Source organism: Pseudomonas sp. FBCC-B35, from assembly GCF_059133755.1.
Window position 1 is genome coordinate 2,442,406 of record NZ_CP101439.1, and the last position, 115,343, is coordinate 2,557,748.

92 protein-coding genes, 3 pseudogenes and 1 riboswitch (1 of these 96 running past the window's edge) are annotated in these 115,343 nt (G+C 59.8%); of the genes and pseudogenes, 64 read left to right on the top strand and 31 right to left on the bottom strand.

The features are described from left to right. From tssM to NMB38_RS11355, 26 genes and pseudogenes are all read left to right on the top strand, one after another. On the top strand, positions 1-1,345 hold the 3' portion of the coding sequence (gene tssM / locus NMB38_RS11230) for a type VI secretion system membrane subunit TssM (protein WP_028687574.1). Its footprint begins 1,148 nt before the window's first position; 1,345 of the gene's 2,493 nt are visible here — the last part of the coding sequence; its start codon lies beyond the left edge, outside the window; its stop codon occupies positions 1,343-1,345. Between the two features lie 108 nt (positions 1,346-1,453). Continuing rightward, a complete protein-coding gene (locus tag NMB38_RS11235; RefSeq protein WP_028687575.1) occupies positions 1,454-1,972 on the top strand; it encodes an Hcp family type VI secretion system effector in 519 nt (172 codons plus the stop codon). A 101-nt stretch (positions 1,973-2,073) separates the two neighbouring features. Further along, on the top strand, positions 2,074-3,168 hold the full coding sequence (gene tssA / locus NMB38_RS11240; protein WP_028687576.1) for a type VI secretion system protein TssA: 1,095 nt from the start codon (positions 2,074-2,076) through the stop codon (positions 3,166-3,168). A 35-nt stretch (positions 3,169-3,203) separates the two neighbouring features. Continuing rightward, positions 3,204-3,458, top strand: a complete 255-nt coding sequence (locus NMB38_RS11245) for a PAAR domain-containing protein (RefSeq protein ID WP_028687577.1) — start codon at positions 3,204-3,206, stop codon at positions 3,456-3,458. An 11-nt stretch (positions 3,459-3,469) separates the two neighbouring features. After that, entirely contained in the window at positions 3,470-4,591 is a 1,122-nt protein-coding gene (locus tag NMB38_RS11250; protein WP_042139398.1) for a hypothetical protein, read from the top strand. After that, entirely contained in the window at positions 4,591-5,445 is an 855-nt protein-coding gene (locus NMB38_RS11255) for a hypothetical protein (protein WP_028687578.1), read from the top strand. Before NMB38_RS11250 ends, NMB38_RS11255 begins: the two co-directional genes overlap by 1 nt. 36 nt (positions 5,446-5,481) lie before the next feature. Then, entirely contained in the window at positions 5,482-8,235 is a 2,754-nt protein-coding gene (locus tag NMB38_RS11260; RefSeq protein WP_494354783.1) for a type VI secretion system Vgr family protein, read from the top strand. Further along, complete coding sequence (locus tag NMB38_RS11265; protein WP_081783985.1) at positions 8,232-9,221, top strand: DUF2515 family protein; 990 nt, start codon at positions 8,232-8,234, stop codon at positions 9,219-9,221. The genes NMB38_RS11260 and NMB38_RS11265 overlap by 4 nt, the downstream gene beginning before the upstream one ends. A 52-nt stretch (positions 9,222-9,273) precedes the next feature. Further along, entirely contained in the window at positions 9,274-10,074 is an 801-nt protein-coding gene (locus tag NMB38_RS11270) for a hypothetical protein (RefSeq protein ID WP_156041703.1), read from the top strand. Between the two features lie 36 nt (positions 10,075-10,110). Continuing rightward, positions 10,111-12,592 (top strand): annotated as a pseudogene (locus NMB38_RS11275) (type VI secretion system Vgr family protein); the annotation flags it as partial. Positions 12,593-12,841: 249 nt separating this feature from the next. After that, positions 12,842-14,551: an alpha/beta hydrolase gene (locus tag NMB38_RS11280; RefSeq protein ID WP_081783978.1), complete on the top strand. Its 1,710-nt coding sequence runs from the start codon at positions 12,842-12,844 to the stop codon at positions 14,549-14,551. Continuing rightward, positions 14,538-15,518: a T6SS immunity protein Tli4 family protein gene (locus NMB38_RS11285; RefSeq protein ID WP_154665216.1), complete on the top strand. Its 981-nt coding sequence runs from the start codon at positions 14,538-14,540 to the stop codon at positions 15,516-15,518. Before NMB38_RS11280 ends, NMB38_RS11285 begins: the two co-directional genes overlap by 14 nt. 11 nt (positions 15,519-15,529) lie before the next feature. Further along, positions 15,530-15,901 carry a hypothetical protein gene (locus NMB38_RS11290; RefSeq protein ID WP_154665217.1) on the top strand — a complete coding sequence of 124 codons (372 nt, stop codon included), beginning with the start codon at positions 15,530-15,532 and terminating at the stop codon, positions 15,899-15,901. Positions 15,902-16,115: 214 nt separating this feature from the next. Further along, on the top strand, positions 16,116-16,994 hold the full coding sequence (locus NMB38_RS11295) for a T6SS immunity protein Tli4 family protein (protein ID WP_028687930.1): 879 nt from the start codon (positions 16,116-16,118) through the stop codon (positions 16,992-16,994). Between the two features lie 212 nt (positions 16,995-17,206). Continuing rightward, positions 17,207-19,937, top strand: a pseudogene (locus NMB38_RS11300) (type VI secretion system Vgr family protein). Continuing rightward, positions 19,934-20,923, top strand: coding sequence for a DUF2515 family protein (locus tag NMB38_RS11305; protein ID WP_241015259.1), 990 nt, complete (start codon positions 19,934-19,936; stop codon positions 20,921-20,923). The pseudogene NMB38_RS11300 and the gene NMB38_RS11305 overlap by 4 nt, the downstream one beginning before the upstream one ends. Beyond that, a complete protein-coding gene (locus tag NMB38_RS11310) occupies positions 20,916-21,773 on the top strand; it encodes a hypothetical protein (protein ID WP_201870954.1) in 858 nt (285 codons plus the stop codon). Before NMB38_RS11305 ends, NMB38_RS11310 begins: the two co-directional genes overlap by 8 nt. 36 nt (positions 21,774-21,809) lie before the next feature. Then, positions 21,810-24,506 carry a type VI secretion system Vgr family protein gene (locus NMB38_RS11315; RefSeq protein WP_494354784.1) on the top strand — a complete coding sequence of 899 codons (2,697 nt, stop codon included), beginning with the start codon at positions 21,810-21,812 and terminating at the stop codon, positions 24,504-24,506. 54 nt (positions 24,507-24,560) lie between these two features. Continuing rightward, positions 24,561-26,258 (top strand): esterase/lipase family protein, encoded by a 1,698-nt coding sequence (locus NMB38_RS11320; RefSeq protein WP_028687939.1) that lies wholly within the window; start codon positions 24,561-24,563, stop codon positions 26,256-26,258. Positions 26,259-26,286: 28 nt separating this feature from the next. Continuing rightward, positions 26,287-27,261 (top strand): T6SS immunity protein Tli4 family protein, encoded by a 975-nt coding sequence (locus NMB38_RS11325; RefSeq protein ID WP_490806217.1) that lies wholly within the window; start codon positions 26,287-26,289, stop codon positions 27,259-27,261. 559 nt (positions 27,262-27,820) lie between these two features. Continuing rightward, positions 27,821-28,084, top strand: coding sequence for a hypothetical protein (locus NMB38_RS11330; protein WP_154665219.1), 264 nt, complete (start codon positions 27,821-27,823; stop codon positions 28,082-28,084). A gap of 41 nt (positions 28,085-28,125) precedes the next feature. After that, positions 28,126-28,320, top strand: coding sequence for a hypothetical protein (locus NMB38_RS11335; RefSeq protein ID WP_028687941.1), 195 nt, complete (start codon positions 28,126-28,128; stop codon positions 28,318-28,320). 36 nt (positions 28,321-28,356) lie between these two features. Next, positions 28,357-29,862: pseudogene (locus tag NMB38_RS11340) on the top strand (DUF2345 domain-containing protein); the annotation flags it as partial. A gap of 194 nt (positions 29,863-30,056) precedes the next feature. Beyond that, the gene (locus NMB38_RS11345; protein ID WP_494354785.1) at positions 30,057-30,401 is read left to right on the top strand and encodes a hypothetical protein; all 345 of its coding nucleotides are present in this window, start codon (positions 30,057-30,059) and stop codon (positions 30,399-30,401) included. Between the two features lie 116 nt (positions 30,402-30,517). Then, on the top strand, positions 30,518-31,759 hold the full coding sequence (locus tag NMB38_RS11350; protein ID WP_494354786.1) for an esterase/lipase family protein: 1,242 nt from the start codon (positions 30,518-30,520) through the stop codon (positions 31,757-31,759). 101 nt (positions 31,760-31,860) lie between these two features. After that, the gene (locus tag NMB38_RS11355; RefSeq protein ID WP_028687425.1) at positions 31,861-32,823 is read left to right on the top strand and encodes a T6SS immunity protein Tli4 family protein; all 963 of its coding nucleotides are present in this window, start codon (positions 31,861-31,863) and stop codon (positions 32,821-32,823) included. Between the two features lie 867 nt (positions 32,824-33,690). Here the strand turns inward: NMB38_RS11355 and arfB are convergent. The 4 genes from arfB to NMB38_RS11375 form a co-directional block, all read right to left on the bottom strand. Then, complete coding sequence (arfB, locus tag NMB38_RS11360; RefSeq protein ID WP_028687427.1) at positions 33,691-34,104, bottom strand: alternative ribosome rescue aminoacyl-tRNA hydrolase ArfB; 414 nt, start codon at positions 34,102-34,104, stop codon at positions 33,691-33,693. Positions 34,105-34,242: 138 nt separating this feature from the next. Then, on the bottom strand, positions 34,243-34,581 hold the full coding sequence (locus tag NMB38_RS11365) for a hypothetical protein (protein ID WP_028687428.1): 339 nt from the start codon (positions 34,579-34,581) through the stop codon (positions 34,243-34,245). 188 nt (positions 34,582-34,769) lie between these two features. Continuing rightward, complete coding sequence (locus NMB38_RS11370) at positions 34,770-35,147, bottom strand: nuclear transport factor 2 family protein (RefSeq protein ID WP_028687429.1); 378 nt, start codon at positions 35,145-35,147, stop codon at positions 34,770-34,772. Positions 35,148-35,196: 49 nt separating this feature from the next. Next, the gene (locus tag NMB38_RS11375; RefSeq protein WP_028687430.1) at positions 35,197-36,018 is read right to left on the bottom strand and encodes an NADPH-dependent oxidoreductase; all 822 of its coding nucleotides are present in this window, start codon (positions 36,016-36,018) and stop codon (positions 35,197-35,199) included. A 139-nt stretch (positions 36,019-36,157) separates the two neighbouring features. Between NMB38_RS11375 and NMB38_RS11380 the strand changes: the two genes are divergently transcribed. Next, positions 36,158-36,472 (top strand): DUF7693 family protein, encoded by a 315-nt coding sequence (locus tag NMB38_RS11380; protein WP_033736983.1) that lies wholly within the window; start codon positions 36,158-36,160, stop codon positions 36,470-36,472. Here the strand turns inward: NMB38_RS11380 and NMB38_RS11385 are convergent. Continuing rightward, positions 36,455-36,817: a DUF7079 family protein gene (locus NMB38_RS11385; RefSeq protein WP_028687432.1), complete on the bottom strand. Its 363-nt coding sequence runs from the start codon at positions 36,815-36,817 to the stop codon at positions 36,455-36,457. The two genes, NMB38_RS11380 and NMB38_RS11385, sit on opposite strands and share 18 nt — an antisense overlap. Positions 36,818-36,826: 9 nt before the next feature. Beyond that, the gene (locus NMB38_RS11390) at positions 36,827-37,132 is read right to left on the bottom strand and encodes a DUF6482 family protein (RefSeq protein ID WP_027914971.1); all 306 of its coding nucleotides are present in this window, start codon (positions 37,130-37,132) and stop codon (positions 36,827-36,829) included. Between the two features lie 239 nt (positions 37,133-37,371). Here NMB38_RS11390 and NMB38_RS11395 point away from each other — a divergent pair, with 239 nt between their 5' ends. The 4 genes from NMB38_RS11395 to NMB38_RS11410 all read left to right on the top strand — a co-directional run bounded on the left by NMB38_RS11395 (position 37,372) and on the right by NMB38_RS11410 (position 43,325). Continuing rightward, positions 37,372-38,658, top strand: coding sequence for a DUF2254 domain-containing protein (locus NMB38_RS11395; protein WP_028687433.1), 1,287 nt, complete (start codon positions 37,372-37,374; stop codon positions 38,656-38,658). Between the two features lie 283 nt (positions 38,659-38,941). Further along, positions 38,942-39,634, top strand: a complete 693-nt coding sequence (locus NMB38_RS11400) for a DUF421 domain-containing protein (protein WP_028687434.1) — start codon at positions 38,942-38,944, stop codon at positions 39,632-39,634. A gap of 157 nt (positions 39,635-39,791) precedes the next feature. Next, on the top strand, positions 39,792-42,053 hold the full coding sequence (locus NMB38_RS11405; RefSeq protein ID WP_028687435.1) for a TonB-dependent receptor: 2,262 nt from the start codon (positions 39,792-39,794) through the stop codon (positions 42,051-42,053). A 264-nt stretch (positions 42,054-42,317) separates the two neighbouring features. Continuing rightward, entirely contained in the window at positions 42,318-43,325 is a 1,008-nt protein-coding gene (locus tag NMB38_RS11410) for a zinc-binding alcohol dehydrogenase family protein (RefSeq protein WP_028687436.1), read from the top strand. A 23-nt stretch (positions 43,326-43,348) separates the two neighbouring features. Here NMB38_RS11410 and NMB38_RS11415 read toward each other — a convergent pair whose 3' ends face one another. Then, complete coding sequence (locus tag NMB38_RS11415) at positions 43,349-43,963, bottom strand: dTMP kinase (protein WP_028687437.1); 615 nt, start codon at positions 43,961-43,963, stop codon at positions 43,349-43,351. Between the two features lie 199 nt (positions 43,964-44,162). Between NMB38_RS11415 and NMB38_RS11420 the strand changes: the two genes are divergently transcribed. After that, complete coding sequence (locus NMB38_RS11420; RefSeq protein WP_028687438.1) at positions 44,163-46,709, top strand: HWE histidine kinase domain-containing protein; 2,547 nt, start codon at positions 44,163-44,165, stop codon at positions 46,707-46,709. Between the two features lie 128 nt (positions 46,710-46,837). On the opposite strand, the gene NMB38_RS11425 is transcribed toward NMB38_RS11420, so the two are convergent. Then, positions 46,838-48,481 (bottom strand): acetolactate synthase large subunit, encoded by a 1,644-nt coding sequence (locus NMB38_RS11425; protein WP_027914964.1) that lies wholly within the window; start codon positions 48,479-48,481, stop codon positions 46,838-46,840. 168 nt (positions 48,482-48,649) lie between these two features. Here NMB38_RS11425 and NMB38_RS11430 point away from each other — a divergent pair, with 168 nt between their 5' ends. The 5 genes from NMB38_RS11430 (at position 48,650) to NMB38_RS11450 (ending at position 54,046) form a co-directional block, all read left to right on the top strand. After that, positions 48,650-49,531, top strand: a complete 882-nt coding sequence (locus tag NMB38_RS11430) for a LysR family transcriptional regulator (protein ID WP_027914963.1) — start codon at positions 48,650-48,652, stop codon at positions 49,529-49,531. 155 nt (positions 49,532-49,686) lie between these two features. Continuing rightward, positions 49,687-50,871, top strand: coding sequence for an MFS transporter (locus NMB38_RS11435; protein WP_028687440.1), 1,185 nt, complete (start codon positions 49,687-49,689; stop codon positions 50,869-50,871). Positions 50,872-51,031: 160 nt separating this feature from the next. Next, positions 51,032-51,883 (top strand): LysR family transcriptional regulator, encoded by an 852-nt coding sequence (locus tag NMB38_RS11440; RefSeq protein ID WP_027914961.1) that lies wholly within the window; start codon positions 51,032-51,034, stop codon positions 51,881-51,883. Positions 51,884-51,977: 94 nt separating this feature from the next. Beyond that, on the top strand, positions 51,978-52,973 hold the full coding sequence (locus NMB38_RS11445) for an aldo/keto reductase (protein WP_028687442.1): 996 nt from the start codon (positions 51,978-51,980) through the stop codon (positions 52,971-52,973). Between the two features lie 122 nt (positions 52,974-53,095). Next, positions 53,096-54,046 (top strand): endonuclease, encoded by a 951-nt coding sequence (locus NMB38_RS11450; RefSeq protein WP_027914959.1) that lies wholly within the window; start codon positions 53,096-53,098, stop codon positions 54,044-54,046. A gap of 24 nt (positions 54,047-54,070) precedes the next feature. Here NMB38_RS11450 and NMB38_RS11455 read toward each other — a convergent pair whose 3' ends face one another. The 8 genes from NMB38_RS11455 to NMB38_RS11490 all read right to left on the bottom strand — a co-directional run bounded on the left by NMB38_RS11455 (position 54,071) and on the right by NMB38_RS11490 (position 63,396). Beyond that, positions 54,071-55,033, bottom strand: a complete 963-nt coding sequence (locus tag NMB38_RS11455; protein WP_049695928.1) for a 2-hydroxyacid dehydrogenase — start codon at positions 55,031-55,033, stop codon at positions 54,071-54,073. Continuing rightward, on the bottom strand, positions 55,030-56,334 hold the full coding sequence (locus NMB38_RS11460; protein ID WP_028687445.1) for an MFS transporter: 1,305 nt from the start codon (positions 56,332-56,334) through the stop codon (positions 55,030-55,032). The genes NMB38_RS11455 and NMB38_RS11460 overlap by 4 nt, the downstream gene beginning before the upstream one ends. A 43-nt stretch (positions 56,335-56,377) precedes the next feature. Beyond that, positions 56,378-57,343 carry a sugar kinase gene (locus tag NMB38_RS11465; protein WP_494354787.1) on the bottom strand — a complete coding sequence of 322 codons (966 nt, stop codon included), beginning with the start codon at positions 57,341-57,343 and terminating at the stop codon, positions 56,378-56,380. Next, positions 57,336-58,124, bottom strand: a complete 789-nt coding sequence (locus tag NMB38_RS11470; RefSeq protein WP_027914956.1) for a sugar phosphate isomerase/epimerase family protein — start codon at positions 58,122-58,124, stop codon at positions 57,336-57,338. Before NMB38_RS11470 ends, NMB38_RS11465 begins: the two co-directional genes overlap by 8 nt. Positions 58,125-58,198: 74 nt before the next feature. Further along, positions 58,199-59,218, bottom strand: coding sequence for a LacI family DNA-binding transcriptional regulator (locus NMB38_RS11475; protein ID WP_104926241.1), 1,020 nt, complete (start codon positions 59,216-59,218; stop codon positions 58,199-58,201). A 323-nt stretch (positions 59,219-59,541) separates the two neighbouring features. Next, a complete protein-coding gene (locus NMB38_RS11480; protein WP_371259673.1) occupies positions 59,542-60,816 on the bottom strand; it encodes a c-type cytochrome in 1,275 nt (424 codons plus the stop codon). A 48-nt stretch (positions 60,817-60,864) separates the two neighbouring features. Next, the gene (locus tag NMB38_RS11485) at positions 60,865-62,649 is read right to left on the bottom strand and encodes a GMC family oxidoreductase (RefSeq protein ID WP_049695926.1); all 1,785 of its coding nucleotides are present in this window, start codon (positions 62,647-62,649) and stop codon (positions 60,865-60,867) included. Between the two features lie 3 nt (positions 62,650-62,652). Beyond that, positions 62,653-63,396, bottom strand: coding sequence for a gluconate 2-dehydrogenase subunit 3 family protein (locus tag NMB38_RS11490; RefSeq protein WP_345956216.1), 744 nt, complete (start codon positions 63,394-63,396; stop codon positions 62,653-62,655). A gap of 171 nt (positions 63,397-63,567) precedes the next feature. On the opposite strand from NMB38_RS11490, the gene alkB reads away from it, so the two are divergent. Together alkB and NMB38_RS11500 are read left to right on the top strand one after the other, a co-directional pair. Then, positions 63,568-64,215 (top strand): DNA oxidative demethylase AlkB, encoded by a 648-nt coding sequence (gene alkB, locus NMB38_RS11495; protein ID WP_027914951.1) that lies wholly within the window; start codon positions 63,568-63,570, stop codon positions 64,213-64,215. Positions 64,216-64,357: 142 nt separating this feature from the next. Continuing rightward, a complete protein-coding gene (locus NMB38_RS11500; protein WP_049695925.1) occupies positions 64,358-64,645 on the top strand; it encodes a hypothetical protein in 288 nt (95 codons plus the stop codon). Positions 64,646-64,678: 33 nt separating this feature from the next. On the opposite strand, the gene NMB38_RS11505 is transcribed toward NMB38_RS11500, so the two are convergent. The 4 genes from NMB38_RS11505 to NMB38_RS11520 all read right to left on the bottom strand — a co-directional run bounded on the left by NMB38_RS11505 (position 64,679) and on the right by NMB38_RS11520 (position 67,633). Beyond that, positions 64,679-64,939 carry a DUF1652 domain-containing protein gene (locus tag NMB38_RS11505; protein ID WP_027914949.1) on the bottom strand — a complete coding sequence of 87 codons (261 nt, stop codon included), beginning with the start codon at positions 64,937-64,939 and terminating at the stop codon, positions 64,679-64,681. 220 nt (positions 64,940-65,159) lie between these two features. Next, positions 65,160-66,023, bottom strand: coding sequence for a pirin family protein (locus NMB38_RS11510; RefSeq protein WP_049695924.1), 864 nt, complete (start codon positions 66,021-66,023; stop codon positions 65,160-65,162). A 45-nt stretch (positions 66,024-66,068) separates the two neighbouring features. After that, entirely contained in the window at positions 66,069-66,989 is a 921-nt protein-coding gene (locus NMB38_RS11515) for an alpha/beta fold hydrolase (RefSeq protein WP_111475656.1), read from the bottom strand. 20 nt (positions 66,990-67,009) lie between these two features. Further along, positions 67,010-67,633, bottom strand: coding sequence for a LysE family translocator (locus NMB38_RS11520; protein ID WP_111475657.1), 624 nt, complete (start codon positions 67,631-67,633; stop codon positions 67,010-67,012). A gap of 134 nt (positions 67,634-67,767) precedes the next feature. On the opposite strand from NMB38_RS11520, the gene NMB38_RS11525 reads away from it, so the two are divergent. The 8 genes from NMB38_RS11525 to NMB38_RS11560 all read left to right on the top strand — a co-directional run bounded on the left by NMB38_RS11525 (position 67,768) and on the right by NMB38_RS11560 (position 75,095). Beyond that, complete coding sequence (locus NMB38_RS11525; protein WP_049695922.1) at positions 67,768-68,247, top strand: GNAT family N-acetyltransferase; 480 nt, start codon at positions 67,768-67,770, stop codon at positions 68,245-68,247. 44 nt (positions 68,248-68,291) lie between these two features. Then, a riboswitch (cobalamin riboswitch) is annotated at positions 68,292-68,514 on the top strand. Positions 68,515-68,602: 88 nt separating this feature from the next. Continuing rightward, a complete protein-coding gene (locus NMB38_RS11530; RefSeq protein WP_027914945.1) occupies positions 68,603-68,794 on the top strand; it encodes a CbtB domain-containing protein in 192 nt (63 codons plus the stop codon). A gap of 10 nt (positions 68,795-68,804) precedes the next feature. Continuing rightward, entirely contained in the window at positions 68,805-69,491 is a 687-nt protein-coding gene (locus tag NMB38_RS11535; protein WP_028687456.1) for a CbtA family protein, read from the top strand. A gap of 41 nt (positions 69,492-69,532) precedes the next feature. After that, positions 69,533-69,874, top strand: coding sequence for a cobalamin biosynthesis protein (locus NMB38_RS11540; protein WP_049695921.1), 342 nt, complete (start codon positions 69,533-69,535; stop codon positions 69,872-69,874). Positions 69,875-69,908: 34 nt separating this feature from the next. After that, entirely contained in the window at positions 69,909-70,655 is a 747-nt protein-coding gene (gene cobM, locus NMB38_RS11545; RefSeq protein ID WP_027914942.1) for a precorrin-4 C(11)-methyltransferase, read from the top strand. 64 nt (positions 70,656-70,719) lie between these two features. After that, positions 70,720-70,962 carry a DUF1272 domain-containing protein gene (locus NMB38_RS11550; RefSeq protein ID WP_111475659.1) on the top strand — a complete coding sequence of 81 codons (243 nt, stop codon included), beginning with the start codon at positions 70,720-70,722 and terminating at the stop codon, positions 70,960-70,962. 220 nt (positions 70,963-71,182) lie between these two features. Beyond that, positions 71,183-71,797 (top strand): response regulator transcription factor, encoded by a 615-nt coding sequence (locus NMB38_RS11555; protein ID WP_027914941.1) that lies wholly within the window; start codon positions 71,183-71,185, stop codon positions 71,795-71,797. Positions 71,798-71,813: 16 nt separating this feature from the next. Then, positions 71,814-75,095, top strand: a complete 3,282-nt coding sequence (locus tag NMB38_RS11560) for a transporter substrate-binding domain-containing protein (RefSeq protein ID WP_494355081.1) — start codon at positions 71,814-71,816, stop codon at positions 75,093-75,095. Positions 75,096-75,138: 43 nt separating this feature from the next. On the opposite strand, the gene gntR is transcribed toward NMB38_RS11560, so the two are convergent. Beyond that, a complete protein-coding gene (gene gntR / locus NMB38_RS11565) occupies positions 75,139-76,158 on the bottom strand; it encodes an HTH-type transcriptional regulator GntR (protein ID WP_027914939.1) in 1,020 nt (339 codons plus the stop codon). A 205-nt stretch (positions 76,159-76,363) separates the two neighbouring features. Here gntR and NMB38_RS11570 point away from each other — a divergent pair, with 205 nt between their 5' ends. The 7 genes from NMB38_RS11570 to NMB38_RS11600 all read left to right on the top strand — a co-directional run bounded on the left by NMB38_RS11570 (position 76,364) and on the right by NMB38_RS11600 (position 86,003). Then, a complete protein-coding gene (locus NMB38_RS11570; protein ID WP_027914938.1) occupies positions 76,364-76,903 on the top strand; it encodes a gluconokinase in 540 nt (179 codons plus the stop codon). A gap of 109 nt (positions 76,904-77,012) precedes the next feature. Further along, positions 77,013-78,365, top strand: a complete 1,353-nt coding sequence (locus NMB38_RS11575; protein WP_027914937.1) for a GntP family permease — start codon at positions 77,013-77,015, stop codon at positions 78,363-78,365. An 85-nt stretch (positions 78,366-78,450) separates the two neighbouring features. After that, entirely contained in the window at positions 78,451-78,738 is a 288-nt protein-coding gene (locus tag NMB38_RS11580) for a hypothetical protein (protein WP_027914936.1), read from the top strand. Positions 78,739-78,913: 175 nt separating this feature from the next. Further along, the gene (mexE, locus tag NMB38_RS11585; RefSeq protein ID WP_027914935.1) at positions 78,914-80,155 is read left to right on the top strand and encodes a multidrug efflux RND transporter periplasmic adaptor subunit MexE; all 1,242 of its coding nucleotides are present in this window, start codon (positions 78,914-78,916) and stop codon (positions 80,153-80,155) included. A gap of 12 nt (positions 80,156-80,167) precedes the next feature. Continuing rightward, positions 80,168-83,347, top strand: coding sequence for an efflux RND transporter permease subunit (locus tag NMB38_RS11590; protein WP_494354788.1), 3,180 nt, complete (start codon positions 80,168-80,170; stop codon positions 83,345-83,347). Next, complete coding sequence (locus NMB38_RS11595) at positions 83,344-84,759, top strand: efflux transporter outer membrane subunit (protein ID WP_254286702.1); 1,416 nt, start codon at positions 83,344-83,346, stop codon at positions 84,757-84,759. The genes NMB38_RS11590 and NMB38_RS11595 overlap by 4 nt, the downstream gene beginning before the upstream one ends. 188 nt (positions 84,760-84,947) lie before the next feature. Beyond that, a complete protein-coding gene (locus NMB38_RS11600) occupies positions 84,948-86,003 on the top strand; it encodes a tetratricopeptide repeat protein (RefSeq protein WP_027914932.1) in 1,056 nt (351 codons plus the stop codon). An 18-nt stretch (positions 86,004-86,021) separates the two neighbouring features. Here the strand turns inward: NMB38_RS11600 and NMB38_RS11605 are convergent, their stop codons facing one another. Beyond that, positions 86,022-87,914 carry a hybrid sensor histidine kinase/response regulator gene (locus tag NMB38_RS11605; protein ID WP_345956217.1) on the bottom strand — a complete coding sequence of 631 codons (1,893 nt, stop codon included), beginning with the start codon at positions 87,912-87,914 and terminating at the stop codon, positions 86,022-86,024. A gap of 473 nt (positions 87,915-88,387) precedes the next feature. Between NMB38_RS11605 and NMB38_RS11610 the strand changes: the two genes are divergently transcribed. Continuing rightward, complete coding sequence (locus NMB38_RS11610; RefSeq protein ID WP_028687464.1) at positions 88,388-89,200, top strand: CSS-motif domain-containing protein; 813 nt, start codon at positions 88,388-88,390, stop codon at positions 89,198-89,200. Positions 89,201-89,215: 15 nt separating this feature from the next. Here NMB38_RS11610 and hppD read toward each other — a convergent pair whose 3' ends face one another. Beyond that, on the bottom strand, positions 89,216-90,292 hold the full coding sequence (gene hppD, locus NMB38_RS11615) for a 4-hydroxyphenylpyruvate dioxygenase (protein WP_027914930.1): 1,077 nt from the start codon (positions 90,290-90,292) through the stop codon (positions 89,216-89,218). 295 nt (positions 90,293-90,587) lie between these two features. On the opposite strand from hppD, the gene NMB38_RS11620 reads away from it, so the two are divergent. Further along, positions 90,588-92,174 (top strand): EAL domain-containing protein, encoded by a 1,587-nt coding sequence (locus NMB38_RS11620; RefSeq protein WP_027914929.1) that lies wholly within the window; start codon positions 90,588-90,590, stop codon positions 92,172-92,174. A gap of 33 nt (positions 92,175-92,207) precedes the next feature. After that, a complete protein-coding gene (gene rarD, locus NMB38_RS11625) occupies positions 92,208-93,095 on the top strand; it encodes an EamA family transporter RarD (RefSeq protein WP_490806075.1) in 888 nt (295 codons plus the stop codon). Here rarD and NMB38_RS11630 read toward each other — a convergent pair. Further along, complete coding sequence (locus tag NMB38_RS11630) at positions 93,058-94,629, bottom strand: TerC family protein (RefSeq protein WP_027914927.1); 1,572 nt, start codon at positions 94,627-94,629, stop codon at positions 93,058-93,060. The two genes, rarD and NMB38_RS11630, sit on opposite strands and share 38 nt — an antisense overlap. Positions 94,630-94,914: 285 nt before the next feature. On the opposite strand from NMB38_RS11630, the gene NMB38_RS11635 reads away from it, so the two are divergent. Next, entirely contained in the window at positions 94,915-95,496 is a 582-nt protein-coding gene (locus NMB38_RS11635) for a LysE family translocator (protein WP_027914926.1), read from the top strand. Here NMB38_RS11635 and NMB38_RS11640 read toward each other — a convergent pair. The 3 genes from NMB38_RS11640 to NMB38_RS11650 all read right to left on the bottom strand — a co-directional run bounded on the left by NMB38_RS11640 (position 95,489) and on the right by NMB38_RS11650 (position 98,662). Then, positions 95,489-96,277, bottom strand: a complete 789-nt coding sequence (locus NMB38_RS11640; protein WP_027914925.1) for a helix-turn-helix transcriptional regulator — start codon at positions 96,275-96,277, stop codon at positions 95,489-95,491. The two genes, NMB38_RS11635 and NMB38_RS11640, sit on opposite strands and share 8 nt — an antisense overlap. A 36-nt stretch (positions 96,278-96,313) precedes the next feature. After that, on the bottom strand, positions 96,314-97,444 hold the full coding sequence (locus NMB38_RS11645; RefSeq protein WP_027914924.1) for a glycosyltransferase 61 family protein: 1,131 nt from the start codon (positions 97,442-97,444) through the stop codon (positions 96,314-96,316). Between the two features lie 66 nt (positions 97,445-97,510). Then, on the bottom strand, positions 97,511-98,662 hold the full coding sequence (locus tag NMB38_RS11650) for a GNAT family N-acetyltransferase (protein WP_027914923.1): 1,152 nt from the start codon (positions 98,660-98,662) through the stop codon (positions 97,511-97,513). 314 nt (positions 98,663-98,976) lie between these two features. On the opposite strand from NMB38_RS11650, the gene NMB38_RS11655 reads away from it, so the two are divergent. From NMB38_RS11655 to NMB38_RS11665, 3 genes are all read left to right on the top strand, one after another. Further along, on the top strand, positions 98,977-102,786 hold the full coding sequence (locus NMB38_RS11655) for a dermonecrotic toxin domain-containing protein (protein ID WP_236167228.1): 3,810 nt from the start codon (positions 98,977-98,979) through the stop codon (positions 102,784-102,786). Positions 102,787-102,927: 141 nt separating this feature from the next. Further along, positions 102,928-104,547, top strand: coding sequence for an NADP-dependent glyceraldehyde-3-phosphate dehydrogenase (locus NMB38_RS11660; protein WP_049695911.1), 1,620 nt, complete (start codon positions 102,928-102,930; stop codon positions 104,545-104,547). Positions 104,548-104,605: 58 nt separating this feature from the next. Continuing rightward, the gene (locus tag NMB38_RS11665) at positions 104,606-105,787 is read left to right on the top strand and encodes a DUF8534 domain-containing protein (RefSeq protein ID WP_027914920.1); all 1,182 of its coding nucleotides are present in this window, start codon (positions 104,606-104,608) and stop codon (positions 105,785-105,787) included. A gap of 9 nt (positions 105,788-105,796) precedes the next feature. On the opposite strand, the gene ilvA is transcribed toward NMB38_RS11665, so the two are convergent. From ilvA to NMB38_RS11685, 4 genes are all read right to left on the bottom strand, one after another. Next, positions 105,797-107,356: a threonine ammonia-lyase, biosynthetic gene (gene ilvA, locus NMB38_RS11670; protein WP_059183972.1), complete on the bottom strand. Its 1,560-nt coding sequence runs from the start codon at positions 107,354-107,356 to the stop codon at positions 105,797-105,799. A gap of 178 nt (positions 107,357-107,534) precedes the next feature. Further along, positions 107,535-107,966, bottom strand: coding sequence for a PACE efflux transporter (locus NMB38_RS11675; RefSeq protein ID WP_023535716.1), 432 nt, complete (start codon positions 107,964-107,966; stop codon positions 107,535-107,537). Between the two features lie 81 nt (positions 107,967-108,047). After that, positions 108,048-109,355 carry an ATP-binding protein gene (locus NMB38_RS11680; protein WP_059183971.1) on the bottom strand — a complete coding sequence of 436 codons (1,308 nt, stop codon included), beginning with the start codon at positions 109,353-109,355 and terminating at the stop codon, positions 108,048-108,050. Positions 109,356-109,361: 6 nt separating this feature from the next. Then, on the bottom strand, positions 109,362-110,057 hold the full coding sequence (locus NMB38_RS11685; protein ID WP_059184166.1) for a response regulator: 696 nt from the start codon (positions 110,055-110,057) through the stop codon (positions 109,362-109,364). Positions 110,058-110,265: 208 nt separating this feature from the next. Here NMB38_RS11685 and NMB38_RS11690 point away from each other — a divergent pair, with 208 nt between their 5' ends. The 3 genes from NMB38_RS11690 to mobA are packed head-to-tail and all read left to right on the top strand — an operon-like array spanning position 110,266 to position 115,217. After that, positions 110,266-111,441, top strand: coding sequence for an efflux RND transporter periplasmic adaptor subunit (locus NMB38_RS11690; protein WP_027914917.1), 1,176 nt, complete (start codon positions 110,266-110,268; stop codon positions 111,439-111,441). An 11-nt stretch (positions 111,442-111,452) separates the two neighbouring features. Continuing rightward, on the top strand, positions 111,453-114,599 hold the full coding sequence (locus NMB38_RS11695; protein ID WP_059183970.1) for a multidrug efflux RND transporter permease subunit: 3,147 nt from the start codon (positions 111,453-111,455) through the stop codon (positions 114,597-114,599). A gap of 42 nt (positions 114,600-114,641) precedes the next feature. Further along, entirely contained in the window at positions 114,642-115,217 is a 576-nt protein-coding gene (gene mobA, locus NMB38_RS11700) for a molybdenum cofactor guanylyltransferase MobA (RefSeq protein WP_059183969.1), read from the top strand. Positions 115,218-115,343: the final 126 nt, after the last annotated feature.

Here is a 115,343-nt window from a genome sequence, read left to right on the forward strand (position 1 = left end):
CCGCTATGCCAGCCATGTGCGCGACCGCTTCGCCCTGGCTGCACCGGGCAACGACGCAGCAGCCGACAGCCAGACCGAGCCGCTGTTCATCGCCAGCCTGTTCCGCAAGGTGATCATCCCCGACCAGCACCTGGTGGCGCTGTACACCAGCAACCGCCGCGAGCACCGCCGCAAAGCGGCATGGGTGGGGGCTGCGAGCCTGGCCGGCCTGTTACTGTGCGCAGCCTGGGGCTGGTCTTACAGCAACAACAAGGCAGCGATCCAAGCCGTGGCTGCCAACCTCGACAGCGCCCGCCAGCAGGATGCTGCCGCTCCCCGGCAATACACCGCCTGGAACAGCCTGGACCAGTTGCGCCAGGCCGCTGCCGAGCTGTATGCCCGCCACCGCACCGATGGCGTGCCACTGGCCATGCGCATGGGCCTGTACCGCGGCCATGACATCGAGCCGTTCGTGCGCCAGGCATATTTCGCTCAGCTGGAAAAGGTGATGCTCAAGCCCACCGCCGACAATCTGACCCGTTCGCTGTACCTGCTCAGCAGCATCAAGATCTATCAGCGCAACGCCCCACGCCTCGAGACCGTGAGCGGTATCGACAGCGTTGAGCCTCGGGCCCTGCCGGTGGACAACCGCGCGCAGTCGGTAGCCACCTTCGGCCAGACCACCCTCGATACCTACCTGATGCTGTCCAAGGCCCAGCGTGAACAGGCCCAGCCGGCAGTGCTCAAGGTACGCATCCCAGATTATTGGTACCCGGCTATCTACAAACAGGTGCCGCGCCCGGCCGGGCAGTCGGCACAGGCTTCCGGCGAGGGTGAGGACTACCAGTTCGCCGGGCGCCAGATCGCCTTCTACAGCGACCAGATCCGCGAGCCGGACGTGCCGCGCATCCTCAATAACGCGTTCCTGGTGTCCAGCTCGCGCAACTACATCAACAGCCTGCTGACCCGTTCGCTGCGTGCCATCGAAACCATCACGCTGGAGTCCGACACCTTGTTCGCTTTTGGCCGCGCCGACTTCCAAAGCTTGCAAACCGCCGGCCAGCGACAGCTCAGCAGCATCGCCAACAAACTGCTGAACACACCCAATGTTGGCAAGATCGTGATCACCGGCCATGCCGATCAGATCGGCGATCGCCAGAGCAACCTGCAGGTGTCCCGGCAACGGGCGCAGACCATCAAGACCTACTTGGTGGGCAAGGGCCTGCCAGCGGAACTGGTCGATGCCGTGGGCGCAGGCAGCGACAAACCCTTGGTGCGCTGCAACATGCAAGCGCCGCGCGCCGAACTGATTCAGTGCCTGGAACCTAACAGGCGTGTAGAGATCGAGGTCCGGGCACTTGATTGAATGCCCGGTCTCAACACGACGCCTGCGGCGGGTCTGCAGGCGTCACAATCAGGGCAGGTCCAGGTACTGGATCAAGGAAGCCCTTTATACCTATGGAGAAATGTAGACATGGCATTTGACGCTTACCTCAAGATTGACGGCATCCCAGGCGAAGCTCTGGATGACAAGCACAAGGACTGGATCGAAGTACTGGGCTACCAGTATGGCGCTACCCAGGCGACCTCGGCGACCGCCAGCTCCTCCGGTGGCGCTTCGTCCGAACGTGTCAATCTGAGCGATTTCACCATCCGCAAGTACGTCGACAAAGCCTCTGCCAAGGCCTTCGAAGCGTGCTGCAAAGGCCAGCACATCAAGGAAGTGGTGCTGAACGTGAACCGTGCCGGTGGTGACAAGGTGACTTACCTGACCATCACCCTGGAAGAAGTCGTGATCTCCTCGGTCAACTTCCTCGGCAACCTGCCGCTGGACGGCGAAGCCAAGGCTGAAAGCGACTTGCCGATGGAGGAGATCAAGTTCAACTTCTCGCGCATCAAGACCACCTACACCCAGCAGAAGCGTTCCGATGGCGCCGGTGGCGGCAAGGTTACTGGCGGTTGGGACCGTTCGCTGAACAAGGTCTACTCCTGAGCCTGACCTGAGCTGGCGCCGATAATGGCCAGCTCGCCAGGGGGTCTCGTGCCTGCAAGGGCACGGTGACCTTCCTTTCACCTTCGCACACAGAGCCGTCCATGCACGACATTCTCGACGACCTTTCGCTGTCTGCCCTGCGTACTCCGATTGACGGTGGCGCCGGCGAGGACCTGAGTTTTTCCAGCTTGTTCGATCAGATCAAGGAAGCGCGACGCGCCGATCCCGAATACCTGACCCAGGGCGACTGGCAGACTGACCTCAAGCAGGCCGACTGGGAGCAGGTGATCCAGCTGGCTGCCGTCGGTATCACCGAGCACAGCAAGGACCTGATGCTGGTGGCCTGGCTGAGTGAAGGCCTGGCTCACAGGAAGCAGTTTCCGGGCATCCGTTTTTCCTTGGCGGTGGCGCAAGCCCTGCTGGAAGATTTCTGGGACACGCTCTACCCCTCCCTCGACGAGGGTGAAGACGAGCGTGCTACCCGCCTGGCGTGGTTGACCACTACGCTGACCGAGGTGGTCCGCACCCTGCCGATCACCCAAGGGCAAGGCTACAGCCTGCTCAAGTATGAAGAGTCGCGCCAGGTCGAGAACCTGGCCCGGCAAAACCCCTCGGCCATGCACCAGGCACTGGAAGATGGCAAGATCAACGCCGAACTCTTCCAACGCTCGGTGGTGATGACCGATACCGAGCACCTGCACGTTTTGCACGCGCAAATCAGTGAATGCCTGGGCGCCTGCCAGCAACTGCAGACCACAGCCGATAATGCGTTCGGCCATGACGCGCCGAGCTTTCTGCCCCTCAACGACGTGCTTGTGCAGGCCCGACAACTGGTGGAACGCCTACTCAAGGAGCGCGGTGTAGAGTTGGCACCCGCTCCAGGAGCGTCAGCCGAAGAAGCAGCACAGCCCGAACTGCCGGCAGCAGCCGGTACGGCCCCGGCCGCTGCACAGCTTAGCCACAGTGCCCCGTTGCGAACCGTACCGCTGAACCGTGAAGAAGCCTTCACCTTGCTCCAGGGCGTGGCGCAGTTCTTCAAGCAGACAGAACCGCACAGCCCGGTGCCCTACCTGGTGGAACGTGCCATCAAGTGGGGCAACATGCCGCTGGAATCCTGGCTCAACGATGTGATCAAGGACAGCAGCGTGGTTGATGGCATTCGCGATGTGCTCGGCACCCTGCAACCTCGTGACTGATTTGTGGTCCTAGCCGGCTGAAAAGGAGTTTCGACATGCGTCCGATCATTCTTTTGAACGACCCTACCGACCGCGGCGGCATGGTTGTGCAGGCCTCCTCATCGACCCTGGTCAACGGCCGCGCCGTGGCCAGGCTCGGCGACAAGGTGATGTGCCTGCACGGCGCCTGCGTGATCGCCAGCGGCGACACCTCCACCCTGGTCGACGGCATGCCGGTGGCCCGCCATGGCGACAAGACCGCCTGCGGCTCCAGCCTGATCGCCACCAACAGCGACACCGGAATACTGTAAGGACTGCCAGCATGTTGAAACCCTTCGCCCAGGGCCATCGTTCGTTGTGGGACGTGATCGGCGAGCGCCGCGAGCAAGCACAGCGCCTGGCACCCCCACCACGCCCGCGCGCCGAGTACGACACCACCCGCATCGGCCTTAGTGATGCCTGGGTGTGGCTGCCTAACCTGAGCCCGGCCGACGCCAAGGCAGGCAAGGCGCTGGGCAGGGTAAACGCCGACTTCGAGCACGACCCGCGGCTGGTCACCCCGGCCGGCCACCGTCATACCGTGCGGCGTATTCGCGCGGGCAGCGCGCGTGCCGAAGTCAGGATTCTGCCCAGGGCCCTGCAGCTGCTGCAGGCCATGCTCGGCCAATGGCACGACTTCGCTGGCGGCCTGGACTGGGACCAGACCCAAGTGGTGGTGTTCGCCCCCACCGGCATCGACGCCGACCCCTGGCTGGATGCACTGCTCGAAGTTTGGCCGTTCGACTACTTGCCCGGCCACGGTTTTAGCGCCCCCGGCCAGACCTTCGCCACCTGGCTGCCGTGGGCCCAGTGCAACGAGCTGGAAGCCGCCAACCTGCTGTGCATCGGCATCGACAGCTGGGCCACGGTGGACCGCGCGGGGAGCGTGAAAGGCGAACGCATGGCCGGTGAAGCGATCGCGGTGCTCAACCTGCAACGCATCGACCTGGCCAACCCCGAGGGCAATGCGCGCTGGCAGCTGCACCCTGCGGTGAACCACGCCCATGGGCCTCGGGCGCTGTTGCCGCGCAAAGGCTGCGGTGGCCTGGAGCAGGTGAGCGAGCAGCTGTGCGAACAGGCCGGCATTGCCTTGACCGACGTGAAAGGCCTGGTTACTGACGGCCACCACGACGACAACCGCCTGGAGCACCTGTACCAGTTGCTCTACACCCACCTGCCCGACTGCGACATGCAGCAACACGTGATCGGCCATGCCCTGCTGGCGGGTGAATACGCGCCGGGTATCAGCGAAATGAGTGCGCTGGCGCTGGCGTTGCAAGCGGCCAACAGCCTGGAAGGTGCAGTGCTGGTGATGGATCGGCATGCATCGACACAGACCCAAGGCTGGTTGCTGGGGCCGTTGCAGGCGGTGGTTGCCGAGCAGCGACCGAGCGAGGGCGTTTGATGATCAAATACGCCAGTTGTGCATTTTTCCTGCCGCTTGCCGGGTGTGGGGACTCGAACACGAATGTGGAAAAGCCCTCCATACGATTCGAACTGGACGCGCCTGTCGAGAATGCCTTCTCGGGCTCATCTGTGCAGTTTCAGAAGGACTGCATGGTAGGGCTATGCATGTACAAGTACTCCTTGGCTTTCAGCGAGCCCCTTCGAGCGGACCTGGAAATGGTTTCTGACGCAGGCAGCTTAAAGTTTGACGACGTAGTCAGCACAAAGCTAACTACATTTGAAAGCGATATTGTGACTAGCGCCAACGTAACGTTAGGCGGTGTGAAAACGGATGCCGAGCACACTGAAGCTATGATGTATCACGCCCAATTGCTCGACAAATTGCGAGCAGAAGGCTGGCGTCGATTCATCCTTCAAGATGAAGCCCGTATACCAGGCACCGAAGCCCAGAAATTCAAACCTTACTACGTCTTGGATAAACCCGTGGGCACAGGGCCTTGGAATGATCCTGAATTGAGGTTGACCCAGGAAGCGTGGTTGTCGAAGCGGACATTGAGCAATTGGTATTTGCAAAAGGACGGCGTCTACCTGGTGCTCCGTGTACTGCGTTGGGATAGTGAGATTGTGCCCGAGAAGAAAGCTTCTTACCTGTTCACGTTGGAGTTCGAGTCAGAAAGTGAATTCTACAAAGACTACTTCGAAGGCGATGACCGTGAGCATTGGTCAACCCTCCTCCCCGCCGAACTCAAACGCATGGCCCAGGAACGCGCCCAAACCGGGGCACGCCTGAAAAAAATGGGCATCGCCATCGATGAGGACTACCAGGACCCGCCCATCAAGGCCCTGGAATAACCACCCGATCAGCCCCCACTCAGGAGACACTGTGTCATGGACCTGACCTTCGGCACCCCGCTTTCGCAAAGCGGCCGTCTGCTGCAACTGACCACCCCGTTAGGGGCCGATCAGCTGCAAGCCTTGCGCGCCTACGGCGTCGAGCGCGTCGGCCGCACCCCGCGCTACACCCTCGATGTGTTGGTGCAGGACACCGAGTACGACCCGGAAAAACTCATCGGTCAGCCCGTCAGCCTCGCCCTGCTCTGCGACGATGGCAGCCAGGCTCAACGCCATGGCCTGGTCGAGAGCGTGCGTTACCTGGGCAGCGACGGCGGCCTGCACGACTGGCAGCTGGTGTTCGCGCCCTGGTTCAGCCTGCTCGAATACCGTAGCGACTGCCGCATCTGGCAAGACAAAACCCTGCCCGCCATCCTCGAGTCCGTGTTCGCCCAGTACGAACACGCCAAAGGCAACTACCGCCTCGACCTGCGCCGCGAGTACGCACCGCTGTCCTACGTCACCCAGTTCAACGAGACCGATGCCAACTTCGTCCAGCGCTGGTGCGAGCTCGAAGGCATTTTCTGGTACGTCGAGCACAAGGCCGACAGCCACTGCATCGTCTTCACCGACAGCGTCGATACCCTGCCCGCCCTGGCTCCGCAACAAGTCCCGTTCCACACCCAGAGCGTGACCCAGAAGCAGGACGGCATCACCCAGTGGAGCAGCGGTTCGCAGCTGCTCAGCGGCAAGCTCAACTGGCGCAGTGTCGATTACCTCGCTCACACCCAGCCGCGTGAAAGCGTGATGCCGGCTCTGCAGGCCGCCTCCGCGCCGGCGGCTCTGGAGCGTTACGCGTACCAGGGCCAGTACAACTGGCAGAAACAGGAGCGCGGCGACTGGCTCAGCCGCGTGCAGATCGAGCAGCACGAATCCCGGGCCCGCCGCGTGCACGGCCAAGCCGGGGTGCGCCAGTTGCAGGCCGGCCGCTGGTTCGAGCTGACCCAGCACCCGCTGTACGAGCGCAAGGCCGCCGAGGCCCGGCAGTTTCTGCTGATCGAGGTGCAGTTTTTTGCCGAAAGCAACCTGCCCATGGCCCAGCAGCGCCGGGAAGCCCCCGGCAGCCTGGCACCGCTGTTCAAGACCGTGCGTCCGGCGCCGGACGATTCGCTGCTTGGCTCGGTATTGAGCGAAGCCTCCTACGGTTTCTTCACCAGCCACTTCGAAGGCCAGCTACACAGTGCGCCGTACCGCAGCCCGTTCGAGCACGCCAAACCTTCCAGCCCCGGCCCGCAGACCGCCGTAGTCGTTTCGCCCAGCGGCCATGAACTGTTCACCGACAATCTCAACCGCGTCTGTGTGCGTTTCCACTGGGACCGCCTCAGCCAAGACGGCGAGTTGAGCTCCTGCTGGCTACGCATGCTGCAACCAAGCAGCGGCTCCGACTGGGGCAGTGTGCACGTGCCACGCGCTGGCGAAGAGGTGGTGGTCACCTTCCTCGACAACGACATTGACCGCCCACTGATCATGGGCCAGGTGTACGGCGGTCACAAACCGGCCTGGCACTCCAGCGGTTTGATGAGCGGCTACAAGAGCAAGGAAATCGGCGGCGGCGGCTTCAACCAGTGGGTGATGGACGACTCCACCGGTCAGGTACGCACCCAATTGCACAGCAGCCACGGCCATACCCAGCTCAATCTCGGCTACCTGATCGACCAGCGAGGCAACCACCGCGGCGCCCTGCGCGGCACCGGCTTCGAGCTGCGCACCGACGCCTATGGCGCCCTGCGCGCCCAGCAGGGCCTGTACCTCAGCACCTGGAAACGCAGCAACGCCCAGGGCGCCCAGCTCGACGTCAGCGAAGCCCAGCAACAACTGCAGAACAGCGAGCAACGCCTCAAAACCCTGTCCGATACCGCCAAGCAGCACAACGCCGATGCTCTGCAAGCGGGCCTCGACAGCCTGACCCAACTCAACGCCGATACCGACGTCATTTATGGCAACGACAACAGCAGCCCGAGCCAAGGCCCAAGCGAACAGCAACGCAACGGCGGCGACACCGCGTGGGCCATCCGCAGCGGCGGACGCGGCAAGACCCCGGGGTACCAGAAGCCACTGCTGATCGCCTCCTCCCCGGCCGATATCGCCACCGCCACGCCACAGAACACCCACCTGCACAGCGGCAAGCATCTGACGGTGAGTACCGGCGAAGATGTCAGCATCGCCAGCGGCAAGTCATTGCTGGCAAGCGTGGTGCAAAGCATCAGCCTGTTTGCGCAGAACGCCGGGGCCAAATTGTTTGCAGCCAAGGGCAAGGTCGAATTGGAAGCGCAAAGTGATGCCATGGAACTGACTGCGCTGCAAAACATTAAGCTCACGTCGCTGGAACAGTTGATCGAGATGTCGGCACAGAAAGAAATTCTGCTTACCAGCGGTGGTGCTTATATCCGCATCAAGGGTAGCAATATCGAGGTGCATGCGCCGGGGACCATCGACATCAAGGGCGCGAAAAAGACGCTGGATGGGCCGGCCAGTATGGAGCACTCGTTCAAGGAGCTACCCACCGGTCCTGCCTCTGGCATGTATGACGAACAGAATCGATTGATCACTAGCTTCGGCGTTCCGCTAGAAAACGTCGCCGTTGAAGTCGAATCAGCTGACGGCGGAAAAAGGGTCTATTTCACCGACCGGGAAGGCACCACCCCACGCTTCTTCAGCGACAACGAAAGCACCGCCAAGGTGAGACTTGTGCCTGATGAATTCGTGGTGCCCCAGGACGCGGATACATTCGTACCGAGAACAAAGCGATGAAGCAAGATTTCAAGTTTAACGATAACGCTTGCTCTGTGAATGACCTCAATCCGGGCTGTAAAGAGTTATGGACAATTGGTCAACAAGAGGCAATACGGCGACTCTCAGTCAAAACTCGCATAGCCTTCAAAAGCACAGCAAGCTATGAAGTGGTAAAAAACTTCAGCGTCCGAGCCGAGAGAATTGCTGCGAATTACGCCAAGATTTACTTAGAACAAGAGAACAACGGCAAGCCCAATCTGAAGGGGCGATTCTATTGGACCGGCCTTGCGGCATTTGCCAGCAAGCAGGTCATGTGTGCGCTGGACTACGCCAGCAGCAGCAAGTGGCGCTATCTACCGCCCGCTGTACCACCTTTTGAAATCACAAAGCTTTACTTAGGCAAAGGAAACTTTTGGCTATTTCAAGATATTTTTGTTTGGCACTGGTTCTACATCAACCACCCAGAGCAATTCAAAAAGTGCATAAATGACCGCAACTGGGAAAATTACACCGACTGCTTCAAGTCTGCCTTTAAGGAACTGCCCTGGCTCAACGAGGCGCTACAAAAAATCAACAACCTTAAAAAAACAGACTATTTGGAACAAGGCTTTGATTTTATTTCACAAGTTGAACGCTACCCAGAAGGCGAGTTGCGACAACGCCGGCAACTCGCCTCGCTTATGGCGATTGCCAACCATGAGCAATTAATGATTTTGCAACCCTTGATATATGAAAGCAAAGACTTCAAAGCGCTTCTGAACAGCCAAGCACTGATGGAAGGACACTTCGGAGTTCCACGGCGCCTAGCGGCGATGAGCACGGCATGTGAAACCAATGACGAAGAGTACGACTCTGTCATGACAGAAGGCAAACTGCATGACGCCAATGACAGAATGAAATTCATCACCGACATCGCCAAAAACTACCACAGACTAATGAAAGCCAAAAGCAAATATATGCTTGAAAACCTTCAAACGATAGCCGGCTGGAGTGATAATGTTTAAATGGATGGCCCTGGCGTCTTTTTTGTTTCTAACAGCTTGCGGAGGCGATGAAATGAGCAGCGAGAAGCTCACAATACAATTCCACATCAATGGCGATATTGAAACCGCCCAAGCAAAATCTTCGATAAAATTCGATAAAGACTGCATGCTTGGCATTTGTCTTTACAAATATTCGCTGTCTTTTAGCGGTAATCAACGCGCAACCATTTTCATGAACTCCAACACTGCCACCAGCCTGAGCTTTCACGATGCAGTCGCTGTAACACTTGGCACCTATGAAAGTGACATAATTAATGATGCCAATATTACACTGGGCGGGGTCACACCAAACTCTCCGCACGCTCAAGCAATGACATATTTCTACACGCTGGTAGAATCACTACTCGATAAGGGCTGGGCGCGTTACATCATGCCAAATGAAGCCAGAATATCTGGGCATGAAGCCAAGAAATTTGAGAGCGTCGATGAAATCAATGGCAAGCCAGTGGGTACAGGCCCTTGGCGCGACCCTTCATTGAAATTGAGCGTGCAAGAATGGTTGGCGCTACCCATGTTCAATGATTGGTACTTTTACAAAGATGGCGTTTACCTGACCTTGAGTATGCAGCGAGAAAACAGTACAGATGCGCCGGCCGATAAAGGCTCCTATCTGTTCACATTGGATGTTCGTTCAGAGCCAGAATTTTACAAAGATTTTCTTGCTAGCGACGACCGCGAAGACTGGAAAAAACTCCTCCCCGCCGAACTCAAACGCATGGCCCAGGAACGCGCCCAAACCGAAGCACGCCTGAAAAAAATGGGCATCGCCATCGATGAGGACTACCAGGACCCGCCTATCAAGGCCCTGGAATAACCACCCGATCAGCCCCCACTCAGGAGACCTCTTGTCATGGACCTGACCTTCGGCACCCCGCTTTCGCAAAGCGGCCGTCTGCTGCAACTGACCACCCCGTTAGGGGCCGATCAGCTGCAAGCCTTGCGCGCCCACGGCGTCGAGCGCATTGGCCGCACCCCGCGCTACACCCTCGATGTGCTGGTGCAGGACACCGAGTACGACCCGGAAAAACTCATCGGCCAGCCCGTCAGCCTCGCCCTGCTCTGCGACGATGGCAGCCAGGCTCAACGCCATGGCCTGGTCGAGAGCGTGCGTTACCTGGGCAGCGACGGCGGCCTGCACGACTGGCAGCTGGTGTTCGCGCCCTGGTTCAGCCTGCTCGAATACCGTAGCGACTGCCGCATCTGGCAAGACAAAACCCTGCCCGCCATCCTCGAGTCCGTGTTCGCCCAGTACGAACACGCCAAAGGCAACTACCGCCTCGACCTGCGCCGCGAGTACGCACCGCTGTCCTACGTCACCCAGTTCAACGAGACCGATGCCAACTTCGTCCAGCGCTGGTGCGAGCTCGAAGGCATTTTCTGGTACGTCGAGCACAAGGCCGACAGCCACTGCATCGTCTTCACCGACAGCAACGACACCCTGCCCGCCCTCGCCCCACAGCAACTGCCGTTCCACACCCAGAGCGTGACCCAGAAGCAGGACGGCATCACCCAGTGGAGCACCGGCTCGCAGTTGCTCAGCGGCAAGCTCAACTGGCGCAGCGTCGACTACCTGGCCCACAGCCAGCCGCGGGAAAGTGTGATGCCAGCCTTGCAGGCCGCCTCTGCCCCTGCCGCGCTGGAGCGTTACGAATACCAGGGCCAGTACAACTGGCAGAAACAGGAGCGCGGCGACTGGCTCAGCCGCGTGCAGATCGAACAGCACGAATCCCAGGCCCGCCGCGTGCACGGTCAGGGTGGCGTGCGCCAACTCGAAGCCGGTCGCTGGTTCGAGCTGACCCAGCATCCGCTGTACGAGCGCAAGGCCGTCGAGGCCCGGCAGTTTCTGCTGATCGAGGTGCAGTTCTTTGCCGAAAGCAACCTGCCCATGGCCCAGCAGCGCCGCGAAGCCCCCGGCAGCCTGGCACCGCTGTTCAAGACCGTGCGGCCAGCACCCGACGATGGTCTGCTCGGCTCGGCCCTGAGCGAAGCGTCCTATGGCTTCTTCACCAGCCACTTCGAAGGCCAACTGCGTAGCGCGCCCTACCGCAGCCCGTTCGAGCACACCAAGCCCACCAGCCCTGGCCCGCAGACCGCCGTGGTGGTCTCGCCCAGCGGCCATGAACTGTTCACCGACAGCCTCAACCGCGTCTGCGTACGCTTTCACTGGGACCGCCTCAGCCAGGAAGGCGAGCTTTCCTCATGCTGGCTGCGCATGCTGCAACCGAGCAGCGGCCCGGACTGGGGTAGCGTGCATGTGCCACGCGCTGGTGAAGAGGTGGTGGTCACCTTCCTCGACAACGACATCGACCGCCCGCTGATCATGGGCCAGGTGTACGGCGGCCACAAACCGGCCTGGCACTCCAGCGGTTTGATGAGCGGCTACAAGAGCAAGGAAATCGGCGGCGGCGGCTTCAACCAGTGGGTGATGGACGACTCCACCGGTCAGGTGCGCACCCAGCTGCACAGCAGCCACGGCCACACCCAGCTCAACCTCGGCTACCTGATCGACCAGCGCGGTAACCACCGCGGCGCCCTGCGCGGCACCGGCTTCGAGCTGCGCACCGACGCCTATGGCGCCCTGCGCGCCCAGCAGGGCCTGTACCTCAGCACCTGGAAACGCAGCAACGCCCAGGGTGCGCAGCTCGACGTCAGCGAAGCTCAGCAACAACTGCAGAACAGCGAGCAGCGGCTTAAGACGCTTTCCGATACCGCCAAGCAACACAACGCCGATGCTCTACAGGCCGGCCTAGACAGCCTCACCCAGCTCAACGCCGATGCCGACGTCACTTATGGCAACGACAACAGCAGCCCGAGCCAAGGCCCGAGCGAACAGCAACGCAACGGCGGCGACACCGCGTGGGCCATCCGCAGCGGCGGCCGCGGCAAGACCCCGGGGTACCAGAAGCCACTGCTGATCGCCTCCTCCCCGGCCGACATCGCCACTGCCACGCCGCAGAACACCCACCTGCACAGTGGCAAGCACCTGACTGTGAGTACCGGTGAAGACGTCAGCATCGCCAGCGGCAAGTCATTGCTGGCAAGCGTGGTGCAGAGCATCAGCCTGTTTGCGCAGAACGCCGGGGCCAAGTTGTTTGCGGCCAAGGGCAAGGTGGAATTGCAGGCGCAGAACGACGAGATGCTGTTGACCTCGTTGCAGAACATGAAACTTAGCTCGACGGCGGCCGGGATCGAGATCGCCGCCAAGGACGGGATTCTGCTGACCAGTGGTGGCGGTTACATTCGTATCAAGGGCGGCAACATCGAAATCCATGCGCCGGGAACCATCGATGTCAAAGGGGCAAAAAAGGTCTTCAGCGGCGGCACCAGCCTGTCGCACAGCTTCAATGAAATGCCCAAGACCGACTTTGCCGACCCGTATGTGATCAAGAAGCTCAGCACCGGGGAGCCTGCGCCGGGGGTGAAGGTTGAGGTGACCCGGGCTGATGGCAGCGTGATGCAGTATGTCTCGGATGCGGCTGGGAAGATTCCGGTGCAGCAGAGTCAGATTGCTGAGTTACTGAATATCCGGGTGCTGGATTAAATTTCACGAAATAACGCGCCGCCGGTATAAGGATTGGAAAATGATTAACCCATTGAAACTAATAACCATATTAAACGCTGACGGCAGCAGAACAGCTAGCACTACGCTTAGCGAGTCCTCTGAGCAGCGAGAAAAAGTCGTTGCAGTAAAGACTAACAAAGTAGTCCCAGTGGTTTTCATTCCAGGAATTATGGGAACCAATCTTTGGAATGCCAGGACGAAGAAAGTAGCATGGATAGCTCCCAATACGGACACCGTTCCAGCAAAATTTGCTGCTATCGGTTCTTTTGTGTCAGCTCTCTTTAGTTCCGCAAAAGACAGACAAAACGATCTTGATGGCCGAAAAGGAATGATTACGGTCCACCAAGACGGCCCAATTCGTACAGAAGACTTACGGGAACCCTTGAGTAAAGAAGAACTCAAAAAGCGCGGATGGGGTGGCATTATGCGTTCGGCATATCATCCAATCATGATTTCTATCCAAAATGAAATGAACACAGTCATGCTTGACCAAGTACTGCAGGGATGGTGGAAAGATCATAGCGATCTGCAGCCCGCAGACTGGGGTGACTGGAACAATAACCCCCCCTTGTCTGCCATCGAAAATTCAGCAGAATTAAAGCACGCAGCAGATATAACTTATGAAGTCTGGGCAGGCGGCTACAACTGGCTCCAATCTAACAAAGACTCCGCAAAGGATATAATGGATTTAATTGACAACAAAATACTACCCAATTATCCCACAGCAGAAAACGTTATAATCGTAACTCATTCAATGGGCGGCTTAGTTGCTCGAGCGATGGTAGGCGCATATCGCTACGAGAAAATTTACGGAATCATACATGGAGCGATGCCTGCAACAGGCGCCCCTGCCGCGTATCGTAGAATTAGAGCGGGATTTGAAGGTGAGGGGATCGAGGGCTTCGTAACGCGACAGATTCTGGGGCCTACAGCCAAAGAAACTGTTGCCGTTTTAGCATATTCGAGAGGTGGACTAGAACTCCTTCCTGCTGCAAACTATAACGATGGTAAGAAATGGTTATTTGCTAGAAAAAAGAAAAGCAAATATCTGGCCAGTAGCAACCAGAACGAAAAAGACTTTATTATGCTCCCATCAGCAGGTGATCCTTACGAAGAAATATATAAATCACAAAAATGGTGGGGATTGATCCCAAAAGAGTCTGAAGCTCTCATTGACCCAAACGAGTTTCAAGATGATGATGAAGAAATCACATTCGGCACCCCTCAGGGCAAAAGAGCGATTTTTGAAGAAAATATTAACAACACGAAAATATTTCACGACTCAATAAAAACAGCCTATCACCCGTTCACATACGTTCACTACTCAGCCGAAGCAGAGGAGGAAAAACTTATAACATGGGGTGACATAGTATGGGAGTCAGATTGGGTGGGCTGGGAGGATCCTCAAACACTGAGCATTACGAGTGACGACTATACCGGAAATATTGAGCTTGGTGCTGGTCGTAAATTTACCTTCGGCCCTAAACTTACCCCCGGCGACGGCACCGTTCCAGTTTCCTCATCCGCAAGTTCAAGAGCTTTCCCAAATGTGAGAGCAGCATTCGCTCACGGAAAAAACTCAATGGAACACCCAAATGCTTGTAGAACTGGCGCCTATAACCGAACTGCTGGCTACGAGCACCAGAATGCCTATAACGATCCGGACGGACGGACGCTATACGCCACGTTATATAGCATAGTGAGGCTCTCCACCCATGTTGAACTTTGATATTTACCAAAACTTAACGCGCACATTAAAAGTCTTTAGCGTTGTCGCAATGTTTTTCTCATCCACTGCCGAGAGCGGGGAACTAGGCATGAACAGTCAATCAAATACATTTTACTTTGGCCGCTACTCTATCTCGGCCCCTACAGATGGGTCAGGCATCTGGACGTCATATAAAATAATCCAGAAAGACCTGCAGTTCATAAGCAAAAATGGAAAGCGAGATATCAATATAAAAGTTGACGAATCCATTGCTGAAATCAATACACTTCATAAAGCGGGATACAAAGCATTTGACCAGAAAATTCCGCTAGATGGCGGAGGCATTATTGTAGTATCCAAATCAACAAATTATGATTTTGACATATACTATCTAACCTCCAGCAATACTCTCTATCGCCAAACTGTAGAATCTATTTCAATAGATGCTTTCGATAAAGCCGTAGGGCTTGCGAAAGACTTAAATTCAATGATTCATTACCGCCATCCAAATTCAAATCCTCCCGAAGGTACTTTCGCTATAGATGCGGGTTATCTGACCCTTCCTTCCGATAAGTATCCTGAGCAAGTTTCAATAGGCCTACCCATTTCCACAACACCAGGGATTCATGTCATTTTCGACACGCAGGTAATACGAAAGCCCGAACCTGGATTGATCGAACGTTACGAGCAGCGCACTGCAGGCCGTGTAACTCCAATGCTTCAAAAAATTCTTACAAGCTCCAAAATTTTGAGAAAAACGAAAAGAAAAGTTGCGGGAATAACATTCGAAGAACTTTTGCTAAAGACCAGAGCTAACGATCGAAACTTCTATTCATTTCGCATAGAGTATCCGGGCACACCAAAATCGAGCAGAGAACCCTATACAGTTCTCGAAATGAGCACTCTGGACGAGGGCGAGACTTTCAATAGTGACGAGGATGCCCTCAAGTTCTGGGACACCTTGGTAGACAGCGTGAAACGAATATAAGCTACGTTGTTATGAACCTGACTTTCGGCACCCCACTTTCGCAAACCGGTCGCCTGCTGCAACTGACCACCCCGTTGGGTGCCGACCAACTGCAGGCCCTGCGCGCCCATGGCGTCGAACGCGTCGGCCGCACCACATGGAGAGATATTGTTTGGAGGTCTAGCTGGATAGGCTGGGGCGACATTAATGAGTTTAAAATAACTAAAAATGATAGCACGGGAACCATTGAACTCGACGCTGGATATAAAGTCACCTTTGCGCCAAAGTACTCCCCCGGGGATGGTACAGTCCCCTTATGTTCATCAGCGAGCTCCAGAGACTTCCCAACCACCCGGGCGGCTTTTGCACACGGAAATAATAGCACACTAAATCCAACAGCTTGAAGGCAGGGAATCTACAACAATTCGACTGGCTATGAGCATCAAAGCTCATATAACGACAAAAAAGGTCGCACTTTATTTGCCACACTCTACAGTGTCGTACGAGTATCCCAACATGTCAATCTTTAGAAGCCGAAACAACCACCAACACTTCCGGCAAGTAATATTGATTATTGCCCTTGCATTGATTTATTGCGTAGCCGCTGGAGCCGAAAACATGCCAACCGAGAAAAAAAGTTTTTACTTTGGGCGCTACTCTTTTGCCGTTCCTACCGACGGAAACGATATATGGTCCTCATATGACGTGGTGAAGAAAAGAATCGAGTTCATCAGCAAAAATGGCAGGCACGACCTCCCTAAAAGCACTGCAGAAATAATCGCGACAATAACTCGCAAGCATAATGCTGGTTACACCGACGCATACGATCATACACTTCCGCTTGACGGCGGAGGCGCAATTGTAATATTTAAAGGTCACAAGTACAGTTTTTATATTTATTACTTAACCAAAAACAATACACTCTATCGTCAAATAGTCGAATCCATACCGTTCAGTGCTTTTGACAAAGCGGTCGCAAGAGCAAAAGAACTGAACAGCCTCATCCACTATCGGAATCCCGCAGAGCGCCCACCCAACAACACCTTTGCGTTAGAGGCCGGGTACATGAATTTGCAGATTAACAAATTCGATGAAAAAGTTTCAATTGGATTACCTGTATCGTCGATACCCGGAATTCACTTGACTTTCGATACGCAAGTTATTGGAAAACCAGAGCCGGGACTTCTATCGAGGTTTGAAGAGAGGTCCGCGGGTGCTTTACCTCTTCTAAAAAATCTCCTAACACGCTCTAGCGTCATCAGGAAAGGCAAAAGAAATGTTGCTGGGTTGAATTTTGAAGAACTTTTGATAAAGTCCAAGGCTGAAGGGAAAAACGTCTATGCATTCCGACTGGAATTCCCGGGCACACCTGAACTCAGCCTGGAACCTTATACAGTTCTTGAACTTAGCACAGTCGATAGCGGCCCAGGTTTTGAGAGCGACGAACAAGCCATCAAATTTTGGGATGAGCTAGTAGAGAGCTTAAAGCGGATCTAATTCGGCAAAAGAGCTGCGGCGTGTAGGTTAATGTATTCCTTTTCGCATCCCGCAGCGCTACCACTGAACTCAAACGCATGGCCCAGGAACGCGCCCAAACCGAAGCACGCCTGAAAAAAATGGGCATCGCCATCGATGAGGACTACCAGGACCCGCCTATCAAGGCCCTGGAATAACCACCCGATCAGCCCCCACTCAGGAGACCTCTTGTCATGGACCTGACCTTCGGCACCCCGCTTTCGCAAAGCGGCCGTCTGCTGCAACTGACCACCCCGTTAGGGGCCGATCAGCTGCAAGCCTTGCGCGCCTACGGCGTCGAGCGCGTCGGCCGCACCCCGCGCTACACCCTCGATGTGTTGGTGCAGGACACCGAGTACGACCCGGAAAAACTCATCGGTCAGCCCGTCAGCCTCGCCCTGCTCTGCGACGATGGCAGCCAGGCTCAACGCCATGGCCTGGTCGAGAGCGTGCGTTACCTGGGCAGCGACGGCGGCCTGCACGACTGGCAGCTGGTGTTCGCGCCCTGGTTCAGCCTGCTCGAATACCGTAGCGACTGCCGCATCTGGCAGGACAAGACCCTGCCCACCATCTTCGAGTCGGTGTTCAGTCAGTACGAACAAGCCAAGGGCAACTACCGCCTCGACCTGCGCCGCGAGTACGCACCGCTGTCCTACGTCAGCCAGTTCAACGAGACCGATGCCAACTTCGTCCAGCGCTGGTGCGAGCTCGAAGGCATTTTCTTGTACGTCGAGCACAAGGCCGACAGCCACTGCATCGTCTTCACCGACAGCGTCGATACCCTGCCCGCCCTGGCTCCGCAACAAGTCCCGTTCCACACCCAGAGCGTGACCCAGAAGCAGGACGGCATCACCCAGTGGAGCAGCGGTTCGCAGCTGCTCAGCGGCAAGCTCAACTGGCGCAGTGTCGATTACCTCGCTCACAGCCAGCCGCGTGAAAGTGTGATGCCAGCCTTGCAGGCCGCCTCTGCCCCTGCCGCGCTGGAGCGTTACGAATACCAGGGCCAGTACAACTGGCAGAAACAGGAGCGCGGCGACTGGCTCAGCCGCGTGCAGATCGAGCAGCACGAATCCCGGGCCCGCCGCGTGCACGGCCAAGCCGGGGTACGCCAGTTGCAGGCCGGCCGCTGGTTCGAGCTGACCCAGCACCCGCTGTACGAGCGCAAGGCCGTCGAGGCCCGGCAGTTCCTGCTGATCGAGGTGCAGTTCTTTGCCGAAAGCAACCTGCCCATGGCCCAGCAGTGCCGTGATGCCCCCGGCAGTCTGGCACCGCTGTTCAAGACCGTGCGTCCGGCGCCGGACGATTCGGTACTCGGCTCGGCCCTGAGCGAAGCATCCTACGGCTTCTTCACCAGCCACTTCGAAGGCCAGCTACACAGTGCGCCGTACCGCAGCCCCTTCGAGCACACCAAGCCCACCAGCCCTGGCCCGCAGACCGCCGTGGTGGTCTCGCCGAGCGGCCATGAACTGTTCACCGACAGCCTCAACCGCGTCTGCGTAGGCTTCCACTGGGACCGTCTCAGCCAAGACGGTGAACTGAGTTCGTGCTGGCTGCGCATGCTGCAACCAAGCAGCGGCCCGGACTGGGGTAGCGTGCACGTGCCACGCGCTGGTGAAGAGGTGGTGGTCACCTTCCTCGACAACGACATCGACCGCCCGCTGATCATGGGCCAGGTGTACGGCGGCCATAAACCGGCCTGGCACTCCAGCGGTTTGATGAGCGGCTACAAGAGCAAGGAAATCGGCGGCGGCGGCTTCAACCAGTGGGTGATGGACGACTCCACCGGTCAGGTACGCACCCAATTGCACAGCAGCCACGGCCATACCCAGCTCAATCTCGGCTACCTGATCGACCAGCGCGGCAACCACCGCGGCGCCCTGCGCGGCACCGGCTTCGAGCTGCGCACCGACGCCTACGGCGCCCTGCGCGCCCAGCAGGGCCTGTACCTCAGCACCTGGAAGCGCAGCAACGCCCAGGGCGCGCAGCTTGATACCAGCGAAGCCCAGCAGCAGTTGCAGAACAGCGAGCAGCGGATCAAAACCCTCTCCGACACGGCCAAGCAACACAACGCCGACGCTCTCCAAGCCGGCCTCGACAGCCTCACCCAGCTCAACGCCGATGCCGACGTCACTTATGGCAACGACAACAGCAGCCCGAGCCAAGGGCGGCGACACCGCGTGGGCCATCCGCAGCGGCGGACGCGGCAAGACCCCGGGCTACCAGAAGCCACTGCTGATCGCCTCCTCCCCGGCCGATATCGCCACCGCCACGCCACAGAACACCCACCTACACAGCGGCAAGCACCTCACCGTGGGCACCGGCGAGGATGTCAGCATTGCCAGCGGCAAGTCATTGCTGGCAAGCGTGGTGCAAAGCATTAGCCTGTTTGCGCAGAACGCCGGGGCCAAGTTGTTTGCCGCCCAGGGCAAGGTCGAATTGGAAGCGCAAAGTGATGCCATGGAACTGACTGCGCTGCAAAACATGAAGCTCACGTCGCTGGAGCAGTTGATCGAGATGTCGGCACAGAAAGAAATTCTGCTTACGAGCGGGGGAGCCTATATCCGCATCAAAGGCAGCAATATCGAGGTGCATGCGCCGGGAACCATCGACATCAAGGGAGCGAAGAAAACGCTGGATGGACCGGCCAGCATGGAGCACTCGTTCAAAGAGCTTCCAAACGGTCCTGACTCGGGCATGTATGACGAGCAGAACAAATTTATGACCAATTTCGGCGTTCCACTGGAAAACGTAGCTGTCGAGTTCGACATTCCTGGCAAAGGCAAGCGGGTTTACTTCACTGATCAGGAAGGTATGACACCGCGCCTTTTCAGCGACACACCCGACACAGCCAAAATGCGACTTGTACCCGATGAACTCGTGGTACCGGCAGGGGCTGACAAATATGTGCCGAGAAAAAAACAATGAACCAAAATTTCAAATTCAATGAGCAAACTTGCTCTACAAACCGCCCCAACCTCCATTACAACGAACTATGGACCCTCGGCCAGCAAGAAGCGGTACGGCGGCTATCGGTGAAAACCCGCATCGAATTCAAAGACACTGCACGCTATGAATTAATCAAAGACTTCAGCACGAGAGCAGAACGCATCGCCGGCAATTACGCGCGAATTTATCTTGAACTTGAAAAAAATGGCAAACCCGAACTAAAAGGCCGATTCTATTGGACTGGGCTTGCTGCGTTCGCAAGCAAGCAAGTCATGTGTGCACTGGACTACTCAAGCAATAGCAGATGGCGCTGGACTGTGGCAGCCGCGCCTCTTTTTGACATCACCATGATGCACTTGGGGGAAGGAAACTTCTGGCTGTTCCAGGATATTTTTGTATGGCACTGGTTTTACATAAACTACCCTCACGAATTCAACAACGCCGTCCCGGAACGAAATTGGAATAGCTATATTTGCGAATTCAAAGATACATTCCAAAAACTTCCTTGGGCTGCTGACGCACTGCCCAAGGTGAATTTTCTAGCAAAAACCCCGCCACTTGAAGAAGGCTTTGCACTCATTCAGCAAGTTGAACGCGTAAAAGATTTGCGATCGCGCAGGGATCTCCAATTAGCATCATTGATGAAAATCGCTGACCACGAGCAGCTTTGGATTCTGCAGCCGCTAATTTACGAGAACTGGGACTTCCAGTTGCTTCTGGATGGGCAGGCAAAGATGGAAGGTAAGTTAGGTGTGCCTCGCAGATTGGCAGCATTCAGCACGCAGTGTGAAACCGGAAACCCAGAGCTTGATGTAACCATGACCAAAGGCGATCTATATAACGACAAAGACAGGATGAAATTCATCACAAAAATTGCCGACAAATACCACAAACTTATGACCACAGACCAGAAATCAATGGAAGAAGTAATTGGCACGATAGCCACCTGGTGGGATCATGCGTAAAATAATTTGCGCCATCATCTTCATCACGCTGGCCGCCTGCGGAGACTCGAATATGAACGAAGAAAAACCAGTCATCAGATCCGATCTGAATGGCACCATTGAAAATATGTTATCGAGCTCCACTGCCTCTTTTGACAAAGACTGCAATTCCAGCTTGTGTTTTTATGACTTTGACATTCCCGCAGAAAGCACTAACAAAGCGACAGCGTTCCTCACATCGAGCGAAAGCTCACTGGTTTTTAACGATGTTATAAGCGCAGTATTCATTACGCACAACGGCAGCATGATTACCGACACCAACATTATTCTGGGGGGCGTGACTGAGAACGCCAAGCACACCGAGGCCGCTATTTATTTTTATGAAACACTAGATAAAATGAAAGCCGCAGGATGGCAGCGCTACATTTTCCCTGGCGAAGCGAGAATATCAGGAGCTGAAGCCAAAAGATTTGATCGGTTTGATGAAGTGCTAGGCGTACCTACCGTCACGGGCCCATGGAAAGACCCTGCGTTGAAATTAGACCAAACGGATTGGCTGGCCATGCCAACGATTAACAGCTGGTATCTCTATAACAATGGCAATTATTTGCAGCTTCGTGTGCAACGCAAAAACAGCCTGCAAGCACCACAAGACCGCGGCACCTATTTATTTTCGCTTAATTTCCAAACAGAAGCCGAATTCTATAAAAGCTTCGTCGAAAGTGACGACCGTGAACGATGGACCACCCTCCTCCCCGCCGAACTCAAACGCATGGCCCAGGAACGCGCCCAAACCGAGGCACGCCTGAAAAAAATGGGCATCGCCATCGATGAGGACTACCAGGACCCGCCCATCAAGGCCCTGGAATAACCACCCGATCAGCCCCCACTCAGGAGACACTGTGTCATGGACCTGACCTTCGGCACTCCGCTTTCGCAAAGCGGCCGTTTGCTGCAACTGACCACCCCGTTAGGGGCCGATCAGCTGCAAGCCTTGCGCGCCTACGGCGTCGAGCGCATTGGCCGCACCCCGCGCTACACCCTCGATGTGCTGGTGCAGGACACCGAGTACGACCCGGAAAAACTCATCGGCCAGCCCGTCAGCCTCGCCCTGCTCTGCGACGACGGCAGCCAGGCTCAACGCCATGGCCTGGTCGAGAGCGTGCGTTACCTGGGCAGCGACGGCGGCCTGCACGACTGGCAGCTGGTGTTCGCGCCCTGGTTCAGCCTGCTCGAATACCGTAGCGACTGCCGCATCTGGCAAGACAAAACCCTGCCCGCCATCCTCGAGTCCGTGTTCGCCCAGTACGAACACGCCAAAGGCAACTACCGCCTCGACCTGCGCCGCGAGTACGCACCGCTGTCCTACGTCACCCAGTTCAACGAGACCGATGCCAACTTCGTCCAGCGCTGGTGCGAGCTCGAAGGCATTTTCTGGTACGTCGAGCACAAGGCCGACAGCCACTGCATCGTCTTCACCGACAGCGTCGATACCCTGCCCGCCCTGGCTCCGCAACAAGTCCCGTTCCACACCCAGAGCGTGACCCAGAAGCAGGACGGCATCACCCAGTGGAGCAGCGGTTCGCAGCTGCTCAGCGGCAAGCTCAACTGGCGCAGTGTCGATTACCTCGCTCACACCCAGCCGCGTGAAAGCGTGATGCCGGCTCTGCAGGCCGCCTCCGCGCCGGCGGCTCTGGAGCGTTACGCGTACCAGGGCCAGTACAACTGGCAGAAACAGGAGCGCGGCGACTGGCTCAGCCGCGTGCAGATCGAGCAGCACGAATCCCGGGCCCGCCGCGTGCACGGTCAGGGTGGCGTGCGCCAACTCGAAGCCGGTCGCTGGTTCGAGCTGACCCAGCACCCGCTGTACGAGCGCAAGGCCGCCGAGGCCCGGCAGTTTCTGCTGATCGAGGTGCAGTTTTTTGCCGAAAGCAACCTGCCCATGGCCCAGCAGCGCCGTGATGCCCCCGGCAGCCTGGCACCGCTGTTCAAGACCGTGCGGCCAGCACCCGACGATGGTCTGCTCGGCTCGGCCCTGAGCGAAGCGTCCTATGGCTTCTTCACCAGCCACTTCGAAGGCCAACTGCGTAGCGCGCCCTACCGCAGCCCGTTCGAGCACGGCAAGCCCACCTCGCCTGGCCCGCAGACCGCCGTGGTGGTCTCGCCCAGCGGCCATGAGCTGTTCACCGACAGCCTCAACCGCGTCTGCGTACGCTTCCACTGGGACCGCCTCAGCCAGCAAGGTGAACTGAGTTCGTGCTGGCTGCGCATGCTGCAACCGAGCAGCGGTCCTGACTGGGGTAGCGTGCATGTGCCACGCGCTGGTGAAGAGGTGGTGGTCACCTTCCTCGACAACGACATCGACCGCCCGCTGATCATGGGCCAAGTGTACGGCGGCCATAAACCGGCCTGGCACTCCAGCGGTTTGATGAGCGGCTACAAGAGCAAGGAAATCGGCGGCGGCGGCTTCAACCAGTGGGTGATGGACGACTCCACCGGTCAGGTACGCACCCAATTGCACAGCAGCCACGGCCATACCCAGCTCAACCTCGGCTACCTGATCGACCAGCGCGGCAACCACCGCGGCGCCCTGCGCGGCACCGGCTTCGAGCTGCGCACCGACGCCTACGGCGCCCTACGCGCCCAGCAGGGTCTGTACCTGAGCACTTGGAAGCGCAGCAACGCCCAGGGCGCGCAGCTTGATATCAGCGAAGCCCAGCAGCAGCTGCAGAACAGCGAGCAACGCCTCAAAACCCTGTCCGATACCGCCAAGCAGCACAACGCCGATGCTCTGCAAGCGGGCCTCGACAGCCTGACCCAACTCAACGCCGATACCGACGTCACTTATGGCAATGACAACAGCAGCCCGAGCCAAGGCCCAAGCGAACAGCAACGCAACGGCGGTGACACCGCGTGGGCCATCCGCAGCGGCGGACGCGGCAAGACCCCGGGCTACCAGAAGCCACTGCTGATCGCCTCCTCCCCGGCCGATATCGCCACCGCCACCCCGCAGAACCCCCACTTGCACAGCGGCAAGCACCTGACTGTGAGTACCGGTGAAGACGTCAGCATCGCCAGCGGCAAGTCATTGCTGGCAAGCGTGGTGCAGAGCATCAGCCTGTTTGCGCAGAACGCCGGGGCCAAGTTGTTTGCGGCCAAGGGCAAGGTGGAATTGCAGGCGCAGAACGACGAGATGCTGTTGACCTCGTTGCAGAACATGAAACTTAGCTCGACGGCGGCCGGGATCGAGGTCGCCGCCAAGGACGGGATTCTGCTGACCAGTGGTGGCGGTTACATTCGTATCAAGGGCGGCAACATCGAAATCCATGCGCCGGGAACCATCGATGTCAAAGGGGCAAAAAAGGTCTTCAGCGGCGGCACCAGCCTGTCGCACAGCTTCAATGAAATGCCCAAGACCGACTTTGCCGACCCGTATGTGATCAAGAAGCTCAGCACCGGGGAGCCTGCGCCGGGGGTGAAGGTTGAGGTGACCCGGGCTGATGGCAGCGTGATGCAGTATGTGTCAGATGCGGCTGGGAAGATTCCGGTGCAACAGAGCCAGATTGCTGAGTTCATGAAAATTAAAGTCTTGGGGGATGCATGACGGGTTGTTTCGCTAAGCCTCGTCTATCCACATTTTGAAATAAGGGCCATCGCCATGGGAACTAAAACCACGACACCTAAAGACGCTGCGTTGCACCTGCCTCAAGAATACGATGAGGATGGCATGCTGACGGCTCACACAACACTTTCTTCATCGAGTGATCCGATTGAAAAGTGCCTTCAGTGCAAAAGTGACAAAGTGATTCCGATTATCTTTATCCCGGGAATCATGGGCACACACCTGATGAACATGCAAACCAAGAGACCAGTCTGGATTGCTCCTAACTTGGATGGCATTCTACCCAAGATCAAAATTGTCGGACTACTCCTCGGAAGCTGGTTCAAATCCTCCAAGCAACGCCAAGCCGAGCTAGACTCTACTCCCGGAGTAGTTGGTGTATACGAAGATGGTGAATTGGATACCGCTGGCAGCGGATTATCGAAACAGGAAATCAAGAAACGCAAATGGGGCTCACTGATGAGAACGGCTTATCATCCGATCATGGGCACCATGCAGAACCAAATGAATAGCGTCATGGTCAATAAAGAGCCTCAAGGGGAATGGAAAGAGCGGATCAAGCAGGAACCATGTGACTGGGGGGATTGGGAAGAGAACCCAAGCTTAAGCTCGCTTGGAAAAGCCAGCGGACTGGATGAAGCCGCAGATATACAGTATGAAGTCTGGGCGGCCGGTTACAACTGGTTGCAAACGAACAGAGATTCAGCCGAGGATATTATCAATTACATTAACAAAACAGTTATACCCTCCTATAAAGGAAAGGCTGACAAAGTAATAATTGTTACACACTCCATGGGCGGCTTGGTGGCGCGAGCAATTGTAGCGTGTCACGGGTTTAAGAATGCCTACGGTGTTATTCACGGTGCAATGCCAGCGACGGGCGCACCTGCTAGTTACAAGCGCGTTCGTGCAGGTTTCGAGGCATTCGGTGAAAAGAAAATTTTAGGCAGAGATGGAGCGGACGGGGTCGCGGTAATGGCGTTTGCTCCGGGCCCCCTTGAATTGCTGCCAACACGTGACTATAACAATGGACAGCCATGGTTGTTTGCGAGGGATCGTAAAACCGGCAAGAAAACATTGGGGCTTCCCAAAAAATGCCCCTACGAGGAGATTTACAAGTCAGGCAGATGGTGGGGGCTTATCCCTGAACGCAACAACAACCTAATGGACCCAGCAAATATAATCTCGACCAAATTGAGCAGCGATGATGATGAAGGGTTTCACCAGAGCGGCAATAAACTTCGTGACCTATTCCACCAAACGATAGACTCAGTAAAAGTTTTTCATGGCGACATTGAGGGTAAGTACCACACCAGCACTTACGTGCATTATTCAGCAGAAGCCAAATCTGAAGATCTATTGACATGGGGAAATATGGATTGGTCTGCTGCAAATCTTGACGGCCTTGACATTTTAAATGCCCAGCTGACAAGCGATAATCTTGATGCCTGCATTAGTCTAAACGGCTTATATGAATTTGAAGTAAGCGAGCCGGCTCATGCTGGTGACGGGACAGTGCCCGTTTATTCATCCGCATCACCCAGAGGAAAAATCGGCGTACTCGGTGCCTTTGCTCATGGTCAAAACAACGGAATGCTTAACCACCACTGCAGGATTGGCAAGTACAACTGCACTGTTGGCTACAAGCATCAAAATGCTTATAACGATAAAGATGGACGCTCTACTTTTGCCACTCTGTATGGGCTGATTAGGCTTTCCGCACCTCAGACTTGAACGTGAATATGAAATGAGAAAAAATTTTATGAGCATTGCAAATATAGCACTCATATCGCTAATGGCTTTGCTTTACGCTCAACTCTCCACGGCTCAGCCACCCCAGGATATCAATATGTGCAATGTCGATTGGCAAACTCGTTACTATGGTCGTTTCAAACTTGATCTGCCCAAAAACTCAGAAGATTCTGCTTACTATAAAATATATAATGAGAAAATAGACCTTATCAGCAAAAATGGAAAAAAGGATATTGAGTCAAAAACCGAAGAACTGGTTGGGCAGCTTAAACAAGGTAAAGCTCGAGGCACATACAGCCGTTATGAAAAAACAATTCTGCTTGATAACGGAAGTGTATTGATCGTATCAAAGCTTGAGAAGCTCTACACTTTCAACTGTTTTTTCTTGACTAGCAAAAACACACTTTATCGCATGACTGTCAGCGCCTTAAATGAAGCAGATTACAAAGGCGCTATTGATAAAATGAAAATGATAAGCAATGCAATTCATTTTAGATCACCGCAAAACGCCCCTCCTGCCGGAGCCTTTGCTATCGAAGCAGGATACTTGAAATTTTCTCCCCAGCAACCTGCAGAGTCAGTTTATATGGGTTCCCAAATCGCTGGTCACCCGGGCACGTACGTCAGTCTTCTCACACAACGTGTTAGCCAACTAGAGGAGCCTCTTTTTACTCGCTTTGACAAACAAAAAAATAGTGGTATCAGCGGCGCGCTTTCTGAACTTATTAACAAAACAAAGACCTTGCGAAAGCAAAGCCGTATGATTGGAGCGCTGCCCGCGCAGGAAATAGCAATCATGACCGAAGCCGACGGCAAGCTCTTCTATAATTTTCAGCTTGAGTACCAAGGCACGGTAAAATCCAATTCTTCGCCTTATTTCGCTCTGGAGATGGGTACGCATGAGGTGGGAAGTGATTTTAAATCAAACGAAGAAGCACTAGCGTTCTGGGATCGTGTGGTTAATAGCTTGAAACCGGTTCCATGAAGCTATAGAGGCCGCTTCTTTTGTGATGGCCTTGGACCGTTTACGAACGCCAGGGCCAGTAGAATTGACACAATAATAAAATCTGGATCAAGCTTGAACAGATACTCAACAAGTCCTTAGGAAATTCTTTCGGCGTTGTCTTCGGCATCCCGCTTTCGCAAAGCAGCCGTATGCTGCAATTGACCACCCCATTGGTGGAATTAAAATGCGTAAATCCGTAATTGTCTTGCTGTTCGCTGCGCTGCTTGGATGGGAATGAGCTGGAATGAAAAACGACAGACCCACAATCGAAATAAACTTTTACGAACCGATCCAGTCCCTGCTGTCTAAATCGACTGCACCGCTGTCCAGCGACTGCAATGGTGATATCTGCTTTTTTGAGTTCGACATTTCTTCAGCCAGCCCGAATAAAGCCGTATTGACCGTTGAAAGCAGATACTAAACTGCGGTTTTTGCCGACGTTATCAGCGCGGCATCAATGACGTACAAAAGTGATACACTCGCAAACTCGTATGCCACGCTGAATGGCGTAGCGCCAAATAGCGAGCACGAACTTGCCATGAATTATTTTAGTGAGCATCTAGATAAACTCAGCAAGGCGGGATGGCAACGTTATATCTATCCAAACGAGACGAGAAAACCAGCCACTGTAAGTAGTAAGTTCAAAGATGTGGATGGAGCCCTAGGTGCTGCTGTAGTAACGGGCGCATGGCAAGACCCCACCCTTGGCCTTGATAAAGATGGGTGGCTATCTATGCCAATGTTCAGCAATTGGCTTTTGTATCGAGACAATGAATACCTAAAAGGTAACCGTTCAGCGTGAAAACGACGCGAAAGCTCCCAGAGAGGTCGTACTGGTTCACCTTGACCTTCCGGAATGAACCCGATTTTCACAAGGGCTTCGTTGATGACGAAGACCGCGAAAACTGGAAAGCTTTTGTACCTGCCGAACTCAAACGCATGGCCCAGGAACGCGCCCAAACAGAAGCACGCCTGAAAAAAATGGGCATCGCCATTGATGAGGACTACCAGGACCCACCCATCAAGGCCCTGGAATAACCACCCGATCAGCCCCCATTCAGGAGACGCTTTGTCATGGACCTGACCTTCGGCACCCCGCTCTCGCAAAGCGGCCGCCTGCTGCAACTGACCACCCCCTTGGGTACCGATCAGCTGCAAGCCCTGCGCGCGGCGCCTGACGATGGCCTGCTCGGCTCGGCCCTGAGCGAAGCGTCCTATGGTTTTTTCATCAGCCACTTCGAGGGCCAGCTGCACAGCGCGCCGTACCGCAGCCCCTTAGAGCACACCAAGCCCACCAGCCCTGGCCCGCAGACCGCCGTGGTGGTCTCGCCCAGTGGCCATGAACTGTTCACCGACAGCCTCAACCGCGTCTGCGTACACTTCCACTGGGACCGCCTCAGCCAAGACGGCGAGTTGAGCTCCTGCTGGCTACGCATGCTGCAACCAAGCAGCGGCTCCGACTGGGGCAGCGTGAACGCGCCACGCGCTGGCGAAGAGGTGGTGGTCACCTTCCTCGACAACGACATTGACCGCCCGCTGATCATGGGCCAGGTGTACGGCGGGCATAAACCGGCCTGGCACTCCAGCGGTTTGATGAGCGGCTACAAGAGCAAGGAAATCGGCGGCGGCGGCTTCAACCAGTGGGTGATGGACGACTCCACCGGCCAGGTGCGCACCCAGCTGCACAGCAGCCACGGCCATACCCAGCTCAATCTCGGCTACCTGATCGACCAGCGCGGCAACCACCGCGGCGCCCTGCGCGGCACCGGCTTCGAGTTGCGCACCGACGCCTACGGCGCCGTGCGCGCCCAGCAGGGCCTGTACCTCAGCACCTGGAAGCGCAGCAACGCCCAGGGTGCCCAGCTCGACGTCAGCGAAGCCCAGCAACAACTGCAGAACAGCGAGCAACGCCTCAAAACCCTGTCCGATACCGCCAAGCAGCACAACGCCGATGCTCTGCAAGCGGGCCTCGACAGCCTGACCCAACTCAACGCCGATACCGACGTCACTTATGGCAACGACAACAGCAGCCCGAGCCAAGGCCCAAGCGAACAGCAACGCAACGGCGGCGACACCGCGTGGGCCATCCGCAGCGGCGGACGCGGCAAGACCCCGGGGTACCAGAAGCCACTGCTGATCGCCTCCTCCCCGGCCGATATCGCCACCGCCACGCCACAGAACACCCACCTGCACAGCGGCAAGCATCTGACGGTGAGTACCGGCGAAGATGTCAGCATCGCCAGCGGCAAGTCATTGCTGGCAAGCGTGGTGCAAAGCATCAGCCTGTTTGCGCAGAACGCCGGGGCCAAATTGTTTGCAGCCAAGGGCAAGGTGGAGTTGCAGGCGCAGAACGACGAGATGCTGCTGACCTCGCTGCAAAACATGAAACTCAGTTCAACCGCTGCCGGTATCGAGATTGCCGCCAAGGATGGGATCTTGCTCACCAGTGGCGGCGGGTACATCCGCATCAAGGGCGGCAATATTGAGATTCATGCGCCAGGGACGTTCGATGTGAAAGGGGCGAAAAAGATTTTCAGCGGCCCTACGAGCTTGTCACATAGTTACAACGAAATGCCAGACGTAAAATTTGAGAAACGGGTTGCGGTCAAATATCAAAATGGCGAAGTTGCACGAAATGTGAAATATGAGATTCATCGAGAGGACGGCAGCATCATTAGCGGGGTCACTGATGCTGAGGGCCGCGCCCAGCAGCAGAAAAGCGACATGCTGGGCAAGTACGTCTTCAAGATTATCGAATAACCATAGGTGCCCCCATGGATCAGAAAGAAAGCATATTGCAAACTCAGATAGGGCTTGACGGGCGTGAACAAGCCTCTGCGCCGCTAGAGAGCCAGGGCTGTGCAGACAACCTTTTGTATATCAGCCCAAGGCAGGCAATTCCTGTCATCTTCGTACCTGGCATTATGGGTACACCGTTACTCGCGACAGGCAAGAATAATAAAAATTTGGTGAAAAAATTAAACGGCCGATGGGCCTGGTTTCCGGATAGTTTGGGTTGGATGGGGATTGCAAGCATCATTGGTGGATTCAATCGACTCAGCCCAGCGGAAAAAAGACTCTGCTTGATCCTGAACAGACCAAAGTTCCGAGGGCAATAGGTGAGGCGGATTTCTCCGGATTCGACTTGAAAACATGCCCGCTGCCTAAGGATGAGATCGAACGACGCGGATGGGGTTCGGTTCTGTTAAGCGACCTTGGCGGCTATGGACCAATATTGAGCTTTCTCGAAAACGAACTGAAAACGCTCTATCATGATACGGGTAGAGGCAAACCGCGAGTCAAAGGTGCGATGTTAGCATTTGAGGGCAGCATTCAGGCAATTAAGGGTTATGAAGCGCTGGACCTAGCTGCCTACAAGAAAGCCTCAGCATGGAGTTATCCTGTATACGCGTGCGGTTATAACTGGCTGAGAAGCAATGAAGAATCGGCTGATGAATTGGCTCATTACATACAGTATGTATTGAACGACTGCAGAACACGGCTGAAGTTAAAGTGCGACAAAGTCATCCTCGTTACTCACTCAATGGGTGGGCTCGTAGGGAGGAGTTGCGCACAAAAACACCCCGAAAATATATTAGGGGTTGTCCACGGCGTACAGCCAGCTATAGGTGCCGGCACAGCATATCGACGCGTTAGAGCCGGGTGGGAAGATGTCATAGGTCGGTGGGCTATAGGGGAAAATGCTGATGAAGTCACCCCGGTCTTTGGCGCCCCAGGCCCTTTACAGTTGCTACCGAATCAACTGTACGGCAACGGGTGGCTTAATGTCCGCTGGGGGAAAAAAGACGGTCCCCTCTTGATGTCACTGCCCAAGCAATCCAACCCCTACGACGAAATTTATTCAAAAACCACTGCATGGTGGCGTCTATGCGATCCTCGTCTAGTAGAGCCGCGCGCGCAAAATAGAGAAGAACTTGAAGATGGCTGGAATTTGTATTTGAAAAACCTGAAAATGGCTCAGAATTTTCATGCAACTTTAGGCACTTATTATTTCCCTGATACCTATGCGCATTTTGGATCTGATAGCAAATTCCCAGCATGGAATAAAATTGACTGGATTCTCAAAGCATTCAGAAATATGACCGGCCAATTCTCTCCTGTGTCGTCAAAAGAGGCGACCGCACACCTTAGGTTGAGTTCAGATAACAGAGTCAATTATCTGACGCTCAATAATGCACAAACGGCCGGCAAAATAGCCTATCAACCGCTGCACGGTCCTGCAGTAATAGGGGCTGAATACAGCGGGGACGCTTATCACGCGGCGATGGCCTCGCAGGATGATACGGGTGACGGGACGTTGCCTTCGCACTCAGCTGCTGCTGTAACAGACCATATAAAATTTTCAGCACGTCTTTCTGGGTTCGAACACAGCGCGTCCTACAACGACAAGTCGGCCCGGGCAATCACGCTCCACTCGATTGTCAGCCTCGCCAAGGATGCTAAGAACCTATGCTAGTGCCTCGTACTGGAAGTGCGGCTGCGATTGCAATCGTGATGAGCTGTGCTTTACCGGCTGTCCCATTGACTACCCCTACCGCACAAGGAGCCACAACAGTAATGGACTCAAGCACGAACCCCAAAAAAACGGTCCGCGTGGGTCGGTTCACCATGGACTTGCCGGGTGACGCCGTATTTGATGGCGCTTTACTAGAGCTGAATGGCGTGCCTGTAGCCATCACACCGCGCTTCATCAAGCCCCGTGTAGAGCGAGAGGCACAAAAAAACTGGCGCATCATCGAAGATCGAAATCGTGGCAACGCGGAACATAAGGCAACCCGAAAGGATTTAGCACAGGGGGCCGTTATCTTCAATTATGACCATACTCGAATTACGGGTGAAGGGCTCGATGGAGAACCTATTAACAAAGTAGTGCACTCCACACTGGCGTACCAGTGGTTTAATAACTTAAAATTTGTTCTTGGCAACGACAGCACACTCAATCGAGAGAACCAAATCAGGGAAATACTGGACTCAATACTCCTCAGCGGCACTGATGTTAAACAAGCCCTCTGCTACATGGAAGGCTGCTTGACCTATCGAACCGGCAATGAAGGTGTTTATGTGGACATTAATTTCGCAGAACGGCCCAATCTAAGAGCAAAGTTTACATCTAAGCAATATGGGGGTGCAGCCAACCAATATTTATCTGAAAGAAACAAAAACGGCTTTTCACCAGCTGATGCGACAGCATGGATAATGAAGTCTGAGTTCCAGCACCGCACCTATCGCAACACCAAACGGACAGTCAATAATCTGGTAGGTGAAGAAATCATTGAGGCAAGCACAGAGAAATCAGCAGAAGGCTACCTGACCGAAGTGAACGCTGTCTGGTATTATCCGGGCGAGCCCAATAGGGCTGACAAGCCCGAAATTCGTTTGGATTTGGATTACAGCTACACGACCAAGCAACCGCCAAAAAATGGCACAGGATTTCCTGATCAAGAGGAAACCCACTCAGTGCGCGAGGAAGAATTTATGAAGATCTGGGATGACGCGCTCAATTCCCTCGTCTCAAAATAACCTCGTTAAAATGAAGATCTGCCTGCCTGGTGCAGTGATGCGAAATAGATGCAAGGCTGTTCACTATCAAGCATCGGGCAAATCTCCATCAGGTATTAAGCAACTACGCAAAGGGCAAAATACTCATGACTTCGACCTCTTCTAATCCTGTACGCTATTTAGGAGCCGTGAGTATCGGCTTTGCAATCCTAGGCTCGATTGTCTCTCTCATTTTGTTAACGGGGCCAAGCCACGGCACGATGCCTGGGATAGGAGGATACCAGAAAATATTCGCCTTACTTTGTTTATCATTCACAAATGTTGTGACCTTGATAAGCAACACAATCTATTTCTTCTATACGCAAAAACCTAAGTGGTTGAAAATCATTATATTAATGCAGCTTATGGTTGCGCTCATTACCCTTGCTCTTTTGATTTGATATTCACGGCGTCTTGTTCCACATGACTCTGTCCATTGGCATCCCACTTTCAAAGAGCGAACCTTCATGGAGGCTTGACGAGCTACAAACGTTGCGCGCTTTCAGACATCTCTACCTGAGAAGTTGGGAGTGCGGCGCACAGTAGTCGTCACAGAACAGCGAACACCATCACAATCCCTTCTTCGACTCCGCTACACCGCGCGATGGCCTTTTGGAGTAAAAATGCCCAGGCCCGTAATTATCGTGGTGTTCGCAGCACTGCATGGATGTGGGAACTTTGCCGACCCGTATGTGATCAAGAAGCTCAGCACCGGGGAGCCTGCGCTGGGGGTGAATTTTGGGTGGCGCTTCAAGTCTAGCACGGCCCACCTGGAGTAGTTATGTACTCCTGGGCTGGTCACTAGTCAGTGAATTCAGAGCCGTGAAATCAGTATCCTACCGAGCCCATCTAGAACTCCACTTTCCCTCTCCCGGCCTTGATACCGCTACGCCTGGCCTTCCCCTCCAGGCGGCGCGTTTTGGACCCGAGCGTCGGCTTGGTAGGCCGACGCTTTTTCTCGACCTTGCCTGCACTCACGATCAATTCGGCCAGACGCGTCAACGCGTCATTTCGGTTCTGCTCCTGAGTGCGGTACTGCTGAGCCTTGATGATCAAGACGCCGTCGCTGGTGATCCGGCTGTCTCGTAATGCCAGCAGCCGGCCTTTGTAGAACTCAGGCAATGAAGACGCCGGAATGTCGAATCGCAAGTGCACAGCACTCGACACCTTGTTGACGTTCTGCCCACCCGCGCCCTGAGCGCGTACGTACGTCAGTTCGATTTCGGCGTCCGGCAGTTGTACGGAATTGGAGAGGGTCAGCATGAAGGTCCCTTATGATTGACCGAACTATCACAGTAATGGCCGCGCGCCCAAGTAACGCTGCTTGATTATTCGATGGCTGGCCCCTGTGAAAGGTCAGTCAGACCTCAGCAGGGACTCGTGCACCCTGCCCCACCAGCCTCAGTCAGTTTGAGCGCCAAGCGAGTATTCGTCACTTGAATCAAGCTGCTCAAGTAGCAGGGCAAAATCGGACACCAGCGCCAAGGCCTCTTTCTGATACTGATCACGCCAGCACTGTGACCAATCGGCAGGGCGACCTTGGTCTTCCCAATCAGCCAGCGCCAGCCCATTTAGGACTTCCATTTCTAACCAGAGTGTTTGCCAAGCCTCCAGCGCCGCCAGGTCTGCTGAGTGTTGCCAGTGAAATTCAGTATCAGTGACAAATTGATGCCAGTGCCTGAAATCACCACACGCCTCTAACGCGGTTGAGAACAAGTCTGAAACCCAAGTCACATTCATCGTCCTGTAAGCCTGTACGATTCACGAAACTGCCCCTTGTTGGAACTTCCGGTGACAATGGTTAGAGGGGCATACAATGCAACAGTTGCCACCCGCTGCTGTCTAGGTGTTCGAACAGTCTATACGTCGCCAGCGGCCGCCGATCACGAGATCAAGACGCCCGCGAACTTAGCCGCTTAACCGAGCACTCATACCGCCCAGGTCTCATGCAAATGACGCCATTTCACCCGCCCCGCCTCCAGCACCAACAGTGCCGTCGATACCCGTACCGTATCGTCCTTACCCTCGGCGCTATGTATCTCCCGATACCTGACCAGCGCCCCGTCGGCCCATTGATGCAGGGTTTCCAAGTCCGTTAGCTCAATGTTCAGCCCCGGCTGACTGCCCGTGTTCCGCTCAAAAAGCTGCTCCACATCCTGCAGCCCGAATTGCAGCCCCGCGGGTGAAACCATCGAGAAACTTGGTACGAAGTGCTCCATCATCGCTTCCAACGACCCCTCGCCCCGGGCAAACCGTGCTTCGATCAGTTGGTGCAAGTCCACGACTTCTTGAAGATAGCTATTCATAAGGGTTTCCTAACCAAAGATGCGTAGTGATCGGCAAATGAATGCCGCCTCACCGCAACCCAAACCCCATCCGCTTCAACTCATCGTGCAGCGCCTCTCGCCCATGCAGGCTGGCAGCGCTTCGTAGCCGGCTGACGACCTGCTCCGACCACCCCGACGCCTTCATGCCTTCACGGTGGTAGAACGCCCCCAGGCGCTCGTCGTAACGGGCCAGCAAGCTCTGCTCCTGAGCGGTCGAGTACGTCTCATGATGCAGGACGGCCTCCTGCGGTAGCCGCGGCTTGACCTTGGCGGGCCGGTCGGCAGAGGGATAGCCGACACACAACCCAAACACGGGATAGACATGCGCGGGCAAGTCCAACTCCGCGGCCACCCCTTCGATGTCGTTACGAATACCGCCGATGTAAACGCTCCCAAGTCCCAGAGACTCCAAGGCGACGACCGCATTCTGCGCTGCGAGGGCTGCATCGATGGTGCCTAGCAACAAGCTTTCCAGGTAAGGCAGTGCTTCGAGCGCCACGTCATGCTGCTCGCCAATGCGCGACACCCGTGACAAGTCGGCAAGCCAGACGAGAAACAGCGGCGCTTGGTGGATGTAAGCCTGATTGCCCGCCAGAGCCGACAACCGCTGCTTGCGGCCGGGATCCTGAACGGCCACCACGCTCCAGACCTGAAGGTTGGAGGACGTAGACGCAGATTGAGCAGCGGCGATCAAGGCGTCCAATGTCCCCTCAGGCAGCGGTCGGTCCGCAAATGCACGGACGCTGCGATGGTCGAGCAACTGCTCGATCACGGCATTGCATTGGCTGAGCGGCGATACCTCTTCGGTCCCATAGCGGGCGACCAGTTTTGCTCGGCTATCGGCTGTCATACAATTCCTCCAAAAAGATAGGAGGCTATCAAAAAACCGCGTCCTGCACATAGCAGGTGTCATAGTCTCCGAGCCTTCCGGCTGGATCAGGTACCCTGTGCCGACTGACTTTCAACTCAATGGATAACGGACAATCAGCGTGGCGACACCTTCGCTTGCACCTCGAGAGGTCTACCAGATACTGCGTGATATCGCCCTCGGGATTCGGGATTTACAGCGTGTGAGCGAGCCACGCTGGGCGGAAATGGCGTGTGGGTCCATGACTGTGCAAGCGGACGGGTGGATGCTCACCTTGTGCAATGAGGAGGGTGCGCTGGATCACTGCATCCGCTGCTCCAGCCCCGATGGCCGTGCTTACCAATTCGATACCCAGCACCCTTACGGCACCAACCCGGTGGCGTTGATGAGCACTTGGGAGCACGCGCAACTGCTGCGGTTACTTGGGGCGGCCTAGCCCCTGAACGCGGAGTCTCGCCAGCGCCCGTTCCCAGCACCGGGCGATCTCATCACCCACTGCTCCGCTGCGCGGGACTGCCGGTTCGAACGGCCGCACCCTGACGTGTTCGATCAAGAACTCGTCCGTCCAGCCTGCCCACTCGCCGGCCATGGACCTGAGATTCCACTGCAAGGCCAGATACAGTTCATGCCACAAGATGCTGTGCAGTTGATCGAGTGTATAGGGGCTCTGGGTCATGACACTTGCCACCCACGCCAGGCTCGCCTCGGTCAGTTCGGTGTCCAGGAAGAACTGCGACAGGGCCTGCCAAGCGTGCAGGCGGCTCTCGTCTACTCTTTGCATCGGGTGGTACTACCACTGCTCTGCTAGCGTCACGGGCACGCGCAGCGGCGCCAGGGGGCCATCGCGCTGACCGCACATCTCGTCATGCACCACATGCTGCACCAGCATGCACGGCACAGGCGGTACATCGGCCAGCAGCTCGCGCACCTCCGTCATTGACCGCAGTCGCACTGCCTGCCCTTGGGCATCGCTGAACGTCTGCGGCCCGTCGGCCGTCAACGCACGCAGGACGTAAAAGCCGCCTTCGAGCGACAGCAATTCGAGTTCATTGACAGTGCCGGCAGTGGCCAGTTGCTTCAGTTGCTCTAGGTTCATGGCAGGTACTCCATCCGGCAGGCGCGGCCTGCATCGGGCTTGATGGAAAATGTCGAGCGCGTGCACTTATACAAATCCAGCGCCTTGTATAAGGATGCCGACGCGCCGCGGTCGTTCCGTATGGATTGCAAAACTCAACCCAGGGTCGCGAAACTATCTGCACGGGCTAGGACTCAATCGTGGCAATGCCGCAGCGCTCCAGCCTGCATCGGCCTATCTGTTGAGGAAGAATAACCACCATGATCGCTCGCTGGCGTTGGGCACTTGCGCAAACGACGAAAAGGCTGTGGTTTCGCGCCAGCCTGTTTTCCCTGATCGGCGTACTCACCGCGCTGCTGGCAATCGCCTTGCGCGACATGGTGCCAGCGTCGTTGCCGGCGAAAGTCGGGGCCGACTCGGTCGACAAAATCCTGGGCATCATCGCCTCCAGCATGCTGGCCGTAACCACGTTTTCGCTCAGCACCATGGTGTCGGCCTACAGCGCCGCCAGCAGCGGCGTCACGCCTCGTGCGACCAGCCTGGTGATGGAGGACGCCACGACTCAGAATGCCCTGGCGACGTTCATCGGCTCTTTCCTGTTCAGCCTGGTGGGCATCATTGCCCTGAGTACCGGCATTTACGGCGCTCAGGGCCGTGTGGTGCTGTTTGCAGTGACCCTGGTGATGATCGTACTGATCGTGTACACCCTGCTGCGCTGGATCGACCACTTGTCCAAGCTTGGCCGCGTTGGGGAAACTATCGATCGGGTGGAAGACGCGGCCATTGCAGCGCTCAAGCGCCGTGCGCAGTGGCCTTATCTGGGTGCGCAGCCCTACACCGATGCAACGCAGGTTGCCCCGTCGGCAATCGCAGTCCTTTGCGAGGACATCGGCTATGTACAACACGTCGATGTCAGTGCCCTCGCCCACGCAGCTGACAAGCACAATGCCGTGATCTACCTGGAGGTGCTGCCGGGCAGCTTCGTGCACCACGGTACGGCGCTGGCGCGCGCCGTCCGCGCAAGCCAGGCCGCCGAAACCACAGACCTTGAAGATGAGGTGCTGGCTGCAGTGACGCTCGGTGCACGGCGCACCTATGGCCAGGACCCGCGCTTCGGGCTCTCGGTGCTGGCAGAGATCGCCTCACGCGCATTGTCTCCCGCGACCAACGACTCTGGCACGGTCATTGACGTCATAGGCCGTGGGGTACGCTGCTTTTCCACCTGGGCACGGCAAGCGCCCGACACCACGACCGACGGCCAGTGGCAGAACGTGCATGTGCGCGGGTTGACAGTCGACGACATGTTCGATGACTTCTTCACCCTGATTGCACGGGACGGTGCTGGCTTGCTGGAAGTGGACATCCGCCTGGTGAAGGCCTTGGCGAGCCTGGCGCAGATCGCGCCCGATCGGTTTGGCCAAGCTTGCATCACGCATGTGGACCTGTTGCTCAAGCGGGCCGAACAGGCATTACCGTTGGAGGAGGACAAGCAGCGCTTGCGGGCGCTGGTCCGAAGTTTGGAATGGCCCCTGGCACGGCTGTCCTGAAATTACCTGAGGATCTGACCGTTCATCGCCTGTGCCGCATAAATGAGCACTCCACACAATGGGGACTTTTATTTCACCGAATTTTCACGTTGCCGAGTGGATTATCAACTCATCCCCATGAGAAAGACTTAAGCCCGACTAGCAGCGGGCTTTCTTTTGCCCGCTCGACAAGCCCCCTTCCTGAAATCCCCCCTTCCTTGCCTGGCCCATGGCGAAGGCCAGGCTGAACCGTAGTTAATGAACTCAGGTCAATTGATCACAAGGTGGCGACGGAGGGCGCTCGATGGAGTCATTCGATCTGCAAAGGATGCTGCTGGGTGACTTGCCCGTCACGTTTCTGATGGAAGTGATGGTGCGCGTGGTTGCGGCCTTTCTCGCCGTGTTTCTGTTTCTGAAGTTCAGCGGCAGGCGTGGCATCAAGCAGCTCTCGCGCTTCGAACTCGTCGTCATCCTGACCCTGGGTTCTGCTGCAGGCGATGTGACCTTCTACGAAGATGTGCCATTGTTACCAGTAGCCCTGGTGTTCGTCACGCTACTGCTCCTGTATCGCGGCACGATCTATCTGATGCGTCGCAGCAAGATGTGCGAAGCCTGGATTGACGGGCTCCCGATCACCGTCGTCAAGGACGGCCAATATGAAATTCACTCGTTGCGCAACCTGAACATCTCCTCCAACGAGTTGTTCATGGAACTGCGTCAACAAGGGGTTGAGCACCTTGGCCAGGTGCGATTGGGTTTGCTGGAGACGGACGGCGAACTGAGCCTTTATTTTTACGAGGCCAAAGACACTCGACCGGGCCTGTCCGTGCTGCCGCCCGAGCACCGTCCAGAATACGACTCTCCACCGTCTCCAGGCCTGTATTGCTGCGTTAGCTGTGGCCTGCCAGTGCAGCATCAGCTGCATGACGTGATTGCCTGCATGCGCTGCGGTCATCGCAGTTGGTCACCTGCCCTGCAGACAACGCGCAACCGTTAACCGTCCGGACCCTCAAGGTCGTTGAGCAAGCGCCAGGTTACAACTTGGGCTGGAGCTGCAAACAAAAGCTTAGCGATAACGATTCCCACTCGCTATAATTCTGCGCTTTGTAGCACGCCAATTCCCTGTCGTCCCAATTCCTTGATCAGGTTCTCACATGCCCTTCCCGAATTTTGCCCGCAAGCCTGCGCTGCACACCGTTGTCTGGTTGCCCCTGGGGTTGGTCGCAAGCGTGGCCTCACCGCTCGCACTTGCTCAGAACGCGCTGGAAATCCCGGTGCCGGTTGCACAACCTGTGAATACGGCCGGTACCACTGGCGCGGTCCTGGAGCTTGAAGAAACCGCAGTTTCGGCCAGCGCAGACGCCTCCAAGGATGGCTTGGTTCCTGAGTATGAAGGGGGGCAAGTGGCCCGGGGCGGGCGCGTGGGTATCCTGGGCAACAAGGACTACATGGAAACGCCCTTCACATCCACGTCCTATACCAACCAGCTGATCCAGGACCAGCAGGCGCACAGCGTGGCGGACATCCTGCAGAACGACCCCTCCGTGCGGGTCGCCCGTGGTTTCGGCAACTTCCAGGAACTGTATGTCATGCGGGGCTTCCCGCTGTATTCCGACGACATCGCCTATAACGGCCTGTATGGCCTGCTTCCGCGTCAATACGTTGCAGCGGAGTTCATCGAACGGGTCGAGGTATTCCGCGGGGCCAACGCCTTCCTTAATGGCGCCGCCCCCGGCGGTACCGGGATCGGCGGCGCCATCAACATCCTGCCTAAACGCGCCCCGAACGAACCCCTTACCCGCTTGACCGCTGGGGTTGAAAATCGCGGCTTCGGTACCGTTTCGGCTGACGTGGCGCGCCGCTTCGGGGAGCAGGACCGTTTTGGCGTGCGCGTGAACGTGGCCAAGCGCGACGGGGAAACGTCGGTACAGGACCAGGACCGCTCCCTGGACATGTTCGCCCTGGGCCTGGACTACCAGGGCGAACGCCTGCGGCTTTCGGCCGACATTGGGCACCAGTACCATTTCATCGACAATCCGCTGCCCAGCGTCACCCCTACAGGCCGCGTACCTAGCCCGCCGGATGCCGACAAGAACTACGGCCAGCCCTGGACGTACTCCAAGGAGAAGCAAACATTCGGCACCTTCCGTGCCGAGTATGACCTCTCCGATGCGCTCACCACCTGGGCTGCCATCGGCATGCGCAAAGGTGAAGAGAAGAACGTGCTGGCCAACCCCTCCTCCGACGCCAACGGCGTGACCCGATCGACGCGCTTCGATAATTACCGTGAAGAGACAGTGGCTACCGGTGAGGTGGGCATGCGCTACACCTTGCAAACAGGTCCGGTGTCGCATCAATGGGTGCTGTCCGGTTCGATGTTCGACAACAAGGACCGTAATGCCTGGGCGGGTAATTTCACTGGTTTCGCCAACGATCTCTATGACCCGGTCTACGTGCCCAAACCCGACAACACCAGTTTCAGCGGCGACATGTCCGACCCGCATGTGACCGCCAGGACCCGTACCCAGAGCCTGGCCATCGCCGACACCCTGGGGTTCTTCAACGATCAGTTGCAGATCACCCTGGGAGCCCGTCGACAAGGGCTCAACGTGACAGGTTACGATTACAATTCCGGCGACAAGACATCCAAGTACAACCGCTATGAAACCACGCCCGTTGCCGGCGCGGTGTACCAGATCAACGAGCAGTTCTCGGTTTACGCCAACTACATCGAAGGCTTGACCAAAGGCGATACGGCCGGCGCCACCACTACCCTGCCTGATGGTTCCAGAGCCCCGGTGCTCAATGCCGGCGCCTCACTGGCGCCCTACGTGGCCAAACAGACCGAAGTGGGCGTGAAGTACGACGGCGGTGGCCTGGGTGGCAGCCTGGCGGTGTTCGAGACGCGCAAGCCGGTCGGCATCGTCGAGGATCAGGTGTTCAAAGATGGCGGTGAACAACGCAACCGCGGGATCGAGTTGTCGGTGTTCGGTGAGCCGACGCCCGGCGTGCGTCTGCTCGGTGGCGTCACCCTGCTCGATGCCGAACTCAGCAAGACCCAGAACGGTCAGGACGACGGCAACCAGGCCATCGGCGTGCCTAAAACCCAGGCCAACATCGGCGGCGAATGGGACGTGCCGGGTGTGAACGGCCTGACCCTGACCAGCCGCGTGGTCTACACCGGCCGTCAATACATCAACAACGCCAACAACCTCGAGATTCCTTCGTGGACGCGATTGGACCTGGGGGCCCGCTACGGCTTCAAGGTAGACGAGAAGGACGTCACCCTGCGTGCGCGTCTGGACAACGTGGCCGGTCGTGACTATTGGGCCTCCGCTGGCGGGTATCCAGGCTCGAACTACCTGGTACTCGGTGCACCACGTACGCTGTCTCTGAGTGCCTCGGTCGATTTCTGATCGCGCCAAGGTCGTACAACCTGGGGGTTCCCCGACGGCGAGCGTTGCGGCATGCACCTTTCAGGGCTGCCCCGCAGACCATCGCCGTTGAGCCGGGCGCTTCACGACTTCAAATTGTTGCAGGCCTCTGGTTTGAATGCTCACGGATCGAGCACCAACGCGTTTTCACTCCTGAAAAGAAAGTATTAATTCTTCAAGCCTGTTTTTCTGCGCAATCGATAGTAATAGCCTAGGCAGGTACCTTTTCAACCAAGGCCCTCCCCCATGAAATCTGTCGTTTACTCGCAGCCTGGCTTGCCCCTGCAAGACCCTCAATCTCTCTATGATGCAGACCTGCCCGTACCGTCCCCCGGTGCGCGAGACCTGCTGGTCGAAGTCAAGGCCATCGCAGTCAACCCGGTCGACACCAAGATTCGCGCCAGCCGTGGCGGTGACCAGCCGCAAGTGCTGGGTTGGGACGCGGCCGGCATCGTCCGTGAAGTGGGCGAGCAGGTGACCCTGTTCCAACCAGGGGATGAGGTGTTCTACGCCGGCGCCATCGACCGCCCCGGCTGCTACAGCGAATTCCATCGGGTGGACGAGCGCCTCGTTGGGCGCAAGCCATCTAGCCTGGATGCTGCCAGCGCCGCTGCGCTGCCATTGACGTCCATCACTGCGTGGGAGCTGCTGTTCGACCGCCTGCGCCTCGAAGAAAACGGCGGTCAGGGTCAGCACCTGCTCATCATCGGCGCTGCCGGTGGAGTGGGTTCGATCCTGGTGCAATTGGCCCGCCAGTTGACTGGGCTGACCGTGATCGCTACGGCTTCCAGGGCCCAGACGCAAGCCTGGGTGAAGGACCTGGGTGCCCACCTGGTGATCGACCACTCGGCCCCACTGGCCGCCCAGCTCAGCGCACACGGTGTCGCAGCGGTCGATCACGTGATCAGCTTGACCCATACCGACACTTACCTTGAGCAACTCATCGAGGTACTGCGCCCGCAAGGGCAGCTTGCCTTGATCGATGACCCTGCGCAGCTGGATGTGGTCCCACTCAAGCGCAAATCCTTGTCGCTGCACTGGGAGCTGATGTTTACCCGTTCGCTCTATCAGACGCACGACATGATCAAGCAGCACCAACTGCTCAACCGCATCAGCGAAATGGTCGACACCGGTGTGCTCAAGACGACGGTGGGCGAACATTTCGGGACGATCAATGCGAGCAACCTGAAACGGGCGCACGCGGTCATCGAGAGCGGCAAGGCCAGGGGCAAGATCGTGTTGGAAGGCTTCTGAACCCAGTGGCCTGAACGATGGGTTCAGGCGTGCAGCAGCGGCGTGACGGCCTCCACCAACTGATCGACGGCGTCCGCCACGGTGCCTTCATTTTGACAAAGCAGCCAGCCGTGCTCGTGTGCAGCGTGGTTGAACGCCTGGGTACTCGCCATCTGCTCCTCCAAGGTATGGATGACCGTGCTGCCCAGGCCCCGACGGCGGGACGCAGCCCTCGTCCAGGACGTTTGCGCCGTGGTGAGCACCGCGATGTGCAGGTCAGGCACCTGCACGCCGCGTTCGATGTTCAAACGCAACACCTGGTCGAATGGCACGTTTCGGCGAAACGCCGCGTCCGATGGGTACCAACGGTCAATCAGGACAATGCTGTCGCCAGGTTGACGCGGCAGTACGTGGCGGGTGATCCAGGCGCGGCTTTCGGCCAATCGCTCGCAGACCTGCCACTCAACCGTTGGCGAAGGCTGCCTGGCCAGCTGATTGACCAACGTCATGGTCTGCGCGCGCTGTGGATCATTGTTGCCCTCGCACAGCCTGACCACTTTGTTGCCTCGGGCCCGTAACGCCTGGGTGAGTGCTTCGAGCAGCGTGGTCTTACCAGTACCTTTCGGCCCGTCCATGGCGATGAAAAGCGGGCGACTCATGTGCGTGTACCTCCAAAATCAAGGGCCGCATGAAACCACCGAGGCCAGTCACACACAAGCGCTGGCACCGCGTGCAGACGACTGACACCCTCAAAACTGCTATCCGGGGCACTCACTGGCTATGCCGTACGCGGGTGTGCTGATAGGCTGACGGCGGCAGCCGCGCAGGCAGCCTTTACATCATCTACAGGCATGGCTAATGACCCTCGACCCACAGGTAAACCTGAGTAATTGCGACCGCGAACCCATTCAGATTCCCGGCAGCATCCAGCCCCATGGCTGCTTGCTGGCCTGCGACGCCACCGCAACCGTGGTCCTGCGTCACTCGGTCAATGCGCCGAAATTACTGGGGGTCACGCTGCCGCTCAATGGCCGTAAACTCGATGACGTGATTGGCGGGGAACTCGCCCATACCTTGCGCAATGCCCTGGCCCGTATCCGCGAAGGATCGCGCCCGGCGTTGAGCTTTGCAGTCGCCCTGCCCGATGGCCGGCGTGTAGATGTGTCGGCGCACCGCTTCAAGGGCAGCACTCTCCTGGAGTTCGAGCCTGCGGGCCAAAACGTTGCAGAACCCATCGAGCTTGCGCGCACTTTGATCGCGCAGCTGCGCGAAATCGACCAGACCGACCGCCTGTTCCGCGACGCCGCGCGTTTTGTGCGTGCAGTACTGGGCTACGATCGGGTAATGATCTACCAACTGGGAAGCGATGGCGCCGGCAAAGTGATTGCCGAGGCCAAGCGCAGCACGCTCGAGAGCTTCCTGGGGCAGTATTTTCCCGCATCGGACATCCCGCAGCAGGCACGCGCCTTGTACCTGCGCAACCCGATCAGGGTCATCCCTGACGTGCAGTTCGAGGCGGTGGCCCTGGAGCCTGTGCTGGACCCTTCGGGCGAGCCGTTGGACCTGTCCTATGCCCACCTGCGCAGCGTGTCTCCCATCCACTGCGAATACCTGCAGAACATGGGCGTTGGCGCCACCATGTCCATCTCGATCATCGTCAATGGCGCGCTGTGGGGGTTGATCGCCTGCCATCACTACTCACCACGCAACCTGACCATGGGGCGACGCGTGGCGGCCGAGATGTTTGGCGAGTTCTTCGCCCTGCACATCGAAACAGTGCGCAGCCGGCAACAACTCGAAGCGGCCGTGCAGGTGCACGACACGCTCGACCTGATGCTGCGCGATGCCAACCATGCCGCCGACATGCACAGCTTCTTCGAAGACCGGCTGCCAAGGCTGATGTCGCTGATTCCGTGTGATGGCATCGGCATCTCCCTGCAAGGGCGTTGGTCGAGTGCCGGTACCGTTCCGCCTAGAGCTTGCGTGCCTGAACTGCTGCGCTTCGCCGAAAGCGTGGCCGAAGCCAGGACGTGGGCATCGAACAGCCTTTCACTGGCCCATCCGGCGGCCCAGGCCTACTTCAGCGACGTGTCGGGCGTGCTGCTCATCCCCATTTCGCAGCGCCCGCAAGACTACATCATGTTCTTTCGCAAGGAGGTGGTGCAGACCCTCGACTGGGCGGGCGACCCCAACAAGACCTATACCAGTGGCGCGATGGGCGACCGGCTGACGCCGCGCACGAGTTTTTCCATCTGGAAACAGACTGTGCACCAGCAGTCTGCGCCATGGACGGAGCAGGATCGACAGTTCGGGGACGCCATTCGTACGGCCATCGTCGAGGTGTTGCTGCACAACAGCGAACTGCTGGCCAGCGAACGCTCCAAGGCCGAGGTGCGCCAGCGGGTGCTCAACGAAGAGCTCAACCACAGGGTCAAGAATATCCTGTCGCTGATTGGCGCACTGGTTGCCCATCCCACGGCCGAGGGCCAGACGCTCAAGGGTTACGTGAACACCTTGCAGGGCCGCATCCAGGCCCTGTCGCTGGCCCACGACCAGGTCGTGCGGGGTGATGGCGGTGGGCGCCTGGCGATGTTGCTCGATGCCGAATTGTCGCCTTACCGCACGGCTATTGCCGACATCGTCATGCAAGGACCCAACGTGATTCTCGATGCCAGGGCCTATTCGGTGATGGCCCTGGTGCTGCACGAACTGGCGACCAACGCGGCCAAGTACGGTGCGCTGTCGAGTCCAGGGGGGCGGCTGTCTGTGAGCTGGGCGATCGATGCTGCAGGCGCCTGCGCCATCATCTGGCAGGAAAGCGGCGGCCCGCAGGTGCAGGTACCCCGGCGCCGCGGCTTCGGCTCGGTACTCATCGAGCGCAGCATCCCGTTCGATCTGGGCGGTACCAGTAGCGTGGAGTACTACCCTGATGGGGTGCAGGGCTTGTTCACGCTGCCAGCCAGGCACCTGGCGGTTGCCGAGTCCGAGCCTGCGCCTGCTGCTGCCGCGCCCATGATCGATTCCTCTGACCCATTCGCCGCACGACCTGGCCTGAGCGTGATGATCCTGGAGGATCAGTTGGTCATTGCCATCGGCCTCGAGCAAATTCTCAACGACGCCCACATCGAGCATGTCATCACGGCCAGTTCCGAGCAGGAAGCTTTGCAGGTTTTGGAGCAGCACTCACCCGACGCCGCCATTCTCGATGTGAACCTGGGGCGCGGTACGTCCATTGCCGTGGCCGAGGCATTGATGCGTCGGCGCATCCCTTTCCTGTTCGCAACCGGTTATGGCGATGGCATCAGTATTCCCGCGCACCTGAAGCACATTCCGGTCACACGCAAACCTTATGACATGAGTACCATCGTGATGAGCCTTCGTGGCCTGCTCGAACCGCAGGACTGAAGACGCTCAAGACGGCGGCCATTGCGGCCGCCGTACACAGCCTGAGATCACATCCACGCATCCTGCTGCAGCTGGTCAATGCAGCAGGATGATCGACTCGGCGATCAGACGCAGCGTGTGGGCACGCTTCAGATCGCCAGCGCCCGCTCGCGCAGCTCGCTGTTGAGAATGCGGTCGTTCTCGCTGTAGTCGACCGGGCAGTCGATCACATGAACGCCTGGGGTGGTGATGCAGTGCTCCAGCAAGGGCAGCAGGCCCTCGGCGCTTTCGACACGGTGGCCGGTGGCGCCGTAGGCTTCGGCGTACTTGACGAAGTCCGGGTTGCCATAGTCCAGGCCGAAGTCGGTGAAGCCCATGTTGGCCTGCTTCCAGCGGATCATGCCGTAGCCGTCGTCACGCAGAATGACCACGGTGATGTGCATCCCTAAGCGCACTGCGGTTTCCAGTTCCTGGCTGTTCATCATGAAGCCGCCGTCGCCGCATACCGAGATCACCGGGCGGTCCGGGTAGACCAGATGCGAGGCCATGGCCGATGGCAAGCCGGCACCCATGGTCGCCAGGGCGTTGTCCAGCAGCACCGTGTTGGGCTTGTGAGCCTTGTAGTTACGAGCGAACCAGATCTTGTAGATGCCATTGTCCAGGGCCACGATGCCCTCGGAAGGCAGTACGCGGCGGATGTCGGCTACCAGGCGTTGTGGGTAGACCGGGAAGCGGTCGTCGTCGCCGCCTTCGGCGATCTGCGCCTCGTTGGCTTCACGAATCGCCATCAGGCGGGTGAAGTCCCAGTGCGCGGTGTCGGTCAGTTGCTCGCTGATCTGCCACACGGCGTTGGCGATGTCACCGATCACTTCGACCTGAGGGAAGTACACGGCATCGACTTCGGCGGAGCGGAAGCTGATGTGGATGACTTCGGTGCCGCCACGGACCATGAAGAACGGTGGCTTCTCGATCACGTCGTGACCGATGTTGATGATCAGGTCGGCCGCCTCGATCGCACGGTGCACGAAATCGCCGGACGACAACGCCGCGTTGCCCAGGAAGCGTGGGTGACGCTCATCGACCACGCCCTTACCCATCTGGGTGGTGATGAACGGGATGCCGGTCTTGTCGATCAGCTGCTTGAGCACCTTGGCGGTCATCTTGCGGTTGGCGCCGGCACCGATCACCAGAATCGGGCTGCGCGCTTTATGCAATTTTTCCACGGCTGCGTCGATGGCCACGTGCTCGGCCAGCGGGCGACGGTGCAGGCTGCGCGGGATAGGCAGGGCATCGGTCTGCTCGGCGGCGATGTCTTCAGGCAGTTCCAGGTGCACAGCACCCGGCTTTTCTTCCTCGGCCAGGCGGAAGGCTTCGCGCATGCGGGCCGGGATGTTGTCGGCCGAGGCGAACTGGTGGGTGTACTTGGTGATGGGGTCCATCATGCCGCACACGTCGATGATCTGGAAACGGCCCTGCTTGGACTTCTTGATCGGCTTCTGCCCGGTGATCATCATCATCGGCATGCCGCCGAGATAAGCATAGGCGCTGGCGGTGACCAGGTTGGTAGCGCCGGGGCCCAGGGTGGACAGGCTGACGCCGGTCTTGCCGGTCAGCCGACCGTAGGTGGCAGCCATGAAGCCTGCAGACTGTTCATGGCGGGTCAGTACCAGCTTGATCTTCGACTTGCGCAGGGATTCGAGCAGGTCGAGGTTTTCTTCACCGGGAATGCCGAACACATACTCGACACCTTCGTTTTCCAGGCATTGCACAACGACATCGGCGGCCTTGGCCATTTAATGTACTACCTCAAGATCCAGGGAGGATGCAGCCGGCTGGCTGCGTGACTGAGATGTTGCAGGATGTCTCAGTGGCGCGCATCGTAGGCCTTGGCGTTAATAATAGTAAATATATTGTTATGATGCTGAGCATCACAAAACGTTATCAATTCCGGAATACCTCAAATGAATCTCAAGGCGCTGCGTTGTTGCGTTGAAATCGTCCGCCAGGGCAGCTTCACCAAGGCCGCTCAGCACCTGCACATCGCCCAGCCGGCGCTGAGCATGGCTGTGACGCGTCTTGAAGAAGAACTGGGCGTCAGTCTGTTCAACCGCACTACACGCAAGGTGGTGCTGACGGTGGAAGGCGAGCAGTTTCTGCCCCGCATCGCATCAGCGTTGCGGGAGATGGACGTGGCCCGCCAGGCGTTGCGCGACATGGCCGACCTCAAGCGTGGCGAAGTGAGGCTGGGGATCCCGCCCATGTTCGGCCTGCACTATGTGCCCGGGCTGATGAACGCCTTTCGCCGGCTTTATCCCGGCATCGCCATGACGGTTTTCGAGGGCAGCGCCGAAGACATTGGCCAACGCCTTGAACAACGGGAAATCGACCTGGCGCTGCTCGAGTCTCGCCGCGTGCCCTCGGACAAGGAGTCGATCCTGTTGGGTAGCGATGAGATGCTGGCCTGCATGCACCCGGATCACCCCTACGCCAGCAAGGCAAGCCTGACCGCCGAAGATCTGCGCAACACTGACATGGTGGTGTTCGACCGCACATTCGTACAGCGTCAGCTGCTCGACGCCTTCTTTGCCGAACACGGCATCACTTACCAAGTGGCATTGCAGAGCAATTTCGTCTCGTTGGTGGTCCAGGCCGCCCTGGACAACATGGGCGTGGCCACATTGCTGCGCTCAGTGCAATTGAGAACACCAGGGATCGTTGGCGTGCCGTTCGAGCCTGCCCAGCAGATGAGTTTTCGGCTGTGCTGGCGCTCGGGTGAGTACTTGTCGCTGGCCAGCCAGCGCTTCATCGATTTTGCCGGACAGAGTCAATATCTGGATCGCTAGCGGCCTGGAGTACATCTGTACTCCAGCTCGCTCGACGCTGTCTGCGCCCACATAGCTTCGTTAATTGGGTCGGCTAGTGAGTCAGCGCGCCTCGACGCACCGTTCGCGTCTCCATTATCATCACTTGAACGTTTCAGCATGTTTCAAGGAGCCAGATGTCTGTTCTAGAACCCTCCCCACTGCCCGGTAAAAGTACCGTCGTAAAGATTGAAGCCGCCATGGCATTGGGCAGCTTCGCCATTGGTACCGGCGAGTTCGCCATCATGGGTCTGATGCCGGATATCGCCAGCAACCTCAACTTGAGCGAACCGCAGGTCGGTCACGCCATCAGCGCTTATGCGCTAGGGGTGATGGTGGGCGCACCCACCTTGGCCATTCTGGGCGCCAAGGTTCTGCGCAAGCACATGCTGCTGATGCTGATGGCCCTGTACGCCCTGGGCAACCTGGCCACTGCCTTCGCACCGTCGTTTGGCGGTCTGATCGCGTTTCGCTTCATCAGCGGCCTGCCCCACGGCGCGTACTTCGGCATCGCCGCAGTCGTAGCCTCCAGCATGGTGCCCAACAACCAGCGCGCGGGCGCCGTGGCACGGGTCATGATGGGGCTTACCCTGGCCATGTTGCTGGGCAACCCGATCGCCACCTTTCTGGGCCAGTACTTCGGCTGGCGTTCGGCGTTCGTGTTGGTCGGCCTGATCGCCGTTTGCACCATCGCGATGGTGTGGCGCTTTGTGCCCCAGCGTCATGATGAGGTGCGCAGTGACCCGCGCAAGGAACTCAAGGCCTTCACCCTGCCCCAGGTATGGATGGCGCTGGGCATTGCGTCCATCGGCTTTGCCGGCATGTTCTGCGTGTTCAGCTACCTGGCCCCGACCATGCTCGAGGTGACCCGCGTGGCGCCCCAGTGGATCCCGTTCGGCCTGGCAGCCTTCGGCCTGGGCGGCATCGTCGGCAACATCGTGGGCGGCAAATTATTCGACCGCTTGCAGTTCCGCGCCGTGGGGCTGGTGCTGGCGTGGTCAGTGTTGGTCCTGCTGTTCTTCACCTTTGCCGCGGCGAACCTGTGGAGCCTGCTATTGGGCATTGGCCTGGTGGGCACCATGATCGCCCTGGCAGCGCCTTTGCAAATCCGCCTGATGGACATCGCGCACGAAGCCCCAAGCCTTGCAGCGGCCTCGAACCATGCCGCCTTCAACCTAGCCAACGCCCTGGGCCCATGGCTGGGTGGCATGGCTATCACGGCGGGGTTGGGCTGGACCAGTACAGGCTACATCGGCGCCGCCATGGCGCTGCTGGGCCTGGGACTCTATGCGGTGGCGCGGCGCATGAAAGGCGGCGCTTGAGACAGAGGAGAGCACCGCGCTGATGGTGTGCCTGGCGGTGGCGTGGCCGGCGCACCAGTACAGCCCGTTGCCAGAAGCGGGCCTTGCCAAACTGCCGGCACGGGCTAGTACCCTAAACCCCACCTAACCCCTCTCAGACCCACCACTGCCGAGCCTGCTCATGTTCGATTGGGAAGACCTACGCCATTTCTCGACTTTCTGCGCCACCGGGTCGCTGTCTGCCGCCGCCAGGGTTCTGTCAGTCGACCACGCCACCGTCGCTCGGCGGATCGCCTCCCTCGAAGCTTCGCTGAATCTGAAGCTGGTCGACCGCCGCGCACGGGCCTATGTACTCACCGACGAAGGCGAACGCGTAGGTGAGTTGGCCGGCCAGATGGCCGCGTCGTCCTTCGCCCTCGAACACTTCGCCAGCGCCGGTCAACAGACGGTAGAAGGTGAAGTGGTCCTTTCGGCGCCGCCCGCCCTGCTGGGCAGCATCATCGCCAGGCGCCTCGGGGACCTCTACCAGCAATACCCGCAGCTGCGGCTGCGGTTGGTCGGCAGCAAGTCCCGGGCATCCTTGGCCAGGCGCGAGGCCGACATCAGCATCGTCTTGTCACGGCCCACCGAGCCCACCCTGGTGGTCAGTCTGCTCGGTCACCTGGATTACCGTTTGTATGCCAGTGCCGATTACCAAGCCAGCGGTTCGGCACGGCGATACATCGGTTATGACGCCTCCCAGGCCCATTCGCCGCAGCAGCAGTGGCTCAACCGCCAGGCGGGCGCGCAACCCTTTGCCCTGCTGAGCAACGACCTGCGCATTCAGGCCCAGGCCTGTGCCGGGGGGATCGGCATCGCTTGCCTGCCCGCCTTCATGGCCCATGAGCAAGGGTTGATCGTGGTGGGGCTGCCTGAGCAGACCATGAGCATCGAGATCTGGCTGGCGGTGCACGAAGACGTGCGCGCCACGCCGCGCATAAAGGCAGTGACCGACTTCCTGCACCAGCAGGTCAAGCCCCTGTTGCGCTTGTGAATTCCTGCATGTCCCACTTGCAGCAACAGGGAATGTGCCTGCATGGCCAACAAGGGTACGCTGCACCTATTCAAAGGCTGACGAGGACACACTGATGCAATACGTGAAACTGGGTACCACCGGGTTGGACATTTCCAGGTTGTGCCTGGGCTGCATGACCTTCGGCGAGCCGGATGCCGGCACGCACCCCTGGACACTGGGCGAAGAAGCGAGCAGACCTATCATTCGCCACGCCGTTGAGCAAGGCATCAACTTTTTCGACACGGCCAACAGCTATTCAGCGGGCACTTCCGAGGTGATCCTCGGCAAACTGCTCAAGGAGTTCACCCGGCGTGACGAGACGGTGATCGCCACCAAGGTCTTCTACCCAGCCAACATGTGGCAAGGCGCCAGCCGTCCCAACGAGCAAGGGCTGTCGCGCAAGGCGATCATGACCAGTATCGACGCCAGCCTCTCGCGTTTGGGCACCGACTACGTCGACCTTTACCAGATCCATCGCTGGGACTACACCACGCCCATCGAAGAGACCATGGAAGCGCTCAACGACGTGGTCAGGGCGGGCAAAGCGCGCTATATCGGCGCTTCGTCGATGTACGCATGGCAATTTGCCAAGGCGCAACAGGTAGCCGCCAGCAACGGCTGGAGCCGTTTCGTGTCGATGCAGAACTTCCTGAACCTGCTGTACCGCGAGGAAGAGCGCGAAATGATTCCGCTGTGCCTGGATCAGGGCGTCGGGCTGATGCCCTGGAGCCCTATGGCACGGGGTCGCCTGACACGCCCCAATGGCCAGCAGACCGAGCGGACTCGCACTGATCTGTCCGGACAGTCATTCTTCGAAAACAGCGAGGAACAAGACGGGCGGGTCATCGACGTGGTCGAACAGATTGCCCAGGAACGCGGCGTGCCGATGGCGCAAGTGGCGCTTGCCTGGGTACTGGGTAAGCAAGGGGTCAGCTCGCCCATCGTAGGTGCGTCCAAGCCTGCGCACCTGGACGACGCGTTGGCCGCTATCGACCTGCACCTGACGGCTGAGGAAACCGCTCGGCTCGAAGCACCCTACGTGCCCCATGCAGTCACCGGTTTCAAGTAGCCTCAGCGTGCGATAAAACCCATTGGCCACCCCTTTTCCTACACGTGGTGGTCAATGTGTGCTGTCTGCTCTGGGTAGAAGTACTACAATGCACGCCCCTGTAATCTGTGTGCTGTTTACCCATGAAATCATTGCGTTACGCCCTTCATCTACTGCTGATTCTAAGTGGCTATACCTGGGCTAATCCGCCCTCCACCTTTGCTGAAGCCAAGGTCGTGGCAAAGCAGCAGGTCTACATGGACCAAGGCAAGAGCGCCATGGGCGAACTGTACTGCGGCTGCCAATGGACATGGGTAGGCAAGTCAGGCGGACGGATCGACGCGGCTTCGTGTGGGTACCAGACCCGAAAACAGCAAAACCGCGCCGAGCGCACCGAGTGGGAGCACATCGTGCCAGCCCATACCTTCGGTAACCAACGCCAGTGTTGGAAAAACGGCGGTCGGGAGCATTGCGTGGACAGCGACCCGGTGTTCCGCGCCATGGAGGCCGACCTCTTCAACCTCTACCCAGCCGTGGGTGAGGTGAACGGTGACCGCAGCAATTTCAACTACGGCATGGTCAGTGGCAACCAAGGCGAGTATGGCCAGTGCACGACCAAGGTGGATTTCGCCCAACGCGCGGCTGAGCCAAGGGATGAGGTCAAAGGCCTGGTCGCCCGTACCACGTTCTACATGTTCGATCGCTACCGCCTGAACATGTCGCGCCAACAGCAACAACTGCTGATGGCATGGGACCGCCAGCACCCCGTCTCAGCCTGGGAAAAAGAGCGCGACCGACGCATCTCCGCCATCATGGGCCACGCCAACCCGTTCGTCACGGGCGAACGCCAATGGACGCTGAACTACACACCCACGGGCGATGGCGTTCAGCCGTCATTGGCGGCGCCAGTCCGTACCTCCGCCGCTAGCCAAGCCCCGGTGGGCGCCGTGCTGGGCAACCGCAACAGCCACGTGTATCACTTGGCTGCCGGGTGCCCGGGCTATCACCAGGTCGCGCCCAAGAACCAGGTCGCGTTCGCGACCGAGGTAGAAGCCCAGGCGGCGGGCTACCGAAAAGCCGGCAACTGCCGTTGATCCACCACCCTCAGCGGCGGCTTATCAGCCATTGACCGCGTTGGCCGGGCGCCTACCCGCCAGCGCGGCGAGCAGGTTGTCCACGGCGCAACGCGCCATCGCTTGCCGAGTTTCTTCTGTGGCCGAACCTATGTGCGGGGTGGCCACTACGTTGTCCAGCCGGAGCAAAGGCGAGTCGGCCGCCAATGGCTCCTGAACGAATACATCCAGGCCCGCGCCGCGGATGCGCCGTGTTTCAAGGGCATCGATCAATGCCTGTTCGTCCACGACCCGCCCTCGGGAGATATTGATCAGGATGGCCTCAGGCTTCATCAGCGCCAGCTCCCCGCGCCCGATCAGCCCTTCGGTAGCTGCGCTCAACGGGACGGTGAGGCAGACGAAATCTGCCTGCGCCAATAGCTCGTCCAGAGCAAAGCGTCTGGCCCCGTAGCGGGCCTCGACGTCAGGCTTGGGTCGCTGGCTGTGGTAGATCACCTGCATGCCGAAACCAGCGGCCGCTCGCCGCGCCAGCGCCTCACCGATCCGTCCCATGCCGACGATGCCCAGCGTCTTGCCGTGCACGTCGCTGCCGAACTGCGCAGGACCAAGGCCCGATCGCCAGTGACCGTCGCGTACCCAGTTGGCCAGTTCCACCACCCGCCTGGCGGTGGCCAGGATCAGTGCGAAGCCGGTGTCGGCCGTGGTTTCGGTCAACACATCGGGGGTGTTGGTAAGCACGATACCGCGTCGATCAAGGTCGGCGATGTCATAGTTGTCCACGCCCACCGAGACACTGGAAATGACCTCGAGCTCGGGCGCCAGGTCAAGCAGGCTGGCATCCAGGCGCACACTGGCGCCCAGCAACCCGTGGGCGCCAGGCAGCGCATCACGCAAGCGCGCCATGCCATCGGGACGGGCCAGGTCGACGGTGGTGACCTCTGCCGCGGCCTGAAGGCGAGCGAGCAAGTCGGGGGACAACGCCTTGTACAGCACGATGCGTTTTTTCATGTCGGGTTCCTGGAAGGGATGGCCGGGCGCAGGCAAGGTGTCTTGGCACGCCCGGAAGTCGTTGAGTTGTTCAGCGCCGCGGTCAGGGCGACGGCGCACAGCAGCGCGCCGCACATGAACAGGTACGAGGCCGCAGGGCTACCCGTGGCACCATTGAGGTAACCCACCAGCCACGAACCACCGAACGAGCCCAGCGCGCCCATGCTGTTGATCAAGGCCATGGCGCCACCGGCCACGTTGGCCGGCAGAATCTCGGGCACGATCGCGAAAAACGGGCCGTAGGGGGCATACATGCAGGCCCCGGCGACCACCAGCAGTGCATACGACAGCCAGAAGTGCTCGGTCCCCAAAGCGTAGGAGCCGTAGAACGCGAGCGCTGCCACCAGCAGCGGTGGCCACACGAAGCGCTTGCGCCGTTGCATCCGATCGGAGGCCCAGGAGACGCCCACCATCGCGATCACTGCTGCCAGGTAGGGTACCGAGGCCAGCCACCCGGCCTCGACGATGTCGACGTTGGCTGCCTGCTTGAGGATCGAGGGCAGCCACAGCACAAAGCCGTACACGCCAATGCTCCAGCAGAAATACTGCAGTGACAGAATGATCACCTGCGGCGAGCGGAACGCCTCTCGGTAGTTCTTGACCGGCTTGATGCCCTGCTGCTCTGCCGCCAGCGCCTGTTGCAGATCATTCTTCTCCTGCTCGCTCAGCCACGAAACCTGCGCAGGCCGGTCATCGACCAGGCGCCACCAGCAAAACGCCCAGATGACCGCCGGCAAACCCTCGATGATGAACATCCAGCGCCAGTCGAAATGCTTGATCAGGTAGCCGGACACCACCGACATCCACAGGATGGTCACTGGATTGCCCAGCATCAGGAAGGTATTGGCGCGCGAACGTTCCGCCCGGGTGAACCAGTGGCACAGGTAGACCAGCATGGCCGGCATCACCGCCGCCTCTACCACACCCAGCAGAAAACGGATGCCAATCAGCATGTACACGTTGCTGACCATGCCGGTCAGCGTGGCCAGCCCACCCCACAGGATCAGGCAGACGAAAATGAGCTTCTTGACGCTGCGCTTTTGGGCGTAGATAGCCCCCGGTACCTGGAAGAAGAAGTAGCCCAGAAAGAACAGCGCACCCAGTAGCGAGGACAGCACAGGGGTGATGTGCAGGTCTTCGGCCATGCCCGATGCGGCTGCGAAGCCGTAGTTGGCACGGTCCAGATAGGCAAGGCTGTAGGTGACGAACACGATGGGGATGATGTACCACCAGCGGCGTGGCGCCAGGCTTGTACGTTTCATGGTGAGTTTCTCCTGAGCTTGTTGTTTTTGTGCGACAGGTGATTCAGGCCGTGCGTATTTCAGGGTTTTGTGGGGATTCGTATGCCGTCAGGTCCTGCCGGTGCGGCAAGCCCTCCATATCACCGCGCGACTGCACCGCGCGGCTGCCGCACCAATTGCCGCGGGCAACGGCGTGCTCGACGGGCTGGCCTTCAAGCAAGGCGCTGAGCACACCGACGGCGAAGGCATCGCCAGCGCCCACGGTATCGACCACGCAGGGCGCATGTACGGCCGCGACTTGGCCCTCCTCGTTGGCACTGCGGTAGTAGGCGCCCGCCTCGCCCAGCTTGATCACCACCAGGTCCACACCAAGGTCCAGGTAAAAGCCGGCAATCTCGGCAGGTGTCTGCCTGCCCGTGAGCAGGCGGCCCTCCTCCAGCCCCGGCAGCACCCAATTGGCCTGGGCAGCAATGGCGTTGATTTCGGTGATCATGCGCTGTTTGTCGGGCCATAGCGTCGGGCGCAGATTGGGGTCGAATGAAAGGGTGCGACCGGCTTTGCGCATCTGGCTGACCAACGCCTGGGCAAGCCCCCGACAGCCGTCCGACAGCGCCAGCGGAATGCCGGTTACGTGCAGGTGGCCCGCGCGCAACCAGGCCGGATCCAGCATCGAAGCGCTCATGTGGCTGGCTGCAGAGCCACGCCGGAAATACTCGACGACAGGGTCACTGCCGTCATCGCAGCGCGCCTTCAGTTGAAAACCCGTCGGATGCGTTGGGTCAACCTGCACATCCGCGCAGTCGATCCCCTCTGCGCGCAAACTGTCGAGTACGAAGCGCCCCAGCGAGTCGTTGCCGACCCGGCTGATCCAGCGCACGCCAAAGCCAAGCCGCGACAAGCCGATGGCGACATTGCTGTCGGCGCCGGCAATGCGTTTGCCGAAACGCCCGACCTGTGCAAGATCCCCCATATCATCGGCCACGAACATGGCCATGGTCTCGCCGAAGCACAACACGTCATGATCAGGCATGGCTCAGCTCCCGTGCGCAGTGGCGCGCACCCAGTGCGGACAGTTGATGTACGTGGCTGCGCGTCACGGTCAGCAAGTCTTCGCCAAGCAGCGGGTATTCCACAGCACGCATGACCCCAGGTGTGAAATGGGCCAGGATCTGCTGCCAGTGCTCAAGATCGGGCGCCTGAGGTGCAGCGGCAGCCAGTCGCCCACCACCATGGCGAGTCACTGCTTTGCAGTGCACATACTCAACCCATCGCCCAAGAAGGCTGGCGGCTTCCAGCACCGGCTCGTCCAGCCACTGCCAGTTGCCGATGTCGAACGTCATGCCGACCCGCACGCCGCACGCGTGTGCCTGTTCGAAAAAGCCCACGAGCGGCGCGATCCGCCCACCGTGCTCAGTCTGGTCGTTCTCGACCAGCAACACGGGGCCGTCCTCGGGTAGCACCGCCCGCAATACCTGCATGTCGACGCCAGCTCGGTAATGCCCCAAAGACACCTTCACCGCTACAGCCCCAAGTGCCTTGGCGATGCGCAGCTTGGCACCCAGTTCGGGCGCGGGCGTACCCTCTGCGCACCAAAGCTCCAGCGGTGTGGAATAGAGGCACTGCAGCCCTGCACCGGCGATGAATGCACCCAAGGCAGTCGGGTCGGGCTGGCATGAGAACAATTCCTCACGTAACTCAACGCGGCTTGCCCCGGCGCTTGCCAGCAGATCGATGAACTGCTCCTGGCCGCGTTGTCGGACGAAGTCTGCGCCGTAGCTGGACAGGCTGATGGAAACAGGATTTGCATGCATTGTTATTGTCCTATGAAACCGGTTTCATTTTTGAACGTCAGGCATTGCGGATAGGCCGCTAGCCGCCGTTATGTTCAGCGTAGGGGGGTGGAACCTCGTATGATCAGCGACGCTTTGAAATCGATGCGCCGGGCGGCGCCTTGTTCACCATGCAGGCGACTGAGCAAGTGCTCGAACGCTGCCATGCCGATGCGTTCGGTGGGCTGCGCCAGGGCCGTGATGCCGTTGCCTACCAAGGGGTACCAGTCAAGGTCGTCCAAGGCGATCACCCCAACATTACCGAACAGCGCATGCCCGGCCTCGCGCAATGCGCTGGTGACCGCCAGCGTTGCAACGCCGTTGAGGGGGAAAAGTGCCTTGGGACGGGTGCCGTTGCTGCCCAGGAAACGGATGAGCGCTTGCGACAATGCCAAGCCGGTCTGCACGACCTCGCACTGCATGTCGGCGCGGCTTTGGACACAGGCGGTCAACGCCTGGACCCGCTCGGCTCGCGAGCTGGTACCATCCAGCGGCTCGGTGACGGCGAGAATGTCCCGGTAACCCCGGGCGTGCAGATGCTCGACACCCTGCTGCATCGCTTGAGCGTTGTCCAGGCCGACCAAGTCGGCGTTAATCTCAGGTAACTGCCGGTCGACCAGCACGATGGGCAGGTCACGCATGACGGTAAGCAACTCACCTGGGTGGTGGCCCAGGGTGTTCACGATCAGCCCTTCCACGTTGTAGGACTGCAACGCGCGCAGATGGTGGCGCTCTTGCTCGTCATCGCGGTTGGTGTTGCACACTACAAGGCTGTAGCCATGCTGGCGACAAGCCGTCTCCACGCCGTGCATGACTGCGACCGAATAGGGATTGAGAATATCGGCGACCAGCATGCCGATCAGTCGTGTCTGCCCGCGCTTGAGCCCGCGCGCCATCTGGTTCGGCCGATAGCCAAGCTGCTCGATCACCTCGCCCAGGCGTTGGGCCGTGGCATCGGCCAGCAACTGGCGATCGCCTCCGATGTACCGGGAAACGGTGGCCTTGGAGACACCTGCGACACGGGCCACCTCGCTGATGGTGACACGGTCGCGCGCTGGCGCGGGTGCTGGGCTCATGATGGGACCTTGTGGTTGTTGTGATCATGATGAAACCGGTTTCACTAGAACAAAAAATGCCTATACGCGTCAATCCACCGTTGATCGGGAATGCTGTTTACTGCCGGTTCAAACAGTATGAGGACCCTGTGGAAGCGGCCTAGCCGGGGCGCCGGACCAGCCGTGATGGGCCGCCCAGAAGCCCCAGCGATGTAAGATACGAAGCTAAAATCTGGGGGCCGCTGCGCGGTCTATCGCGGCCGGAAGGGCTTTGACTCTCGGGATTCCAGGCTGCAGGGGCAGTGCAAACACAGGGCCCCTGGCAGCGGCATAGCCCTGCAGCGCTAGTGCTCGGTCACCTGCCCGAGATCATCACCCGATGTCTGCTTCATGTCGCTTGTGCGAAGCTTTTTCACCGCCTTGACCTCGATAGGCTCACCCTGGTTACCCCAGCTGGTGCGGATAAAGTTGACCACGTCAGTCACCTCCTGGTCGCTCAGGCGCCAGCCATAGGCCGGCATGGTGAAGTTCGAGGGCGCCGTGCGGGTCGCGGGCAGGGTCCCACCCTTGAGTACCAAATGAATCAACGAGGTAGCATCCTGGGTCTGCACCACCGGGTTACCGGCAAGCGCTGGGAAGACGCGCGTGTACCCCTTGCCATCGGTGCGGTGGCAGGCGGCGCAATTGTCGATATATACCCCAGCCCCTGGCTTGCTGTCGTCGCCTTTCCACAGCGCATCCGCCACTTGCCGGTCGTAGACGTGGGGCGTGTCATTCGGATTGCTGGGCGGCAAGGTCTTCAAGTAGCGCGCTATGGCTGTCAGGTCGGCGTCGCTCATGTACTGCATGCTGTGCTCCACCACATCGCTCATGCCACCGAACACGGCACTGGTGTCGCTGCGGCCAGTCTTGAGAAACTGCACCAGCTGTGCCTCGCTCCAACTGCCCAGACCATCCTTGTGATCGCCTCGCAGATTCTTCGCCACCCAGCCTTCGAGCGGCGCGCTGCCGGCCAGGAAAGCATCGCCCTCCTTTGCACTTAACGCTTTTTCCTGCATGGTCAGTGCCCTTGGGGTATGGCAGGCACCGCAGTGGCCCAGGCCTTCGACCAGGTAAGCGCCGCGATCGATCACCGGATCTCGCTCGGGCAACGGCTGCCAATGTTCAGGCTTCGGGGCGAATACACCGCGCCAGATCGACAACGGCCAGCGCATGCTCAGGGGCCAAGGAATGTCCGTGTCCTTGTTCGGCTCCTGCACGGGAGTTACGCCCTTCATGAAGTAGGCGTACAACGCCTGCATGTCGGGTTCGGTCAACCGCGCATAGGACGGGTACGGCATGGCCGGGTACAGTGTACTGCCATCCTTGCGGATCCCACGGCGAAGGGCTCGGTCGAAGTCTTCGAAACTGTACTGACCGATGCCCTCGGATGAGGGGGTGATGTTGGTCGAGTAGATCGTGCCAATGGGCGTTTCCATCGGCAACCCACCCGCAAAGGGCTTGCCGTCCTTGGCCGTGTGGCAAGCCACACAGTCCCCTGCACGCGCCAGGTACTCACCCTGGCTAACCAGCGTCTGTTCGGCCTGCGCTGCCTGCGTTGTCTGCGCCGTCATGCCCATACCCACCAGCACAGTGGCGATCAACATTCTGTTCATGCTCATCGCTCCTTACACCGCCACCAGGGGGCCGGGATTCTTCAGGTACCGTTCACGAATGGCCCGTGCCGACCAGTAGGTCAGCGCAGCGACCAGACCGGTCGGGTTGTAGCCAAGCCCCTGCGGGAACGCCGAGGCCCCAGGTACGAACACGTTGTGTACATCCCAACACTGTAAATAGCGGTTCAAAGCGCTGGTTTTTGGGTCGGTCCCCATGATCGCCCCACCGTTGAGGTGAGTCGTCTGGTAGGAGGCAGTATTGAAGTGTTCCTTGACCTGCTTCCCCAGCACCGCAATGGCCTTGGGGTTCATGGCCTTGGCGATGGCGCTGAGCTTGCCGACCATGAACTGGTTCATTCGGATGTCGTTTTCCTGCCAATCGAAGGTCATGCGCAACAGCGGCAGGCCATAAGCATCACGGTAGGTAGGATCCAGGTCCAGGTAATTGCCGCGGTAGGACTGGTGCGCGCCGTGGGCATCCATGGATATCTGGTGGGTGTAGTAGTCGGCGGTGGCCTTTTTCCAGGCGCTGCCCCATGCAGGCGTGCCCGGCGGGTTGCCTACACCTGCGATGGGCCGGGTCCCCGCCTGGTTGACCCACATCGGGGAGCCACCCACGAAGCCGTGAGGGCCATGGTCGAAATTGTCGGCGTTGAAGTCGTCGATCGCCACGCCATTACCACCGGCGCCGATGAAGTTGTTGGTGTGCAAGTCCTTGTCGAAGAAGGCCTTGACCGTGCCCATGTTCTGATAGGCGAAATTGCGCCCGACCACCCCTTCGTTCTTGACCGGGTCGTAGGGCTTGCCGATGCCAGAAAGCAGCATCAGGCGCACATTGTTGAACTGAAAAGCCGACAGGATCACCAGGTCGGCCGGCTGTTCCACCTCACGGCCCTGGGCGTCGATGTAGGTGACCCCGGTCGCACGCTGCTTGCTGTCGTCCAGGTTCACCTTCAGTACATGGGCATTGGGCCTTAGCTCGAAGTGCTCCACCTGGCGCAGCGCGGGCAGGATGTTTACGTTCGGCGATGCCTTGGAGTACATGTAGCACACGTAGCCGCTGCAAAATCCGCAGAAATTGCACGGTCCCATCTGAGCGCCATACGGGTTGGTGTAAGGGCCGGATGTGTTGGCCGAGGGCAGGTTGTAAGGGTGATAGCCCAACGACGAGGTGGCCTTCTGGAAAACCTGAGCCGACACCACGTTCTTCTGCGAGGGCAGCGGGAACGGATTGGAACGGTCCGGGGCAAACGGATTGCCGCCTTTGCCCTGCCCGACCAGTTCACCCTTGACCGTCCAGGCCTGCCCCGAGGTGCCGAACACCTTCTCGGCGAAGTCGAAGTAGGGTTCCAACTCTTCGTAACTGACGCCGAAATCCTGAATGGTCATGTCCTGGGGGATGAAGGACTTGCCGTAGCGTTCTTCGTAGTGGCTGCGCATGCGCAGCTCCATCGGGTCGACACGAAAGTGTACGCCCGACCAGTGCAAACCGGCACCGCCTACGCCCTTGCCGGGCAGGAACGCGCCCAGCTGGCGGTACGGCAACGCTACATCGTTGACGGTATGGCGTATGGTCACCGTTTCCTTGGAAAGGTCCACGAATAGCTTCTTGCGCACGCTGTAAGTCAGTTCGTCGATCACTTGCGGGTAGCTGCCATCGGGGTAAGTGTCCTGCATAGGCCCGCGCTCCAGCGCCACCACGTGCAGGCCGGCCTCGGTCAGTTCCTTGGCCATGATTGCCCCCGTCCAGCCAAAGCCGACGATCACTGCGTCGACCTTCTTCAATGCATTGGCCATGGCTCAAGCCCTCTCGCCGCGGATGGACACAGGAGGGAACGGGTAGCGTTCGTTACGCTCGGCCCAATCCATGAAGTCGGCGCGCGCGCCGGGAAAACCGATCAGTTTCCAGCCGACCATGCCCTGGTTGCCCCCATGCACCGGGTCGCAGAAAAAGCCTTCGCGCGTGTTCTGCAGCAGCAGGCTGAAAAATGCTTTGGCCGGCACATCCTTCAACGCCAGCTCACCAGACTCCAACCGCGCCAGCACCTCGTCCTGCTGCTCGGGGCTGCGCGCGTGAAACGCCTTGTTGCCGTTGGCCAGGCACCATTGGTGCACACCTGCAATTCCCAAGCGGTAGATCTGCTGCGGGGTCAGTTGCAATTGATAGCCAAGCTCGGGTGCCGCATCGGCCTCGAACGGGCCTTGCATGTACCAGAGCCCGCCGCTGGCGTAGGCCGTGCCCATCTGACGGTCGATATACTGCGCAGCGCCGGCCTCGAGGGCACCAGGCCCTAGCGCGTCGGCTGGAATGAGCCGGCTGACCGCTGCCTGGACGAAGGCGAACTCCTCTGGGGTGAAGAACGCAGGATGGTAGGCAGTGTCAGCGGGTTTGGCTTCAGGCTGCTCAGGCGGGCGTACCGGCTCGGCCAGGGCGGTGGCTGCGCCCAGCCCAATACCGGTACTGGCCACCGTTACCACCGGTATCAAGGTCAAGGTCTTGCGCAGGAAGTCCCTGCGGGGGTTGTCCGGTACATGCTCAGACATATGTAATCCTCATCGTCAATCGGCTACCGCGGCCACGGCACGATGAAGACCATCAACGGACGAATGGCGTTCAGAAACGTTTTGAATTATTTGGCGGCTGGCTGATAGTGAACGCTCAAAGACGCCAGCTTTCTTCTGCTGGATAACAGGCTTACTGGAATAGTCAGACTGATGATCCAATCCGATCTGGACCTGTTCGGGGCCCAACCGCAGCAGCTGGCACCCCGCACGGTGCTGTTGCCTGGCGTCGCGCTAGATGACGTCGAGCACGTACTGGATGCGCTTCGCCCGATACTGCGATCAGCGCCATGGCGGCACATGCGTACGCCTGGCGGTTTGAGCATGGCTGTGGGCCTGACCAACTGCGGCGCACTCGGTTGGATCAGTGACAAACGCGGTTACCGATACAGCCCCGTGGACCCGCTGTCCGGCAGACCCTGGCCGATGATGCCGCCCGTGCTTCTGGCCTTGGCCACGCAGTGCGCTGCGCGTGCAGGGTTCGATGGCTTCGTACCGGATGCGTGCCTGATCAATCACTACCTGCCGGGCATTCGTCTGAGCCTGCATCAGGATCGTGATGAGCAGGATTTCAGCCAACCCATCGTGTCCCTTTCCCTGGGTTTGCCTGCCGTGTTCCTGTTGGGTGGCTTGCAACGCGCGGACAAGACCCAGCGTATTGCCTTGAATCATGGCGATGTGCTGGTGTGGGGTGGTGAAGACCGTCTACGCTTTCATGGCGTCCTGCCCATCAAGCCTGGCGTGCACCCACGCATGGGCCCGCGGCGCATCAACCTGACGTTTCGCAAGGCAGGGGCCTGAACGACGAAGCAATCGAATTGAACGCATGGAGCAGGACTGGGCTCCCATGCAGCCTGCAACCTCCTCGAATGCCTTTCCTACAGGAGATCGTCATGACAAATCTGCATGCCCTAGCACGTACTTCGATCAGAGAGCAGCGATCATGAGAATGCCAGGCCGCGCTCCAAATGCATCGGTGCAACTCGACTACGTCCGCGACACCCTGTTCGGTCCCGTGGCGCAAAGCGTCGAGTGCCAGTGCCAGCTTGCGCCGCTCAACCTGCAAGGTCGGCCTGCACTGCGTCTGCACATCTGCCCGCCTCTGCCTAATAAGGTGCACCGTGCGCACAGTGTCGCGTTCATCTGGGACGGGCGCAGTTACCATGGCGTTGTCAGAGACCAGGGCAAGTGCGGCGACGGTGGGCTCAATCTTCTGCTTGAGTTGCAGTGACGGCCGGTTAGAAGCGAGCTTTGCGCCGCGCGGTCAGGCTAATTTCTTCGAGTGCATGGGAGCACTGTCACGCATTGCGTGTAATTGGCCGACCAGGTTAACCAAGTCCCTGCTGCTGTTCAGACTGCTCAGCGGAACATCGCAAAGCGTGACGGCCTCTGTCAGATCCTGACCATTGCCGAGCCGGATGGTCAGGTGTGAGCCATCGGCACAGTTGATTTCACAACGATCTGGCAAGCATGCCTGTTCGATCATCTGTCGCAGTTCCAGTGTCGATACGCCTAACAGTGACATGGCAGAGAGCCCTCTCTGTATTAACTTGCGGTTGGACAGGCCTGGGGCCAGGCACAGGGCCACAGGAAGAGGAACCTGTCGGTGCGCATGTGGATATGCGTTATCGATCGTGCGGGGTTCCATCTGCACCTTAGCTGAAGAACCCGAGCGGTGCTGGGTAGTTCGAGCCGTGTCGAATCGGTGCGACGGGTGGTGCTTCGCGCTCCAGGACGGTGCGCGTTCAGGGCATACGGCCGAACTTCCCCAACTGAAAGCCTTCGATGGACTCGATGATTTCTTCCCGCGTGTTCATCACGAAGGGACCGTATGCCACCACAGGCTCGTCGATAGGCTCACCGCTCAGCACCAGCACACGGGCGGGCTGCAGGGCTTCAAGCAGCACATCGGCACCGTCACGGGCCAATAGCGTCACTGAGCACGGGCCGGCCTCGCTGACCTGGTTCAACCGCAAACCGCCTTGCAGGGTCACCACCGCAGCCGTGCGGCCTGCCGGGATAGGGAGCACCAGTTTAGCGCCGGCCTCAAGGTCCAGGTCCCACACGTCCATCGGCGTAAACGTGCGCGCCGGCCCGCTCACCCCCTGGTACTCACCTGCGATCACACGCAGGCTGCCCGCGCCCGCACCCAGATTCACCGTGGGGATATCGGCGCTGCCCAGGGTCTGATAGCCGGCCGGAGCGCGCTTGAATCGGGCCGGAAGGTTCACCCACAGTTGCACTGACTCCAACACGCCTGCGCTGCGGGCAAATCCGGGTGAGTGAAACTCTTCATGAACGATGCCGTCTGCAGCGGTCATCCACTGAACGTCACCCGGTCCTATTACTCCGCCGGCGCCCGTTGAGTCGCGATGCTCCAGTTCGCCTTGGTAAACGATCGTGACTGTCTCGAAACCCCGGTGCGGATGAGCCCCTACGCCGCGACGCGTCGAGGTGGGGGCGAAGGTGTGGGGCCCGGCGTAATCGAGAAGCAGAAACGGGCTGGTGCGACTGACGTCGTCGTCATAGGTGAACAGGCTTCGCACCGGAAAGCCATCGCCTACCCAGTGCCCGGCAGGATTGGAATGGGTATGCAAAATCGTCTTCATCGTGCGCTCCTCAACGTCCGGGTGCCACCTTAACGTTGCATCGACTCACGGGCTAGCTACCTGAAACGGTCCAGCCTGTTCTACCGGTAGGACGCTGGGTCGAAGGAAAGCCAGCACCTCCTGCGCCGCAGCCTCAGGGTATTCCTGCATGAAACAGTGTCCGCCGCCCACCTCCTGAACACTGACATGAGGGTTGAGCGCTGCCAGCCGTAACGCCGAGGCCCGCACATAAGGGTAAGTCTGGCTGCCGTACAGCACACGCGTCGACACGCCGATACGCGACAGGCTTGACCACAGGTGGGACGGATAGGTACTGAAGATGTCCACTTCGCGGCTTGGGCGACACTTGAGCAGCACGCCGCCCTCGCCTTCGGCGATCGCATGCGACACATAGGCCTGCAATGCCGCGTCGCTCCAGCCTTTGAAGATGCCCCGCCCTTGCAGGGAAGTCATGGCTGAGTGGCGGTCGGGCCAGGTGCTGCGCCTGCCGGCCGTTTTGCGCGCCAGCGCATGGTGCCGGTTCAGCCCGAAGCAGGCGGCCAGCTTCATCGAAAACAGCATGCGCCTACTGAAAATCACCGGGTCGAGCAGCACAGCGCGCTCGAACAACTGCGGCTCACTGGCCAGCAACAACCCGGTGAGCACCCCGCCGAAGCTGTGGCCGATGGCAAGGCGGGGTACGTCTGCGTACTCAGCCACATGCGCGCTGAAAGCTTCAGCCGCCAGCGCTGCCGTGCGATTCCAGCCACGGAACGGGCCTGCGTGGTCACTGTCTCCGTGCCCCTGAACGTCGCTGAGCCAGAGATCGAAGTGTTGCCCCAGTTGCATCAGCAGCGGTTGGTAGGCGAGCGAGCAAAACCCGTTGCCGTGCAGAAAGTGCAGCAGGGGCCGCCCTGTAGGCTCGCTGCGCCAGCCGCGCAGGGTGAACCCTTCGCTACAATCGTGGGACCACGGTGTCAGTTGCATGGTGGGCGCTGCCTTCTGCCTCAAGGGTGGAACGTAGATTCTACAAACAGCAGCGGGTAGAGCGAAACGACCAGCAGTGCAGCCATCAGGACATTGAACAGCATCAGCCAGCGTGGGTTTTGCAGCAGGCCACGAAGGGCACTGCCGAACATGACCCACACACCGACGCTGGGCAAGTTCACCAAGGCAAACACGGCGGCGATGACCACCACGTTGGCAACGTAGCCTTGCGCTGGGGTGTAGGTCGTTATCGCACCTATGGCCATCACCCAAGCCTTTGGGTTGACCCATTGGAAGGCAGCCGCGGCCCAAAAGCCAATCGGCTTTGGCTCTGCCGTAGAGGCGGTGCCAACCGGCCCTGAGGTGGCAATTTTCCAGGCCAGGTACAGCAGATAGGCCGCTCCGGCATAGCGCAACACGGTATAGAACGCAGGCCAGGCCTTGAAGACCTCTCCCAGACCCAAGCCGACGGCAAGGACCATGACCATGAACCCGACGCTGACGCCCAGCGCGTGTGGCACCGAGCGGCGCACACCGAAATTCACGCCCGAAGCCAACAGCATGGTGTTGTTGGGCCCGGGGGTGATGGAAGAAACGAAAGCGAACAGCACGAAGGCGATCAAGAGGTCGAGCGAGGCGAACATGACGGGTATTCCACTGGGTTCAGGAAAGGGTTCACACTAGCCCATAGCCCTTTGCCCCCTAGCAGTACAGATATAGAGAATTTTGCAGATACACATAGCTGTATCACTCGCAGCCGACAAAGGATAAGCGCTCGATGAGTCTTGTAATTCGCCCTGCCCTACGCACCGATGCCCAACAAATTCTGGACTTCATTACTGAATTGGCCGAGTACGAACGCGCCCGAGAAGAGGTACTGGCCACTACCCAGGACATCGAGCGCAGCCTGTTCGACGCCGACAGCACCGTTCATTGCCTGATGGCCGAACGTGAAGGCCGTGCGATTGGTTTTGCCATCTACTTCTACAGTTACTCGACCTGGCTCGGGCGCAATGGCATCTACCTGGAAGACCTTTACATCTCGCCCACCGACCGTGGCGATGGCGCCGGGCGCCAGTTGCTCAGGTACATTGCCAAGCAGGCAGTTGCCAAAGGCTGCGGTCGCCTTGAATGGAGTGTGCTGGATTGGAACGAGCCGGCCATCGGGTTCTATGACGCACTGGGGGCGCAACCACAAACGGAGTGGCTGCGTTATCGGCTCGATGGCGAGCGGCTGATTGCCTTCGCCCAGCAATGATCGAGCGTAGCCTGTGCATTTGACGCAACGCGGCCCGCGTGCTTTTCTATCGCATTGCGTCAGGTGCCCCGAGAGGGTGAAACGGGAAATCGGTGCGTCGCAGGCTTGCCTTACAGGCCTGGACTATTCCGGTGCTGCCCCCGCAACGGTAAGCGAGTGAGGCGTCTTTACCACTGTGCCGCCAGATACGGCATGGGAAGGTGACGCTGCCCAGGAGATACCCTCCTCCTCGCAAGCCCGGAGACCGGCCTGACGTTCATCAACACCCCGCGGTGGGCGGGCGCTGTCGCATTCCTGCGGGTATCGCCCGCAGCTGCCGCGCCTGCCCGTCGCCTACACGCAGAGGAAGGCGCCAATGCCCGTCACTACCCGCCCGCACGTTAGCAGCATCGTTGCACCCGTATCCCTCAGTCAACGCATTGTCGTGGCTGCAAGCGCCGGCCTGCTGGGCCTGTGCCTGGTTTACTTCGCCGGCTTCTCGCACATCGAAGCCGTTCATAATGCTGCGCATGACACCCGTCACAGCGCCGCCTTCCCCTGCCACTGAGTTGCCACCCATGATCACGCACATCGCCCGTACGGCGGGCTTCAGCGGACTGCTGGCGGCACTGTTGCTGACCGTACTGCAAAGTTTGTGGGTCAGCCCGTTGATCCTGCAAGCGGAGACATACGAGGCGTCGGCGCCGGCACATTCGCATGCCCAAGGTACCGAGGCCGCCCATGAGCACAGTGACGAGGCCTGGTCGCCTGAAGAGGGCTGGCAGCGCACGCTCTCGACCACCGGCGGCAACCTGGTGGTGGCGGTGGGGTTCGCCTTGATACTGGCTGGCTTGTACAGCCTGCGCCAACCGCGCACCACGGCCAGCGGTGCTGCCTGGGGCCTTGCTGGTTTCGCCGTGTTCTGTCTGGCGCCCACGCTCGGATTGCCGCCGGAGCTCCCGGGAACCGCGGCGGCTGACCTGGCGCAGCGCCAGGTTTGGTGGGCTGGCGCTGCGGGTGCCACGGCCGTAGGCCTGGCACTGCTGGTATTCGCCCGCCATTGGGCATTGAAGGTGTTGGGCGTCATTGTCCTGGTGTTGCCGCACGTCATAGGCGCCCCTCAGCCTGAAGTGCACCAGAGTTTGGCTCCAGCAGCCCTGGAGACCCAGTTCCAGGTGGCGTCCTGGCTTACCAATGCAGCATTCTGGCTCGCCCTTGGCCTGATCAGCGCAGGCCTGTATCGTCGCTTCAGCCGCTCGGTGTGAAGCCGTTCTATGCAGGGTTTGGCTGCCGTGGTGGTTGCCCGATGGACAGGTTGTTGACCTTGCTCGAACAAGGCCTCGCTCAGCGGGGCCTGGACGCTGCGTACCTTCACGGTATCGCCAGCATCGATCTCAAGGCGCACGAGCCGGGGCTGCATGCATTGGCGAGCCATCTGGCGCTGCCTCTGTTGTTCTACCCTGTATCGCACTTGAATCGCTTCGAAGCGCATTTGAGCCACCGCTCAGCCGTCGCTTTTGCGCACAGCGGGTGCTGGGGCGTGGCAGAGAGTGCAGCACTGGCAATGGCCGACCAGTACAATGGCGAAACGAAGCTTCTGATCACGCGTCAAACCCTGGGCCCTGCGACCCTCGCCATCGCTCATTGATCCCGCTCACCCTTGTCAATCATTCAGGAATACCATGACGGTTTATTTCATCGGCGCCGGCCCCGGCGACCCCGAGCTGATCACGGTCAAGGGGCAGCGCCTGATTCGCACCTGCCCTGTCATCATTTATGCCGGTTCCCTGGTCCCTCTTGCCGTTCTGGAAGGTCACTGCGCCGACACCCTGATCAACAGCGCAGAACTGCATCTTGAGCAGATCATCGACGCCATTGAGTGCGCCCATGCCCAGGGCAAGGATGTCGCACGCGTGCACAGCGGTGATCCGAGTCTTTATGGCGCTATCGGTGAGCAGATCCGCCACCTACAGCGTCTTGGCATCGATTATCAGATTGTGCCGGGCGTCACCGCCGTGGCTGCGAGCGCCGCGTTGCTGGGATGCGAATTGACCTTGCCCGACGTCGCTCAGAGCGTGATCCTTACTCGCTTCGCAGACAGCTCGCCCATGCCAGCCGGCGAGCAGTTGGAGGCGCTTGCGCGTCATGCCACGACGCTAGCCATTCACCTGGGGGTCAAGCACCTGGCACGCATCGTTGAGCAGCTGCGGCCTCACTACGGTGGCGACTGCCCCATTGCCGTGGTTTACCGCGCCACCTGGCCGGACCAGGACTGGGTGCGAGGCACACTGGACGACATCGTCGAGCGCGCCGCCCTCAAAGGTTATCGCCGCACCGCGTTGATTGTGGTGGGCCGAGTGCTGGGTGACACGCCGTTCGCCGAATCGGCCCTTTACCGTGCCGGACATGCGCACCTGTACCGCGCCTAGCTTGCGAGCCAGTTCCAGCCCGGAGCACACTGTCTTCCAGACCCTCCCGACAGGAACCACGCCTATGCTGGAATTACGCCCCAACTGCGAGTGTTGCGATGCCGACCTGCCCGGTGACAGCCTCGATGTCTTCATCTGCTCCTTCGAATGCACGTTTTGCCGAGGGTGTGCGCAGGAACGCTTGCATGGTCGATGCCCCAACTGCCAGGGCGTTCTTTCGATTCGTCCCGCGCGCGTGGGCAAAGCGTTGGCTGAACACCCTGCATCTTCACTGCGCGTAAACAAAGTACACACTGCCTGTACCTGATCATACGGTTCGGCAGCCAACGCGAGGCCACAAGCTGCTGAACCGCCCGCCTTTTTGTAGGATTTTTCATCGGCTCCTTCAAGGTTATTCAACACTTCTATACTCGGCATTATCAAAGTTCGGTAATGGTCGTATCTTGCTGCGCTTCTGACTAACCCGCTTACAGAAGTATTCCTGAGTGTCCCAGGAAGCGGACCATATCTGAACAGGAGTTTTCCCAATGACCAATGTGCTGATCGTGGACGACCACCCCGTCGTCCGTATGTCCCTGCGCATGCTGCTCGAACATGAACGTTTCAATGTCGTTGCAGAAGTGGGCAATGGCAGTGAAGTCGCGCAAATGGCACGCGAGCTCAAACCGGACGTGGTGATTCTCGACATCGGTTTGCCTGGGCTGGACGGAATGGAAGTTATCAAGCGCCTGCAATCACTCGATCAGGTGCCCAAGATCATGGTGCTCACTGGCCAGGCGACCGACTTGTATGTACGCCGCTGTCTGGACGCAGGCATCGGCGCATTCGTGACCAAGGATGAAGATCACGACGCCTTGCTGTTCGCGCTCAAGGCCCTGGTAAAAGGCTATTCGACGTTCCCGCAGATGTCGGTCAACAGCAATTCGCTCGAAAGCGAGCCCATGCGCCTGGCGAGCCTTTCCAACCGCGAAATGGAGGTTCTCAGGCGTCTGGCCCGTGGAGAAAGCAACAAGAACATCGGCAGTAGCATGAACCTCAGCGCCAAGACCATCAGCACCTACCGTGGCCGGATCATGGATAAGCTCAAGACCGAGTCGCTGGTGGAAATGGTGGACCTGGCCAAGCGCAACCACGTCTACTGATGAGCGGTGCATGACGATTAAACGTTTGCTGGCCAGTACCCTCCTGCTGATGGTACTGGCAGGGCCTGTCGCGCAGTCGCTGGCGAGCGAGACGCGCAGTTTGCTGGCCCGTTCGGTGAGCGCCACGCAGCCCTTGAATCTGCAAACGGCCGAGCGCCAGTGGCTGGACGCTCGCAAGCGCCTGGTGCTGGGCACCTCACGGCCGGACTATCCACCATTTGATATCAACGTAAGTCCCAGTGACTACGAAGGTCTGACAGCGGATTACGTCGGCATCATCGCTGAGTTGTTGGGTATAGCCGTCGAAGTAAAGCGTTTCGATAGCCGTTATCAGGCCATTGAGGCGCTGCATGAAGGACGTGTGGACGTACTGGGCAGCTCCAACAGCTTTGAGGCTGCAGACGCTGGGTTGAGCCTGAGTACATCGTATGCCGATGACCTGCCGGTGATCGTCACGCGCGAAGGCCAGCGTCTTGCACCGGCCCACGATCTTGCAGGGCTGCGTCTGGCCATGGTTGACCATTATCTACCCGCCAATCGTGCCCGCGCCCTTTACCCGGCAGCGCAGCTGGTTTTGTATCGCTCCACCCAGGCTGGCCTTGCCGCTGTGGCTATGGGCGAAGCCGATGCCTACCTGGGCGATGCAATCAGCACAGACTATCTGATCGGCAAGACCTTCAGAGGTGCCCTGCGGATCGATCACTTCTCACCCATCGTCCCAGAAGCGTTTGCCTTTGCAGTGGCACGCGATAACGATGCGCTGCGTCAACTGCTCGACAAGGCACTGCGCCGGATTGGGGAAAGCGAGCGCCTGGCCATCCTCAAGCGCTGGAGCAACAGCAATACCAGTCTTTTGTTGCAGCGCCACCTGAGTGTACTGACAGATGAGGAGCAAGCCTGGATCAAGGCTCACCCGGTGGTAGACGTGTTGATCAATCCGGCCTTGGCACCCTTGACGTTCTACGATGATCAGCAGCGACCCAGTGGCATAACCCTGGACCTGCTTAAACAAATTACCCTAAGGACCGGGCTGCATTTTCATACCAGGCAAGCCGAGTCTGCCCAGTCCATGATCGACCGTCTGGGCCAGCGCGACGCACTGATGATCGGCGCATTGGGTTACGGCGCTGAACGGTCCAAACAAGTGCGCTACACACGGCCCTACCTGATCAGCCCGCGCGTGCTCGTTACCCGCGTCGATAACCCTTCGCAAGCCGGCATCAAGCGCTTTGAACCGCAACGAATCGCATTTATCCGCAATTCTCCGCAACGCGCCATGCTCCAACAGCGCTACCCCCGGGCGCGGCTTGTCGAAGTCGACAACCCGCTGGACCTGATGGAGGCTGTGGTCAATCGCAGCGCTGATGCCGCGTTGAGTAGCCATATCAACGCGGCCTACTACATCAGTCACGTCTTCAAGAACCGCCTTCAGATCGCGAGCATCCTTGACGAAGACCCAGCCGTGGCGGCGTTTGCCGTCGCGGCCGATCAACCCCAACTGCAATCGATCCTGGACAAAGCATTGCTGAGTATAGCGCCCGAAGAACTTGAGCAACTGATCAATCGCTGGAGGACGAGCACCGTGGTCAGCGACAGCCCATGGCGCAACTACCGAGAACTGGCGCTCCAGGTGCTGGTGATTGCCGCGTTGCTGATCGCAGGTGTCGTCTTCTGGAACAGCTACCTGCGCAAAATGATCCAGAAGCGGGTCGAAGCCGAGCGCGCCCTGCAGACACAACTGGCGCTGAGCCGAGGCTTGCTGGAGCAACTTCGCCATGCCAAGGATGAAGCCGAGCAGGCCAGCCTCATGAAAAGCACGTTCCTGGCCACCATGAGCCATGAGATACGCACCCCCATGAACGCCGTGCTCGGCTTGTTGGAACTGGCGCTCGAGGACAGTCGCGCCGGTCGATGCGATACCCACATGCTCGAGACAGCCCATGAGTCGGCACTGGGGCTGCTAGGGTTGATAGGCGATATTCTCGATATTTCCAGGATCGAGTCAGGCCACATCAGTTTGCAGCCCATCCCCACCGACCTAGTGGACCTGGTGCGCGCTACCCTTCGCGTGTTCGAGGGCAATGCGAGGTTCAAGGGCCTTGAGCTCGCCTGTGACCTACCCACCGAACCGGTCTGGGTCCAGGTAGATGCTGCGCGCCTGAAGCAGGTGCTGTCGAACCTGATCAGCAATGCGATCAAGTTCACCGACCGTGGTGAAGTCCACACCGCGATGCGCACCTCGGTACAGGGCGAACTCCAGCGCGTCGAGCTCTGTGTGCGCGATTCGGGTATCGGCATAAGCCCTGCGGACCAGGCACGCCTGTTCAATGCATTCGTACAGGTCGACGGGCCCCGTGCGCGCCAGGGCACTGGGCTGGGCCTGGTCATCAGCCGTGCCCTGGCCGAGCTCATGGGCGGTACGCTGACACTGCAGAGTGTGGAGGGAGTGGGTACCAGGGTCCAGATCCTCATGGCCCTGCCCCAGTGTACGCCCCAGATCATTTCTGACGGGCAGGACCCAACCACGGGCCTTGATGCTTGCCCGTTGCACATCCTGGTCGTGGACGACTACCCGGCCAATCTGCTGTTGCTTGAACGTCAGTTGCGCGCCTTGGGCCATCAGGTGACCCAGGCGCAGAACGGCGAAATCGCGTTGCAGCTGTGGCGAGAAACGCGCTTTGACGTGGTGATCACCGACTGCAGCATGCCTGTGATGGACGGTCATGAGCTGGCCTGCTGTATCCGTGCTCAAGAACGCCAGCAAGGACTGTCGCCCGCGACGATTCTGGGGGTAACCGCCAATGCCCAGGCCGAAGAGCGGGAGCGATGCCTGGCGAGCGGGATGGATGACTGCCTGTTCAAGCCTATCGGCCTGCATGGCCTCAAGGCACACCTGCCGCAGGCGGCTCGCAAGCCACCAGCAGCCCCTGCACCTGCCCGGCCCGGCTGCTTGAACCTGGCCGAGCTGCGTCACTTGACCCGCGACGACGACGATTTGATCAGGCATCTGATCGAGCAATTGTCGCAAAGCGTGGCCGAAGACCTTTCAACGCTGCGCACCCTGGATGGGCAGCCGCCGGACGGGACGCTCAAGGCATTGGTTCACCGCATCAAGGGTGGGGCCAAGATGCTTAAGGTACGTCACTTGGTCGCCGACTGCGAAGCACTCGAGCAGGCGCTTGTAGCAGGTGATCCTGTAGACAACTTGTGTCGGGTACTCCAGGACACCCTGCAAACACTGCACAAAGACCTGATCGCTACCTTGGAAGCCATGCCCAGACCATCAGAGCCGAATTGAGTCACTCGCACCAGGTGCGCGTGAAACCGGTGCGCGTGAAACCTCAGGAGCTTTCTCGCACCATCAACTCAAACCCCAGGTCCTGCCGGGCTGGCGTCACGGCTTTGCCATCGAGCAGCGTCAACAACGCCTGGGCGGCGACACGTCCCACCGCAGCCCTTGGCGTGCGAATGGAAGTAAGCCTGGGCACCATGTGCGCCGAAGCCGGCAGATCGTTGAAGCCGACCATGGCCACCTGCTGCGGGACACGGATGCCCTGGCGCAGCGCTTGAAGCACCGCGCCTTGGGCAAGGTCATCGTTGCAAAAGAAGATGCCATCCACCTCGGGGGCTTGCCTGATCAGGCGGCTGAACAACTCCCCTCCCAGTGCGATCGAGGACGGGGCCGGGGTCAGGACCTCCCGCTCGGGCGCGTGCAATCCAGCTTCGGCCAGCGCTAGCCGAAAGCCCTCAGCCCGCTGCATGACCCGGGGATCCAGCTGTGCTGCAATAAATCCAGGCCGGGTGCAACCGCGTTCGATCAGGTGTTGGGCTGCGGCCCGGCCAGCCTGGTGTTGGGAAAAGCCTACCGCCAACGCGTCGGCCTCCCCGTCCAGTTCCATCATGTGCACGCAGGGTACGCCACTGGCCGCGAGCATCTGACGCGAAGCGTCGGTGCGTTCGAAACCGGTCAGCAGCATGCCACAAGGCTGATAGGCCAGGTAATTGCGAATGAGGTTTTCTTCCTCGGCGGTATCGTAGTGGTAGTTGCCGATCAGCACCTCCAGCCCTCGTGGGCGCATCACATCATGGATGGCTTCCAGTGTGTCGATGAACAACTGATTGGACAGCGACGGTATGAGCACCACGACCGAGTGGCTGCGGGCAGATGCCAACGCGCGGGCGGCGGGATTGGCCACATAGCCAAGGGTGGTGGCCGCAGCCACAACCTTGGCCGCGAGTTCAGGGGCCACGGTACTGACGCCGCGCAAGGCCCGGGATGCAGTGATGGGGGAAACCCCGGACAGTCTGGCGACTTCAGCCAGGGTGGGACGACCAGTTGTGCGCGAACCAATGCGGGCCATAATGTTGTAATTTTACTACTTGCAAGGACTGGGAACGGCCTCTAAGGTAGCGCTGTCTCAGGACGTAGGCAACGGCTGTTTGCAGGTTGCTCTCAGGTGATTGCCGCACGGCGTCCATACTGCGTAAGCACAAGATCAATAAACATTGGGGAGACCGCGCTGCCCGAGCCCAAGACAGCGCTGTCCCACCCAGCAGGAGGTACAGATGAATTCTCCACTGCCCGCCATCGTGGTCATGGGTGTGGCCGGGTGCGGCAAGAGCTGCATTGCGTCTGCCATCGCCGCCTACAGCGGCGGACACCTGATCGAAGGTGACGCGTTCCACCCGCAGGCCAATATCGACAAGATGAGCGCCGGTATTCCCTTGGATGACCATGACCGTGCCGGTTGGCTGGTACGCCTGGGCCAGGAGATGCAAGCGACGAGTGAGGCCGGCATGCGGCCGATTCTCACCTGTTCCGCACTCAAGCGCAGCTACCGCGACACATTGCGCTGCGCGATGCCTGGGCTGATGTTCGTCTTTCTTGAGCTCACCCCTGCCCAAGCTGAGCAACGGGTTCTGGCGCGACCAGGGCATTTCATGCCGGCCAGCCTCATCCAGAGCCAGTTCGCCGCCCTTGAGCCGCCCTACGATGAACCGCTCACCCTGACGCTGGACGCCACTCAGCCGATCGTTGCGCTTGCCGAGGCGGTCGACGGCTGGCTCAAGCGCTGCGCCGAGCACAGTGTTGCGCAGACTGCCTGAGTCTGCTCGCATTTCGGACCGTCAAGACAGCGCTGTCTTAGCCCATTCATGCAATGTCTTACCCAACAAGCTACGCCAAAAACAACGATAAGACCGAGGCCTATACACCATGTTCGGACTGGCTACTGATACTTTCCTGCTCCTCGACGCGCTGGTTACCATCGTCGGGCTGATCCTGCTTATCACTCATTTCAAGGTGCACCCCTTCGTTGCCCTCACCCTGGCTGCCGGCTTCCTCGGCCTGACCTCGGGTATGCCGGTAGCCAAGGTCATGAAGTCGTTCCAGGACGGTTTCGGAGGCGTGCTCGGGTTCGTCGGCATCGTGCTCGCACTGGGTACGATGCTGGGCAAGCTGATGGCCGATTCCGGCGGGGCCGATCAGATCGCTCAGACCCTCATTCGGGCCTTTGGCAAGAAGAACGTGCACTGGGCCATGATGTTCGCTGCCTTTCTGGTGGGCATCCCGCTGTTCTTCGAGATTGGCTTCGTCCTGCTCATCCCACTGGTCTTCATCGTCGCGCGGCGCTCCGGAGTGTCGCTGATCAAGATCGGCATCCCCTTGCTGGCAGGTCTGTCCGTCGTGCACGGCCTGGTACCGCCGCACCCGGGGCCGTTGCTGGCCATCGGCATCTTCCATGCCGACATCGGCAAGACCATCTTCTACGGCCTGATCGTGGCCCTGCCCACGGCCATCATCGCCGGCCCACTGTTCGGCAACTTCATCTCGCGCTATATCCCTGGGCACCCTTCACAGGAGCTGATGGACCAGATCGCCAAGGAATCGGACCAGGCCAACCTGCCGAGCTTCAGCGTCACCTTGATCACCGTCTTGCTGCCGGTGGTGCTGATGCTGCTCAAGACCTTCGCCGATGTGGTATTGCCTGCTGAGCACATCGTGCGCCAATGGATGGACCTGATCGGGCACCCCATCACTGCGCTGCTCGCCGCCTTGCTGCTGGCGTTCTACACCTTTGGCTCGGCGCGCGGCTTCAACCGCCAACAGATCATGAAGATGCTCGATCACAGCCTCGCGCCCACGGCTGCCATCGTCCTGATCGTTGGCGCTGGCGGCGGTTTCAAGCAAATGCTGGTCGATACCGGTGTCGGTAACGTGATCGGGCAAATGGCTGTACAGGCCGAGATATCACCGATTCTGCTGGCCTGGCTGGTCGCCGCAGTGATTCGAATTGCCACGGGCTCTGCCACCGTGGCGACCATTACCGGTGCGGGAATCGTGGCACCTGTGATCGACCTGGTGCCTGGGGTCAACCGTGAACTGCTGGTGCTGGCGACCGGTGCCGGGTCGCTGATCCTGTCCCATGTCAACGATGCCGGTTTCTGGCTGGTCAAGCAGTACTTCAACATGACTGTGGCCGAGACCTTCAAGACTTGGAGCATGATGGAGACCCTGCTGTCGGTGGTCGGCATTGTATTCATCATGGCGCTGTCGCTGGTGGTGTGACCGTTGATCGGAGTGCTGGCACTTTGAACGGCCGGGCAAGGCCAAAGGTTACGAACCTGCCCTGCCCGTTGCAAAGGAGATTGCCATGAATCGTCCCAGCTTCCTGTTGCTTGCCCTGCTTGCCTCGCCCCTGGCCCTGGCGGCCGGCACCGGGCCTACCTACCCGGATGACCCGCACAACCAGGCACCCAAGCCGGGTGCAGACAGCACGCTCAACCCGATCGAGAAGCCCATGCCCCGTGATACCGATCCAAGGCTACAGGGCAATGATCCAGACAGCCCGCCGGCGCAGCAGAACGACAACCAGGATTTACCGGGCATGGACGGCACTGGCTCGGAAGGCGCATCAAGCAAGGGTGCAAGCCAGCCCTGACTCATTGGGGGCGCCGGGGGCGCCCCACCGCTGAGCGGCTCCTTCATCACCAGGTGGCGATAGCCGATGGGTTCATATCATTCACCATGATAATAACCTTCAGCCCATTCGATTCGTTCCCCGCACGCAACACACTCACACTCCGCCCATTCCTAATATATTGGCGGAGTTCTCCATGGAGCAGTCACTCAAACCTTTCGGTGTTCCACTTGCAGCCCTCGCAGTGGTAGCGCTCGGCGCTTGCAGCAAAACCCCCGATGCCGCGCAGGCCCCGGCAGCTCCGAAGGTCACCGTGGCCAAGGTGATCGAACAGCCGATCAACGAATGGGACGAGTTCACCGGACGCCTGGAAGCACCGGAAACCGTCGAGGTGCGCCCCCGTGTGTCGGGCCAGATCGACCAAGTGGCGTTCACCGAAGGCGCCCAGGTACGCAAGGGTGACCTGTTGTTCCAGATCGACCCTCGGCCCTTCCAGGCTGAAGTCCGCCGCCTTGAGGCCCAGCTGCAGCAAGCCAAGGCCAGTGCCATCCGAAGCGCCAATGAAGCTCGCCGGGGTGAGCGTCTACGAGACAGCAACGCCATCTCCGCCGAACTGGCAGAGTCACGCAACAGTGCTGCGGCCGAAGCACGCGCCGGCGTAGATGCCATCCAGGCCCAACTTGACCTGGCACGTTTGAACCTGAGCTTCACCCGTGTCACCTCCCCTATCAACGGCCGCGTGAGCCGCGCGCAGTTCACCGCCGGCAACATCGTCACTGCCGATGTCACGCCCCTGACCAGCGTGGTCTCCACTGACAAGGTGTACGCCTATTTCGATGCTGACGAACGCGTCTACCTCAAGTACACACAGCTGGCCCGCCAAGGCCAGCGCGGGCAAAGCACCCCGGTCTACCTGGGCCTGACCAACGAGACTGGCAACCCGCACCTGGGGCAGATGAACTTCGTCGACAACCAGGTCAACCCGCGCACCGGCACCATTCGTGGCCGGGCCGTGTTCGACAACAAACGCGGTGAATTCACCCCTGGCCTGTATGCACGCCTGAAGCTGGTCGGCAGCGCTCAATACGATGCGGTGCTGATCAACGACGAAGCGGTGGGCACCGACCTTGGCAAGAAGTTCGTGCTGGTCATGGACAAAGACAACAAGGCGGCCTATCGCGCTGTCGAGTTGGGGCCAAAGCTTGAGGGCTTGCGCATCGTGCGCAGCGGGCTGGGCAAGGACGACCGCATTGTGGTCAGGGGCCTGCAGCGAGTGCGTCCAGGCTCCCAGGTCACCCCTGAAGAAGCGCCAATGGCCAGCGAGCAGACACTGGCCGCGCTTGCCGAGCAACGTCAGGCTCTGGAGGCGAGCACCCGCACGGCCAAAGTGGCCGGCAACACCAATCAGGGCGCCAGCGCGCCTGCGCCGCGCGGTTGAGGAACCCCACCGATGAACTTCTCCAAATTCTTCATCACACGGCCCATCTTCGCGGCGGTGCTGTCACTGGTGCTGCTGATCGCAGGCTCCATTTCGCTGTTCCAGTTGCCCATCAGTGAACACCCTGAGGTCGTACCGCCTACGGTTGTGGTACGCGCCAACTTCCCGGGTGCCAACCCCAAGGTCATCGGCGAAACCGTTGCCGCGCCCCTGGAGCAAGCCATTACCGGGGTCGAGAACATGCTCTACATGTCCTCGCAATCCACCGCCGATGGCAAGCTGACCTTGACCATCACCTTCGCCCTGGGGACCGACCTGGACAATGCCCAGGTGCAGGTGCAGAACCGTGTGACCCGCACGCAGCCCAAGCTGCCCGAGGAAGTGACACGTATCGGTATCACGGTGGACAAGGCGTCGCCCGACCTGACCATGGTCGTGCACCTGACTTCACCGGACAACCGCTATGACATGCTCTACCTGTCCAACTACGCCATCCTGAACATCAAGGACGAGCTGGCACGGTTGGGTGGTGTGGGTGATGTGCAGCTGTTTGGCATGGGCGACTACTCCCTGCGCGTCTGGCTGGACCCGAACAAGACCGCCTCGCGCAACCTGACGGCCACCGATGTGGTCACTGCAATTCGCGAGCAGAACCGCCAGGTGGCCGCGGGTCAGCTGGGTGCTCCGCCGGCGCCGGGCTCCACCAGCTTCCAGCTCTCGATCAACACCCAGGGCCGCCTGGTCAATGAGGAAGAATTCGAGAACATCATCATCCGTGCCGGTGCGGACGGTGAGATCACGCGCCTGAAGGACATCGCTCGTGTCGAACTGGGCTCTAGCCAGTACGCGCTGCGCTCGCTGCTCAACAACCAGCCTGCCGTGGCCATCCCGATCTTCCAGCGCCCGGGCTCGAACGCCATCGACATCTCCGATGAAGTACGCGCCAAGATGGCGGAATTGAAGAAAGACTTCCCCGAGGGCATGGACTACAGCATCGTCTACGACCCTACCGTGTTCGTGCGCGGCTCGATCGAGGCGGTGGTGCACACGCTGTTCGAAGCATTGGTACTGGTGGTGCTGGTGGTCATCCTGTTCCTGCAGACCTGGCGTGCATCGATCATTCCGCTACTGGCCGTACCGGTATCGCTGATCGGCACCTTCGCCGTGATGCACCTGTTCGGCTTCTCGCTCAATGCCCTTTCCTTGTTCGGGTTGGTGCTGGCAATCGGCATCGTGGTCGATGACGCCATCGTGGTAGTGGAGAACGTCGAGCGCAACATCGGGCTGGGTCTCAAACCGCTCGAAGCCACGCAAAAAGCCATGAGCGAGGTGACAGGCCCGATCATCGCCACCGCCTTGGTGCTGTGCGCGGTGTTCGTACCCGCAGCGTTCATCTCGGGGCTGACTGGACAGTTCTACAAGCAGTTTGCCCTGACCATTGCGATCTCCACGGTGATCTCGGCGTTCAACTCGCTGACCCTGTCCCCTGCCTTGGCGGCGGTACTGCTCAAGGACCACCATGCGCCCAGGGACAAATTCTCGCGGCTGTTGGACAGGTTGCTGGGTAGCTGGCTTTTTGCGCCCTTCAACCGCTTCTTCGACCGCGCCAGCCATCGCTACGTGGGCGGTGTCCGCCGAGTGATCCGTTCCAGTGGCATCGCCCTGTTCGTCTATGCCGGTTTGATGGGCCTGACCTATCTGGGCTTCTCCTCCACGCCGACCGGTTTCGTGCCTGCCCAGGACAAGCAGTACTTGGTGGCGTTTGCCCAATTGCCGGATGCCGCCAGCCTTGATCGCACCGAAGCGGTGATCAAGCGCATGAGCGAGATTGCCCTCAAGCAACCGGGCGTGGCGGACTCTGTCGCGTTCCCGGGCCTGTCCATCAATGGCTTCACCAACAGCCCCAACAGCGGCATCGTGTTCACGCCTCTCAAGCCCTTCGACGAGCGCAAGGACCCCAGCCAGTCGGCCGCTGCCATCGCCGCAGCCTTGAACGCCCAGTTCGCCGACATTCAGGACGCCTACATCGCGATCTTCCCACCGCCGCCCGTGCAAGGGCTCGGCACCATCGGTGGCTTCCGCCTGCAGATCGAGGACCGTGGCAACCTGGGTTACGAAGCGCTGTACAAGGAAACCCAGAACATCATTGCCAAGAGCCATGAGGTGCCTGAGCTTGCGGGACTGTTCACCAGCTACCAGGTCAACGTGCCGCAGGTCGATGCGGCCATCGATCGTGAGAAAGCCAAGACCCACGGCGTGGCCATCAACGATATCTTCGACACTCTGCAAGTGTACCTGGGGTCGCTGTATACCAATGACTTCAACCGATTCGGACGTACCTACCAGGTCAACGTGCAGGCCGAGCAGCAGTTCCGGCTCAACGCCGAGCAGATCGGACAGTTGAAGGTGCGCAACAATCGGGGCGAGATGATCCCATTGGCCACGTTCCTCAAGGTCACCGACACCTCCGGGCCCGACCGCGTGATGCACTACAACGGCTTCATCACCGCAGAAATCAATGGCGCAGCGGCGCCTGGGTACAGCTCAGGCCAGGCAGAAGCGGCCATCGAGAAACTCCTGAAGCAGGAATTGCCCAACGGCATGACCTTCGAGTGGACGGACCTGACCTACCAGCAGATCCTCTCGGGCAACACTGCGCTGTTCGTGTTCCCGTTGTGCGTGTTGTTGGCGTTCCTGGTACTGGCCGCCCAGTACGAGAGCTGGAGCCTGCCCTTGGCGGTGATCCTGATCGTGCCGATGACGCTGCTCTCGGCCATTACTGGCGTCATTGTCTCCGGTGGTGACAACAACATCTTCACCCAGATCGGGCTCATCGTTCTGGTCGGGCTTGCCTGCAAGAACGCCATCCTGATCGTGGAGTTCGCCAAAGACGAGCAGGCCAAAGGCCTCGATCCTCTGGCTGCGGTGCTGGAAGCCTGCCGTCTGCGCTTGCGCCCCATCCTGATGACGTCCATCGCGTTCATCATGGGTGTCGTACCGCTGGTGTTCAGCTCGGGAGCAGGCTCGGAGATGCGTCATGCCATGGGCGTGGCGGTGTTCTCCGGGATGATCGGCGTCACGGTGTTCGGCCTGTTCCTGACCCCGGTGTTCTTCTTCCTGATCCGCCGTTTTGTCGAGCGACGTCAGGCCCGCAAGGCCGAGCGCATCCATCCGCTGGAGAACCCTGCATGAACCTGTTCAAACACCTGACACCGAGCCTGCTCAGCCTGGCCCTGGCGGCCTGCGCGGTAGGGCCTGATTACCACGCGCCGGCTACTGCCCCAGCTCAGCTGGACGTCGATGCCCAGGCCAAGGCCTATGACCGCACCCGTTTCGAGAGCCTGTGGTGGAAACAGTTCGACGACCCGACCCTGAACCAACTGGTGCAGGCCTCGTTGGAAGGTAACCGAGATCTACGGGTCGCTTTCGCACGACTCAAGTCGGCCAGGGCGATTCGGGACGATGCCGAAAACGATCTGTTCCCGGTCGTGACCAGCCGTGCCAGCAGTGAAGTGGGCAAAGGCCAGGTGCCTGGCCAGACTGACCATCGGGTCAATGCCGAGCGCTACGACCTGGGCCTGGACATGGCGTGGGAAGTCGACCTGTTCGGGCGGGTTACGCGCCAGATCGAAGCCAGCCAGGCTCAGGAAGCAGCAGCGGCGGCTGACCTTCAGCAACTTCAGGTCAGCCTAATCGCCGAGCTGGTCGACGCCTACGGTCAGCTGCGCGGCGCGCAACTGCGTGAACACATAGCCTTGGCGAACCTCAAGACCCAGCAACAATCGCGCACCATCACTGAAACGCTGCGCGATGCCGGGGTGGGTAATGAACTGGACGTGGTACGGGCCGACGCGCGCTTGGCAGGGGTCGAAGCCAGTGTGCCGCAGTTGCAGGCCCAACAGGCCAGATCACGGCATCGCATCGCCACCTTGCTGGGCCGTCGACCTGACGCAATCGGCGTTGACCTGTCCCCCAAAGCACTGCCAGCCATCGCCAAGGCCTTGCCTGTCGGTGACCCTGGTGAACTGCTGCGCCGACGCCCCGACATACGCAGCGCCGAACGCCAGCTCGCTGCGGCCACCGCAAACGTCGGGGTGGCGACGGCAGATCTGTTTCCCCGGGTGAGCCTGAGCGGTTTCCTGGGCTTCACCGCAGCGCGCGGCTCCCAGCTCGGCTCCTCGGCAGCGGGCGCCTGGGGGTTGGGGCCCAGCATTACTTGGGCGGCCTTTGACTTGGGCAGCGTGAGGGCACGCCTGCGCGGCGCCAAAGCCGACGCGCAAGGCGCGCTGGCTAACTATGAGCAGCAGGTATTGCTGGCGTTGGAAGAGTCGGCCAATGCGTTCAGCGACTACGACAAGATCCAGCAGCGGCTGCTGTCGCTGATGCGCCAGAGCGAGGCCAGCCGCAAAGCGGCCGACCTGGCGTCGATCCGCTACCGCGAGGGGTCAGTCGATTACCTGGTGCTGCTCGATGCCGAGCGCGAGCGCCTGAGTGCGGAGGATGCACAGGCCCTTGGCGAGGTCGACCTCTATCGGGGAATCGTTTCAATTTACAAGGCACTCGGTGGCGGCTGGCAACCTGACACGGTAGCCAGCTCGCACTGAACCGCAGCTCAACAAGCTCCTTTGGTTGGTCCCGGACCGGCCGTTTGCCCCGCAGATCGAGTTCTGCGGGGCTTTTTTTGCTCGGGCCTGCGGGTTTCAGGCAAAGCCTGCCACAGGCGTACCCAGCCCGGTTGCATTTAACCGAAGGCTGGCCCAAGCTTTGCCTCTCCTGACACACGGACCGTCCGATGCCAAGACGTACCCGCTACCTGATTGCACTGCTGGCGTTGATGATGCTGTCAGCGCTGTTCGGTTATCTGTGGCGCGACGTGGAGCCTGATCAGCCAGCACTGCCCCCGCATAGCTACGTGAAGGCACTGCGCCAGGCCCATGACGGTCAGCCCGGCGCTGCACGGGTCTTGTACCAACAGCTTCAGCGCCATGACCTACCGGCCATCCGCCGAGCGGCCCTGTATGCCGAGCTGCCCAATTACCCGTCTGCGCTAGCCTTCAAGCTGGCCCAGGCAGATCTGGACCATGCCGATGCCATCGTTCGTCGCGCCGCCGTGTCCGCGATCAGCCGCCTGCTGCCTGGGCCTCAGCGGAGCCTGATACTTGGCCCCCTGCTTGAAGACAGCGATCAGAGCGTTCGTTTTGCGGCCGTAGGGGCGCTGTTGGACGTGGACGCTGACAGCATGGGCCTGTATCTGCGTGCCTTGCACGAAGCCATTGGGGCGCAGGAGCAGGTTCTGCTCGCCCAGCCCCAGGACGTCGATGCACAGGTCCAGCTGGCCCGCCTGTACCTGCACGAGGACGAGTATGCCAAGGCGGCCGCTGCCATCGAGCGGGCATTGGCGGGCGATAACAGCAACCTCGATGCCGTGGCGTTGAAGGTGACCGTGCTCGAGCGCCAAGGGGCGCACGATGTTGCACGTCAGGTGCTGGCCGATGCGTTGGCAGTGACACCCGATTCGGCGTTCTTGCAGCATGAACTCGGCCGTTGGCTGATTCGTCACGACCAGCAGGAATACGCGCTATTGGCGCTGTCGCGGGCGGTCGAACTGGAGCCGGACAATGCCGAGTATCGTCTGACCCTTGCCACGACCTTGCATGACCTTGAACAGCTGGATGCGGCTCAGAGACAGCTGGAAGCCATCTTGAGCAGAGCGCCAGCCAATCGGCAAGCCAGAGTCCTGTTGATCGAGTACTGGAAAGCGTCCGGACAGTTGCAGAATGTCCAGGTGCTGCTCGCCGAACTCGAGCGCCAGAACCCTGATGATCCATTCCTGCAGAAAGACCTTTAGACTCGCGGCCACCCTGCGTCAGCTGTCGATCATCTCCAATGCCTGCTCCGCCAACTGCGCCAGCTGGAATGGCTTGCGCAGAAGCGCCGTTCCGGGCTGCTCAGTGGCGTCGGAGTCGATTTCCTGCAAGGCATAGCCCGTGATGAACAGGATCTTCTGGTCTGGCTTGAGCATGCGCATGGCCTTGGCCACTTGCCTGCCATTGAAGCTGCCGGGCAACCCGATGTCAGTAATCACCAGCTCGAAAGGTTCATCCTGGCGAAAGCGCTGCAGAGCACTGTTGGCATCTGCGACATCGGTTACATCGAAGCCAGATTCAATCAAGTATTCGCGCATCACCGTACGCAGGTTCGATTCATCATCGACCAGCAGTACGCGCTCGCCGCTCCCTACCCGGCTTGAGCTCTTGCGACCGGCGAGCGTTTCGTGAACGGCCTCAAAGCAGCGTGGGAACAGCATGCTTACCTTGGTCCCCTCGCCCACCGTAGACTCGATCCACGCATAGCCACCCGATTGACGAACGAAACCGTAGACCATTGATAGCCCCAGCCCAGCCCCCCGACCTGGAGGCTTGCTGGTGAAGAAGGGTTCGAAAGCCCTGGCCACGTCGCTGGCCGGCATGCCATGACCTTCATCGGCTATATGCAGGGCCACATAGTCGCCGGCAGGCAACCCTGTTTCATCCGGAAAGGGCACGCTCAGCCGTTCGTTGACGCTGCGAACCCTCACGGTGCCCTTGCCTAGGCTTGCCTCGCGCGCATTGGCGCACAGGCACAGCAATGCGTTTTCGAACGCCGCAATGTCCAAGGCTACGACCCAGGATGCGACGTCCAGTTGCCAGTCGATGTGCATCTCGGGGCCCAGAGCGCTCAGCAGCAGCGGCTCGCTCAGGCGCAGTTGGCGATTGAGGTGAAACGGTCTCGGCGCCGAAGGCCGATCACGAGAAAAGGCGAGCAGGCGATGGGTCAGTTCCATGGCGCGTAGTACCGAATCACGAGAAAGCTTCACATACTCCTCGATACGTTCCAGGCGCCCTTCCTGGAGTCGCAGCTGCAGTAGCTCAAGCCCACCCCCAATACCCGACAGCAGGTTGTTCATCTCGTTGCCCATGCCGCCGGCCAATTGTCCCACCGCCTCCATGCGCTCGGTGTTACGCATCAACATGCGGGATTGGCGCATGGCCTCTTCGCGTGTTCCGGTGATGTCTCGCCCTACGATGGTCACCAATCTCGCACCCACTCGCGCACGCCATCTAAACCAGTGGTAGTGGCCTTCACGGTGCCGCAGGCGCGTCTCGATCTGATGGGTATCGTTACGACGCAGCAGCGATTCAATCGCTAGCTGGACCTGTGCAAGGTCTGCAGGGTGGACCAGGGACAAGATGGGCAAGTGCCGCACCTGCTCCAGCTCCCATCCGAGAATGCTTAGCCAGGTGGGATTGGCATTGTGCAGCTTGAGGTCGGAGGTGACCGTCATCATGGCGTCGTTTGACAGCTGCCAGATTCTTTCCAGCTCGCTGGCATGAGATGCAATCTGCCTCTCCAACGACATGGCCTGGCTTCGCCAATGCTCACGGCCCCCCTTGGTCGCCGTGGTTTCGATGATCGTATGGACAAACCCTGCGACCTCCCCTAACTCATCGTTCAGGGGGGTATAACCCAAGGCGCACCAGATGCCGTCAGCGTGATCGCAGCGAGCGATGTGGACTGGCGGATGTTCGATGAAACTGGAACGGCCCGCTAGCGCGTCGAACACAGACGGGCCCAGACTTTCCCAGTCGTCGTGCCACAGCGTATCGAAACGCGCACCTAACGTGATTGGCGATCCCTTGAGCGCCACATAGGCGTCGTTGGGTATGACCGTCAGTTGACTGCCCCACACCACAGCACACGCAAACGGCGAGCGAGACATGGTGTCGACTGCGATGCGCAAGCAGGCAGGCCAGTGGGGCAAGGCCCCCAGAGGCGTATGCGACCAATCGAAGCGGATTACTTGTTCCTTGAAATCGCTTGGGCGTGTCCGTTTGGAGAGTCTAGTTGCGACCGATCTCGTTGAGACTCCAGGTCCTTCTTTGCCGACCAATGTGGTTCTCCGTCGTTAAGCGAAAGCCGGTGGCCTTAGTGATGGGCCTGCACGCAAGCTCCATGCGCCGTGCCACGTTAGCATAGGCCAGCGCGACACGCAGACACTCCTGCCCCGGATGTGCCGGCGCAAGCCCATTCATCTGTTGCTGCACCGCTTATGAATACGGATGGCAACTACGTTCAGCCTAACCAAATCCCACACCTTCTCGGCTATCCCCCTACAGTGGTGCTTTCGACAACGCCCTAGGCTTGAGCCAGCTGCCTACCCTGGGCAGCGCGAGGCTTGAGGAACGATGATCGATGGACAAGTTCATGCATGCGGGGCGGAGCCTGCTTGAGTTGGTACTGCTGATGGCTGTAGGTCTGGTACCTGTCTTTTCAGGACTACTGGTCATCAACTATCAGCAGGAGGCCAAGCTTGCGGACAACGCTGAAGTGTCGGTTCGGGAGGCGGTTTTCAGCGTCGATCAAGCCTTGGACCGCGTACAAGAGGTGGCCATGAGCACGCTGCCACTGGCTGGTCAGCCTTGCAGTAGCATCAGACGCGCCCTTGTCGACCAGGTGACCAGCCGTTCGATGCTCAGGTCGCTGGCTGTGATTGATGACGGCAAGGCCTATTGCAGCTCCGCCTCGGACTCGCATGAGCTGCTGACTGAAATCGCCTCGACCGGGCAACTGTTGACGTTCAACCACCTGATGCTGGATGCGAAGGGTTACTTGCTGATGAACATGTACGTGCAAGGTGAGCAAAAAGGCGTGATCGCAACAAGCTTTCCAGTGCAATTGCGCACTGAACTTGACGCTTTCAAGGACGGACTCGCGCTGGTGTTGGAGTTTGACAAGCACTCTGTCTGGAAGGATGGCGATAGCCTGAACGGTACAAGGCCTTCCGTCGCGGAATTCACCCATGAACTGGGGTCCACCCAGTACCCTTACCGGGTGGTCGCTGGCTATCCCGCGGGTTACGCCGCCCAGGAACTGCGCACTGCCGTGTTCAAGATGCTCCCTTCATTGATGCTGGTGGGGCTCATGACGGGCTCGGTGATCTACATGGTGTTGAGCAAAATGCGCGGCAGGCAGCGAAACAGTGCCGTCGATCGCCCAGGACCATGACGGCACCGCCGGTATTTACTCGACGCTGAGCACGCCGCGGCGAACCTGGTCACGCTCGATGGATTCGAACAGCGCCTTGAAGTTGCCTTCTCCGAATCCGTCGTCACCCTTGCGCTGGATAAACTCGAAGAACACCGGCCCCAGCAGCGTTTCGGAGAATATCTGCAACAACAGTCGTTTGTCCCCGGCTTGTGCTGCACCGTCCAGCAAAATGCCACGTGCCTGAAGCTGATCCACCGGCTCACCATGATCAGGCAGGCGCTCGGGAAGCATCTCGTAGTAAGTCTGCGGCGGCGGGGTCATGAAGCGCATGCCCAGACCTTTGAGCGCATCCCAGGTCTTGACCAGGTCGTCGGTCGAGAACGCGACATGCTGAATGCCTTCGCCATTGAACTGCATCAGGAACTCTTCGATCTGCCCCGCACCCTTGGACGATTCTTCGTTGAGCGGAATCCGGATCATGCCATCGGGCGCAGTCATCGCCTTGGAGGTCAGACCTGTGTATTCCCCCTTGATATCGAAGTAGCGTATTTCGCGGAAGTTGAACAACTTCTCGTAGAACCCAGCCCAATAGGCCATGCGCCCGCGATAGACGTTATGGGTCAGGTGGTCGATGACCTTCAGGCCTGCACCGGTCGGGTGGCGATCCACGCCGTCGATGAAGTTGAAGTCGATGTCATAGATCGAGCTACCTTCTTCAAAACGGTCGATAAGGTAAAGCGGGGCACCGCCGATGCCCTTGATCGCCGGAAGACGCAGTTCCATCGGGCCCGTCTCGATCTCGACGGGCTGTGCGCCCAGCTCCAGGGCGCGGGCGTAAGCATCGTGAGCGTTGCGCACACGAAACGCCATGCCGCAAATGGACGGGCCATGCTCAGCGGCGAAATACGAAGCTACGCTTCTGGGTTCATTGTTCAAGATCAGGTTGATGTCGCCCTGTCGATACAGGTGCACATCCTTGGAGCGGTGGGTGGCCACCTTGGTGAAGCCCAACATCTGGAATACAGGCTCCAGAACCCCGGGAGTAGGCGAAGCCAGCTCGATGAACTCAAAGCCCATCAAACCCATAGGATTGTCGAAAATATCAGCCATGTGCGTGTCCTCATCTGCAGCGAATTCAATGTTTGCCTGGGATGTCGAACAGCGCCGGCGGGGAGCACGGAATGCCCCGCACACTGCGCGCGAGGAAGTCACCAATGATCAATCTGAAGCCAGGGTATGTCATAGGACCCGTACTCAGCAGGTGTGACGCCTTCGGAACAAAGGCGCCTTATTGTTTTTTTCGTAAACCGATTCTACACAGCGTAATTTGTTTTGTCCCGCATTAGTTCCTCACCCCTGGGCACAGGGCTATGCTTTGTAACGTCTCCTTCGATCAGTTGCCACTATGCCCCTTTCTAGAAAATCGCGCTCAGGCTTCGGCTGGCGAACCCTGCTGCCCTGGATGGTCGGCGCATTCCCTATCGCATGCGGCCTGACCGTTATGAACTGGCAGATTGAGCGTGATCTGCAAGCCGGCAGCCGAGCGACTGCCGAGCAAGTCATCGAACATGTCGAGCGCATCCTCGACGGCGCCTCGCGTACGGCGATCGCGTTGCTACCCTCGGCGGGTACGCCGTGTACCGAGGCGCAGCTGCTGTTACGTGGCGAAGTGACCCGCAACGCCTTCATTCGCTCGACCAACCTGGTCAATCAGGATCGGTTGTACTGCAGTTCGTTGTTCGGGGCGTTCGATGAACCGGTAACAGCCAGCGACTATGTCGATGGGCACTTGTGGTTGATGGACGGCAATTCCGTCACACCTGGGCACCCGCTACTGGTCTATCGCGCCAGTGACAAAGACCGCGCGGCAATCACCACGGTCGATGGCGATCATCTGCTGATGGCGCTGCGTCTGCTGGGTGCAGGCCACGCACTGTACCTGCGCGTGGGAAACGCCTGGATGGGCCGAGACGGCATCGTTCACCGGGGGCCGGCACCGGTTGCGGTTAGCGCCCCCGTGTTCATGGCGTCTGCACATTATCCGTTCAGCGTTGAAGGCGGCTATATGGCGCACCAGTCGAGCCGGCTTTGGCGCAGCCACTATCTGGCGCTTCTGGGCTTACTGGCGGTGCTGGGCGTTCTTGCCGGCGTTGTCTGTCGCTGGCAGATCAGGCGGGCCACCTCGCCGCGTGCCGAGCTGCGCAGGGCATTGGAGGCCGACGAGTTCATGCCCTACTTCCAGCCTGTGGTTCGTCGAGGGGATTACCGCTGGGCCGGTGCAGAAGTGCTGATGCGCTGGAATCACCCGAGTGAAGGTCTGGTTAGGCCCGACCTGTTCATTCCCTATGCCGAGCACAGCGGTCAGATCGTGGCGATGACCCGTTCGCTGATGAAGCATACGGCGAGCAGCCTGGCGCCCTATGTCGCCCTGATGGAGGACGGGTTCCACATTGGCATCAACATCACGGCCGACCACTGCCGCAGCCTTGAGCTTCTGGATGACTGCCGCGCATTCCTGGCCCACTTCCCACCCGGTCGGGTCATCCTCACCCTGGAGTTGACCGAACGCAAGTTGCTCGAACCCTCGCCCACGACGCTGGAGCTGTTCGAGCAGTTGCATGAGATCGGCGTAATGATCGCCCTCGACGATTTCGGCACGGGCCAGTCGAGCCTCAACTACCTCAGGCAGTTCAAGGTGGATTACCTGAAGATCGACCAGAGCTTCGTCGCCTTGATCGGCGGGGACGCGTTGTCCGTTGCCATTCTCGAAACCATCATCGAGCTGTCGGTCAAGTTGGGTCTTGGCATCGTAGCCGAAGGCGTCGAAACGGCGGTTCAGCGTGATTACCTCGAACAACATGGGGTTCACTTCCAGCAGGGTTATCTATACGCCAAACCCATGCCTGCCGCTCAGTTTCTGCAGGCGCTGGCGGCGCAGCCCGCCGCTTCGCGGTTGCCGCAGAGCACGCCCCCTGAGATCATGCGCGGCTGATCTCAACGCTCATCTCCTGCATACGAGGCACTTGTGTCAAAAGGGATTGTTACATCGGTCACGGCGTCCTGCCTGTTCGCCGTGATGTACTTCTATACATCGCTGCTCAAGCCACTGGACGGCGAGGAAATCTTCGGCTGGCGCACCCTGCTCACGCTGCCATGCCTGACCCTGTTCATGCTGGTGTCCAAGGACTGGGCAAGGGTGGGCGAACTGCTGCGCAGGGTCCGGCGTACACCACAGCTGCTGCTGGGTATGGTGGGTACGTCCTGGCTGATGGGCGTGCAACTGTGGCTGTTCCTGTGGGCGCCGCTGCACGGACGCAGTCTGGAAGTGTCGATGGGGTACTTCATGTTGCCCCTGGCCATGGTGCTCACGGGCCGGTTGGTCTACGGCGAGCAATTGTCGCACTTGCAGAAAATTGCAGTGGGCTGTGCGGCGCTTGGTGTGGGCCATGAACTGTATCAGCATGGCAGTTTCGCCTGGGAAACCTTGGTAGTGGTGGTCGGCTACCCCATTTATTTCGTGCTCCGGCGCCGCTGCGGCACGGATCATCTGGGCGGGCTGTGGTGCGACATGTGCCTGCTGTTGCCTTGGGCCCTCTACTTCGTGGTGCAAGGGCCGCTTTCCAGCGCCGACATGCAGGCCCATCCCGGCCTTTACGTACTCATTCCCGTGCTGGGAGCGATCAGCGCGTCTGCGTTGATCGCCTACGTCATGGCCAGCAGGCTATTGCAGTTCAGCCTGTTCGGGTTGCTCAGCTACGTCGAGCCTGTCTTGCTGGTCGGCGTAGCCTTGCTGTTGGGCGAAACCATCGGTGCAGACCAATGGCTGACCTACCTGCCCATCTGGGGGGCCGTGGTGGTGCTGGTCATCGAAGGATTCAAGCACATGCTGCGTCACCGTCGGCGTTCTGTTTGAGGCGCACCTGACGCACCCGACGCTCTTCTACCGCCTCGACGATCAGCGTCCAGTCATTCCAGGCAAGACGATCGCCTACTACCGGAAGGCGATCGAGCAAGCTCATCACCAGGCCCGCCAGGGTCTGGTAGTCCTCGGTCGCACGGGCGGCGAAGCCCGTTCGAGCCTGCACCTGAGCCAGGTTCACTGCGCCGCTGACGACGAAGCCCTCCCCATCCTGGATGATCCCAGGCCCCTCCACTTCACTGGCGTCAGGTAGCTCACCGGCGATGGATTCAAGAATGTCGGTCATGGTCAGCACACCCGTGAAATCACCGAACTCGTTGACCACGAAAGCAATGTGGGTGGATTGGCTGCGCATCTGTTCGAGTGCATTGAGGATGCTGAAACTGTCCAGCAGGTTCAACGGTGCCCGGGCCATGCCTTCCAGGTCAGGCTGATTGCCCGACAGCAGCTCCTTGAGTAGCTCCTTCTTGTGCACGAAGCCCAGTGGCTCGTCCACCCGACCGTTACGGATCAGCGGCAGCCGCGAGTAAGGCGAATTGATCAAGGCTCGCGTGATGGCGTCGGCCGGTTGGGCCAGATCGATCACGTCGACTTCCGAGCGCACGGTCATGACTGTCCGGATCGGGCGTTCGGCCAGGTTCAGCACGCCGCTGATCATGATCCGCTCACGACGATCGAACAGCACCTGTTCGCCATTGCCCTCTAGCATGTCGGCGATTTCTTCCCCAACTTCGTCAGCTTCGACGCGACGACCGCCCAGCAGGCGCAACACCGCATGCGCCGTACGCTCACGCAAAGGTCGATGCTGCTGCAGGCTGCGCTTGCGCCGCGCCCTGGCCAGCTGGTTGAACAGCTCGATCAGAATCGAGAAACCGATCGCTGCGTACAGATAGCCTTTGGGGATGTGGAAGCCCAGGCCTTCTGCGGTCAGACTGAAACCGATCATCATCAAAAAGCCCAGGCACAGCATGATGACCGTCGGGTGGGCATTGACGAACCGGGTCAGCGGCTTGCTGGCCACAATCATGATACCGATGGAGAAAATCACCGCGATCATCATGATGGACAGGTGTTCGACCATGCCGACTGCGGTGATCACCGCATCCAGGGAGAAGACCGCATCGAGTACCACGATCTGCGCCACGATTGGCCAGAAGGCGGCGTGACGAACGGGGCCGCTGGCCTGGGCAACATGGCCCTCGAGCCGCTCATGCAATTCCATGGTCGCCTTGAAGAGCAGGAACACGCCACCAAACAGCATGATCAAGTCGCGCCCGGAGAAACTCTTGTCGAACACCTCGAACAGCGGCGCCGTAAGGGTGACCATCCAGGAGATGCTCGCCAGTAGGCCCAAGCGCATGATCAGCGCCAGGCTCAGGCCGATGATGCGCGCGCGGTCGCGCTGATGAGGGGGAAGCTTGTCTGCCAGGATGGCGATGAATACCAGGTTGTCGATACCCAGCACCAATTCCAGGACGATAAGCGTGAGCAGGCCTAGCCAGGCCGTCGGATCAGCCAGCCATTCCATCAGCGAGTACTCGTCAAAATTGAAGGGGTTGAACGATGTGGCCAGCAAGGCCGGGGACTGGGAGGCTCCGCGAAGGTGCTCATAGTGACCTGAATAACAATTAGGGAAGATGATCCTACAAGCACAGCAGGTTTTTCGGTAAGCGCAAAACTATTACAAACCGTTAGCAGCTATGCCCGTGCACGGCCGGTGCGCTCCCCTGGCACCAGGTAGGCACTTTTGTTCAATACCTGACTGACGTTGCGCCTGGATGATGTGCGGTAAATGACCCACGAGTACGTTCCCATGAATCTAGCATTGTCCATGGCTGCCTTCGCACTGGCGGCCTCCATTTCGCCTGGGCCAGTCAATGTGGTGGCCCTGGCCAGCGGCGTTCGACACGGCCTGCGCGCAAGCCTTGGCCACGCAGCAGGCGCGACATTCGGTTTTTGTGTGCTCCTGCTCCTGGTGGGCAACGGCCTGCACCAGTTACTGGGACATTGGGGGCCGCTACAGGGTGTACTCCAGGCAGGTGGGGTGCTGTTTCTGCTTTACATGGCCTTGCGACTCGCCAGTGACGACGGCGCACTGGGGGCCGGTCATGCCTGCGCACCCCCTTCAGCCTGGTGCGGCGCAACCATGCAGTGGTTGAACCCCAAGGCGTGGCTTGCCGCCGTGGCCGGGGTGGGCGCCTACACGGCTGGCGAGCAACAGGCGCTGTGGATCTTTACCTGGATATACGCACCGATATGCTTCGTGTCCGTGGCCTGCTGGGCTTGGGCAGGCAGCGTGGCGGGCCAGCACCTGCAGAGCCCGCGGCCGCTGCGCCTGTTGAATCGTACGCTTGCCGCTTTGTTGGTCGCCAGCGCGTTGGGGCTGGTCATCTAAACGCTGTGGTTTGCCGATAATGGCCGGGGGTGGCCGCCAGATGACGCTTGAATGCCCGCTGCAAGTGCGACTGGTCGGCAAAGCCTGCGGACTGGGCAGCCTCGGCGATCGATTGCCCGTGGCGCAAGTGCGAGCGGGCCAATTGCACACGCTGATCAAGCAGGTAACCGTGGGGCGTCAAGCCGAAGCGCTTGCCAAAGGCGCGGATCAGGTAGGCACGCGACAAGCCGCAGGCCGTGGCGATGTCCTCAAGCGTCAGCGGGTCGCTTCGATGGGCGCGGATAAACGCTGCGGCCGCTTCAAGGCGTGGGTTGATTCCATCCTCTGACGCCGGTTCTTGGCCAAGGAACCTGGGCAGGTCGCACAGCATCGCTCTAAGTCGTTGCTCGCGATCAGCCGCATCAGGGTCAAACAGCGCAGCGCACACCGATAGCACTTGCTGGTACAGGCCCGGGGCTGCGCTGTAACGTTGGCTCGGCAAGGTTAAGCCCACCGATGCCAACCATGGCGTGTCGATGAACAGCATGATGTACGACCACGGCAGACCCGAGACAGGATTGCACGCGTGAATCACACCCGGGTTGATCAACACCGTGCTGCCGGCCGCCACCTCGAACTGGTCATGACCGCTGACGTAAGTACTGCGCCCGCCGGTGATTACCCCGAGTGAAAAACTCTCGTGGGAATGAGCGGCATGGCATACCTGACGCCCGTCTCCGACCACTCGCGCCTCGACGAAAGGCAGTGCCGAATCACGCCAGAACCGAGATACCTCAAGCATCGCCGCCTTATCCCCTTCCCATGCAATCGGCCGATACTACACCGCCGGAGAGGGAAACAGGTCCAGCGTTCGCTCTACCTCCTGGATGTCGATACGAAAGCCGTCCCCGTCGGGCACGCCAACCACGAACCCGAAATGCTGATGGTCGCGGTCGGTGAGGTACTTGTAGTAGCTGACGAAGCGGTTCGGGGGTTGGAGGGTCAGCAGACACCCGCCCGCCTCCAGCACGTTCACGCCGTGCACCAGTTGGCTGCCCTCCACCCCGATGACCACGTGCGCCCCGGCGCAGGCTGCGACGATCGAAGGCACGTCGCTTTTCAACGGATCGACCACGCGGAACCCCCGGGTGACGCGCAAGTGCTCAGCCAGTGCCAGTTCGTTGCGCAGCAAGCGCAGATCACCGTCGCCTCCGCGCAGCAGAAAGACACCTGGATGCGGGCAATGGGCCACATGCGCCCGAAGTTTGTCGCCCATCGCCCGATAGCGGGCGTGGCGGTCGCGGTTGTTGCTTTGGTCGTCGAACAGCACCAGTTCGCGAAAGAACGCCGTGCGCAGGCGATGCGGCTGCATGCCAAGCCATGCTTCATAGGCAGGGGCCTGGGTGAAGATTGGGTACTTTGCAGAGGGCGCGGTAGTGACGGGCATGCCCTCGTTGCAGGCCAGTGCATAGGTCGGGCAGTCCTCCATCAACCAGGTGCCAAACCATGCATTGCCGTTATGGGTGCAGTAGATGGCCCCGCGGTCGATTTCATGCTCAACGCTCAGGGGGGGGAACGCGCTGTGCCTGTGCGACAGCCACTGCGCTGCCCTGCCCTTGTACAACGCGCCGTCGATCAACCACACGTCCCTGCACAGGTAGCCGCGGGTCGACCCATGCGCGGTGCGGATGCCGCCCTCCATGGTCGAGCGCGGGTGCACGAAGGGATAGAACCGCTTGCCTTCCCAGCCTGTGACGCGTTCGAGCTGGCCTGGCAAGAATATCGCGGGCGGGGTTATGGACATCTCGCCCGGCGCAATGTCCCACGAACGCTCGGCAATGCTCCTGATGTCTGGCGAGGGCTGCCTGAGCAGGCGCTTGCGCACCATGTACTGATAAGCGGCCAGGGTCCATGAGCGCGACGACAGGGCCGCGGGCAAAGTGCTGGGCTGCAAGCTATCACCTGCCATTGAACGTCTCCCCGCAAAACTGTCGATTAAGGTGGCCGCCTGGCCCATGCGTTGCCTGGACCGTACTCAGGTACAGGTGATGATCTCCATCGCCGGCGCTGATGGCAGGCCTGCATAACGCTGCCTGAGCGCCGCGATCAGCTGATCGCCCGCTCCCGTGGCCCCGTACAAGTAGATCTTGCTGAGCCCGCCGAAGACCATTTCGTGATAACGACTGGCCAGCGCCTGTTCGCTCGCACCGTCAGGCACGCCGAGGTGCAGCGTCAGCTTGTCACCTTCGACGGCGAACAGGGGTGTCTCCCAGAGAAAATGAGCGATACCGGATTTAGGCAGGCGTACGAAGAGGTGGGCGTGGTTGCCCAGCGAGTCGACGTCGCCGCCTCTGCGGCGCTTCCATTTCAACAGCCCGTCGTCAGGCCGCGCCAGACACAGGCCGATGTCGTAGTAATCGAAGCCCTGCCCAAGCGCCCACTCCATCGCCATGTAAGTTGTAATCGAGTTGACTTCACGCAGGCGCTTGGCATCGGAGAACACGGCTTCGCAATAGCCGAAACGCACCGTGCTCCAGTAGCGCTTGCCGGCGCGAACCACTTCACAACCCAGGTGACAACCGATCACTTGATCATCCTGGACGATGAGGTCGAGCCTGCCGACCTGCCTGGCGATTCTGAAGACTTCATCGGTCGGTATCTGCGATGCAAGAAGACCCTTGCGGGCTGTGGCATAAGGGCGCAGAAACTCCCGGTCCGCGGACTCGATGTCTTCGTCAGACAGCGCCTGGCGCATGTGATAAAGGGGCCGGTGTTTGCGAATGCTGCGGCGCAACTCGCTGTCATAGCGCGCGGTGATGTCCTCAAGGGGGCGCCCCAATGGCACGACGGCACTCACATAGTGAGGCACCGTCAGCGCGCCTGCGGTGGGCACTTCGCTGACCATCACCACAGGTCGTCGCGTGGTGGGTTCAGCAGGGCTGATCATTGCAGAGGGGGGGCTGGCCAGTCCGGTCATCAGCAACTTCGCCATGTCGCGTTGCTGTTTGCGGCCCACGTAAAGGATGTCATGGGCACTTTCGTGTTGCAGGCGAAACCGACTGATTTCCCAACGCCATACACAAGCACGGGCGGCAAGCTCACGCGCCTGGCTTGCCAAATGCCTTAACCGATAGCGCTGAGAAGGTGACAGTGAGCGACGAGCCACTGCCGAGAGCGTCTGTTTCATCAGGTTCAACGTCCACTGAAAGTTTTGCGTTCTTGCAGACATATAAAATGCCAGGCACGACTAACCTATTGATTAATTGAGCATTGCATTACTTTAAGATTCATATTCAGTAACAATTTAAGGTGCTGCCAAAGTGTTTGGCAAGTAGCGAGCCGATATAAAGGCCATATGTTTTATGGCGCCAATAATCCACGGCGCCGCCTGGCCTCGATTGGGCCAGGCTATGAGTCATAGCGCCTGGGTAATAACCCAGCACCACCGCATCAGTCACCCATGACGTGTGATAGCGCCTCAATACAAGGAGCTCGCACCACATGTCTGAAAGCAACTCAGTTTCACCTGTGACTTTGCCTCATTGGGCTGCACGGGCCACCGCGCACCAATGGCAGGCCCTCAAGCACACTCAACACCCCACTTGGCAAACGCAAGACTGGTTCTGCAATGCCCCTCCGGATCTGAGGGAAACCGTTGCCGCCAGTCATCGAAGATTGATCAGCGCGCAGGCAGCGCTAGGTCGGGCGATGCGCGGCCTTGAGCAAGTGGCAGAACTCGCCGAACGTGCACTACAGCAGTGCTTGCAGCGTCAGGGGTTAGATGTGGACGTCAACGCCTGCGAGTTGCTGCGCGTCGAGCAAACTTGGCGATGGGTCGGCCTGCGCTATGTGTTTAGCCACCAACGGGAAAACATCGTAAGGGCTGCATTGCAGAACTTTGCGGAGGATGAAGTGTTCTCTTCCCAGAGTGCAATCGCCCTGAGCAAGGATATTCACATAACGCCCATCACGGTGACGGGCACGGCGCCGATTGGCATGCAAGAGCCGGCTGCACAATTTCCCATCGACTCGGAGCGTTACCAAGTAACACCCTTGCCCCTCACGCCGGCCGCTTTCGCCACCCTGACGCGAGCGCTTGATTTGGGAAGTGCCTACCATGGTCATCTTCAAGGCTATTTCGACAGCCCGGCCGTAAAAGCGCACATGTTGCAGGTGTTCAAAGCGCGTCTGCAGATGGCGGCAGACTTAGCTGTGCTCAGGCACTTGATCAGCGGCAGCGCTCGCGATGACCTTGACCGCCTGCTGCAGGGAGAGCCTTTGACGTGCTGGCGGCTGAGCTTGTTCGGGACCGATCTTTACGAAGTCATGCTGATCGACCTGGGGCAGAACGGCCTAGGCGTGTACCTGCCCAACCACGAGCCTGCATTGCGCAGCTGCAAGGACCTGGCAGCCGTGCATGAAGCGCTGGCCATCCTGTTGCTCGAGCCTGCAGCACGTGAAGCGTTCACAGGGTATGTAGCCCAAGACCAACGCGAACATTTCTTCGATCTGTTGCAGCAAAACCTCGACGCGGCTGGCAACACTCCGGCCGACAAACCCTGGGAGCGCGCCTTGGACGCAGACCTGCGCCCGGCTCGTCAGCCCATCGAGGGAGACCCGTTCAGCGACTGCTACGTCCGGCACTGGGCACGTTTGCAGCACGAAGCCAGTTTGCTCGCCGTTCCTACTGCACAGTTCGACGCCAGCGCCAGAGCCCAACGTCTGGCGACGTGGGAAAGTCGCGGCTGGGACCTGCTCAATATCGCCAGCTTTTTCGTACCTGGGGTGGGCACTTTCATGTTGGCCGTCACTGCCTGCCAGCTCCTGGGCGAAGCTTTCGAAGGGTATGAAGCCTGGGAAGCCGGGGATCGTCACCTGGCGCTCGAGCACATCGAATCGGTTGGGATAAACCTTGCTTTGCTGGGCGGTTTCGCCGCAGCCGGACACGCGTTGCCACGATTGTTCGGCAAACTGTCCGGTACGACGCTGCAAGAGGTACGCGTCAGCGACGGCACATTCAGGCTCTGGAACCAGGACTTGGCCCCTTACCGTTCCAAGGAAGTGCTGCCAACGCAGTTGCGGCCCAATGCGCAGGGCCAGTATCTGCATGATGGCCGATACTTCATCAAGATGGACGGACACCTCTATGAGCAACGGCTGGACCCTTCACTGTCGCGCTGGCAAATTGTTCACCCCGAGCGGCCAGATGCCTGGCAGCCCCCCCTTGAGCACAACGGTCAAGGCGCTTGGCGCGCCCAGCACGAGCCGCTAGGCGAGTGGCCGCTGGTAACGCTGGTAGAGCGCCTGGGTGAGCCGTTCGAGGCCTTTACAGCTGAGCAAATCCAGCAAGCGTGCGATGTGACTGGCATCGACGCCGACAACCTGCGAGACCTGCACCTTCGCGGGCAACCGGCGCCGCCGCTGCTGTTGGACGTTCTACAGCGTCTGCGCATAATCGCCGAACGCCCTTCGATGGATGTACAAGGCGCGTCGCAGTGGTTCGAGCAGCGCTACAGCCCAAGCATGCCGCACGATCCCGGCGTGGACCGCTTGCTTACCACCTACCCGCGTCTCACGCCGCCTTTGGCCAAGCAACTGCTGGGCCGGCTGGAGGCCGCCCAAGCGTTGACCTGGGAGCAAGAAGGAACACTGCCTGCCAGGATTCGACAATCGGTAGAACAGGTGCATAGCGAATTACCTCTGGTTCGGGCGCTGGAGGGCCTGGTGCAGCCGGCGCTCGCCAACACTGAGACCGAGCGCCTGCTATTCAGCGCACTGGAGGCCATGTCGGACTGGCAAGCCGACATACGTCTGGAACTGCGTGCCGGCAACCCTGACGGTCCCACCCTCGCTCATACCGGCACAGGTCAGCTCATTCGTGTGATCAAATCAAGCCAAGGCTATGAAGCTTTCTTGGGAGAGCGTCCTGCGCCCGGCGTGGTGAGTATCGATCTTTGCCGCGCCATCGAACAGGCACTGCCCCGCGCCCGTCGCGACCTGCTGGGTATCGAGCACCCTGACGGCGTCCACCTTCGCCGTCGGGTGATGACCTGGGTCAGGGCAAACCGCGCCACGCTCGCCCCCAGGCTCTATGGGCAACGCAGCCAACGCCTGGTAACACGGGGTTGGTTGCGGGGTGGAAAGCCGCTCGAACCACTGCCGGCAGCGCCACGCCAGACCACCTCGTTGAGCGCGGCCTATCGGCGTCTCTACCCCACTGCGACCGACGCAGAATTTGCCGACTGGCTCAATGAAGGGGAAGACGAGGACAACCTGCATGACATGCGCTCACCCACCCAACGCTTGCGCGACCTACAAGCGCGCCTAGAGAACTTGCGTCGTGATCTGGCCCAGTGGGCCGCCCCCAACCCCCAGCGCCCACATCAACGCCACCTTGCCGTGCAGCCGATCATCAATGCCTGGCGACGGGTTTCGTGCACGGTACTCGATGGCGGCGGTTGTCTGTACAGCCTCGATCTCTCCGGGCTGGGCCTGACTCATGATGACTTGGCCAGCTTGCCACTGAGGGATGACTTCCATCACATCGAGCACCTGACGTTGTGCGGCAACCCCGCACTCAGCCAACTGCCTGCGGTCTTCCACCAGCGACTCCCGAACCTCACGCGGTTACTGCTCAGCGATTGCCGCTTCGACCACCTGCCTCGCCTGGCCTTCGGTCAGCGCCTGCGCTGGCTGGATGTGGACCGCAACCGGATTACCTGGGACCCTACGGATCAAATTACCCTGCAACGATACCCCGGCCTGGCCGTACTTGATCTGAGTGAAAACCCGCTGCTGGTCGCGCCCGATCTGCGCCTGCATCCCGACATCAGATCGCTGTTCCTGTCGGGATGCTCGCTGACCGAGTTGCCACAGGGGTTGGCGCAATTAACGGAGCCGCTCGCCGTTGACCTGACGAACAACCAGTTCGTGCAGTTACCCGAGGACTTCACTTTGCCCATTCCCGTAGCTGACACCCTGTCCATGGAAAGCAGTTGGCTGGCAGAGCCGATACTGAGTCAGATCGAAACGTACAATGAGATTCATGACGTGGATCTGTTAGTGAACGAGGGCGACTACACTGAATTCTTCGAACTTGCAGGCCCGCATGAATACAGCCTGTGGCGCCGCTTGCCATTGCAATATCGGCGCGACCTCAGGGCGCTGCTGGACGACGATCCTTTCCTCACCTACCCCGAACGAGCGCGCCGGGAGTTCTGGCGTCGGCTGTCTGTGATCGATAACGCAGGGCCAGACCGGCAGGCCCTGTTGGAACAACCAGCAGAGAGATTGTTCGAGCTCGACCTGTGACACCCTGATCAGGCGCCGGGCGACCGGCGCACTGCTCAAGCGCTTGCTGTGCGCTGGTATTCTGGTCGCCTCAGGCGCATGCTCGTCGCTGAACCGTTTCACTGTGCTAAACCCTTCCCGGCCACTGTGAGGTGCAGTTTCATGGAATCCTTGCTCGACAACCTTTACCCCAACGCCGCCGACGTACCTCCAGCGTGGCAACTGGGGGCTCCCCTTGAACAACGTGACTACCTCGTGGGCGGTGAACTGCGCCATTGGGACGGGCCGTTGGCCACAGTCCGTAGCCCCATTTGGCTAAAGGACAACGGCCAGGAGCAACAGGTGGTGCTGGGCCACGCACCGCTGCTGGACGCCGACACGGCCATGACCGCACTGGATGCTGCGGTTCAAGCTTATGACAAGGGGCGCGGTGCATGGCCGAACATGCGCGTGGCAGAGCGCATCGGCCATGTGGAGGCCTTCCTGGCGCGCATGCGCGAGCAGCGCCAGGCCGTGGTCAAGCTCCTGATGTGGGAAATCGGCAAGAACCTCGCGGATTCGGAAAAGGAATTCGACCGCACCTGCGACTACATCACTGAAACCATCAATGCCCTCAAGGACCTGGACAGACGCTCCAGCCGCTTCGAACTCGAACAGGGCACCCTGGGCCAGATACGCCGCGCGCCGTTGGGCGTGGCGCTGTGCATGGGCCCGTACAACTACCCTCTCAACGAAACCTTCACCACCCTGATACCGGCCTTGATCATGGGCAACACCGTGGTGTTCAAGCCCGCCAAGTTCGGCGTTTTGCTGATCCGCCCGCTGCTCGAAGCCTTCCGCGACAGCTTCCCGCCCGGTGTCATCAATGTCATCTACGGCAAGGGGCGTGAGACCGTCAGCGCAGTGATGGCCAGCGGCAAGATCGACGTCTTCGCCTTCATCGGCACCCACAAGGCTGCCAGCGACCTCAAAAAGCTGCACCCACGACCACATCGGCTGCGCGCGGCACTGGGCCTGGACGCGAAGAACCCCGGCATTGTGTTGCCTCAGGTCGACTTGGACAACGCCGTCGACCAGGCTCTGACGGGCGCCCTGTCGTTCAACGGCCAGCGTTGCACGGCGCTCAAGATTCTGTTCGTCCATGAAGATGTGGCCGATGCATTTCTGGACAAGTTCACGCGCAAGCTCGCCACCCTCAAGCCGGGCATGCCCTGGGAGCCAGGCGTCGCCCTGACACCGCTGCCCGAACCCGGGAAGATCGATTACCTCGACGGCCTGGTGCACGATGCGACCGCCAAGGGAGCACGGGTGATCAACGAGCACGGGGGCCGCAGCCGGGGTTCGTTCTTCTACCCCGCCCTGTTGTATCCGGTGTCGGCGCAGATGCGCGTGTACCAGGAAGAACAGTTCGGGCCAGTCGTGCCGATCGTCCCCTACCGCGATCTGCAGACGGTCATCGACTACGTCCTGGACTCGGACTATGGCCAGCAGTTGAGCCTGTTCGGCAGCGACCCTGCCACCGTCGGCAACCTGATCGACATCTTCGCCAACCAGGTCGGTCGCATCAACATCAACACCCAATGCCAGCGAGGCCCGGACACCTATCCGTTCAATGGCCGCAAAAACAGCGCCGAGGGCACCCTGTCGGTGCACGATGCCCTGCGGGTCTTTTCCATACGCACCCTGGTGGCCACGCGCTTCCAGGACGACAACAAGGCCTTGTTCAGTGACATCATCCGTAATCGACGGTCGAGTTTCCTGACTACCGACTACATCTTCTGACGGTTGAAAGCGGCACCGCTTTGCTGGAAGCTTGAAGCTCATAGCACGGAGCCGCTCAATGCGTATCATCGACAAGACCGCCGCCCAGGTGCGCAGCCTGACGCCCGCCGAAGACGCGCTGCTGGTGGAATTTGCCACCGGCGGCTTGACCGGGCCCCGCCTGCTGCAGGCCAACCAGATGCTGATGAAGGTGCGCAACGCCAATCAATGGCTGGCCTGCGACTGCCGCACCGACGCCCTGCCTGTGCTCAATGTCACCCTCAATGGCAACACCGGTACGTTGTTTCTCAAGAACAACCCAGGCACGGCCGAACATGCGCCGGGCTGCCCCTTCACCAAGGATGAACAGGAAGCGGCCGAGCGTGCTCAGGCACCTGTTCAGCCGGTGGCCTGGCTGCCTCCCGACACACCGCTGCGGCTGATCGGCGACTTCCGCACGGGGGCAAGCGCAAGCACCAACGAGCCAGGCGAGCGCCGCGAACAACAGCGTTTGCTGGCCTTGTTGTTGACGTGGATCGAGACCAGCGGCCTCAACCTCTACGCCACGCATTTGAAGCAGGACCTGACCGGGCAATTCGCTCAACTGCGCGCCGTGGCCAGTCGCTATCCGCTGGTGGAACGGGTGCCGGCCAGCAACTACCTGGAAACGCGCCTGGACATGAAGCACATGATGATGCTCAAGGCCCGTCTGCGTGAAGCAACGATCTTTGGCAACCATCGTCGTCATGGACTACTGCTCGACTGCATCGACCAGATCAAGGGCCGCAAGGTCTTTCACTACCGCAGTGAAGAGGGTTTCGATTTCCAGGGCCATCATCTGTACTGGGGTGGTCAGCGCACCTGCGGCCCGTTGCTGACGCTGGCACTCTATTCGCCTACGACTCCCGGCAGTCACTTCTATGAACTGATCCACGTGGCCAGCGTACCGGTGCTGTCGCGCGGCCATCTGTTTCCGGTCTATCGCGATGAAGAGCGCGAACCGCTCAAGGCATTGGTATCGCTGGTGGACTGGATGGCCAGCAAGGGCGTCAAGGTGCAGATGCGCCGCCCGGTGGTCGGCGGGCAGCTCATGGATGAACTGGTGATGACGTCCGACCAAGACCGTGTACTGTCCATTTCGCTGCTCGAACAACCCATCGGGCCCGAGCCGGATACCGAGAACTTCAAACGGTATGCCGACTTCAAGAGCCCTGAAACCTTCCGCAAGTTCGTGGCCGGTTTCTTCATGCGCGAGCGGTGATCCGCCGCCTCAGCCGAGGAACAGGTGATAAGCCGGGTTATCCGTTTCGTCCCAGTAGCGATAACCCATCTGGTCCAGCGCCGAAGATAACCCGGCACGCTCATCGGCAGGCACCTGCAGCCCAGCGAACACCCGCGCATGGGCTGCACCGTGGTTGCGGTAATGGAACAGGCTGATGTTCCAGCGCTGGCCCAGGCGCTCCAGAAACGCCGGCAGTGCCCCGGGGCGCTCTGGAAACTCGAAACGCAGCACCTGCTCGTTACTTCCAGGCGCCAAAGGCCCACCCACGGTATGGCGCACATGCAGCTTGGCCAGCTCATTGTCGGTCAGGTCCACAACCTCATAGCCTTGAGCCTGCAAACCGTTCAACAGCTGATCGCGTGGATCCTGCAATGGGTGCGTTTGCACACCCACGAACAGCCTTGCAGGTTTGCCCGGCTGGCAGCGGTAGTTGAATTCCGTGACCTGGCGCTTGCCCAACGCTTGGCAGAACGCCCGGAAGCTCCCAGGCTGGTCGGGGATGGTCACCGCGATCACCGCTTCGCGCTGTTCACCCAGTTCGGCGCGCTCTGCCACATGGCGCAGCCGATCGAAGTTGATATTGGCCCCAGAATCGATGGCCACCAGCGTCTTCCCGCGAACGCCCTCGCGGTCCACATACTGCTTCATGCCCGCGACCGCCAGGGCCCCCGAGGGCTCGGTGATCGAGCGGGTGTCATCGTAGATGTCCTTGATCGCGGCACACAACGCGTCGCTGCTTACAGTCAGCACCTCGTCCACAAAATGCCGGCATAGCTCGAAGCAGTGGGCGCCCACCTGGGCCACGGCCACCCCGTCGGCGAAGGTGCCGACATGCGGGAGCACCACCCGCTCGCCAGCCTGCAGGGCGGCCTGCAGGCAGTTGGCATCCTCAGGCTCCACACCGATCACCCTGACCTCGGGGCGCAGGTACTTGATGTAGGCCGCGATTCCGGCAATCAAGCCACCTCCGCCTACCGGAACGAAGACAGCCTGTAGCGGCCCAGGACACTGCCTGAGGATCTCCATGCCGACCGTACCTTGACCGGCAATCACATCCGGGTCATCGAAGGGTGGCACGAATGTGGCTCCTTCCAGGTCGGCCAGCTTCAAGGCATGTGCCAGGGCATGGGGGAAGCTGTCACCGTGCAGCACCACCTGCCCACCGCGGGCGCGCACGCCCTGCACTTTGAGCGAAGGCGTCGTGGACGGCATGACGATCGTGGCCGTCATGCCCAGATGCGCGGCGGCCATGGCCACGCCCTGGGCATGGTTGCCCGCCGAAGCGGTCACTACACCGGCCTGACGCTGACGGGTGGTCAACCTCGACAGTCGCGTGTACGCCCCACGGATCTTGAACGAGAATGTGGGTTGCAGGTCTTCGCGTTTAAGCAGTACCCGATTACCCAGCCTATCGGACAACCCACCGGCCTCTTGTAACGGCGTTTCGATGGCCAGGTCATACACGGGCGCTGCCAAAATTCGCCGAACCTGCTCGGACAGCAGTTGCTCAGGGGTGATTGCTCGCGGGGCGCAACACAGGTTGGACATCATCGACTCCTTGGCCGGTTAACGGTGCCCAGGAGTCAGATGGAAAAACCCGCCTCCAGGGCGGGTTCGGTGCATGCTCGCGCTAGCCCGCCAATCTGATGATGGCGGTAATAATGCTGGCGAAGGCAGGCTGATAGCGGTTCATGTGCCGAACGTTAGCCCGAGGCTTGGCCGCGCGTCAACACTTGGCCTGCTGCGCCGACAACGGCACGTCGAATACCTTGTCGAAGCCCCACTGGAACACGAAGGCGTAGACGAAGAAAAAAGCGAACAGGGCCAGATTGGTCAAGAGCGCTGCCAGCAGGCTGACTTGCAACCAATAGGCCACCAGCGGCAGCAGGATCACCACCAGGCCACCCTCGAAGCCAAGCGCATGCAGCAAGCGGCGCAACAGCGTGCGCTTGCGCTGAGGCTGGCGCGCCTCCCAGCGCTCGAACACCCAGTTGTAGAGCATGTTCCAGCTCATCGCGACGCCTGACATCAATACCGACAGCACCGTGGACTGCGCCATCCCCGCCCCGAACGCAAGTTCCAGGGCGGGGGCAACACACGCCACGGCGATGGCCTCGTAGAGAATGGCCTGGACGATCTTGCGGGCCTTGCCTTGCATGTTCAGCTCCCTGAATGACGACCCGACACGCTACAAGATCCCGCCGGTTAAAAGAAGAGGCTTACTACCAGGCATCAGCCTTCAGGTCACCTGCCCGGCGGGCAAGCGGATACGAAATTGCGCACCGCCCAATGGGGACTGGGCGACCGTCAGGGTCCCGCCCTGCCCCTCAATGGCCCGCCGGCTGATCGCCAGCCCCAAGCCGAATCCACCCGTGCTGCGGTCCCGGCTGCGATCCAGGCGATAGAACGGCTGGAAGATTCGCTCACGCTCCTCGACAGGGATACCAATGCCATCATCCTCCACCGTCAGCGAGCAAGCCCCGTCGGGCTCCAGGCGCAAGCGCAGTACCAGGCGCCGCTCACAGTAGCGCATGGCGTTGCGCACCAGGTTCTGCACCGCTCGGGCCGTCAGGCGCGGATCGAGCACGAAGCGCGGCAACTCGGCGTCGGCATGCACCTCCCACTGGATGCCCCGCCCGTCCAACTCCTCGGCAAAGCTGCCTAGCACGCTGTCCACCAGCTCGAGCAACGACACCTCCACTCGTTCGCGCGCCTGGTCGGCATTGTACAACCGGCTGTAGGACAACAACTCCAACACCAATTCATCCAGCTCTCGCACGTGCCCGACCAGCTCCAGCAAGCGCTTGCGGCTGGCCGCAGGCACTTCGTCGAAGAGCAGCACCAAGCCGAAATCCAGGCGCGTCAGGGGCGTGCGCAGCTCGTGAGATACGGCATTGAGCAGCTCGCGCTGCTGATTGACATGGCGCTCAAGGTCGCTAGCCATGGTGTCGAATACCCTGGCCAGTTCGCCGATGTTCGAATGCACCGAGATATGCGTGCGCTCGGACATCTGCCCCTGCCCCAGACGCCGAGCGGTTTCCTTCAGGCGCTCCAGGTCACGCCAGTGCGGCCATACCCAAAGCAACAGGCAACCCAGCATCGCGGCCCCGATCAACACCGTCACGCCCCATGACAGGACGTTGATGTCCAAGGGATCAGGCGGCGAATCCAAGCGTACCAGCCAGTGGCTGTCCAACGGCGCCAGCAGGGTTTCGTAGTAGCCCCATTGGGCCAGGCGCACTGCCGACTCCCCTTGCGCCAGCCGCGCGCGCTCCGTTTCATTCAAGTGGGCCTGGTCGATGGGCAGCAGCTGGACCTGCAAGGGTGCAAAATCGTCGGCCAGCGCTTTCGCCACGGCAGGCCACTGGGCCTGAGGCGCCTGGTGGAACTGACGTACGATCAGCGACTGCACGCCTTTGGTCTGGCTGAGGTTGTAGGCCATGAAGCGTTCCTGAAACAGCCCCACGATGGTGTCGGGGATGAACAGCAAGGCACCGGCATACGCCACGATGATCAGCAGATACAGCCGCACCAGGATCTTGAACATCGCAGCTCACTCCCACTCGACACGGCTGAACAGATAACCTTTGCCCCAGACCGTCTTGATCTTGCGTGCTTCGCCTGCGTTGTCGTCGAACTTGCGGCGCAGCTTGGAAATGGCCACGTCCACCGAGCGGTCGGTGCCGTTGAACTCGATACCGCGCAACTGTTGAAGAATGCGATCGCGATTGAGCACGACCCCGGCATTGCGCGCCAGCACGACCAACAGGTTGAATTCCCCGCCCGACAGTTCGATAGGCTCGCCGCGCCAGGTGACGGTGCGTTCGGCCAGGTCGATGCATAACCCACCTACCACGATCAGGTCATGGTCCAGCCTGGGTTCGTTAGCGCTGCGGCGCAGCAAGGTGCGCACCCGGGCCAGCAACACCCGTGGCTCGCACGGTTTGGTGACGTAGTCGTCGGCCCCCATTTCCAGCCCCAGCACCTGGTCATGGCTGTCATCGCGGGCGGTGAGCATCAGGATCGGCAGGCATTGGGACTGCTGACGCAATTGGCGACACACCTGCAGGCCGTCCAGCCCTGGGAGCATCAGGTCAAGAATCACCAAGTCGGGTTTGTCGCGGCAATACTCGTCCAGCACATGGTCACCCCGGGCGATGACCCGGACGACGAATTCGTTGCGTTGCAGGTAACTGGCGATCAGCTCGGCCAGGGCGCTGTCGTCTTCGACCAGAAGTATAGTGGGCATGGGTGGCTTGGCAGGCAGGTGGAGGGACTTGCAGCGCACCGGCTCGGTGTGGCCTCGTAAGCGCTGCGTTCTAGTGACGCAAGCTTATAGAAACATCGTGGTGCACAACCCATCGCTTCACACTTTTTCACACTCCCCGTACAGCTGTTAACAGCCAACCATGACCCGGGTGCCGTAGCATAGCGCAGATCATCAGCGGAAGATCCCAATGTCCGACACACTCACTGTTACCCTGCGCCGCATGGCGCTTCTGGCGCTTGTAGGCTTGGGCCTGGGCGGCTGCAGCGCTAGCGACGAACCCGAGCAGCAAGCCCCGGCCCCGCAAGTGCGGATCGAAACGCTGCAACTGCAACCGCTGGCCATCACCAGCGAGCTCAACGGCCGCATTCTGGCGCCGCGTACCGCCCAGGTGCGGGCTCGGGTGGCCGGCGTAGTGCTCAAGCGGGTGTACCGCGAGGGTAGCGACGTCAAGCAGGGCGATGTGTTGTTTCAGATCGACCCCGCACCCTTCAAGGCCGACCTGGACAGCGCCCAGGCGGCACTGGCCAGAGCCGACGCTACCCGTTATCAAGCTCGCCTGCAGGAGCAGCGCTACCGCGAGCTGGTCAATGACAAAGCCGTCAGCGGCCAGGAATACGACAATGCCAAGGCCAGCCTGCTGCAAGCCAACGCAGCAGTGGCCGAGGCCAAGGCGGCTGTGCAACGGGCCCGTCTGAACCTGGGATACGCCACTGTGACCGCTCCCATCGCCGGGCGCATTGGCCGTGCCCAGGTGACAGAAGGCGCATTGGTCGGGCAGAACGAAGCCACGCCACTGGCGACCATCGAGCAACTGGACCCCATTCATGTCGACGTCACCCAGTCGACCCGTGAGATCACGGCGCTGCGCAAGGCTTTGCGTGCTGGCCAGCTGCAACGGGTCGACGCAGACCAGGCCAGTGTCACCTTGATCGAGGACGACGGCAGTGCCTACCCGCTGCCCGGCAAGCTGTTGTTCTCCGACATCCAGGTCGACCCCTCTACCAACCAGATCACCCTGCGCAGCGAGTTCCCCAACCCGAACCTCGACTTGCTGCCGGGCAGCTATGTGCGCGTGCGCCTGGCCCAGGCCGTGCAACCGCAAGGGCTGAGTGTGCCGCAACGGGCGATCCTGCGTGACAGCGCAGGCGTGCCGAAGGTACTGGTCGTGGATGGCCAATCGCAGGTCAGCGAACGGCAAGTGGTGCTGGGCAGCGTACAGGGCGACCGCTGGGTAGTACGCGAAGGCCTCGCTGCCGGTGACCAGGTGGTGGTCGAAGGCCTGCAACATGCCAAGGCAGGCGAACGCGTGCAGATCGACCCCGCCCCCGAGGCCACCTCCGCCACCCAGCACACCGGCCAGTGAGGGCCTGATCGATGCCGCAATTTTTCATTGACCGCCCCATTTTCGCTTGGGTGGTGGCGCTGTTCATCCTGCTGGCTGGCGCCTTGGCCATTCCTCAACTGCCCGTGGCGCAGTACCCCAACGTGGCGCCGCCGCAGGTGGAAATTTACGCCGTATACCCTGGCGCCTCGGCGGCTACCATGGATGAAAGTGTGGTCAGCCTCATCGAGCAGGAACTCAACGGCGCCGACAACTTGCTGTACTTCGAGTCGCAAAGCAGCCTGGGCAGCGCCACCATCACCGCCACCTTCGAGCCGGGCACCGTGCCAGACCTGGCACAGGTTGACGTGCAGAACCGCTTGAAAGTGGTCGAGTCGCGCCTGCCACGCCCGGTCACCCAACAAGGCTTGCAGGTTGAAAAGGTGTCCACTGGTTTCCTGCTGCTGGGCACGCTCACCTCCGAGGATGGCAAGTTCGACGAGACCGCGTTGTCCGACATTCTGGCGCGCAACGTGATGAACGAGATCCGGCGCATCAAAGGGGTCGGCAAAGCCCAGCTGTATGGCTCCGAGCGCGCCATGCGCATCTGGATCGACCCGGCCAAGCTGGTCGGCCTCAATCTCACCCCCAACGACGTGGCCGAAGCCATCACCGCACAGAACGCGCAGGTGGCGCCCGGCAGCATCGGCGACCAGCCTAGCCCCGCTACCCAGGAGATCACCGCCAATGTGGTGGTCAAGGGCCAGCTGACCACACCAGAAGCGTTTGCGGCGATCGTGCTGCGAGCCAATACCGACGGTTCGGTGGTGACCATCGGTGATGTGGCCCGGGTAGAAATCGGTGCGCAGGAGTACCAGTACGGCACGCGCTTGAACGGCAAGCCGGCCACCGCATTCAGTGTGCAGCTGGCCCCGGGTGCCAACGCCATGGAAACGGCCACGCTGGTGCGCGCCAAGATGAAGGACTTGGCGCGCTATTTCCCGGAAGGCGTGAAGTACGACATTCCCTACGACACCTCGCCGTTCGTCAAAGTCTCCATACAGCAGGTCATCAGCACGCTGTTCGAGGCAATGGTGCTGGTGTTCGCGGTGATGTTTCTGTTCCTGCAGAACCTGCGTTACACGTTGATTCCCACACTCGTGGTGCCCGTGGCGCTGATGGGCACCTTCGGCGTGATGCTGATGCTGGGCTTCTCGGTCAATGTGCTGACGCTGTTCGGCATGGTCCTGGCCATTGGTATTTTGGTGGACGACGCCATCGTGGTGGTCGAGAACGTCGAGCGAATCATGGCCGAAGAGGGTCTGGCGCCGCGTGAGGCCACACGCAAGGCCATGGGCCAGATCAGCGGGGCGATCATCGGTATCACGCTGGTGCTGGTGGCCGTCTTCCTGCCCATGGCCTTCATGAAGGGCTCGGTCGGCGTGATCTACCAGCAGTTCTCGGTGTCCATGGCCGTTTCCATCCTGTTCTCGGCCTTCCTTGCCCTGAGCCTGACGCCGGCGTTGTGCGCCACCTTGCTCAAGCCTGTGAACCCAGGTGCGCACCATCAGCGCGGCGGTTTCTTCGGTTGGTTCAATCGGCGCTTCGAGGGCATGAGCAAGGGCTATGAGGGCTGGGTGTCGCAGGCACTGCGTCGCAGCGGGCTCTACCTGTTGGTGTACGCCGTGCTGCTGGGCGTGCTGGGCTACGGCTTCAGTCAGCTGCCCACGGCCTTCCTGCCGACCGAGGACCAGGGTTACACCATCACCGATATCCAGCTGCCGCCTGGCGCCAGCCGCATGCGCACCGAGCAGGTGGCGGCTCACATCGAGGCGCACAACGGCGATGAGCCTGGCGTGGGCAATACCACGGTGATTCTGGGTTTCAGCTTCTCCGGCAGTGGCCAGAATGCGGCGCTGGCCTTCACGACCCTCAAGGACTGGTCCGAGCGTGACGCTGAGGACAGTGCCCAGTCCATTGCCGATCGCGCGAACATGGCATTCACGCAACTCAAGGACGCCATCGCCTTCGCCGTACTGCCACCACCGATTGACGGGCTTGGCGAGTCCACTGGCTTCGAATTCCGCCTGCAGGACCGGGGCGGGCTTGGTCACGCCCAACTCATGGCTGCCCGTGATGAACTGCTGGCCAAGGCGAGCAAGAGCGCGGTACTGACAAACGTGCGCGAGGCATCGTTGGCCGAAAGCCCACAAGTGGAGCTGGAGATCGATCGCCGTCAGGCCAATGCGTTGGGCGTCTCGTTCGCCGATATCGGCTCAGTGCTGGACGTGGCGGTGGGTTCGAGCTACGTCAATGACTTTCCCAACCAGGGCCGCATGCAGCGGGTGGTGGTGCAGGCCGAGGGCGATCAGCGCAGCCAGGTGGAGGACTTGCTGAAGATTCATGTGCGCAACAGCGCCGGCAAGATGGTGCCGCTTGGCGCCTTCGTCCAGCCCAGATGGGTTAGCGGCCCGGTCCAGTTGACGCGCTACAACGGTTACCCGGCGGTGTCCATTTCTGGTGAGCCGACGGCCGGGCAAAGCTCGGGGCAAGCCATGGCCGAGATCGAGCGAATCGTGGCGCAGCTGCCGACTGGTGTTGGGCTGGAATGGACTGGGTTGTCGCTGCAGGAAAGGCTCTCGGGCAGTCAAGCGCCGGTGCTGATGGCCCTGTCGCTGCTGGTGGTGTTCCTCTGCCTGGCGGCGTTGTATGAAAGCTGGTCGATCCCCACGGCGGTGCTGCTGGTGGTACCCCTGGGGATTCTGGGCGCGGTCCTGGCAGTCACGCTGCGTGGCATGCCCAACGACGTGTTCTTCAAGGTTGGGCTGATCACCTTGATCGGGCTGTCGGCAAAGAATGCCATTCTGATCATCGAGTTTGCCAAAAGCCTGATGGACCAGGGCATGGATGCCACCCAGGCTGCCATCGAGGCTGCCCGCTTGCGCCTGCGGCCCATCGTGATGACGTCCCTGGCGTTCATCCTTGGGGTGGTGCCACTGGCCATCGCCACCGGTGCCAGTTCGGCAAGCCAGCAGGCCATCGGTACAGGGGTCATTGGCGGCATGTTGAGCGCCACGCTGGCGGTGGTGTTCGTGCCGGTATTCTTCGTCGTGGTGATGCGTTTGTCCCGGCGCCGGCGGCCACAGGAACCTGGCGACGAGCCAACCCGCGCAGTCACTGACTGGACAAGCGGAACGTGAAATGGGAGGGTTTCTGGCACTGACTGCCAGGAACCCTTTTTCATGCCTGCTACCCTGCCCCTTTGCTCTGTCCTCATGCTCGCCGGCGGCCGTGGCCAACGCATGGGCGGGCGCGATAAAGGGCTGATCGACTGGAAAGGCCGCCCTCTGATTGCCCACGTGCATGCGGTGGTTCGGGGCCTCAGTGATGACCTGATCGTTTCGTGCAATCGCAATCAGCAGATATACCAGCGGTACGCCGAGCACTGCGTGTGTGATGCCGAGACCGGCTTCCCTGGCCCACTGGCTGGCGTGCTTGCCGGGTTGGCGATAGCGCGGCACGATTGGGTGGTGGTGTTCGCCTGTGATGCGCCGCGGGTCGATCAGGTGCTGGTCAACGACCTGCGGCGCGCCGCCTTGGCGGCGAACAGTGCCGCGATGGTCCGCCAGGGTGGGTATTGGCAACCGATGTTCAGCGTGCTGCCCCGCGCCATCCTGCCGCTGCTTGAGCAGGCTTGGAATGCTGGGGAGCGCAGTTTGCAGAGAGCCTTGCTCGGCGCGCCCGTGGCAGCAGTTGATTGCGCTGAAGAGGATTGCCGGCTGAATAATTTCAACAGCCCGCAATGGCTTGAGGGCTGACAAGGGGGCTGTCGATTTTTTTCGATACTAAAGGCGCGCCAGGGCCTTAGGAATCTAGCTTCGCAGCGCAGACCCGGCGATACCGCGTTGAGCCTGGGAGTTCGCTAACCACCCAGGGCGGAGCCA

Excerpts from the sequence above, each read along its gene's own strand:
- NMB38_RS11235 (WP_028687575.1), top strand. The coding sequence starts at position 1,454 with ATGGCATTTGACGCTTACCTCAAGATTGACGGCATCCCAGGCGAAGCT.
- tssA (WP_028687576.1), top strand. The coding sequence starts at position 2,074 with ATGCACGACATTCTCGACGACCTTTCGCTGTCTGCCCTGCGTACTCCG.
- NMB38_RS11245 (WP_028687577.1), top strand. The coding sequence starts at position 3,204 with ATGCGTCCGATCATTCTTTTGAACGACCCTACCGACCGCGGCGGCATG.
- NMB38_RS11250 (WP_042139398.1), top strand. The coding sequence starts at position 3,470 with ATGTTGAAACCCTTCGCCCAGGGCCATCGTTCGTTGTGGGACGTGATC.
- NMB38_RS11255 (WP_028687578.1), top strand. The coding sequence starts at position 4,591 with ATGATCAAATACGCCAGTTGTGCATTTTTCCTGCCGCTTGCCGGGTGT.
- NMB38_RS11260 (WP_494354783.1), top strand. The coding sequence starts at position 5,482 with ATGGACCTGACCTTCGGCACCCCGCTTTCGCAAAGCGGCCGTCTGCTG.
- NMB38_RS11265 (WP_081783985.1), top strand. The coding sequence starts at position 8,232 with ATGAAGCAAGATTTCAAGTTTAACGATAACGCTTGCTCTGTGAATGAC.
- NMB38_RS11270 (WP_156041703.1), top strand. The coding sequence starts at position 9,274 with ATGAGCAGCGAGAAGCTCACAATACAATTCCACATCAATGGCGATATT.
- NMB38_RS11280 (WP_081783978.1), top strand. The coding sequence starts at position 12,842 with ATGATTAACCCATTGAAACTAATAACCATATTAAACGCTGACGGCAGC.
- NMB38_RS11285 (WP_154665216.1), top strand. The coding sequence starts at position 14,538 with ATGTTGAACTTTGATATTTACCAAAACTTAACGCGCACATTAAAAGTC.
- NMB38_RS11290 (WP_154665217.1), top strand. The coding sequence starts at position 15,530 with ATGAACCTGACTTTCGGCACCCCACTTTCGCAAACCGGTCGCCTGCTG.
- NMB38_RS11295 (WP_028687930.1), top strand. The coding sequence starts at position 16,116 with ATGCCAACCGAGAAAAAAAGTTTTTACTTTGGGCGCTACTCTTTTGCC.
- NMB38_RS11305 (WP_241015259.1), top strand. The coding sequence starts at position 19,934 with ATGAACCAAAATTTCAAATTCAATGAGCAAACTTGCTCTACAAACCGC.
- NMB38_RS11310 (WP_201870954.1), top strand. The coding sequence starts at position 20,916 with ATGCGTAAAATAATTTGCGCCATCATCTTCATCACGCTGGCCGCCTGC.
- NMB38_RS11315 (WP_494354784.1), top strand. The coding sequence starts at position 21,810 with ATGGACCTGACCTTCGGCACTCCGCTTTCGCAAAGCGGCCGTTTGCTG.
- NMB38_RS11320 (WP_028687939.1), top strand. The coding sequence starts at position 24,561 with ATGGGAACTAAAACCACGACACCTAAAGACGCTGCGTTGCACCTGCCT.
- NMB38_RS11325 (WP_490806217.1), top strand. The coding sequence starts at position 26,287 with ATGAGCATTGCAAATATAGCACTCATATCGCTAATGGCTTTGCTTTAC.
- NMB38_RS11330 (WP_154665219.1), top strand. The coding sequence starts at position 27,821 with ATGAATTATTTTAGTGAGCATCTAGATAAACTCAGCAAGGCGGGATGG.
- NMB38_RS11345 (WP_494354785.1), top strand. The coding sequence starts at position 30,057 with ATGGATCAGAAAGAAAGCATATTGCAAACTCAGATAGGGCTTGACGGG.
- NMB38_RS11355 (WP_028687425.1), top strand. The coding sequence starts at position 31,861 with ATGGACTCAAGCACGAACCCCAAAAAAACGGTCCGCGTGGGTCGGTTC.
- arfB (WP_028687427.1), bottom strand. The coding sequence starts at position 34,104 with ATGCTGACCCTCTCCAATTCCGTACAACTGCCGGACGCCGAAATCGAA.
- NMB38_RS11365 (WP_028687428.1), bottom strand. The coding sequence starts at position 34,581 with ATGAATGTGACTTGGGTTTCAGACTTGTTCTCAACCGCGTTAGAGGCG.
- NMB38_RS11370 (WP_028687429.1), bottom strand. The coding sequence starts at position 35,147 with ATGAATAGCTATCTTCAAGAAGTCGTGGACTTGCACCAACTGATCGAA.
- NMB38_RS11375 (WP_028687430.1), bottom strand. The coding sequence starts at position 36,018 with ATGACAGCCGATAGCCGAGCAAAACTGGTCGCCCGCTATGGGACCGAA.
- NMB38_RS11385 (WP_028687432.1), bottom strand. The coding sequence starts at position 36,817 with ATGCAAAGAGTAGACGAGAGCCGCCTGCACGCTTGGCAGGCCCTGTCG.
- NMB38_RS11390 (WP_027914971.1), bottom strand. The coding sequence starts at position 37,132 with ATGAACCTAGAGCAACTGAAGCAACTGGCCACTGCCGGCACTGTCAAT.
- NMB38_RS11395 (WP_028687433.1), top strand. The coding sequence starts at position 37,372 with ATGATCGCTCGCTGGCGTTGGGCACTTGCGCAAACGACGAAAAGGCTG.
- NMB38_RS11400 (WP_028687434.1), top strand. The coding sequence starts at position 38,942 with ATGGAGTCATTCGATCTGCAAAGGATGCTGCTGGGTGACTTGCCCGTC.
- NMB38_RS11405 (WP_028687435.1), top strand. The coding sequence starts at position 39,792 with ATGCCCTTCCCGAATTTTGCCCGCAAGCCTGCGCTGCACACCGTTGTC.
- NMB38_RS11410 (WP_028687436.1), top strand. The coding sequence starts at position 42,318 with ATGAAATCTGTCGTTTACTCGCAGCCTGGCTTGCCCCTGCAAGACCCT.
- NMB38_RS11415 (WP_028687437.1), bottom strand. The coding sequence starts at position 43,963 with ATGAGTCGCCCGCTTTTCATCGCCATGGACGGGCCGAAAGGTACTGGT.
- NMB38_RS11420 (WP_028687438.1), top strand. The coding sequence starts at position 44,163 with ATGACCCTCGACCCACAGGTAAACCTGAGTAATTGCGACCGCGAACCC.
- NMB38_RS11425 (WP_027914964.1), bottom strand. The coding sequence starts at position 48,481 with ATGGCCAAGGCCGCCGATGTCGTTGTGCAATGCCTGGAAAACGAAGGT.
- NMB38_RS11430 (WP_027914963.1), top strand. The coding sequence starts at position 48,650 with ATGAATCTCAAGGCGCTGCGTTGTTGCGTTGAAATCGTCCGCCAGGGC.
- NMB38_RS11435 (WP_028687440.1), top strand. The coding sequence starts at position 49,687 with ATGTCTGTTCTAGAACCCTCCCCACTGCCCGGTAAAAGTACCGTCGTA.
- NMB38_RS11440 (WP_027914961.1), top strand. The coding sequence starts at position 51,032 with ATGTTCGATTGGGAAGACCTACGCCATTTCTCGACTTTCTGCGCCACC.
- NMB38_RS11445 (WP_028687442.1), top strand. The coding sequence starts at position 51,978 with ATGCAATACGTGAAACTGGGTACCACCGGGTTGGACATTTCCAGGTTG.
- NMB38_RS11450 (WP_027914959.1), top strand. The coding sequence starts at position 53,096 with ATGAAATCATTGCGTTACGCCCTTCATCTACTGCTGATTCTAAGTGGC.
- NMB38_RS11455 (WP_049695928.1), bottom strand. The coding sequence starts at position 55,033 with ATGAAAAAACGCATCGTGCTGTACAAGGCGTTGTCCCCCGACTTGCTC.
- NMB38_RS11460 (WP_028687445.1), bottom strand. The coding sequence starts at position 56,334 with ATGAAACGTACAAGCCTGGCGCCACGCCGCTGGTGGTACATCATCCCC.
- NMB38_RS11465 (WP_494354787.1), bottom strand. The coding sequence starts at position 57,343 with ATGCCTGATCATGACGTGTTGTGCTTCGGCGAGACCATGGCCATGTTC.
- NMB38_RS11470 (WP_027914956.1), bottom strand. The coding sequence starts at position 58,124 with ATGCATGCAAATCCTGTTTCCATCAGCCTGTCCAGCTACGGCGCAGAC.
- NMB38_RS11475 (WP_104926241.1), bottom strand. The coding sequence starts at position 59,218 with ATGAGCCCAGCACCCGCGCCAGCGCGCGACCGTGTCACCATCAGCGAG.
- NMB38_RS11480 (WP_371259673.1), bottom strand. The coding sequence starts at position 60,816 with ATGGGCATGACGGCGCAGACAACGCAGGCAGCGCAGGCCGAACAGACG.
- NMB38_RS11485 (WP_049695926.1), bottom strand. The coding sequence starts at position 62,649 with ATGGCCAATGCATTGAAGAAGGTCGACGCAGTGATCGTCGGCTTTGGC.
- NMB38_RS11490 (WP_345956216.1), bottom strand. The coding sequence starts at position 63,396 with ATGTCTGAGCATGTACCGGACAACCCCCGCAGGGACTTCCTGCGCAAG.
- alkB (WP_027914951.1), top strand. The coding sequence starts at position 63,568 with ATGATCCAATCCGATCTGGACCTGTTCGGGGCCCAACCGCAGCAGCTG.
- NMB38_RS11500 (WP_049695925.1), top strand. The coding sequence starts at position 64,358 with ATGAGAATGCCAGGCCGCGCTCCAAATGCATCGGTGCAACTCGACTAC.
- NMB38_RS11505 (WP_027914949.1), bottom strand. The coding sequence starts at position 64,939 with ATGTCACTGTTAGGCGTATCGACACTGGAACTGCGACAGATGATCGAA.
- NMB38_RS11510 (WP_049695924.1), bottom strand. The coding sequence starts at position 66,023 with ATGAAGACGATTTTGCATACCCATTCCAATCCTGCCGGGCACTGGGTA.
- NMB38_RS11515 (WP_111475656.1), bottom strand. The coding sequence starts at position 66,989 with ATGCAACTGACACCGTGGTCCCACGATTGTAGCGAAGGGTTCACCCTG.
- NMB38_RS11520 (WP_111475657.1), bottom strand. The coding sequence starts at position 67,633 with ATGTTCGCCTCGCTCGACCTCTTGATCGCCTTCGTGCTGTTCGCTTTC.
- NMB38_RS11525 (WP_049695922.1), top strand. The coding sequence starts at position 67,768 with ATGAGTCTTGTAATTCGCCCTGCCCTACGCACCGATGCCCAACAAATT.
- NMB38_RS11530 (WP_027914945.1), top strand. The coding sequence starts at position 68,603 with ATGCCCGTCACTACCCGCCCGCACGTTAGCAGCATCGTTGCACCCGTA.
- NMB38_RS11535 (WP_028687456.1), top strand. The coding sequence starts at position 68,805 with ATGATCACGCACATCGCCCGTACGGCGGGCTTCAGCGGACTGCTGGCG.
- NMB38_RS11540 (WP_049695921.1), top strand. The coding sequence starts at position 69,533 with ATGGACAGGTTGTTGACCTTGCTCGAACAAGGCCTCGCTCAGCGGGGC.
- cobM (WP_027914942.1), top strand. The coding sequence starts at position 69,909 with ATGACGGTTTATTTCATCGGCGCCGGCCCCGGCGACCCCGAGCTGATC.
- NMB38_RS11550 (WP_111475659.1), top strand. The coding sequence starts at position 70,720 with ATGCTGGAATTACGCCCCAACTGCGAGTGTTGCGATGCCGACCTGCCC.
- NMB38_RS11555 (WP_027914941.1), top strand. The coding sequence starts at position 71,183 with ATGACCAATGTGCTGATCGTGGACGACCACCCCGTCGTCCGTATGTCC.
- gntR (WP_027914939.1), bottom strand. The coding sequence starts at position 76,158 with ATGGCCCGCATTGGTTCGCGCACAACTGGTCGTCCCACCCTGGCTGAA.
- NMB38_RS11570 (WP_027914938.1), top strand. The coding sequence starts at position 76,364 with ATGAATTCTCCACTGCCCGCCATCGTGGTCATGGGTGTGGCCGGGTGC.
- NMB38_RS11575 (WP_027914937.1), top strand. The coding sequence starts at position 77,013 with ATGTTCGGACTGGCTACTGATACTTTCCTGCTCCTCGACGCGCTGGTT.
- NMB38_RS11580 (WP_027914936.1), top strand. The coding sequence starts at position 78,451 with ATGAATCGTCCCAGCTTCCTGTTGCTTGCCCTGCTTGCCTCGCCCCTG.
- mexE (WP_027914935.1), top strand. The coding sequence starts at position 78,914 with ATGGAGCAGTCACTCAAACCTTTCGGTGTTCCACTTGCAGCCCTCGCA.
- NMB38_RS11590 (WP_494354788.1), top strand. The coding sequence starts at position 80,168 with ATGAACTTCTCCAAATTCTTCATCACACGGCCCATCTTCGCGGCGGTG.
- NMB38_RS11595 (WP_254286702.1), top strand. The coding sequence starts at position 83,344 with ATGAACCTGTTCAAACACCTGACACCGAGCCTGCTCAGCCTGGCCCTG.
- NMB38_RS11600 (WP_027914932.1), top strand. The coding sequence starts at position 84,948 with ATGCCAAGACGTACCCGCTACCTGATTGCACTGCTGGCGTTGATGATG.
- NMB38_RS11605 (WP_345956217.1), bottom strand. The coding sequence starts at position 87,914 with ATGTCTCGCTCGCCGTTTGCGTGTGCTGTGGTGTGGGGCAGTCAACTG.
- NMB38_RS11610 (WP_028687464.1), top strand. The coding sequence starts at position 88,388 with ATGGACAAGTTCATGCATGCGGGGCGGAGCCTGCTTGAGTTGGTACTG.
- hppD (WP_027914930.1), bottom strand. The coding sequence starts at position 90,292 with ATGGCTGATATTTTCGACAATCCTATGGGTTTGATGGGCTTTGAGTTC.
- NMB38_RS11620 (WP_027914929.1), top strand. The coding sequence starts at position 90,588 with ATGCCCCTTTCTAGAAAATCGCGCTCAGGCTTCGGCTGGCGAACCCTG.
- NMB38_RS11630 (WP_027914927.1), bottom strand. The coding sequence starts at position 94,629 with ATGGAATGGCTGGCTGATCCGACGGCCTGGCTAGGCCTGCTCACGCTT.
- NMB38_RS11635 (WP_027914926.1), top strand. The coding sequence starts at position 94,915 with ATGAATCTAGCATTGTCCATGGCTGCCTTCGCACTGGCGGCCTCCATT.
- NMB38_RS11640 (WP_027914925.1), bottom strand. The coding sequence starts at position 96,277 with ATGCTTGAGGTATCTCGGTTCTGGCGTGATTCGGCACTGCCTTTCGTC.
- NMB38_RS11645 (WP_027914924.1), bottom strand. The coding sequence starts at position 97,444 with ATGGCAGGTGATAGCTTGCAGCCCAGCACTTTGCCCGCGGCCCTGTCG.
- NMB38_RS11650 (WP_027914923.1), bottom strand. The coding sequence starts at position 98,662 with ATGAAACAGACGCTCTCGGCAGTGGCTCGTCGCTCACTGTCACCTTCT.
- NMB38_RS11655 (WP_236167228.1), top strand. The coding sequence starts at position 98,977 with ATGTCTGAAAGCAACTCAGTTTCACCTGTGACTTTGCCTCATTGGGCT.
- NMB38_RS11660 (WP_049695911.1), top strand. The coding sequence starts at position 102,928 with ATGGAATCCTTGCTCGACAACCTTTACCCCAACGCCGCCGACGTACCT.
- NMB38_RS11665 (WP_027914920.1), top strand. The coding sequence starts at position 104,606 with ATGCGTATCATCGACAAGACCGCCGCCCAGGTGCGCAGCCTGACGCCC.
- ilvA (WP_059183972.1), bottom strand. The coding sequence starts at position 107,356 with ATGTCCAACCTGTGTTGCGCCCCGCGAGCAATCACCCCTGAGCAACTG.
- NMB38_RS11675 (WP_023535716.1), bottom strand. The coding sequence starts at position 107,966 with ATGCAAGGCAAGGCCCGCAAGATCGTCCAGGCCATTCTCTACGAGGCC.
- NMB38_RS11680 (WP_059183971.1), bottom strand. The coding sequence starts at position 109,355 with ATGTTCAAGATCCTGGTGCGGCTGTATCTGCTGATCATCGTGGCGTAT.
- NMB38_RS11685 (WP_059184166.1), bottom strand. The coding sequence starts at position 110,057 with ATGCCCACTATACTTCTGGTCGAAGACGACAGCGCCCTGGCCGAGCTG.
- NMB38_RS11690 (WP_027914917.1), top strand. The coding sequence starts at position 110,266 with ATGTCCGACACACTCACTGTTACCCTGCGCCGCATGGCGCTTCTGGCG.
- NMB38_RS11695 (WP_059183970.1), top strand. The coding sequence starts at position 111,453 with ATGCCGCAATTTTTCATTGACCGCCCCATTTTCGCTTGGGTGGTGGCG.
- mobA (WP_059183969.1), top strand. The coding sequence starts at position 114,642 with ATGCCTGCTACCCTGCCCCTTTGCTCTGTCCTCATGCTCGCCGGCGGC.